At 68.3% G+C, this 111,503-nt stretch carries 104 protein-coding genes and 1 tRNA gene (2 of these 105 running past the window's edge); 63 read left to right on the forward strand and 42 right to left on the reverse strand.

Going from position 1 to position 111,503, the window contains the following annotated elements; translation table 11 throughout:
• The 5 genes from ACAM42_RS20170 to ACAM42_RS20190 form a co-directional block, all read left to right on the forward strand.
• A protein-coding gene (locus ACAM42_RS20170; protein ID WP_062479933.1) for a PAS domain S-box protein crosses the window boundary here: on the forward strand, positions 1–1,408 show its 3' portion. 1,133 nt of this gene lie to the left of the window's left edge; only the last 1,408 of its 2,541 coding nucleotides appear in the window; the start codon falls outside the window, past its left edge; its stop codon occupies positions 1,406–1,408.
• Complete coding sequence (locus ACAM42_RS20175; RefSeq protein ID WP_056580071.1) at positions 1,405–2,040, forward strand: response regulator transcription factor; 636 nt, start codon at positions 1,405–1,407, stop codon at positions 2,038–2,040. Before ACAM42_RS20170 ends, ACAM42_RS20175 begins: the two co-directional genes overlap by 4 nt.
• Before the next feature lie 80 nt (positions 2,041–2,120).
• Complete coding sequence (folD, locus tag ACAM42_RS20180; protein ID WP_369629142.1) at positions 2,121–2,972, forward strand: bifunctional methylenetetrahydrofolate dehydrogenase/methenyltetrahydrofolate cyclohydrolase FolD; 852 nt, start codon at positions 2,121–2,123, stop codon at positions 2,970–2,972.
• Between the two features lie 129 nt (positions 2,973–3,101).
• Entirely contained in the window at positions 3,102–5,150 is a 2,049-nt protein-coding gene (locus tag ACAM42_RS20185) for a M3 family metallopeptidase (protein WP_369629143.1), read from the forward strand.
• A 59-nt stretch (positions 5,151–5,209) separates the two neighbouring features.
• On the forward strand, positions 5,210–5,839 hold the full coding sequence (locus ACAM42_RS20190) for a glutaredoxin family protein (RefSeq protein ID WP_369629144.1): 630 nt from the start codon (positions 5,210–5,212) through the stop codon (positions 5,837–5,839).
• A gap of 40 nt (positions 5,840–5,879) precedes the next feature.
• Here ACAM42_RS20190 and rpiA read toward each other — a convergent pair whose 3' ends face one another.
• Positions 5,880–6,584 carry a ribose-5-phosphate isomerase RpiA gene (gene rpiA, locus ACAM42_RS20195; protein WP_062479923.1) on the reverse strand — a complete coding sequence of 235 codons (705 nt, stop codon included), beginning with the start codon at positions 6,582–6,584 and terminating at the stop codon, positions 5,880–5,882.
• A 40-nt stretch (positions 6,585–6,624) separates the two neighbouring features.
• Between rpiA and ACAM42_RS20200 the strand changes: the two genes are divergently transcribed.
• A complete protein-coding gene (locus ACAM42_RS20200; RefSeq protein ID WP_369629145.1) occupies positions 6,625–7,704 on the forward strand; it encodes a quinone-dependent dihydroorotate dehydrogenase in 1,080 nt (359 codons plus the stop codon).
• A 28-nt stretch (positions 7,705–7,732) separates the two neighbouring features.
• Here ACAM42_RS20200 and ACAM42_RS20205 read toward each other — a convergent pair whose 3' ends face one another.
• The 4 genes from ACAM42_RS20205 to ACAM42_RS20220 all read right to left on the reverse strand — a co-directional run bounded on the left by ACAM42_RS20205 (position 7,733) and on the right by ACAM42_RS20220 (position 10,210).
• Positions 7,733–8,434 carry a phage holin family protein gene (locus tag ACAM42_RS20205; protein ID WP_062479920.1) on the reverse strand — a complete coding sequence of 234 codons (702 nt, stop codon included), beginning with the start codon at positions 8,432–8,434 and terminating at the stop codon, positions 7,733–7,735.
• An 84-nt stretch (positions 8,435–8,518) separates the two neighbouring features.
• Positions 8,519–8,815, reverse strand: coding sequence for a DUF883 family protein (locus ACAM42_RS20210; protein WP_056580064.1), 297 nt, complete (start codon positions 8,813–8,815; stop codon positions 8,519–8,521).
• 133 nt (positions 8,816–8,948) lie between these two features.
• On the reverse strand, positions 8,949–10,052 hold the full coding sequence (locus ACAM42_RS20215) for an NAD(P)/FAD-dependent oxidoreductase (protein WP_369629146.1): 1,104 nt from the start codon (positions 10,050–10,052) through the stop codon (positions 8,949–8,951).
• Between the two features lie 35 nt (positions 10,053–10,087).
• Positions 10,088–10,210: a hypothetical protein gene (locus tag ACAM42_RS20220; protein WP_062479916.1), complete on the reverse strand. Its 123-nt coding sequence runs from the start codon at positions 10,208–10,210 to the stop codon at positions 10,088–10,090.
• 1,247 nt (positions 10,211–11,457) lie between these two features.
• Here ACAM42_RS20220 and ACAM42_RS20225 point away from each other — a divergent pair.
• The 19 genes from ACAM42_RS20225 (at position 11,458) to gmd (ending at position 42,826) form a co-directional block, all read left to right on the forward strand.
• Positions 11,458–18,672 (forward strand): amino acid adenylation domain-containing protein, encoded by a 7,215-nt coding sequence (locus tag ACAM42_RS20225; RefSeq protein WP_369629147.1) that lies wholly within the window; start codon positions 11,458–11,460, stop codon positions 18,670–18,672.
• Positions 18,669–23,666 carry an amino acid adenylation domain-containing protein gene (locus tag ACAM42_RS20230; RefSeq protein ID WP_369629148.1) on the forward strand — a complete coding sequence of 1,666 codons (4,998 nt, stop codon included), beginning with the start codon at positions 18,669–18,671 and terminating at the stop codon, positions 23,664–23,666. Before ACAM42_RS20225 ends, ACAM42_RS20230 begins: the two co-directional genes overlap by 4 nt.
• 2 nt (positions 23,667–23,668) lie before the next feature.
• A complete protein-coding gene (locus ACAM42_RS20235) occupies positions 23,669–24,442 on the forward strand; it encodes a 4'-phosphopantetheinyl transferase superfamily protein (RefSeq protein WP_369629149.1) in 774 nt (257 codons plus the stop codon).
• Positions 24,439–25,260 carry an alpha/beta hydrolase gene (locus ACAM42_RS20240; RefSeq protein WP_369629150.1) on the forward strand — a complete coding sequence of 274 codons (822 nt, stop codon included), beginning with the start codon at positions 24,439–24,441 and terminating at the stop codon, positions 25,258–25,260. Before ACAM42_RS20235 ends, ACAM42_RS20240 begins: the two co-directional genes overlap by 4 nt.
• A complete protein-coding gene (locus tag ACAM42_RS20245; protein WP_062473263.1) occupies positions 25,253–26,176 on the forward strand; it encodes a hypothetical protein in 924 nt (307 codons plus the stop codon). The genes ACAM42_RS20240 and ACAM42_RS20245 overlap by 8 nt, the downstream gene beginning before the upstream one ends.
• A gap of 124 nt (positions 26,177–26,300) precedes the next feature.
• The gene (locus tag ACAM42_RS20250) at positions 26,301–27,383 is read left to right on the forward strand and encodes a polysaccharide biosynthesis/export family protein (protein ID WP_095745679.1); all 1,083 of its coding nucleotides are present in this window, start codon (positions 26,301–26,303) and stop codon (positions 27,381–27,383) included.
• Between the two features lie 43 nt (positions 27,384–27,426).
• Positions 27,427–29,706: a polysaccharide biosynthesis tyrosine autokinase gene (locus ACAM42_RS20255; protein WP_369629151.1), complete on the forward strand. Its 2,280-nt coding sequence runs from the start codon at positions 27,427–27,429 to the stop codon at positions 29,704–29,706.
• Complete coding sequence (locus ACAM42_RS20260; RefSeq protein ID WP_095947192.1) at positions 29,703–30,383, forward strand: sugar transferase; 681 nt, start codon at positions 29,703–29,705, stop codon at positions 30,381–30,383. The genes ACAM42_RS20255 and ACAM42_RS20260 overlap by 4 nt, the downstream gene beginning before the upstream one ends.
• A gap of 37 nt (positions 30,384–30,420) precedes the next feature.
• On the forward strand, positions 30,421–31,398 hold the full coding sequence (locus ACAM42_RS20265; protein WP_369629152.1) for a GDP-L-fucose synthase family protein: 978 nt from the start codon (positions 30,421–30,423) through the stop codon (positions 31,396–31,398).
• A 19-nt stretch (positions 31,399–31,417) separates the two neighbouring features.
• Positions 31,418–32,731: a hypothetical protein gene (locus tag ACAM42_RS20270; protein ID WP_369629153.1), complete on the forward strand. Its 1,314-nt coding sequence runs from the start codon at positions 31,418–31,420 to the stop codon at positions 32,729–32,731.
• Between the two features lie 24 nt (positions 32,732–32,755).
• Positions 32,756–33,847 (forward strand): glycosyltransferase, encoded by a 1,092-nt coding sequence (locus tag ACAM42_RS20275; protein ID WP_369629154.1) that lies wholly within the window; start codon positions 32,756–32,758, stop codon positions 33,845–33,847.
• Positions 33,844–34,797: a hypothetical protein gene (locus ACAM42_RS20280; RefSeq protein ID WP_369629155.1), complete on the forward strand. Its 954-nt coding sequence runs from the start codon at positions 33,844–33,846 to the stop codon at positions 34,795–34,797. The genes ACAM42_RS20275 and ACAM42_RS20280 overlap by 4 nt, the downstream gene beginning before the upstream one ends.
• Positions 34,798–34,822: 25 nt before the next feature.
• Positions 34,823–35,779, forward strand: coding sequence for a hypothetical protein (locus ACAM42_RS20285; RefSeq protein WP_369629156.1), 957 nt, complete (start codon positions 34,823–34,825; stop codon positions 35,777–35,779).
• On the forward strand, positions 35,776–37,044 hold the full coding sequence (locus ACAM42_RS20290) for a polysaccharide biosynthesis protein (protein ID WP_369629157.1): 1,269 nt from the start codon (positions 35,776–35,778) through the stop codon (positions 37,042–37,044). The genes ACAM42_RS20285 and ACAM42_RS20290 overlap by 4 nt, the downstream gene beginning before the upstream one ends.
• Positions 37,041–38,312: a glycosyltransferase WbuB gene (locus tag ACAM42_RS20295; RefSeq protein ID WP_369629158.1), complete on the forward strand. Its 1,272-nt coding sequence runs from the start codon at positions 37,041–37,043 to the stop codon at positions 38,310–38,312. Before ACAM42_RS20290 ends, ACAM42_RS20295 begins: the two co-directional genes overlap by 4 nt.
• On the forward strand, positions 38,309–39,418 hold the full coding sequence (gene galE / locus ACAM42_RS20300; protein WP_139704945.1) for a UDP-glucose 4-epimerase GalE: 1,110 nt from the start codon (positions 38,309–38,311) through the stop codon (positions 39,416–39,418). The genes ACAM42_RS20295 and galE overlap by 4 nt, the downstream gene beginning before the upstream one ends.
• A 40-nt stretch (positions 39,419–39,458) precedes the next feature.
• Entirely contained in the window at positions 39,459–40,205 is a 747-nt protein-coding gene (locus tag ACAM42_RS20305; protein WP_070061303.1) for a response regulator transcription factor, read from the forward strand.
• A gap of 60 nt (positions 40,206–40,265) precedes the next feature.
• On the forward strand, positions 40,266–41,753 hold the full coding sequence (locus tag ACAM42_RS20310) for a mannose-1-phosphate guanylyltransferase/mannose-6-phosphate isomerase (protein WP_369629159.1): 1,488 nt from the start codon (positions 40,266–40,268) through the stop codon (positions 41,751–41,753).
• A 35-nt stretch (positions 41,754–41,788) separates the two neighbouring features.
• A complete protein-coding gene (gene gmd, locus ACAM42_RS20315) occupies positions 41,789–42,826 on the forward strand; it encodes a GDP-mannose 4,6-dehydratase (protein ID WP_369629160.1) in 1,038 nt (345 codons plus the stop codon).
• 119 nt (positions 42,827–42,945) lie between these two features.
• Here the strand turns inward: gmd and ACAM42_RS20320 are convergent.
• The 10 genes from ACAM42_RS20320 to uvrB all read right to left on the reverse strand — a co-directional run bounded on the left by ACAM42_RS20320 (position 42,946) and on the right by uvrB (position 51,606).
• A tRNA-Val gene (locus tag ACAM42_RS20320) sits at positions 42,946–43,020 on the reverse strand.
• Between the two features lie 75 nt (positions 43,021–43,095).
• Complete coding sequence (gene dnaQ / locus ACAM42_RS20325; protein ID WP_369629161.1) at positions 43,096–43,803, reverse strand: DNA polymerase III subunit epsilon; 708 nt, start codon at positions 43,801–43,803, stop codon at positions 43,096–43,098.
• On the reverse strand, positions 43,803–44,141 hold the full coding sequence (fdx, locus tag ACAM42_RS20330) for an ISC system 2Fe-2S type ferredoxin (protein ID WP_070061051.1): 339 nt from the start codon (positions 44,139–44,141) through the stop codon (positions 43,803–43,805). Before fdx ends, dnaQ begins: the two co-directional genes overlap by 1 nt.
• A gap of 13 nt (positions 44,142–44,154) precedes the next feature.
• Positions 44,155–46,017, reverse strand: a complete 1,863-nt coding sequence (gene hscA, locus ACAM42_RS20335) for a Fe-S protein assembly chaperone HscA (RefSeq protein ID WP_369629162.1) — start codon at positions 46,015–46,017, stop codon at positions 44,155–44,157.
• Between the two features lie 6 nt (positions 46,018–46,023).
• Positions 46,024–46,542 (reverse strand): Fe-S protein assembly co-chaperone HscB, encoded by a 519-nt coding sequence (gene hscB, locus ACAM42_RS20340; RefSeq protein ID WP_095947180.1) that lies wholly within the window; start codon positions 46,540–46,542, stop codon positions 46,024–46,026.
• 63 nt (positions 46,543–46,605) lie between these two features.
• The gene (iscA, locus tag ACAM42_RS20345) at positions 46,606–46,929 is read right to left on the reverse strand and encodes an iron-sulfur cluster assembly protein IscA (protein WP_007828190.1); all 324 of its coding nucleotides are present in this window, start codon (positions 46,927–46,929) and stop codon (positions 46,606–46,608) included.
• Position 46,930: 1 nt separating this feature from the next.
• Positions 46,931–47,353 (reverse strand): Fe-S cluster assembly scaffold IscU, encoded by a 423-nt coding sequence (gene iscU, locus ACAM42_RS20350; protein ID WP_062473231.1) that lies wholly within the window; start codon positions 47,351–47,353, stop codon positions 46,931–46,933.
• Positions 47,354–47,403: 50 nt separating this feature from the next.
• Positions 47,404–48,624: an IscS subfamily cysteine desulfurase gene (locus ACAM42_RS20355; protein WP_369629163.1), complete on the reverse strand. Its 1,221-nt coding sequence runs from the start codon at positions 48,622–48,624 to the stop codon at positions 47,404–47,406.
• Between the two features lie 89 nt (positions 48,625–48,713).
• Positions 48,714–49,250, reverse strand: a complete 537-nt coding sequence (iscR, locus tag ACAM42_RS20360; RefSeq protein WP_056580055.1) for a Fe-S cluster assembly transcriptional regulator IscR — start codon at positions 49,248–49,250, stop codon at positions 48,714–48,716.
• Positions 49,251–49,488: 238 nt separating this feature from the next.
• Positions 49,489–51,606: an excinuclease ABC subunit UvrB gene (uvrB, locus tag ACAM42_RS20365; RefSeq protein ID WP_369629164.1), complete on the reverse strand. Its 2,118-nt coding sequence runs from the start codon at positions 51,604–51,606 to the stop codon at positions 49,489–49,491.
• A gap of 105 nt (positions 51,607–51,711) precedes the next feature.
• Between uvrB and ACAM42_RS20370 the strand changes: the two genes are divergently transcribed.
• The 4 genes from ACAM42_RS20370 to ACAM42_RS20385 all read left to right on the forward strand — a co-directional run bounded on the left by ACAM42_RS20370 (position 51,712) and on the right by ACAM42_RS20385 (position 55,808).
• Positions 51,712–52,908 (forward strand): amino acid aminotransferase, encoded by a 1,197-nt coding sequence (locus ACAM42_RS20370; protein ID WP_369629165.1) that lies wholly within the window; start codon positions 51,712–51,714, stop codon positions 52,906–52,908.
• A gap of 155 nt (positions 52,909–53,063) precedes the next feature.
• Positions 53,064–54,524 (forward strand): polyhydroxyalkanoate depolymerase, encoded by a 1,461-nt coding sequence (locus ACAM42_RS20375; RefSeq protein ID WP_369629166.1) that lies wholly within the window; start codon positions 53,064–53,066, stop codon positions 54,522–54,524.
• Positions 54,525–54,543: 19 nt separating this feature from the next.
• The gene (locus ACAM42_RS20380; RefSeq protein ID WP_369629167.1) at positions 54,544–55,176 is read left to right on the forward strand and encodes an RnfABCDGE type electron transport complex subunit B; all 633 of its coding nucleotides are present in this window, start codon (positions 54,544–54,546) and stop codon (positions 55,174–55,176) included.
• Positions 55,173–55,808: a LysE family translocator gene (locus ACAM42_RS20385; RefSeq protein WP_369629168.1), complete on the forward strand. Its 636-nt coding sequence runs from the start codon at positions 55,173–55,175 to the stop codon at positions 55,806–55,808. The genes ACAM42_RS20380 and ACAM42_RS20385 overlap by 4 nt, the downstream gene beginning before the upstream one ends.
• Before the next feature lie 6 nt (positions 55,809–55,814).
• Here ACAM42_RS20385 and yedA read toward each other — a convergent pair whose 3' ends face one another.
• On the reverse strand, positions 55,815–56,738 hold the full coding sequence (gene yedA, locus ACAM42_RS20390; protein ID WP_369629169.1) for a drug/metabolite exporter YedA: 924 nt from the start codon (positions 56,736–56,738) through the stop codon (positions 55,815–55,817).
• Between the two features lie 116 nt (positions 56,739–56,854).
• On the opposite strand from yedA, the gene ACAM42_RS20395 reads away from it, so the two are divergent.
• On the forward strand, positions 56,855–57,352 hold the full coding sequence (locus ACAM42_RS20395; protein WP_062473217.1) for an Lrp/AsnC family transcriptional regulator: 498 nt from the start codon (positions 56,855–56,857) through the stop codon (positions 57,350–57,352).
• On the opposite strand, the gene ACAM42_RS20400 is transcribed toward ACAM42_RS20395, so the two are convergent.
• From ACAM42_RS20400 to scpA, 7 genes are read right to left on the reverse strand one after another with little or no spacing between them, the layout of a single operon-like run.
• The gene (locus ACAM42_RS20400) at positions 57,342–57,827 is read right to left on the reverse strand and encodes a VOC family protein (RefSeq protein WP_056580047.1); all 486 of its coding nucleotides are present in this window, start codon (positions 57,825–57,827) and stop codon (positions 57,342–57,344) included. The two genes, ACAM42_RS20395 and ACAM42_RS20400, sit on opposite strands and share 11 nt — an antisense overlap.
• A complete protein-coding gene (gene bioB / locus ACAM42_RS20405) occupies positions 57,824–58,861 on the reverse strand; it encodes a biotin synthase BioB (RefSeq protein ID WP_062473215.1) in 1,038 nt (345 codons plus the stop codon). Before bioB ends, ACAM42_RS20400 begins: the two co-directional genes overlap by 4 nt.
• A complete protein-coding gene (gene accC / locus ACAM42_RS20410) occupies positions 58,861–60,909 on the reverse strand; it encodes an acetyl-CoA carboxylase biotin carboxylase subunit (protein ID WP_095745698.1) in 2,049 nt (682 codons plus the stop codon). Before accC ends, bioB begins: the two co-directional genes overlap by 1 nt.
• 21 nt (positions 60,910–60,930) lie before the next feature.
• Positions 60,931–62,475 carry an acyl-CoA carboxylase subunit beta gene (locus ACAM42_RS20415; RefSeq protein WP_062473211.1) on the reverse strand — a complete coding sequence of 515 codons (1,545 nt, stop codon included), beginning with the start codon at positions 62,473–62,475 and terminating at the stop codon, positions 60,931–60,933.
• Positions 62,476–62,534: 59 nt separating this feature from the next.
• Positions 62,535–63,533 carry a methylmalonyl Co-A mutase-associated GTPase MeaB gene (gene meaB, locus ACAM42_RS20420; RefSeq protein ID WP_369632791.1) on the reverse strand — a complete coding sequence of 333 codons (999 nt, stop codon included), beginning with the start codon at positions 63,531–63,533 and terminating at the stop codon, positions 62,535–62,537.
• A gap of 44 nt (positions 63,534–63,577) precedes the next feature.
• Positions 63,578–64,051: a GNAT family N-acetyltransferase gene (locus tag ACAM42_RS20425; protein WP_062473207.1), complete on the reverse strand. Its 474-nt coding sequence runs from the start codon at positions 64,049–64,051 to the stop codon at positions 63,578–63,580.
• An 11-nt stretch (positions 64,052–64,062) separates the two neighbouring features.
• Positions 64,063–66,228 carry a methylmalonyl-CoA mutase gene (scpA, locus tag ACAM42_RS20430; protein ID WP_369629170.1) on the reverse strand — a complete coding sequence of 722 codons (2,166 nt, stop codon included), beginning with the start codon at positions 66,226–66,228 and terminating at the stop codon, positions 64,063–64,065.
• A 131-nt stretch (positions 66,229–66,359) separates the two neighbouring features.
• Between scpA and ACAM42_RS20435 the strand changes: the two genes are divergently transcribed.
• Complete coding sequence (locus ACAM42_RS20435; protein WP_369629171.1) at positions 66,360–67,007, forward strand: GntR family transcriptional regulator; 648 nt, start codon at positions 66,360–66,362, stop codon at positions 67,005–67,007.
• A gap of 130 nt (positions 67,008–67,137) precedes the next feature.
• Here the strand turns inward: ACAM42_RS20435 and ACAM42_RS20440 are convergent, their stop codons facing one another.
• The 4 genes from ACAM42_RS20440 to ACAM42_RS20455 all read right to left on the reverse strand — a co-directional run bounded on the left by ACAM42_RS20440 (position 67,138) and on the right by ACAM42_RS20455 (position 70,774).
• Positions 67,138–67,923 carry an IclR family transcriptional regulator gene (locus tag ACAM42_RS20440; protein ID WP_369629172.1) on the reverse strand — a complete coding sequence of 262 codons (786 nt, stop codon included), beginning with the start codon at positions 67,921–67,923 and terminating at the stop codon, positions 67,138–67,140.
• A 164-nt stretch (positions 67,924–68,087) separates the two neighbouring features.
• Entirely contained in the window at positions 68,088–69,083 is a 996-nt protein-coding gene (dusA, locus tag ACAM42_RS20445; protein WP_369629173.1) for a tRNA dihydrouridine(20/20a) synthase DusA, read from the reverse strand.
• 31 nt (positions 69,084–69,114) lie between these two features.
• Positions 69,115–69,930 (reverse strand): AraC family transcriptional regulator, encoded by an 816-nt coding sequence (locus tag ACAM42_RS20450; RefSeq protein ID WP_369629174.1) that lies wholly within the window; start codon positions 69,928–69,930, stop codon positions 69,115–69,117.
• Positions 69,931–69,976: 46 nt separating this feature from the next.
• Complete coding sequence (locus ACAM42_RS20455) at positions 69,977–70,774, reverse strand: acetoacetate decarboxylase family protein (protein WP_369629175.1); 798 nt, start codon at positions 70,772–70,774, stop codon at positions 69,977–69,979.
• Positions 70,775–71,010: 236 nt separating this feature from the next.
• Between ACAM42_RS20455 and ACAM42_RS20460 the strand changes: the two genes are divergently transcribed.
• A complete protein-coding gene (locus ACAM42_RS20460; protein WP_062473196.1) occupies positions 71,011–71,394 on the forward strand; it encodes a response regulator in 384 nt (127 codons plus the stop codon).
• Between the two features lie 4 nt (positions 71,395–71,398).
• On the opposite strand, the gene gabT is transcribed toward ACAM42_RS20460, so the two are convergent.
• Genes gabT through ACAM42_RS20475 form a run of 3 tightly spaced genes read right to left on the reverse strand, consistent with a single transcriptional unit; the run spans position 71,399 to position 74,920 of the window.
• Positions 71,399–72,688 (reverse strand): 4-aminobutyrate--2-oxoglutarate transaminase, encoded by a 1,290-nt coding sequence (gabT, locus tag ACAM42_RS20465; RefSeq protein ID WP_369629176.1) that lies wholly within the window; start codon positions 72,686–72,688, stop codon positions 71,399–71,401.
• A 31-nt stretch (positions 72,689–72,719) separates the two neighbouring features.
• Positions 72,720–73,958 (reverse strand): serine hydrolase domain-containing protein, encoded by a 1,239-nt coding sequence (locus ACAM42_RS20470; RefSeq protein WP_369629177.1) that lies wholly within the window; start codon positions 73,956–73,958, stop codon positions 72,720–72,722.
• A 14-nt stretch (positions 73,959–73,972) separates the two neighbouring features.
• The gene (locus ACAM42_RS20475) at positions 73,973–74,920 is read right to left on the reverse strand and encodes an FCD domain-containing protein (RefSeq protein WP_369629178.1); all 948 of its coding nucleotides are present in this window, start codon (positions 74,918–74,920) and stop codon (positions 73,973–73,975) included.
• 164 nt (positions 74,921–75,084) lie between these two features.
• Here ACAM42_RS20475 and ACAM42_RS20480 point away from each other — a divergent pair, with 164 nt between their 5' ends.
• From ACAM42_RS20480 to ACAM42_RS20520, 9 genes are read left to right on the forward strand one after another with little or no spacing between them, the layout of a single operon-like run.
• Positions 75,085–76,443: an aspartate aminotransferase family protein gene (locus ACAM42_RS20480; protein ID WP_369629179.1), complete on the forward strand. Its 1,359-nt coding sequence runs from the start codon at positions 75,085–75,087 to the stop codon at positions 76,441–76,443.
• A gap of 48 nt (positions 76,444–76,491) precedes the next feature.
• Positions 76,492–77,589, forward strand: a complete 1,098-nt coding sequence (locus ACAM42_RS20485) for a C45 family peptidase (RefSeq protein WP_095745749.1) — start codon at positions 76,492–76,494, stop codon at positions 77,587–77,589.
• Positions 77,590–77,627: 38 nt separating this feature from the next.
• Positions 77,628–79,226: an ABC transporter substrate-binding protein gene (locus ACAM42_RS20490; RefSeq protein WP_369629180.1), complete on the forward strand. Its 1,599-nt coding sequence runs from the start codon at positions 77,628–77,630 to the stop codon at positions 79,224–79,226.
• 15 nt (positions 79,227–79,241) lie between these two features.
• A complete protein-coding gene (locus ACAM42_RS20495; RefSeq protein ID WP_062473187.1) occupies positions 79,242–80,186 on the forward strand; it encodes an ABC transporter permease in 945 nt (314 codons plus the stop codon).
• A complete protein-coding gene (locus tag ACAM42_RS20500; protein WP_369629181.1) occupies positions 80,183–80,998 on the forward strand; it encodes an ABC transporter permease in 816 nt (271 codons plus the stop codon). Before ACAM42_RS20495 ends, ACAM42_RS20500 begins: the two co-directional genes overlap by 4 nt.
• Positions 80,995–82,656: an ABC transporter ATP-binding protein gene (locus ACAM42_RS20505; RefSeq protein WP_369629182.1), complete on the forward strand. Its 1,662-nt coding sequence runs from the start codon at positions 80,995–80,997 to the stop codon at positions 82,654–82,656. Before ACAM42_RS20500 ends, ACAM42_RS20505 begins: the two co-directional genes overlap by 4 nt.
• Positions 82,653–83,642: an alpha/beta hydrolase fold domain-containing protein gene (locus tag ACAM42_RS20510; RefSeq protein ID WP_369629183.1), complete on the forward strand. Its 990-nt coding sequence runs from the start codon at positions 82,653–82,655 to the stop codon at positions 83,640–83,642. The genes ACAM42_RS20505 and ACAM42_RS20510 overlap by 4 nt, the downstream gene beginning before the upstream one ends.
• A 10-nt stretch (positions 83,643–83,652) precedes the next feature.
• Positions 83,653–84,291, forward strand: a complete 639-nt coding sequence (locus ACAM42_RS20515) for an FMN-binding negative transcriptional regulator (protein ID WP_369629184.1) — start codon at positions 83,653–83,655, stop codon at positions 84,289–84,291.
• 23 nt (positions 84,292–84,314) lie between these two features.
• On the forward strand, positions 84,315–86,036 hold the full coding sequence (locus tag ACAM42_RS20520; RefSeq protein ID WP_369629185.1) for a hypothetical protein: 1,722 nt from the start codon (positions 84,315–84,317) through the stop codon (positions 86,034–86,036).
• 25 nt (positions 86,037–86,061) lie between these two features.
• Here the strand turns inward: ACAM42_RS20520 and ilvB are convergent, their stop codons facing one another.
• Positions 86,062–87,852 (reverse strand): biosynthetic-type acetolactate synthase large subunit, encoded by a 1,791-nt coding sequence (gene ilvB, locus ACAM42_RS20525; RefSeq protein ID WP_369629186.1) that lies wholly within the window; start codon positions 87,850–87,852, stop codon positions 86,062–86,064.
• 65 nt (positions 87,853–87,917) lie between these two features.
• Here ilvB and ACAM42_RS20530 point away from each other — a divergent pair, with 65 nt between their 5' ends.
• The 16 genes from ACAM42_RS20530 (at position 87,918) to ACAM42_RS20605 (ending at position 98,781) form a co-directional block, all read left to right on the forward strand.
• Positions 87,918–88,412: an Lrp/AsnC family transcriptional regulator gene (locus tag ACAM42_RS20530; protein WP_174250212.1), complete on the forward strand. Its 495-nt coding sequence runs from the start codon at positions 87,918–87,920 to the stop codon at positions 88,410–88,412.
• 77 nt (positions 88,413–88,489) lie between these two features.
• The gene (locus ACAM42_RS20535; RefSeq protein WP_369629187.1) at positions 88,490–89,017 is read left to right on the forward strand and encodes an AAA family ATPase; all 528 of its coding nucleotides are present in this window, start codon (positions 88,490–88,492) and stop codon (positions 89,015–89,017) included.
• 4 nt (positions 89,018–89,021) lie between these two features.
• Entirely contained in the window at positions 89,022–89,342 is a 321-nt protein-coding gene (locus ACAM42_RS20540; RefSeq protein ID WP_369629188.1) for a hypothetical protein, read from the forward strand.
• Positions 89,343–89,367: 25 nt separating this feature from the next.
• Complete coding sequence (locus ACAM42_RS20545; RefSeq protein WP_369629189.1) at positions 89,368–89,901, forward strand: GNAT family N-acetyltransferase; 534 nt, start codon at positions 89,368–89,370, stop codon at positions 89,899–89,901.
• 66 nt (positions 89,902–89,967) lie between these two features.
• A complete protein-coding gene (locus tag ACAM42_RS20550) occupies positions 89,968–90,216 on the forward strand; it encodes a DUF1272 domain-containing protein (protein WP_369629190.1) in 249 nt (82 codons plus the stop codon).
• A gap of 131 nt (positions 90,217–90,347) precedes the next feature.
• Positions 90,348–90,665 (forward strand): hypothetical protein, encoded by a 318-nt coding sequence (locus tag ACAM42_RS20555; RefSeq protein WP_369629191.1) that lies wholly within the window; start codon positions 90,348–90,350, stop codon positions 90,663–90,665.
• A gap of 622 nt (positions 90,666–91,287) precedes the next feature.
• Complete coding sequence (locus ACAM42_RS20560; protein ID WP_369629192.1) at positions 91,288–91,608, forward strand: hypothetical protein; 321 nt, start codon at positions 91,288–91,290, stop codon at positions 91,606–91,608.
• Between the two features lie 78 nt (positions 91,609–91,686).
• A complete protein-coding gene (locus ACAM42_RS20565; RefSeq protein WP_369629193.1) occupies positions 91,687–92,265 on the forward strand; it encodes a DUF1629 domain-containing protein in 579 nt (192 codons plus the stop codon).
• 122 nt (positions 92,266–92,387) lie between these two features.
• Positions 92,388–92,804: a VOC family protein gene (locus ACAM42_RS20570; RefSeq protein WP_369629194.1), complete on the forward strand. Its 417-nt coding sequence runs from the start codon at positions 92,388–92,390 to the stop codon at positions 92,802–92,804.
• Between the two features lie 55 nt (positions 92,805–92,859).
• Positions 92,860–93,069, forward strand: a complete 210-nt coding sequence (locus tag ACAM42_RS20575; protein WP_369629195.1) for a DUF4287 domain-containing protein — start codon at positions 92,860–92,862, stop codon at positions 93,067–93,069.
• A 21-nt stretch (positions 93,070–93,090) separates the two neighbouring features.
• A complete protein-coding gene (locus tag ACAM42_RS20580; RefSeq protein WP_369629196.1) occupies positions 93,091–93,651 on the forward strand; it encodes a hypothetical protein in 561 nt (186 codons plus the stop codon).
• A 175-nt stretch (positions 93,652–93,826) separates the two neighbouring features.
• Positions 93,827–94,351, forward strand: coding sequence for a sigma-70 family RNA polymerase sigma factor (locus tag ACAM42_RS20585; protein ID WP_369629197.1), 525 nt, complete (start codon positions 93,827–93,829; stop codon positions 94,349–94,351).
• 2 nt (positions 94,352–94,353) lie between these two features.
• Entirely contained in the window at positions 94,354–95,343 is a 990-nt protein-coding gene (locus tag ACAM42_RS20590; RefSeq protein WP_369629198.1) for a FecR domain-containing protein, read from the forward strand.
• A 130-nt stretch (positions 95,344–95,473) separates the two neighbouring features.
• On the forward strand, positions 95,474–97,987 hold the full coding sequence (locus tag ACAM42_RS20595; RefSeq protein WP_369629199.1) for a TonB-dependent siderophore receptor: 2,514 nt from the start codon (positions 95,474–95,476) through the stop codon (positions 97,985–97,987).
• A 77-nt stretch (positions 97,988–98,064) separates the two neighbouring features.
• Positions 98,065–98,487 carry a GNAT family N-acetyltransferase gene (locus ACAM42_RS20600; RefSeq protein ID WP_369629200.1) on the forward strand — a complete coding sequence of 141 codons (423 nt, stop codon included), beginning with the start codon at positions 98,065–98,067 and terminating at the stop codon, positions 98,485–98,487.
• Positions 98,488–98,589: 102 nt separating this feature from the next.
• Positions 98,590–98,781 carry a hypothetical protein gene (locus ACAM42_RS20605; protein ID WP_369629201.1) on the forward strand — a complete coding sequence of 64 codons (192 nt, stop codon included), beginning with the start codon at positions 98,590–98,592 and terminating at the stop codon, positions 98,779–98,781.
• Between the two features lie 36 nt (positions 98,782–98,817).
• On the opposite strand, the gene ACAM42_RS20610 is transcribed toward ACAM42_RS20605, so the two are convergent.
• The 3 genes from ACAM42_RS20610 to ACAM42_RS20620 form a co-directional block, all read right to left on the reverse strand.
• A complete protein-coding gene (locus ACAM42_RS20610; RefSeq protein ID WP_369629202.1) occupies positions 98,818–99,249 on the reverse strand; it encodes a VOC family protein in 432 nt (143 codons plus the stop codon).
• Positions 99,250–99,329: 80 nt separating this feature from the next.
• The gene (locus ACAM42_RS20615) at positions 99,330–100,802 is read right to left on the reverse strand and encodes an ankyrin repeat domain-containing protein (protein WP_369629203.1); all 1,473 of its coding nucleotides are present in this window, start codon (positions 100,800–100,802) and stop codon (positions 99,330–99,332) included.
• 68 nt (positions 100,803–100,870) lie between these two features.
• Positions 100,871–101,380: a hypothetical protein gene (locus tag ACAM42_RS20620; RefSeq protein WP_369629204.1), complete on the reverse strand. Its 510-nt coding sequence runs from the start codon at positions 101,378–101,380 to the stop codon at positions 100,871–100,873.
• A 123-nt stretch (positions 101,381–101,503) separates the two neighbouring features.
• Here ACAM42_RS20620 and ACAM42_RS20625 point away from each other — a divergent pair, with 123 nt between their 5' ends.
• Together ACAM42_RS20625 and ACAM42_RS20630 are read left to right on the forward strand one after the other, a co-directional pair.
• Positions 101,504–102,205 carry a phytanoyl-CoA dioxygenase family protein gene (locus ACAM42_RS20625; RefSeq protein ID WP_369629205.1) on the forward strand — a complete coding sequence of 234 codons (702 nt, stop codon included), beginning with the start codon at positions 101,504–101,506 and terminating at the stop codon, positions 102,203–102,205.
• Positions 102,206–102,358: 153 nt separating this feature from the next.
• Positions 102,359–102,745 carry a VOC family protein gene (locus ACAM42_RS20630; protein WP_307693193.1) on the forward strand — a complete coding sequence of 129 codons (387 nt, stop codon included), beginning with the start codon at positions 102,359–102,361 and terminating at the stop codon, positions 102,743–102,745.
• A gap of 18 nt (positions 102,746–102,763) precedes the next feature.
• On the opposite strand, the gene ACAM42_RS20635 is transcribed toward ACAM42_RS20630, so the two are convergent.
• A complete protein-coding gene (locus tag ACAM42_RS20635; RefSeq protein ID WP_095745771.1) occupies positions 102,764–103,480 on the reverse strand; it encodes a helix-turn-helix domain-containing protein in 717 nt (238 codons plus the stop codon).
• Positions 103,481–103,583: 103 nt separating this feature from the next.
• Here ACAM42_RS20635 and ACAM42_RS20640 point away from each other — a divergent pair, with 103 nt between their 5' ends.
• Positions 103,584–105,005 carry an FAD-binding oxidoreductase gene (locus tag ACAM42_RS20640; RefSeq protein WP_369629206.1) on the forward strand — a complete coding sequence of 474 codons (1,422 nt, stop codon included), beginning with the start codon at positions 103,584–103,586 and terminating at the stop codon, positions 105,003–105,005.
• A 63-nt stretch (positions 105,006–105,068) separates the two neighbouring features.
• On the opposite strand, the gene ACAM42_RS20645 is transcribed toward ACAM42_RS20640, so the two are convergent.
• Together ACAM42_RS20645 and ACAM42_RS20650 are read right to left on the reverse strand one after the other, a co-directional pair.
• Complete coding sequence (locus tag ACAM42_RS20645) at positions 105,069–105,380, reverse strand: hypothetical protein (RefSeq protein ID WP_369629207.1); 312 nt, start codon at positions 105,378–105,380, stop codon at positions 105,069–105,071.
• 133 nt (positions 105,381–105,513) lie between these two features.
• Complete coding sequence (locus ACAM42_RS20650; RefSeq protein WP_369629208.1) at positions 105,514–106,407, reverse strand: LysR family transcriptional regulator; 894 nt, start codon at positions 106,405–106,407, stop codon at positions 105,514–105,516.
• Between the two features lie 88 nt (positions 106,408–106,495).
• On the opposite strand from ACAM42_RS20650, the gene ACAM42_RS20655 reads away from it, so the two are divergent.
• Together ACAM42_RS20655 and ACAM42_RS20660 are read left to right on the forward strand one after the other, a co-directional pair.
• Entirely contained in the window at positions 106,496–107,314 is an 819-nt protein-coding gene (locus ACAM42_RS20655; RefSeq protein WP_369629209.1) for an NAD(P)H-dependent oxidoreductase, read from the forward strand.
• 95 nt (positions 107,315–107,409) lie between these two features.
• Positions 107,410–107,799, forward strand: coding sequence for a DUF427 domain-containing protein (locus ACAM42_RS20660; RefSeq protein WP_062481469.1), 390 nt, complete (start codon positions 107,410–107,412; stop codon positions 107,797–107,799).
• Between the two features lie 127 nt (positions 107,800–107,926).
• Here the strand turns inward: ACAM42_RS20660 and ACAM42_RS20665 are convergent, their stop codons facing one another.
• From ACAM42_RS20665 to ACAM42_RS20685, 5 genes are all read right to left on the reverse strand, one after another.
• Positions 107,927–108,307: a helicase SNF2 gene (locus ACAM42_RS20665; protein ID WP_095947133.1), complete on the reverse strand. Its 381-nt coding sequence runs from the start codon at positions 108,305–108,307 to the stop codon at positions 107,927–107,929.
• Between the two features lie 245 nt (positions 108,308–108,552).
• Positions 108,553–109,362 carry an APH(3'') family aminoglycoside O-phosphotransferase gene (locus tag ACAM42_RS20670; RefSeq protein ID WP_369629210.1) on the reverse strand — a complete coding sequence of 270 codons (810 nt, stop codon included), beginning with the start codon at positions 109,360–109,362 and terminating at the stop codon, positions 108,553–108,555.
• 3 nt (positions 109,363–109,365) lie between these two features.
• Entirely contained in the window at positions 109,366–109,701 is a 336-nt protein-coding gene (locus tag ACAM42_RS20675) for an SMR family transporter (RefSeq protein ID WP_062481473.1), read from the reverse strand.
• 62 nt (positions 109,702–109,763) lie between these two features.
• Positions 109,764–110,297, reverse strand: coding sequence for a cupin domain-containing protein (locus tag ACAM42_RS20680; protein ID WP_159276347.1), 534 nt, complete (start codon positions 110,295–110,297; stop codon positions 109,764–109,766).
• On the reverse strand, positions 110,294–111,037 hold the full coding sequence (locus tag ACAM42_RS20685; protein WP_369629211.1) for an NAD-dependent epimerase/dehydratase family protein: 744 nt from the start codon (positions 111,035–111,037) through the stop codon (positions 110,294–110,296). The genes ACAM42_RS20680 and ACAM42_RS20685 overlap by 4 nt, the downstream gene beginning before the upstream one ends.
• Before the next feature lie 96 nt (positions 111,038–111,133).
• Between ACAM42_RS20685 and ACAM42_RS20690 the strand changes: the two genes are divergently transcribed.
• A protein-coding gene (locus ACAM42_RS20690) for a PLP-dependent aminotransferase family protein (RefSeq protein ID WP_369629212.1) crosses the window boundary here: on the forward strand, positions 111,134–111,503 show its beginning. 1,052 nt of this gene lie beyond the right edge of the window; the window shows 370 of its 1,422 coding nt (coding positions 1–370); the start codon lies at positions 111,134–111,136; its stop codon lies off the right edge, out of view.

Raw genomic sequence — 111,503 nt, forward strand, 5'->3', positions numbered from 1 at the left:
CCCGTACTGGCTCGAATCCGACCGTGAGGTGATGAACGAGCGCCTCGAAGAAGAGCTGCACGGCCGCGCCCTGCCCGGCGGCTTCCAGGTGCGCGTGAAGCGCAAGAACGGCAGCGTGTTCAACGCGCGCCTGTACGTGTCGCCGCTGATCGACGCGCGCGGCCACCAGACCGGCTGGATGACGTCGATGACCGACATCACCGAGCCGACGCGCATCCGCGAGCAGCTGTCCGCCTCGTACGAACGCTTCACCACCGTGCTCGAGGCGCTCGACGCCGCCGTGTCGGTGGCGCCCATCGGCAGCGAGGAGCTGCTGTTCGCCAACAAGCTGTACCGCCTGTGGTTCGGCTCCGACACCGTGGGCCACCTGGGCATGGTGGCGCAGGCCGGCGTGCCGCCGTCGAACGCGCACGACGAAGGCCTGGACGACGTCGACCCCTACGCCGGCCTGCCCATCGACACCCTCACCGCCGCCCAGACCGCGAACAACGAGATCTTCGTGCCGCACCTGGGCAAGTGGCTCGAGGTGCGCTCGCGCTACCTGACCTGGGTCGACGGTCGCCTGGCGCAGCTGGTGATCGCCACCGACATCACGCCGCGCCGCGACGCCGAAGAGCAGGCCGCCGCGCAGGCCGACAAGGCCCAGGCCGCGAGCCGCCTGATCACCATGGGCGAAATGGCCTCCAGCGTGGCGCACGAGCTCAACCAGCCGCTAACGGCCATCGCCAACTATTGCAACGGGATGATGTCGCGCATCAAGGGCCAGACGATCGACAACGACGCCCTGCTCGCCGCGCTCGAAAAAACCTCGAAGCAGGCGCAGCGCGCGGGCCAGATCATCCAGCGCATCCGCTCCTTCGTGAAACGCAGCGAACCCAATCGCACGCCGGCCGACGTCGCCACCATGGTGAGCGAGGCGGTCGAACTCGCGGGCATCGAGCTGCGCCGGCGCAACGTGCGCCTGAACCACTACGTGGCCGCGCGGCTGCCGGTGGTACGCGTCGACCCGATCCTCATCGAGCAGGTGATGGTCAACCTGCTGAAGAACGCGGCCGAATCCATCGACATCGCCGACCGCCCGCTGGCGCGCCGCAGCGTCGAGCTGCGCGTGCTGCCCAAGGTGATCGAGGGGCACAATGCCATCGAGTTCTCGGTGCAGGACACGGGCAAGGGCCTCTCGCCCGAGGTCATGGACCGGCTCTACGAGGCCTTCTTCTCCACCAAGCCCGAGGGCATGGGCATCGGCCTCAACCTGTGCCGCACCATCGTCGAGTCGCACCGCGGCCGGATGCAGGCGGAGAACATCTACAATGGCCCGGATGTGATCGGATGCCGTTTTTCCTTCTGGATTCCGGTGTTGGACGCTATCAGTTCCGTAGCAAGCGACGAGGCAAAGGTACCTGCATGAGTTTGATTCCGAAGAAGGGCACGGTCTATGTCGTCGATGACGACGAAGCCGTACGCGATTCGCTGCAATGGCTGCTCGAAGGCAAGGACTACAGAGTCCGCTGTTTCGAGTCCGCCGAATCCTTTCTCTCCCGATACGACCCGCGCGAAGTCGCCTGTCTGATCGTCGATATCCGCATGGCCGGCATGACCGGCCTCGAATTGCAGGATCGGCTGATCGAACGGCGCTCTCCGTTGCCGATCGTGGTCATCACCGGCCACGGCGACGTGCCGATGGCGGTCGACAGCATGAAGAAGGGCGCGATGGATTTCATCCAGAAGCCCTTCAACGACGAAGAGCTCGTGTCCCTGGTCGAGCGCATGCTCGAGCACGCACGCGGCGCCTTCACGCAGCACCAGCAGTCGGCCAGCCGCGACGCACTGCTGTCCAAGCTCACGGGCCGCGAGGCGCAGGTGCTCGAGCGCATCGTCGCCGGCCGCCTGAACAAGCAGATCGCCGACGACCTGGGCATCAGCATCAAGACGGTGGAGGCGCACCGCGCCAACATCATGGAAAAGCTCAACGCCAACACCGTGGCCGATCTGCTCAAGATCGCGCTCGGGCAAGCGGCCCCAGCCGCCAAGGCCTCCTGAGCTGCAGCTATCCCTGCGATAGCCACGCACCTTCCCCACGCCTGCGCAAGCGGGCGTTTTTACTTGGAAAATCAAAACCGATGACCGCCCAACTGATCGACGGCAACGCCCTCGCCAAAACCATCCGCGCCGAGGTGTCCGGCCGCACCGCTGCGCTGAAGGCACGCGGCGTGAACCCGGCCCTGTCCATCATTTTGGTGGGCAGCGATCCGGCGAGCCAGGTCTACACCAAGCACAAGGTCAACGACAGCACCGAAACCGGCCTGCAGGCCACGCTCGAGACCTACCCCGCCGACCTGAGCGAGGCCGACCTGCTGGCACGCATCCGCGCCCTCAACGACGACCCCAAGGTGCACGGCATCCTCGTTCAACTGCCGTTGCCCAAGCACATGGACAGCCAGAAGGTCATCGAGACCATCTCGCCCGCCAAGGACGTCGACGGCTTCCACGTGGCCAGCGCCGGCGCGCTGATGACCGGCGCCCCGGGCTTCTGGCCCTGCACGCCGCACGGCTGCATGAAGATGCTCGAATCGATCGGCTACGACCTGCGCGGCAAGCACGCCGTGGTCATCGGCCGCAGCAACATCGTCGGCAAGCCGATGGCCATGATGCTGCTGGCCAAGAGCGCCACCGTCACCATCTGCCACAGCGCCACGCAAGACCTGGGCGCCCTCACGCGCCAGGCCGACGTGGTCGTCGCCGCCGTCGGCAAGCTCGACCTGCTGACCGCCGACATGGTGAAGCCCGGCGCCGTCGTCATCGACGTGGGCATGAACCGCAAGGCCGACGGCAAGCTGGCCGGCGACGTCGATTTCGACGGCGTGAAGGAAGTGGCCGGCTGGATCACCCCCGTGCCCGGTGGCGTCGGACCGATGACGCGCGCCATGCTTCTGGTCAACACCCTTGAAGCGGCCGAACGCGCCGCAAGATAAGAAATACCCCGTTGTTGGCTCACTGCGTGTAGCCGCCTCCCCCTCAAGGGGCACCACCAGCGGCCCGGCAAAGCCGGTTCCGCGGTGGTTCCCGAAATGGCTTCGCTACGCTCGCCCAGGATCTTTCACATGACCAATCCGCTCCTCGACTTCACCGACCTCCCCCTGTTCGACCGCATCAAGCCCGAACACGTGTCGCCCGCGGTCGACGCGCTGCTGGCCGATGCCGAGGCCGCGCTGCAGACGGTGACGGCGCCCGAATTCCCGGCCGACTGGATCGCGATCTCCAAGGTGCTCGACGTGGCCTCCGAACGTTTCAGCCGCGCCTGGGGCGCTGTCGGCCATCTCAACGCCGTGGCCGACACGCCCGAGCTGCGCGCTGCCTACAACGAGGCCATGCCGCGCGTCACCGCCTTCTGGACCCGCCTGGGCTCCGACGAACGCCTGTACGCCAAGTACAAGGCCATCGACCCGGCCACGCTCAACCCCGAGCAGCGCCAGGCGCACAAGAACGCCGTGCGCAACTTCGTGCTCGGCGGCGCCGAGCTGCAGGGCGAGGCCAAGCAGCGCTTTGCCGACATCCAGGAACGACAGGCCGAGCTGAGCCAGAAGTTCAGCGAGAACGCCCTCGACGCCACCGACGCCTTCGCGCACTACGCGCAGCTCGGTGAACTCGACGGCGTGCCCGAAGACGTGGTGAGCGCCGCACGTGCGGCCGCCGAGGCCGAAGGCAAGAAGGGCTACAAGCTCACGCTCAAGATGCCGTGCTACCTGCCGGTGATGCAGTTCGCCAAGAGCAGCGCGCTGCGCGAAACCCTGTACCGCGCCTACGTCACGCGCGCCAGCGAACTCGGCGATCCGAAGTTCGACAACACCGCGCTCATCACCGAGATCCTCGCGCTGCGCGAGGAAGAATCGAAGCTGCTGGGCTACAAGAACTTCGGAGAACTCTCGGTCGTGCCCAAGATGGCCGAATCGCCCGAGCAGGTCGTCAAGTTCCTGCGCGACCTCGCCGCCAAGGCCAAGCCCTACGGCGAGCGCGACCTGGCCGACCTGCGCGCCTTCGCGGCAGAGCAGCTGAACCTCGTCGACCCGCAAGCCTGGGACTGGACCTATGTCGGGGAAAAACTCAAGGAAGCGCGCTACGCCTTCAGCGAGCAGGAGGTGAAGCAGTACTTCCCCGCCCCCAAGGTGATGGCCGGCCTGTTCAAGATCGTCGAGACGCTGTTCGAGGTGTCGATCCACCGCGACAGCGCACCCACCTGGCATCCGAGCGTCGAGTTCTATCGCATCGAGCGCGCCGGCCAGAAGGTCGGCCAGTTCTACCTCGACCCCTCCGCCCGCGCCGCCAAGCGCGGCGGTGCCTGGATGGACGACGTGCGCGCCCGCTGGCTGCGCCCCGACGACGGCGTGCTGCAGACGCCGGTCGCGCAGCTGGTGTGCAACTTCGCCAGCGGTGTCGACGGCAAACCGCCGCTGCTCACGCACGACGACGTGACCACCCTCTTCCACGAGTTCGGCCACGGCCTGCACCACATGCTCACGCAGGTGAACGAGCGCGACGTGTCGGGCATCAGCGGCGTCGAGTGGGACGCGGTCGAACTGCCGAGCCAGTTCATGGAGAACTTCTGCTGGGAGTGGGACGTGCTTGCCCACATGACGGCCCACGTCGACACCGGCGAGCCGCTGCCGCGCGCCCTCTTCGACAAGATGACCGCCGCCAAGAACTTCCAGAGCGGGCTGCAGACGCTGCGCCAGATCGAGTTCTCGCTGTTCGACATGCTGCTGCACACCGAGCACCAGGCTGCTGCTGCCGCCCCGGGCGCCGTGATGGCGCTGCTCGGCCAGGTGCGCGCCGAAGTGGCCGTGATGCCCTCGCCGGCGTTCAGCCGCACGCCGAACACCTTCAGCCACATCTTCTCGGGCGGCTACGCGGCCGGCTACTACAGCTACAAGTGGGCCGAGGTGCTGAGCGCCGACGCCTACGCGGCCTTCGAGGAAACCGTGGGCGCCGACGGCGAGCCCAACATCGAGACCGGCCGCCGATACCGCCAGGCCATCCTGGAGGCCGGCGGCAGCCGCAGCGCCATGGATTCGTTCAAGGCCTTCCGGGGCCGCGAGCCGCAGCTTGATGCGCTGCTGCGACATCAGGGCATGGCCCAGGCCCAGCCCGCTTGATACGGCGCTGAAGCTTGCGATACTCGGGAGATATGTATCCGACTTTTTACAAACTCCCGATGCGCGGCCTGATCGGCCTGGTCCTCGTGTTGTCGACCGCCAGCGTGCTGGCGCAGGCGGTCTACCGCCAGGTCGACAAGAACGGCAAGGTCACGTTCTCGGACCAGCCCCCTGTCGTCACCAACGCACCGACGGGCGGGCCCCAGCCGGCCGGCGCCAACGCGCCGGCCAACAGCGGGCTTCCCTACGAACTGCGCCAGGTGGCACAGCGCTATCCCGTCACGCTGTACAGCGGCGAAGGCTGCGGCCCCTGCAACGAGGCGCGCACGCTGCTCACCACGCGCGGCATTCCCTTCGAGGAACGCACCATCAAGAGCAACGAGGACGTCGACGCCCTGCAGCGCCTGAGCGGACAGAACGCGCTGCCGCTGCTCACCGTCGGGTCGCAGCAGCTCAAGGGCTTCTCGGATGTGGAATGGTCGCGCTACCTCGACGCGGCCGGCTATCCCAAGAGCAACAGCCTGCCCGCAGGCTATCGGCCGCCCGCCGCGCGCCCGCTCGTCGCGCAGCAGGCACCGGCGGCGGCCGCACCCCGTGCGACCGACACGCCCCTGCAGCCGCCGAACCCCGCGCCGGCACCGCCCTCGAACGCACCAGGCCCGAACAACCCGGCCGGCATCAAGTTCTAGAGACGACGGGGGCCTCGCCCCCGCCTTGCATCGCCGCCGTTCAGCCGGCGAACTGCAACGTCTTCACGCCCGACGCCGTGCCCAGCAGGCACACGTCGGCCTTCTGGTGGGCGAAGACCCCCACCGTCACCACGCCGGGCCACTGGCTCACTTCGGATTCGAAGGCGCGCGGGTCGGTGATCCGCAGGCCGGTCACGTCGACGATGTGCTGGCCGTTGTCGGTCACCAGTGGCAGGCCGTCTTTCTCGCGCACCTGGGCGATGCCGCCCAGGCCGGCGAACTGACGCATCACGCGGCGCGCGGCCATCGGAATCACTTCCACCGGCAGCGGAAACGCGCCGAGCGTCTCGACCAGCTTGGAGGCGTCGGCGATGCAGACGAAGCGCTTGGACTGCGCCGCGACGATCTTCTCGCGCGTGAGCGCCGCGCCGCCGCCCTTCACCATGAAGCCCCGGTGGTCGATCTCGTCGGCGCCGTCGATGTAGACGGCCAGTTCTTCCACCTCGTTGCTGTCGAACACCGGGATGCCCAGTGCGCGCAGGCGCTCGGTGGACGCGACCGAACTGGAGACGGCGCCCTTGATCTCGTCCTTGATCGTGGCCAGCGCGTCGATGAACTTGTTGACCGTGGAGCCGGTGCCCACGCCGACGATCTCGCCCTTGACCACGTAGGCCAGCGCGGCAAGGCCGACCTGGGCCTTGAGTTCATCCTGGGAAAGAGGGGTTGGGGAGGCGGGTGCGGTCATCGCGGAGAATCCTTGGCTCATTGAAGTCGAGAATTATCCGATGCCCCTGCTGTTGCCCTCTTCGCTCTATGGCCTGGCCCGCCCTTTTCTGTTCGGTTTCGACCCCGAGCACGCCCATGAAATCACCCTCGACGGCCTGGCCCGCACCCAGAACACGCCGCTGGCCTGCGCCTACGCGGCGACGCGCGTCGAAGACCCCATCCAGCTCGCCGGCCTGAATTTCCCCAACCGCGTCGGCCTGGCCGCCGGGCTGGACAAGAACGCACGCTGCATCGACGCCTTCGCGGCCATGGGCTTCGGTTTCGTCGAGGTCGGCACGGTCACGCCCAAGGGCCAGCCCGGCAACCCGAAGCCGCGCATGTTCCGCCTGCCGCAGCGCGACGCGCTGATCAACCGCCTGGGCTTCAACAACGAAGGGCTCGACGCCTTCCTGGCCAACGTGCAGAAGGCGCGCTTTCGCAAGCAGGCCGGCGGCGGCAAGTCGCCGATGCTGCTGGGCCTGAACATCGGCAAGAACGCGGCCACGCCGATCGAGCGCGCGGTGGACGACTACCTGGCCTGCCTGGACGGCGTCTACCCGCACGCGGACTACGTGACGATCAACATCTCCAGCCCCAACACGGCCAACCTGCGCTCGCTGCAGAGCGACGAAGCGCTCGATGCGCTGCTGGGCGCCGTGGCCGAGCGGCGCGAAGCGCTGGCCACGCGCCACGGCAAGCGCGCGCCGCTGTTCGTGAAGATCGCCCCCGACCTCGACGACGCGCAGGTCGCGGTGATCGCCGCCACGCTGCAGCGCCACGGCATGGACGGCGTGATCGCCACCAACACCACGCTCGCACGCGACGCCGTGGCCGGCCTGCCGCACGCGCAGGAAGCCGGCGGCCTTTCGGGCGCGCCGGTGCGCGAAGCCAGCAACCGCGTGATCGCGCAACTGCGCGCGGCACTGGGCAAGGACTTTCCGATCATCGGGGTGGGCGGCATCCTGAGTGCGGCGGATGCCAAGGCCAAGATCGCCGTGGGCGCGGACGTGGTGCAGATCTACACCGGCCTGATCTATCGCGGCCCCGGGCTGGTCCGCGAAACGGCCCAGGCGCTGCAACGGGATCGTCGCAAGGCCTGAGCCAGTTCTTCTCTTTGCTGCCGGTGGCTCAGCGCATGCGCCAGAGCACCGGTGCAATGACCGTGGCCCAGCGCAGCAGCCGCTTCGGACGGATCACCGCCACAGCAGCGGCAGCGACCACCCCGGCGGCCACCGGGTGTTCGCGCGCAATGCGCAACGCGGTTGCCGCGGCCGATTCATTGACGGGCTCGCCCGAGGCCGGCTGCGTCTCGCGACCGCCCTGCAGGGTGGCGATGCGCTCGCGCTGGCGGTCCATGCGGGCCAGCAGCTCTTCACGCGTGGCGGGGCGCGGCGGACGCGGCGCTTCGTCGTCCAGCTCCGGGTCCTTGCCGAGGTTGAAGCGGTCCTGGACCCAGGCCCAGTCGCGCTCGAACTCCTGAAAGGTCGGAACGAAGCTGTTGGAAGCGTTGCTCAGGCTGCGCATCAGGCCGATGACGGCCGCCAGCCACAGCACCGCCCAGACACCGGCCACCACCCAGGCGGCGGTGACGCGGTACGGCGTGTCCCAGTAATGCACGACCACCGCCATCGAGAGCAGCGCCACCGCGACGGTGGTCAGCCCCAGCACGGCGACGACCAGGACGAGGGTCAGCTTCAGGCGCTGCTTCTCGTCCTCCCAGGCCATGCGCAGCAACTGCACCCGGTCCTCGGCCGCCAGCGCACCTTCGGCGGCGGCGATGCGCAACCGGCGGATGCGGGCATCGAGCCCGAACAGGGACAGCAGTCTCATGCGCCGCCTCCGCCCTCACCGGCCACAGCGTGGCAACGGCGAACGAAGGGACGGCGGTGTGCGCTCAGGCCGGTGCAGTGACGCTCAGCGGCGGCCAAGCAACAGGCCCACCAGCACGCCGACGGCCAGTGCGGCGCCGGCAACCTGCCAAGGTTCGTCGTGGGCGTAGGTGTTGGTGGCGGTGGCCGCCTGGCGCGCCTTCTTGGCGGCCAGCTTGCTCTTTTCGGAAGCCAGCTCGCGCGCGATGGCGAGCTTGGTGTCGATGCGTTGGCGCAGCGCCTTGATGTGGGGAACCGAATCCAGGTCCTTGCTGGCCAGCACGCCGCGCACGTCGCTTGCGATGTCTTCGGCTGCTGCTTCAAGATTGTTGGATGCACTCATTGGAATCTTTCCTCCGTGATGACACCGGCACCGCGCCGGCGGCTTCACGCCAGCATATGGCGTGCTGTCATGTTACAGGCTCGAAAGCCCCTCATGCGCGACAGATGTGCTCAGTTGTGCCCGAGTGCATGCATCAGGCCTCGGCGAGCAGGTCCGCGACATGCCGTCCGATGGCCAGGCAACTGGTGAGTCCGGGCGACTCGATGCCGAAGAGATGGACCAGCCCCGACACCCCATGCGACGCCGGCCCCGCAATCACGAAATCGGCCGCGGGCGCATCCGGCCCCGAGATCTTCGGACGCATGCCCGCATAGCCCGGGATCAACGCACCGTCGGGCAACGCCGGCCAGTACCTGCGCACCTCGTCGTAGAAGCGTTCGCCGCGTGCGGGATCGACCACGAGATCGTCGGCCGCCTCGACCCACTGCACGTCGGGCCCGAACTTGGCCTGTCCGCCGAGGTCGAGCGTCAGGTGCACGCCGAGCCCGCCCGGCTCCGGCACGGGATAGATGAGCCGACCGAAAGGCGCGCGGCCCGCGAGCGTGAAGTAGCTGCCCTTGGCGAAGTACTCGCGCGGCACCACCGACGCCGGCATGCCTTCGAAGCGGCGCGCCAGCGCCGGCGCGCCCAGCCCCGCGGCATTGACCACGGTGCGGCAGCGCAGCGCCGTGCCATCGGCGGCGATCAGCACGACGGCCCCATCCACGCATTCGGCGCGCTCGATGGGCGACTTGAGCGCCAGCATGCCGCCCGCGTTCTCGAGATCGCCGAGCAGGCCCAGCATCAGCGCGTGGCTGTCGACGATGCCCGTGCTCGGCGAATGCAGCGCGGCCACGCAATGCAGTTGCGGCTCCATGGCGTTGGCTTGCTGTGCGGTGAGCAGCACCAGGTCGTCCACGCCGTTGGCCGCGGCCTTGGCGCGGATCACGTCGAGCTGCCCCACCTGTTCGGCCGAGGTCGCCACGATCAGCTTGCCGCAGCGGCTGTGCGGCACGCCGCGCGCCTGCGCGTAGCTGTACAGCGCGTCGCGTCCTTCCACGCACAGCGTCGCTTTCAACGACCCCTGCGGGTAGTAGATGCCCGCGTGGATCACCTCGCTGTTGCGGGAACTCGTTCCCGTGCCGATGGCCCCTTCGGACTCCAGCACCAGCACCTCCCGGCCCGCGAGCGCCAATGCGCGCGCCACGGCCAGACCCACCACGCCGGCACCGATGACGGCGCAATCGATTTCATCCATCGCGCGAGCTTAGCGCGGCGCGACGGGCGTTCGGCCTACCTCGCGCTCGGCGGCGGCTCGGGGTCGGTGGGCTCGTCGGGCGCGTGCTCCGGCCCTTCATCGGGCTCGACCGGCAGGTCGGGCGTGATCGGAGACGGAAGATCGGGTTGGGTGGCCATGGCTGCACTCCTTCGTTCCATCTCGTCGTTCTAGCGCGCTTTCACGCGCCTGCAAGCGGCCCGTGGCGGAAGGCGTCGTCGGTGCGCACCGACAACAGGCCTTCGCCCAGGCGTTCCAGCAACAGGGCCACGCACGCTGCTGTGTCCTCGCCCCTCCCACACCACACAGGGAGGATCACAGTGGACGATGCATGGCAGGGCCAGTCTAGGCATCGCCGTGCCTTCGCACATGAGCGAAGCGCCCTTTGGTGAGGGAGCCATGCGCCCTGCCCCCCATGCATGCGAGCGTGACAAAGCGCCTGCCTGAGACCGGGTACCTGGCGCGGCCCCCACGATCTGCCGGTCGCGTCGAGAAAAACGCCGTCCGTCCGGCCTGAAAAACCCGTGCCCGCAAAGCATTCGCGCCGCGGTCCGACGGTGAATTGCGGACGAAATGACGGGCCCGCTGCGTCGATGCCCCGACCCGGCTCAGGCCTTCCCGCCGGCGCGAAGGAAATCAACCGGGATCAATGCCGGTACCCATGGCGCGACCGCCTTTCCGAAATTTGCCGGCGATTGTCGCAATGCATCCCCGCGCTCCGTGCGCTGACAGAGGGGAAAGTACCTCGATCCCCATTGCTCTCTATTTCATTAAAACAATGGACATCATTTGAATTTCAATGATCGCCAAGAATCACGAAAAAATTGCAGCCCAGGCACCAAAAATCATATGGAAAGTAACATTTTTCATTAGATCTTTTAGGCCCTTTGAGAATTTTCAAATTCACCCTCAAATTACCCAAAAGATAAAAATCCATTCCACGGAAGAAAAATATCTACCCCATTCTGAGTGCTCAACGCTCGAATGCCGATTCCTTCCAACTGTCTCAATTCGCGAAAAGTTTCTTGTCAATCGTCAAAACTTGTCTGACTTTAGAAATTTTCATCGAATTTATGCCGAAATTCAGACTCTCAGGTCTGCAGAGATAGCGAAGAAGAATGGCCATTTTTTTGAATCGACGTTCCATCATGGCTTCCTACAGGGGTGACAAAACGCCCACTACAAATGGCCTTGGTACCTCAAATGTCATGGCTTAGGTAGTTCGATTCGGAAATATTTATATCAAAATGTAAACATGGAGAAAAGAGACAAACAGAAGGCTCACCAAGTTCATAGGATCGCGACAAACCAAGAACCAAATCCAATTGAAATCAATTCGATTCCTTCAATTGAATTTTCCATTCACAGTCTGCAGCCGGGTAATTGCATGGAAACCCACATTGCTTCGTCGCCGGAGGCCGCCGTGGCTTCGCAGGCCGCGCTGGGCGATCTGTTCGTGTCGCCGCCCGCGCGCACGGCGGCAGGCGAACGGCTCGGCGTCTCGCTGGTCCTCGAAGCCGGGTTCGCGCAGCGCTGGCTCGCCTCGCTGGGCACCACGGGGTACCTGCCGGACACGCTCTTCGTGGGTGCCTGGCTGCTGCTGCAATCGCGCTGGCTGGGCGCGGCCCTGCCGGGGTCTCACGGCATGCCGACGTCGCTGCCCGGCACCGCGAGCACGTGGCTGACCCAGCTCGACCTCGACCGGCGGACCACGCCGCACACCGCCAACACCCTGCCGCCCCTGCAGCTTGAAGCCCGGACAGAACTCCCCGCCAGCCTGCATCTGGACGTCGACGCGAGCCTGATGGACGCGCCCTGCGCCAGCCGCCTGCTCGCAGCCATCGCCGACACCGCCGCCGATCTGCTGGTGCATCCCGGTGCGGCGCTCCACAACATCCGCGCCCTGCCCGACGCCGACCGCCGCGACCAGCTCGCCGCCTGGGCCACGCCGCCCGCCGCGCCCGACCTGTCGCTCACCGTGCCCGCCGTGTTCGGCCGCAGGGCCGCCGCCACGCCCGACGCGGTGGCGCTGGTGGAAGGCGACGAAGCGATGACCTACGCCGAGCTCGACGCGCGCAGCGACCGGCTCGCACAGCGCCTGCAGCGCGCAGGCGTGCAGGCAGGCGACCCCGTCGGGATGGTGTTCGAGCGCTCGATGGGCGCCATCGTCGCCATGCTCGGCATCCTCAAGGCGGGCGCGGCCTACGTGCCGGTGCCGACCGACTTCCCGCCCGAACGCGTCGCCACGATGTTCGACCAGGCCGGCGTGACCCGGGTCGTGACGACCGAGGCGCTGGCCTCTCTCGTGCCAGCCCCCCGCACCGTCGTGCGCATCGACGTGCCCGAAGACGGCGTGGACGCCGCGCCGTGGACACCGCCGGCCTTCGACGGCGAATCGCTGGCGTACCTCATGTACACCTCGGGCTCGACCGGCGTACCCAAGGGCATCGAGATCGGCCATCGCGCCATCCTGCGACTCGTCGTCGATGTCGACTACATCGAACTCGCACCGGGGCGCGCGATGCTGCACGCGGCGCCGCTCGCCTTCGACGCCTCGACGCTCGAAGTCTGGGGACCGTTGCTCAACGGCGGGCGCTGCGTGATCCACGACGAACGGGTACCCACCGGCGCCGGCCTCGCGCGCACCATCGTCCACCACGAGGTCCACACCGCCTGGCTCACGGCCTCGCTCTTCAACGCCGTGGTCGACGGCGATCCGCAGCACCTCGCGGGCCTGGCGCACCTGTTCACCGGCGGCGAGGCGCTGTCGGTACCCCATGTGCGGCGCGCGCTCGACGCACTCCCCGGGCTCACGCTCAGCAACGGCTACGGGCCGACCGAGTGCACGACCTTCGCGACCACCCATCGCATCGAACGCGCCGCGATCGCAGCGGGCCCGCGCTCGGTGCCGCTCGGGCGCCCGATCAAGGACACCGTGCTGCGCGTGCTGAGCCCGACGCTGGAGCTGCTGCCCAGCGGACTCGTGGGCGAGCTGTGCATCGGCGGACACGGGCTGGCGCGCGGCTACCTGGGGCAACCCGAACTCACGGCCGCGCGCTTCGTGCCCGACCCCTTCGGCGCGCCGGGCGAGCGGCTCTACCGCACCGGCGACCTCGCCCGCTGGCTGCCCGACGGCACCCTCGAGTTCATCGGCCGCATCGACGGCCAGGTCAAGATCCACGGCCACCGCATCGAGACCGGCGAGGTCGAGGCGGCCATCCTCGCGCACCCCGCGGTGCAGTCCTGCGCGGTGATCGCGCGGCCCGGTCGCGACGGCCAGCTGCGCCTGGTCGCCTACCTGGTCGCGCGCACGCAGAAGCTGGCGTGGGACACGCTGCGCGCGCACCTGGCGGCCCGCCTGCCCGCGCCGCTGCTGCCGTCGGCGCAGGTGTGGCTCGCGCAGCTTCCGGTCACGCCCAACGGCAAGCTCGACCGCAACGCCCTGCCCGAGCCTGCCGCCGAGCGCCCCGAACTCGCGCAGCCTTTCGAGGCCGCGCGCGACGCGCTCGAGCAGCAGGTGTGCGACGCCTTCGCGCGCGCCCTGGGCATCGACAAGGCCGGTCGCCACGACAACTTCTTCGACCTGGGCGGCAGCTCGCTGCTGGTGCTGCAGGTGCTGGCAGACCTGCAGCGCGAAGGCGCGCCGCCGCTGTCGACCAACCTCTTCTTCCGCCACCCGACGCCGGGCGCCATCGCGGCGCAACTGCAGTCCGCTGGCGAGGCGCCGCAGGCGCCACACCCCGTGCCCGTGCGCGAGGACGCCGCCAGCGTCCCCGAGCCCATCGCTCTCATCGCCACCGCCGGTCGCTTCCCCGGCGCGGGCGATGTGGAGCAGTTTTGGGACAACCTCGTCGCCGGGCGCGACACCATCAGCTTCTTCGATGACGCCAGCCTGGACGCCGGCGTCGGCGAGTCGCTGCGCCGCGACCCGGCCTACGTGCGGGCGCGCGGCGTGATCGACGGCATCGAGGGCTTCGATGCCGCCTTCTTCGGCATCGGCCCGAAGGAGGCCGCACTGATGGACCCGCAGCACCGCGTGTTCCTCGAGATCTGCTGGGAGTGCCTGGAGCGCGCGGGCTACGTGCCCGACGAAGCGCCGGGCCCGGTGGGCGTGTACGCGGGCACGTACAACGCGACCTACTTCCAGCGCCACGTCGCCTCGCGCCCCGACCTGGTGGAAGCCGTCGGCGAGTTCCAGGTGATGCTGGCCAACGAGAAGGACTACATCACCACCCGCGTGGCCAACCGGCTCAACCTGCGCGGGCCGGCGGTGAGCGTCAACACCGCGTGCTCGACCTCGCTGGTCGCGGTGGCCCAGGCCTTCCATGCGCTGCGCACGGGCCAGTGCTATATGGCGCTGGCGGGCGGCGCCTCGGTCACCTGCCCGCCGCGCAGCGGCTACCTCTACAACGAGGGCTCGATGCTCTCGCCCGACGGCCACACGCGCAGCTTCGACGCGCAGGCCAAGGGCACCGTGTTCAGCGACGGCGCCGCCGTGGTGCTGCTCAAGCGGCTGTCCGACGCGCAGGCCGACGGCGACACCGTCTATGCCGTGCTGCGCAGCGCCTGCGTCAACAACGACGGCGGCGCCAAGGCCAGCTTCACCGCGCCCAGCGTGGACGGCCAGGCGGCCGTGATCCGCGCCGCGCTGGCCGCGGCGGACGTGGACGCGCGCAGCATTTCCTACGTGGAAGCGCACGGCACCGCCACGCCGATGGGCGACCCGGTCGAGGTCGAAGCGCTGGCCGTCGCCTACGCCGAGCACACCGACGCCCGGGGCTACTGCACGCTGGGCTCGCTCAAGAGCAACGTGGGCCACATGGTCACGGCCGCGGGCGCCGCCGGCCTCATCAAGACGGCGCTGTCGCTGCACCACGAGCTGATTCCGCCCACCGCGCATTTCACGGCACCGAACCCGGCGATCGACTTCGCGCGCACGCCGTTCCACGTCAGCAACCAGCTGCAGCCGTGGCCGCGGGCCGACCTGCCGCGCCGCGCGGGGGTCAGCTCCTTCGGTGTCGGGGGCACCAACGCGCACGTCGTGCTCGAGGAAGCGCCGGCGCGGCAGGCACGCACCACGCAACCGGGCGTCCATGTGCTGGCGCTGTCGGCCCGCTCGGAGGCCGCGCTGGCGGTCGCGACGCAGCAACTGGCAACGCACCTGGAGGAACAGCCCGGACTTTGCCTGGCCGACGCGGCGTTCACCCTGTGCGTCGGCCGCAAGGCCCACGCCTTCCGCCGCGCCGTGGTGGCCGGCGATGCGGCGCAGGCCATCGAGGCCTTGCGCTCGGAGAACACGGCATGGCGCGTGAGCGACCGGATCGCCGAGCGCGCGCAGCAGCCCGTGCTGATGTTCCCGGGCCAGGGCGCGCAATACCCGGGCATGGGTCGCGCGCTGCATGCCGGCGACCCGGTGTTCGCGGCCGCGTTCGACAACTGCGTGCGTGCCTTCGACGGCGCGCTGGACTTCGACCTGCGCGAACGCCTGTTCGCAGACGACCCGCAGGCGCTCGCGCCGACAGCCGTCACGCAGCCTGCGCTCTTCACGCTCGAGTACGCGCTCGCGCGGCGGCTGCTGTCGCTGGGCCTGCGCCCGCACGCGCTGATCGGCCACAGCGTCGGCGAATTCGTCGCGGCCGTGATCGCCGGCGTGATGCGCCTGGAAGATGCCGCCCGGCTCATTGCCCGCCGCGGCGCGCTCATGCAGGCACAGCCCGCCGGGACGATGCTGTCGGTGCGCTTGAGCGCAGACGCGCTGGCCTCGCGGCTCGCGGCCTCGCCCCAGGTCTCGCTCGCCGCGGAGAACGCCCCCGGCGCCTGCGTGGCCGCCGGCCCCACCGAGGCGATCGCCGAACTCCAGGCCGCGCTCGAAGCCGAGGGCGTCGCCTGCCGGCTGCTGCAGACCTCGCACGCCTTTCACTCCGCCATGATGGACGCCGCGGTGGCGCCCTTCGAGGCGCTCGTGAGCCAGGTCACGCTGCACGCGCCGCAGATCCCCCTCTACTCCACGTTCACCGGCCGCCTGCTCGAAGACGCACAGGCCACGAGCCCGGCCTACTGGGCGCAGCACCTGCGCGGCACCGTGCGCTTCTCGCCCGCGTTGCAGAGCGCGGCGGACGACGCCACCCATCCGGTCTTCGTGGAAGTCGGCCCCCGCAACACGCTGGCCGCGCTGGTGCGCCAGCACCGCCTGCCGGGCCTGGCCCCGGCGTCGAAGGCCGGCGCGGTGGCGGTGTCGCTGCTGCACGGCGAGCCGGCCGACGAGACCCGGACCCTGCGCCTGGCCGCCGCGCGCCTGTGGACCTGCGGCGCCGAGGTCGACCTTGCCCTGCTGGCACCGCGCGCCGGCGCCCGGCGCGTGTGCCTGCCCACCTACCCGTTCGAACGCAAGCGCCTGTGGGTCGACATCGCGCCCGCCGCGCCGGTGTCACCGGCCCTTGCGCCCGCCCTGCCTGCCCCGCCTGTTTCATTGGAGCCGATCGTGACCGCTGCAGCGCCCTCGCCTGACCTTCCTCCGCCTTCTTCCCCGCCGTCCGAGGCGTCGCGCGCAGCGTCGGTCGACAGCCGATTGCGGGCCCTGTTCGAAGACATCTCCGGCATCGACATGGCGCAGGCCGAGGGCCAGGCCCCGTTCGGCGAGATCGGCATGGACTCGCTCACGCTGACCCAGGCCGCCACGCAGATCAAGAAACGCTTCAAGGTCGAGCTGAGCTTCCGGCAGCTGATGGAGAACTACCGCAGCTTCGACGCGCTGGCCGCGTACCTGCTGCAGAGCCTGCCGCCCGAGGCCGAGCCGGTGGCTGTGCCCGTCACGCCCACCATGCCTGCGACATCCGTTGTGCAGGTGTCGATGCCAACGCCGCCGCAAGGGCTTGCGCAGCCCACCGGCCTGCTGAACCAGGTGATCGCGCAACAGATGGAGCTGATGCGCCAGCAGCTCGCACTCCTGTCTGGCGCCGCCGCGCCAGTGGCGGTGGCGGCGATGCCCGTGTCGGCCGAGGCCGCGCCCGCCGCGCAGCCACAGCCGCCCGCCGAAGCGCCGCTTCGCTACGACGTCAACAAGGCCTTCGGCGCCATCGCCCGCATCCACACCCAGCGCACCGCCGAACCCAGCGCGCGGCAGAAGGCGCGGCTGGCGACGTTCGTGCGGCGCTATGTCGAGCGCACGCCAAAGAGCAAGCGCTTCACCGAAGACAACCGCGCCCACATGGCCGATCCGCGCGTGGTCAACGGCTTCCGTCCGCTGACCAAGGAGATCACCTACCAGATCGTGATCGAACGTTCGAAGGGTTCCAGGCTGTGGGACCTCGACGGCAACGAGTACGTCGACGCACTCAACGGCTTCGGGCTGAACCTGTTCGGCTGGCAACCCGACTTCGTGCAGGACGCCGTGCGGGCCCAGCTCGACGCGGGCTACGAGATCGGGCCGCAGCATCCGCTCGCGGCCGACGTGACGCGCCTCATCTGCGAACTCACGGGCAGCGAGCGCGCCGGCCTGTGCAACACCGGCTCCGAGGCCGTGATGGCGGCGCTGCGCATCGCGCGCACCGTCACCGGCCGCAGCACGGTGGTGGTCTTCACGGGCTCCTACCACGGCACCTTCGACGAAGTGCTGGTGCGCGCCGGCAAGGGCGGCAAGGGCCTGTCGGCCGCGCCGGGTGTGATGAGCGGCATGTTCGGCGACATCCGCGTGCTCGACTACGGCACGCCCGAGGCGCTGGCCTTCATCCGCGACAACGCCGCAGACCTGGCGGCCGTGCTGGTCGAGCCGGTGCAAAGCCGCCGCCCCGACTTCCAGCCGCGCGAGTTCCTGCACGACGTGCGCGACGTCACCGCGAAGAATGGCTGCTGCCTCATCTTCGACGAGGTCATCACCGGCTTTCGCAGCGCGCTGGGCGGTGCGCAAGAGCTGTTCGGCGTGCGCGCCGACCTCGCCACCTACGGCAAGGTGATCGGCGGCGGCTTTCCGGTCGGCGTGATCGCCGGCAAGCGCGAGTTCATGGACGCGCTCGACGGCGGCGCCTGGCAGTACGGCGACGACTCGATCCCGGGCGTGGGCGTGACCTACTTCGCCGGCACCTTCGTGCGCCATCCGCTCGCACTCGCTGCGGCCAAGGCCTCGCTCACGCACCTGAAGGAGGCCGGGCCCGCGCTGCAGGCCGGGCTCACCGCCAGCACGACCGCCATGGCCACGGAGCTCTCGGGCTGGTGCCAGGAGGTCGGCGCACCGATCGAGATCCGTCATTTCGCGTCGCTGTGGCGCGTGAGCTGGCTCGAAGACCAGCCGCTGCAGGACCTGCTGTTCGCCATGATGCGCAGCCGCGGCGTGCACATCCTGGACAACTTCCCGTGCTTCCTCACAAGCGCGCACAGCGCCGAGGACATCGCCTTCCTGCAGCGCGCCTTCAAGGAATCGGTCGCCGAGATGCAGGAATCCGGCTTCCTTCCGCGCCGCGCTCCCGCCCCCACCCGCTTCGACGCGCGCAAGCCCGTCGAGGACGGCAGCGTGCTGGCCCGCGACAGCGACGGCCAGCCGTACTGGTACGTACCCGAAGACGCCGCCTTGCACGAGCGCCTCATCAACGGAAAGGCCGCAGCATGAACGCCGCACTCAAGCCCACCGCGAGCGGTGGCCTCGTCGAATGCATCATTGCGACCACCGAGTCGCAGCGCGAAATCTGGCTCGGCGCCACGCTGAGCCCCGAGGCCTCGATGGCCTACAACGAGTCGGTCGTGCTGCGCCTGCGCGGCGCGCTGGACGGAGACGCCTTGGCGCGCGCCACCGACCGGCTGCTCGAGCGCCACCAGGCGCTGCGCGCCACCATCTCGCCGGACGGCACCTTCATGCTGGTCAGCCCGCCGGCCGGGAACCACCTGGTCCGCCACGACCTGGGCGGGCTCGCGCCCGAAGCCCTCGCGCAGGCGCTGCACGCGGCCCACGACGAGGCGGTGTGCACGCCGTTCTCGCTCGAGCACGGGCCGCTGTTCCGAGCGGTGCTGTACCGCCTGGGCGATGGCGAGCACGAGCTCGTGATGTCGGCGCACCACGTGGTCTGCGACGGCTGGTCGTGGGCGGTCATCACCGAGCAGCTGGGCCACCTCTATGCCGAGGAAACCGGCATCGGGCTCAAGCTCAAGGCCGCACCGCTCTTCTCCGACTTCGCCGCTGAGGAAGCCGTCGCGGCCGCGAGTCCCGACATGCAGGCGCACATCGACTACTGGCTGGAGCGCTTTGCCGGCAACACGCAGCCCGTGCTCGACCTGCCGCTGGACCGCCCCCGCCCGGCCGCGCGCACCTTCAATTCGCGCCGCGCCGAGCGCCTGCTCGACCGGCGCGTGGTCGGCGCCGTGCGCATCGCGAGCACCAAGGCCGGCGTCAGCCTGTTCACGGGCCTGCTCAGCGGCTTCGTCGCGACGCTGCACCGCCTCACGGGCCAGGAAGACATCGTCGTCGGCATCCCGACCTCGGGCCAGCTCGCGCACGACGTGCCCGGCCTGGTCGGCCACTGCGTGAACCTGCTGCCGCTGCGCATCGCCGCGCACCCCGCCATGCGCTTCGACGCGCTGATGGACGAATGCAGCACCGCCGTGCTCGACGCGTTCGATCACCAGGCCCTGACCTACGGCGCGCTGCTGGGCCAGCTGTCGCTCGAGCGCGACCCGAGCCGGCTGCCGCTGGTGAGCGTGACCTTCAACGTCGACCCCGACGTGGCGAGCAGCGCGCAGGCCTTCACCACGCTCGACGTGGTGCAGGACACCATCGCCCGGCGCTACGAGAACTTCGAACTCTTCGTGAACCTGCGCCCGCACGCCGGCAGCCTGCAGGTCGAGGCGCAGTACAACACCGACCTGTTCGACGACGTGAGCGTGCAGCGCTGGCTCGACATGTTCGAGTGCGTGCTGCAGTCGGCCGCGCACAAGCCCGACGACACCATCGGCGGGCTCGACGTGCTGTCCGCCGGCGCCGCGCGTGCGCTGCTGGCGCTGCAGCCCGCACGCGTGCCGCTGCGCGGCGCGCCGCTGGCGCACGCCGGCTTCGTGGCGCGCGTGCCGCAGCAGCCGCACCGCCCGGCGGTGCGCGACGGCGCGCGCAGCTGCAGCTACGGCGAGCTCGATGCGTTGTCCAACCGCCTGGCGCGTGCGCTGCGCGCGCGCGGCGTGGGCCGCGGCCAGCGCGTGGGCCTGTGCCTGGAACGCAGCCTGGAGATGGTCGTCGCCATGCTGGGCATCCTCAAGGCGGGGGCGTCCTACGTGCCGATGGACACCGCATTCCCGCAGGCGCGGCTGGACCACTACGCCAGCGACGCCACCCTCAGCCTGATGCTGACCTCGTCCGACATCGCGGTGGCGCCGCGCGACTGGCGCGCCGACGCCGACCAGCGCGTCTTCGAGATCGATCGCGACACCGCCTGGCGCCAGCTGTCAGGCGAAGCGCTGCCGCCGAGCAGCGACGACCCGGGCTCCGAAGACGCGGCCTACGTGATCTACACCTCCGGCTCGACCGGCCTGCCCAAGGGCGTCATTGCGCACCACCGGGGCGTGGCGCACCTGCTGCAGTGGATGCAGCGCGAATCGGGCATCGGCCCGTCCGACCGCATCGCCGCCGTCACCACGCTGTCGTTCGACATGGCCGTGCCCGACCTGCTGCTGCCGCTGGCGGCCGGCGCCGAGCTGGTGATGGTGCAGCGCGAGGTCGCGATGGACGGCAACCGCCTGTCGCGGGCGCTCGACGACGAACAGATCACGCTGCTGCAGGCCACGCCCGGCATGTGGCAGCTGCTGCTCGATGCCCAGTGGGCCGGCGGCACGCCCGGCTTTCGCGGCTGGACCGGCGGCGAGGCGCTGCGCCCGAGCATGGCGCTGGCGCTGTGCGAGCGCATGGAAGGCCTGTGGAACGGCTACGGCCCGACCGAGACGACGGTGTATTCCACGGCCTGGCATGTGCGTCCCGAAGAGATCGCCTCGCGCGGCATCTCGATCGGCAGGCCCGTCGACAACACCGAGATCTGGATTCTCGACGCCGACCTGCAACCCTGCCCGATCGGCGTGCCCGGCGAAATCTGCATCGCGGGCGAAGGCGTCTCGCTGGGCTACCTCGACCGCCCCGCACTGACCGCCGAACGCTTCGTCACGGTGCGCATCTTCGGCGCCACGAAGAAGGTCTACCGCTCCGGCGACCGCGGCCGCTGGCGCAACGACGGGCTGCTCGACCACCTCGGCCGGCTCGACTTCCAGGTCAAGGTGCGCGGCTACCGCATCGAGCCCGGCGAGATCGAGGTGCGCTGCTGCGAAGTGGCCGGCGTCTCGCGCAGCGTGGTGGTGGCCCGCGAGGACAACCCCGGCGACGTGCGCCTGGTGGCCTACCTGGCGCTGGCGCCCGAGGGCGGCTTCGACCTCGATGCGCTGATGGTGCACCTGCGCAAGCACCTGCCGGCCTTCATGCTGCCGCAGCACGTGGTGACGCTCGATGCCCTGCCCACGCTGGCCAACGGCAAGGTCGACCGCGTCTCGCTGCCGCCGCCGCAGGCGGTGGCGCGCAACGAGGTGCGGCGCGGCGCCGGTCCGCGCAACGCGCACGAGCGCAAGGTGCTCGCGGTCATGGAGAAGGTGCTGAGCCTGCCGGGCCTGGACATGCACGACAACTTCTTCACCATGGGCGGCCACTCGCTGCTGGCCGCGCGGCTCACCACGCTGCTGAGTCGCGAGTTCCAGGTCACGCTGCCGCTGCGCGCGCTGTTCGAGGCGCCCACGGCCGAGAAGCTGACCGCGGTCATCGAGGCCCTGCAGGGCGCGGGCGTCGGCCTGCAGGCGCCGATTGCCTGCCACCCCGATCGCCGCAGCGCGCCGCTCACGCCCTCGCAGGAACGCATCCGCTTCATGGAGCAGCTGTACACGGGCCGGTCGGTCTACAACGCGCCCTCGGCGCAGCGGCTCACCGGCAAGCTCGACGCCGCGCGCTTCGAAGGCGCGCTGCGCGAGATGATCCGCCGCCAGCCGTCGCTGCGCACCTGCATCGGCTTCGACGAGGACACGGGTCGGCCCATTCAATCGATCGCAGCGTCGGTGGAATTCGCCCTGCCGCTGGTCGACCTGCGCGGCCTGCCCGCGGACCAGCGCGAGGCCGAGCTGGCCGAGCAGATGCAGGAGCTGGCCGACCGGCCGCTCGACATCCACAGCGCGCCGATGATGCGCGCGACCCTGTTCCAGCTCGACGACAACGAACACGTCTTCCTGTTCGTGCCGCATCACCTGATCTGGGACGGCTGGTCCTTCGACCTGATGCAGCGCGAGCTGGGCGCGTTCTACGACGCCGCCGAACGCGGCCGTCCGCACAACCTGCCCGCGCTCGCCACCACCCATGGCGACTATGCCGAGTGGCTCGAGAAGTGGCTGACCGAACCCGCCTGCGAGGAGCAGCTCGCGTTCTGGCGCGGCCGGCTCGCAAGCGCCAGGGCCGTGCGGCCGCCAAAGACCGACATGCCGCGCCGCGCGGGCAAGAGCGGCCAGGGCGGCGCGCACTGGATCCACATCGACCTGCAGAGCACGCAGCGGCTGCGCGAGGTGGCGCGCGACATGGACGTGACGCTCAGCATGCTGACCTTCGGCATCTACGCGGTGACGATGGCCCAGGCGACCGGCAACGACGCCATCGTCATCGCGAACCCGGTGCGCGGGCGCCAGCAGGCCGAGACGGAAGACGTCATGGGCTTCTTCAACAACGTGCTGCCGGTCTCGCTCGCGGTCGACATGGCGCTGCCGCTGCCCGACTTCATGCGCTACGTGAAGCAGGAGCTGCTGTCGATGATGAACCACCAGCAGGTGCCGTTCGAGCGCCTGATGGCCGAGCCCGGCTATGCGGGACAGATCAAGGCCTCGGGGCCCTATCAGGCGATGTTCTCGTTCCAGGACGCCCGCGAGCGCGCGCGCACCGTCGGCAGCCTGCAGACCCGCCAGGTGCACGTGATGCAGCACGGCGCCACCGACGACGTCGGCGTGTGGCTGATGGACAAGCCGCACGGCCTGGAAGGCGCGCTGCTCTACAACGCCGACGTGTACCTGCGCGAGACCGGCGCCCAATTGCGCGAGCGCTACCTCGAGGTGCTGGGCCGTGTCGCCGACCACCCGAACGCCACGCTCGCCGAGATCGCCAGCGCCGAAGGCTCGGCCAGCGCGCGCTATCTGCGCAAGCTGGCGGCCGACGAGGCGGACAAGGGCGCGCCGGCCGAGGCCCTCAACGGCGACGAGCGCGAGGCGAAGCGGGGCCTGCTCAGCCCCGAGCACGCCCAGCTGGCCCAGATCTGGGCCGACGTGATCGGCATCGACGTCGACGAAATCCGCGCCAGCGACAACTTCTTCGACCTCGGCGGCGACTCGCTGCTGGTGCTGCGCGCCGTGCAGCAGGCGGCGCAGACGCTGGGGCACCGCGTGGAGCCGCGCCGCTACCTGTTCGAGAACCTCGGGCAGATCGCGTCCTCGGCGCATGGCACGCCGCACGGCGTGCCTTCGGACCTCGCCGACCTGGCCGCCGGCACGGCCGCGCATGCACAGCGCGGCGGGCTGCTCGGCGCCCTCGGCAGCTGGCTGCGCAAGGGGTGACCATGACCGGCGCCGCCAACGCACTGTCCATCGACGCACCGGTCTGCCGGTACGTCGAGCTGGACAGCTTCACCGACACCCTGCCCGCCCAGGTCCTGTCGGAGGAAGAGCGCGCACGCGCCGAGAACCTGCGCTTTCCCGTCGACCGCCAGCGCTTCCTGGCGGCCCATGTCGCGCTGCGCCAGGCGCTGTGCGCGTACACGGGCCTGGCCCCCGACGCGCTGACGCTGGCCACCGGCGCCTTCGGCAAGCCGTCGCTCGCGGGCCACCCGCGCACCCAGTTCTCGCTCAGCCACAGCCAGGGCCTGGCGCTGATCGCCATCGGCGGTCGCGGCCCGCTGGGCGCCGACGTCGAGCTGCTGCGCCCGATGCCGGACGCGGCCGACCTGGCGGCGGCGCATTTCACGCGGCGCGAACAGGAGGCGCTGGCCGCCTTGCCCGCCGACGAACGCGACCGCGCCTTCCTGACCTGCTGGACCCGCAAGGAAGCCTGCCTGAAGGCCATCGGCGTGGGCCTGCTGGTGTCGCCGCAGAGCTTCGACGTGGGCCTGGCACCGGACAGCCGCAGCGTCGAGCTGCCGGTGGCCGGCCGCATCCTGGTGCTGGCACTGGGGCCCGCGCCCGCGCGGGCGGACAGCGTGGGCTCGCTCGCCGAATGGCGCCATACCGAAGCCCGCGCCCGGCCCTCGCAGGCCGGCGCCGAAGGCCGCCGCCAGCGCCCACCGAATCCGCGCAAGGGGATGAGCGAGGCGCGATGCGCAGGGGGTGTCGCATGACCCTCTTCACGCCGCTCATGTTCGGGCCGGCCTCGCGCCAGGTCTTCGGCGCGTTCCACGCCGCCGACGACCACCGGGGCGAGCCCACCGCGGTGCTCCTGTGCCCGCCCTTCGGCCAGGAGGGCCTGCGCACCCACCGCTTCTTCAAGGTGCTGGCCGAACGCCTCGCGCGCGCCGGTATCGCCACGCTGCGCTTCGACTTCTACGGCTCCGGCGACTCGCCGGGCGACGAGAGCGAGGGCGAGCTCGACGGCTGGCGCCGCGACCTGTGCGCGGCGCACGAGGAGCTGCGGCGGCACGCACCCCATGCCGCCATCGTGTGGATCGGCGCGCGGCTGGGCGCCACCCTGGCCGTGCTGGCCGCGCGCAACGGGCGCTGCGACCCGGCGCGGCTGGTGCTCTGGGAACCGGTGATCGACGGGCCGGGCTACGCGCGCCTGCTGCGCGAGCGGCACGTCGAGGCGATCGACACGACCTTCTGCATTCCCGACCTGTCCTGGCGCCGCAGCCTCGCGCGGGAACCGGATGCGCTGCCCGAGGAGGCGCTGGGCGTGCGTCTCTCGCCGGCGCTGCAGGCGCAGCTGCGCGCCCTCACGCCGCAGTCGCTGCCGCTCACGGCCCTGCACGACACCCTGGTGCTGGCCCCGCCCGACGACACGTCCACCGCGCAATGGGCGGCCGAGCAGCAGTCGCGCCACATGCCGGTGCGCCTGGCCTACCTGAGCCACCCGCTGGACTGGACGTCCGACCCCTTTCCCCACAGCGCGATGGTGCCGGCCGATGCGCTCAACCGCCTGCAGGGAGCCATCCATGAATGACATGACGCAGACCCCGGTGTGCTTCGGCCCCGGCAACGCACTGATGGGCATGCTCACCCTCCCCGCGCAGCGCGTGCCGGCCCCCGTCGCCTGCCTGATGTTCAACATGGGCGCGAACCACCGCGTCGGGCCGCGCCGCATCAACGTGAAGCTGGCGCACCTCTTGGCCGCGCGCGGCGTGGGCAGCCTGCGCTTCGACCTGGGCGGCATCGGCGACAGCGAGGCGCTGGACACCGGGCCCGACCTGCAGACGCGCGCCGTGCACAGCCTGCAGGCCGCCATGGACCTCGTGCAGCGCATGCAGGGCATCGGCCAGTTCGCGACCGTGGCCATGTGCTCGGGCGTGGAGCACGCCATGTCGGCCGCCGCGGTGGACGCGCGCATGGTGGCGCTCTCGCTGTTCGACGGCTTTGCCTTTCCCCAGCGGCGCACGCGCTGGGAGCTCACGGTGCGCCGCGCGCTCGCGGCGCCGCTGCACCCGTCGTTCCCCGGCAAGGCGCGGCGCTGGGTGCTGCGCCATCTGCCGGGCAGCACGGTGGGCAAGCCGCTGCCGGGCTACTTCGTGGACCGGCGGCCGCCCAACGTCAACGCGATCTGGTTCGAAGCCACGATGAAGCGGCTGGTCGAACGCGAGGTCGCGGTGCAGCTGCTGTATTCGGGATCGCTGCATGTCTGCGACCGCGACCGCGACCAGCTCGGCGCCCTGCGCCGCGAACCGTTCATGCAGGGCCTGCAGTACGAGTTCATGCGGGACGTGGACCACACCGTCTGCACGGTGAAGGGCCAGCAGCTCTTCCTGCAGTCCGTCGGCGACTGGGTCGTCGAGCACTGTCTGGCCACCGGCAGCCCGCAGCGGCAGGACCGTCCGGCGACAGGCACCCCGCGCGCGATCCCGGCCACGCTCGCCGCGCCCTGAAACAACAACCGAAGCCAAGGAGATTGCCATGACATCCGCAACCCCAGCGAACCCGCGCGGCGAGCGCCTCCTCGCCACCGAGGGCGCCCGCGCCCTTCCCGGTGGCCGCTTCCGGTCGCGCGCCATGGCACTGCTGCTGTCGCTCGGCTTGTGCGGCTGCGCACCCGGCTTCGGCACGCCGGGCCCGCTGCAGTCGGCCGACGGCACGGCCGGCGGCAGGATCGCGGCCATCACGCCGGAGCTGGTCCGCGCGCAGCTCGCCGGGAACACTGGCATCCCGCCCGACGTGAAGGCGCTGTTCGGCCGGCCCGCGCCCTACACCATCGGGCCGGGGGACGTGGTGGGCATCACCGTCTACAACAACCCCGAGCTGCAGCCCAACCTGGGCGCGGTGATCGCGCAGCAGAGCGACCCGACCGGCGTCACCGTGGCGCCGGGCTTCATCGTCGATGCCGCGGGCGAGATCAGCTTTCCCTACATCGGCCGCACCCGGCTGCAGGGCCTGACGGAAAGCGGTGCGTCCGAGCTGATCGCCAAGCGCATCGGCAGCATCATCAAGGCACCGCTGGTGAGCGTGCGCATCCAGTCGTTCCGCAGCCAGCGCGCCTATGTCGAGGGCGAGGTCCGCACGCCGGGGCTGCAGATCTTCACGGACATCCCGATGACGCTGTCCGAGGCGCTCAACCGCGCGGGCAGCATCACCGCCGGGGGCGACCGTTCGCATGTGACGCTCACGCGCGGCGACCGCACGGTGGTCATCGACCTGATGCAGCTCAAGCGCTTCGGCGCCGACGCCAACAACATCCCGCTGCGCAACGGCGACATCGTGTACGTCGGCAGCCGGGACGACAGCCGCATCTACGTGATGGGCGAGATCCTGCGGCCCTCGGCACTGCTGATGCGCAACGGCCGCATGAGCCTGAACGAGGCCCTCGGCGATGCGGGCGGGCCCGACCTGCTCACGGCCGACCCCGGGCAGATCTACGTGATCCGCAACTCGCCGCAGACGCCCGACACGCCGCAGATCTTCAGCCTGAACGCGAAGAACCCGGCCGCGCTCGCGCTGGCCGACCGCTTCGAGCTGCGGCCGCGCGACGTCGTCTATGTCGACCGCGTGCCGCTGGTCTCGTGGAACCGGGTCGCCAACCTGATCCTTCCCGCCGCCCAGGTGATCAACCTCGCGCGCGACACCGCCCGCAGCAGGTAGGCCGCGCAGCCCCGGCCCGAACACGACAAAGAAGGTGAAGCCCATGAATGCGCGTTGGTACCCCCCGCTTCCCGCACCGTACAGCCCGGAACCCGAGCGCCCGCACTCGAGGTTCAAGGAATACGTCGACCTGATGCTGGACAACCGATGGCTGATCGCCTCGGTCACCGCCGCGGTGTTGGTGCTGGGCGCGGGCTACGCGCTCTTCGGGCCGCGCGTGTACGAAGCGAACGTGCTGATCCAGCTCGAGGATGCCGAACGTTCGCCCGGCGGCGCGGGCGATGCCGCGGTCAACGGCGTGGGCGTGAAGACGCCGACCTCGGGCGAGGCCGAGATCCTGAAGTCGCGCATGGTGCTCGGCCAGGCGATCGAGAACACCAAGCTGTTCATCAAGGCACGGCCGCACTACATCCCGGTCGTGGGCGCCTTCATCGCACGGCATTCGAAGACGCTGTCCAGGCCGGGCTTCCTCGGCATGCGCGGCTATGTGTCGGGCACCGAGCGGATCGCGGTCGCGCAGATGGACGTGCCGCCGGCCCTCGAGGGCAAGAAGTTCCTGCTGACCGCCGGCAAGGACGGCACCTACACCCTCACGCACCCCGACCTCGACACCCCGCTGCACGGCCGGGTCGGCGAGCCGCAGGACAGCTCGGTGCCGGGCGGCACGGTCCACCTGCTCGTGGCCTCGATCGACGCCCGGCCCGGCGGCGCCTTCGAGCTGACGCGGCATTCCACGCAGCTCACCATGCTCGAGCTGCAGCGCGAGCTGCGCGTGATCGAGAAGGGCAAGCAGTCCAGCGTGATCGACGTGAGCTGGCAGACCGACGATCGCGAGCACCTGGCGAACCTGCTCAACGAAGTGGCGCGCCTGTACATGCGCCAGAACATCGACCAGAAAACCGCGCAGGCCGAGCGCACGCTGAACTTCCTGGGCACCGAGCTGCCCAAGTTCAAGCAGCAGCTGGAACAGTCGGAAGAGGCCTACAACCAGTACCGCAACCAGAACGGAACCATCAGCCTGGACGACGAGGCGCGCAACGCGCTGTCGCAGAACGTCGACCTGCAGGCCAAGCTGCTCGACGCGCGCCAGAAGCGCCTGGACCTGGCAAGCCGCTTCACCAGCCAGCACCCGATGCTGATCACGCTCGACGCGCAGATCGCCTCGTTGCGCAAGGAGCTGGGCGGCGTGGACAACCGCATCCGCCGCATGCCGATGCTGCAGCAGAACTCGCTGCGCATGCAGCGCGACATCAAGGTCAACACCGAGCTCTATTCGTCGCTCCTGAACAGCTCGCTGCAGATGCGCCTGGCCCGCGAAGGCCGCATCGGCAACGTGCGCGTGCTCGACCAGGCACTGTCGCCCGAGAAGCCGGTGCGGCCCAAGGCGGTGATCGTGATGGCGCTGGCGCTGGTCGTGGGGCTGTTCCTGGGCGCGGTCACGTCGGTGCTTCGCAAGGTGCTCAAGAACACGGTCGCCACCCCCGACGAGATCGAGATGCGCACCGGCCTGAACGTCTACAGCACGATCGCGCTCAGCACGCGGCAGGGCGCGCTCGACCGCGCCATCCGGCAAGGCCGGCCCGGGGTGAAGCTGCTGGCGGCCTCGCACCCGGACGACCCGGCGCTCGAAGGCGTGCGCAGGCTGCGCACCGCGCTGGGCTTCCTGGTGGCCGGCGCGCAGAACAACCGCATCCTGCTGACCAGCGCCACACCGGGCGCGGGCAAGACCTTCCTGTCGGCGAATTTCTCGGCCGTGCTGGCGGCCTCGGGCAAGCGCGTGCTGCTGATCGACGCCGACATGCGCCGCGGCAAGCTGGCGAGCCAGTTCGGGCTCAAGGCGACCACCGGCCTGTCGGAGCTGATCGCCGGCACCGCCACGCTCGCGCAGGCGGTGCATGCGCAGGTGCTGCCGCACCTGGACGTGATCACCACCGGCAAGCTGCCGCTCGATCCGGCCACGATGATGGGTTCCACTGCGTTCACGCGGTTGCTGGAGACCCTCTCGGCGCTGTACGACGCCGTGGTCATCGATGCGCCGCCGATCCTGCTGGCGACCGAGACCGTGGCGATGTCACCGGACGTGGGCACCCTGATGCTCGTGGCCCGCGCCGGCGACAGCGAAATGGGCGATCTGGTGGAGAGTGCCAAGCGGCTGGCGCACGTGGGCGCGGCGTTCCACGGCGTGGTGCTCAACGCGCAGGACGCGCGGCAACGCCACAACGCCTACGGCTACGACTACGGGCCCTACGGCCTGCCGCCGAACATCTATCCGCCCGCGCTGGGGCACACCCCCCGCGCCGAACCGGAGCGCGCGACATCATGAGCACGCACCTTTCACGCACGCCGCACCGCAGCGCCGCCCGCCCTGTGCCGGTGGGCGGCTCGCGGCTCCTGCAGGCCGCCAAGCGCGCCATGGACATCCTCCTGGCGGGCGCCTTCTTCCTGTTCCTGGGCTGGGCCTACGCGCTGATCGCCCTCGGCGTGCTGCTGACCTCGGGCGGCCCGGCCATCTACGTGCAGCCGCGCTACGGCCGCGACGGCCGGATCTTCCGCTTCTACAAGTTCCGCACCATGGCGCCCGACGCCGATGCCCTGCTGGCCCGCCACCTGCGCGAGAACGACGCGGCGCGGCGCGAATGGGAGAAGTTCCAGAAGCTCGAGCACGACCCGCGGATCACCCGCTTCGGGGCCTTCCTGCGCCGCTACAGCATCGACGAGTTCCCGCAGTTCTGGAACGTGCTCAAGGGCGACATGAGCATGGTCGGCCCGCGCCCCTGCATGTTTGCCCAGAAGGAGCTCTACGGCCCGTACTGGGCGTACTACTGCGCGGTGCGCCCGGGCATCACGGGCCTGTGGCAGATCAGCGGACGCAACGAGGTGAGCTACCGCCGCCGCGCGGCCATGGACGCCGAGTACGTCGCCACGCTCTCGCTGCTGCGCGACGTCGTGATCCTGCTGAAGACCTTCCGCGTCGTGCTCGGGGCGCGCGGTTCGCGCTGAGACCCGCAGTCCCCTCTTCCTTCACTGAAAGAACACCATGCGAATCTATGTTGCAGGTCATCGCGGAATGGTCGGCCAGACGCTCACGAGGCGCCTGCGCGAACTCGGCCACGAGGTCGTGACGCGCAGCCACGCCGAGCTCGACCTGCTCGACCAGGCGGCGGTCGCGCGCTTCTTCGCGACCGAGCGCATCGACCAGGTCTACGTGGCGGCGGCCAAGGTCGGCGGCATCCACGCCAACATGACCTATCCCGCGCAGTTCATCTACGAGAACCTGCTGATCGCGGCCAACCTCACGCACCAGGCCTTTCTCGCCGGCGTCAAGCGGCTGCTGTTCCTCGGCTCCAGCTGCATCTACCCGCGCCTGGCCGAACAGCCGATCCGCGAAGAGGCCCTGCTCACCGGCAAGCTCGAGCCCACCAACGAGCCCTACGCGATCGCCAAGATCGCGGGCATCAAGCTGTGCGAGAGCTACAACCGGCAGTACGGCGCCACGCACGGCGTCGACTTCCGCAGCGTGATGCCGAGCAACCTCTACGGGCCCGGCGACAACTACCACCTGGAGAACAGCCACGTGGTGCCCGCGCTGATCCAGCGCTTTCACCTGGCCAAGATCAGCCGCACGCCGAGCGTGCTGATCTGGGGCAGCGGCCGGGCACGGCGCGAATTCCTGTACGTGGACGACATGGTCGAAGGCTGCCTGGACGTGATGAACCTGTCGCGCGCCGCCTACGACCAGCACACCGATCCGATGCGCGGCCACATCAACCTCGGCACGGGCGAGGACGTCTCGATCGCCGAGCTGGTGGAGCACATCCGCGAGGTGGTGGGCTACGAGGGCAGCATCCACTACGACCTGGCCCAGCCCGACGGCGCACCGCGAAAGCTGCTGGACGTGTCGCGCGCGGCCAGCTTCGGGTGGCACGCCACCGTGCCGCTGGCCGAAGGGCTGCGCCGCACCTATGCGGACTACCAGACGGCGCGCCGAACCGCCGCCGAGGCTGAGCACGCCTGAAGCAGAAACGGACCTCGCCATGAGAACCCTCGTCTTCTGGTCCGGCATCGTCTGCGCCGCGCTGTGCGGGCTGATCGATCCTGTCTGGGGCTACGGGGTGGTGTTCGTGCTGACGGTGGTGCAGCTGTCGATGCTGGGCACCGCCAGCGACAGCGTGTTCCTGCTGATCCACTACACGGCGGTTCTCATCTACTTCTCGCTGGCGCCGGCGATGCAGATCGCGACCGACACCGACTTCTGGGAGGTCGGCATCGTCGGCCAGGCCGCGCACACGCAGGGGCTGATGCTCGTGCTGCTGTACATGGCCGGCGTGGAAGCCGCACGGCTGGGCCTGCCCGAGCCGCCCGCCGCGCCCCGGCCGGCGCAGCGCGCGCTCAGTGCCGGCGTCGCCCACCCCTTCCTGCTGCTGGCCTGCCTGGAGGTGGCGTTCGCCATGCTCTTCCTGCGCCCCGACATGAACTTCACGGCGCGCGGCGTGATTTCCGAAGAGGAGGCCGCGCCGGTCCAGTACATCGTCTATTCCACGCTGCCCAAGCTCATGGTGCTGCTGTGCTGCGTGGCGCTCGCGATCCATGCCACGCGCCAGCGCACGCTGTGGGCCTGGTGCGTCGCGGGCCTCGCGTTCGCGCTGGCCGCCATCGCCGCCAACCCGGTCAACACGGCGCGCCAGGTCATCCTGATCGGGCTGCTCCCGCTGCTCATCCATGCCCTGGGGCGGCGCCACCGGTGGACGCTCGCCGCCGTGATCTTCGGCGCCATCGCGGGCCTGGGGCCGGTGCTGAACCTGATCTCGCGGGACGCCATGTGGGGCGCGGAGCTGGCGTCGTACCCCTTCAGCCAGGACTTCGACGCGATGTTCGTCGTCGCGGGCATCCTGGAGCGCGCGCCCTCGCCCGATCTGGGCTTCGGGCGCTACCTGCTCTCGGCCTTCTCCTTCATCCTGCCGCGCGAACTGAAGATGTTCCCTGGCTACGACCCGCTCGGCTGGCCGGCCGTGCTGGGCAACTTCTCGCAGAGCAACCTGTCGCTGCCGCCCTTCACCACCGCCTACTTCGACTTCGGGCTGGCGGGCCCGGCCCTGCTGGGCTTCGCGGTCTCGGCGCTCTTTCGCCTCGTCGACAAGGCCATCGACCCGCAACGCACGCTGACGGCCGGCTACCTGTGCGCGCTGGTGCTGCTGGCGGCCTACGTGCCGTTCCTGCGCGGGCCGATCCTGGGCTGGGGACCGTTCGCCGTCTCGGGGCTGGTCGCGGCCGTCGTCGCCGGCAGCCTCGCGGCGTGGTTCCGCAGGCCGGCCCCCCGCCCGGCGCGCGCCAGCCTGCCGACCGCATGAGAACGCACGCACGCAGGAGCGACCATGGCCACCTACCTCTTCTACGACACCATCCGGCTCAACGCGTCGGCGGGCGGGGTGCTGAACGTGTCCGAGGTGCTGCTCGAGAGCATGCGCGACGCGCCGGGCCACGAGGTGCAGCCGGTCAGCGAGCGCCATCCGCACCTGTACGCGGCCGCACGGCGGCTGAAGATCAGCCGCTTCATCCTCGACACGCTGCTCTACAACGTCCACCTGGTGCGCGGGTGGCTGCGCGGGGAGCGCGTGTACTCGCTGTTCCCGAACTACTTCCTGCCTTTCTCGCTGCTGGCGCCCTTCGGCCGCCACCGGGATTCGATCGTGGTGGTGCACGACGTGCAGTACAAGTCGTACCCGCAGTACTTCAGCGCGCGCAAGCGCCTCTGGCTCGACTGGAACCTGCACCGCGTCGCGCGCAGCGCCGCCGACGTGGTCTTCATCAGCCGCAGCAGCCAGGAAGATTTCGAGCGGCACTTCAGGCGCTGCGAGCACCCGGCGGTGATCTTCAATCCCGTGGATGCGGGCGCCGTCGCCGCGAACGCCGACCGCACGGCAGCACCCGACGGGCGCTACCTGATCGCGGCCTACCACTACTACCCGCACAAGAACTTCGAGGGCATCCTGAAGCTCTTCGTGCGCATGAAGCGCCAAGGCCTGGTCGACTACCTCGACATCACCGGCAACGGCGCCAAGGAGGTCGAACGCATGATCTCGGCCATGGCGCCCGCGTTCCGCGGCTGCGTGCGGCACCGGGGGCTGGTATCGCGGGAAGAACTCCTGCGGCTGTACCGGGGCGCGACGGCCTTCATCTCGCTGTCCACCTTCGAGGGCTTCAACCTGTCGGCCGCCGAAGCGGCCACGCTGGGCGTGCCGCTGCTGCTCTCGGACCTTCCGGTGCACCGCGAGCTCTTCGCGGGCTACGCGTTCTTCATCGGCAACGAATTCGTCGGCCTCGGCAGCATCGAGCGCTACCTGGCCGCGCACCAGCGCACGCGCCCCGCATGGTCGCTCTCGCGGGTCTGCACGCCGGGCGCGGTGGCCGCGAGTTACCTCAGGCTGAAGCGCGGCGACGCGTCGCTGGCGAGGGCCACGCCATGACCAACCGTGCACGCTCCCTGCTTCGCGCGCTCGCGGTGCTGGCGTTCGGGCTGGCCGCGTGGGCGCGGCCGGCCGTCGCCGCACTGCCCGAAACGCAGGGCGTCCCGGGCTTCGGCGTGATGGTGCATTACCTGCCCGACAAGCAGTCCATCGCCGGCATCGGACGCTTCGACGTCGACGCCTTCGCCGCTGAACTTGCCGGGATGCGCGCCGGCCATCTCATCCTCACGCTCGGGCAGAACAACGGCCAGTTCATCGCGCCGAACGCCGCGCTCGAAGCGCTGTGCCCGCGCAGCGCCGCGCACCGTTCGCCGCGCGACCTGCCGATGGAGATCGGCCGCGCGCTGCGCCGCCACGGCATCGCGCTGATCCTCTACCTGCCGTTCCGCGCGCCGCAAGGGGACGCCTACCTGATGGAGTGCCTGGGCGATGTCTCCGAGCAGCAGCCACCGCCGACGCGCTTCATCACCGCCTGGTCGGCGGTGATCGACAGCTGGTCGCAGCACTACGGCCCACTCGCCACGGGCTGGTGGTTCGACGGTGTCTACAACACGACAGGCATGACGACGCGCGACTGGGACCGGTTCTGCGCGGCCGCGCGCAGCGGCGCCCCCACCCGGTGGCTGGCCTTCAACGCCGGCGAGGGGGCGGCGCGCTTCAGCCTCAAGAGCGCGCCGTGCCAGAACCTCATGGCGGGCGAGTACCTGCAGCCCACCGCACGACTGGCCTCGCCGCCCTCCGAACTCCGGCTGCATGTGCTGACACCGCTGGGCGCCTCCTGGGCCCAGCCGAGCGCGCCGCGCTTCTCGGCGACGCAACTGCGCAGCTGGATCGGCGACGCGAACGCGCGGGGCGGAATGCTCACGCTCGACATGCCGCTGGACGCCGACTTCCACTTTCTTCCCGCCCACGTCGCGCTGGTGCGCAGCGCCACCGCGCCGCGGCCCTGAACCGTACCAACCCGCTTGCCCGACCATGGACCACGCCCTCCCCTTCATCGTTGTGGAAGACCGCCAGAACACGGCTCTGCGCCTGTGCTGCGAATCCGCGGCCATGGCGCAGGAGCAGTTGGTCGTCCTGTCGGACACCGACGCCGGACCGGCATACGAACGCTTCTGCCAGGCCTACGTGCACCTGTCGAGCAACACGCCGGCGTTCGAGAAGATCTGCTTCCGGCGCTACTTCCTCCTGGCGAACCATCTCGCAGCGCACCCCGATTGCCGCGCCTTCGTGCTGATCGACAGCGACGTGCTGCTGTTTCAAGGCGTCGGCGCGCACATCGCGCGCCTGGTGGGCCACGCCGACTTCTCCGGCTCCAGCATCCTGCCCACGGACGGCTGGAACCCCTGCCAGATCTCGCCGCACGTGAGCTACTGGACGGCGGCCGGCCTGCAGGACTTCGTCGCCTGCCTCCTGCGCATGTACAGCACGCCCGCGGGCCTGCACCAGCTGCGCGACATTGCCGAGCGCTTCGCGACCCGCAGCGTGCGCGGCGGGGTGTCCGACATGACGCTGCTGTACCTGTGGGCGCAGGCCAGCGGCAACACCGTGCCGATCAACCGGGTGTTCGACGGCCAGGTGATCGACCACAACGTCAACGGCGGCACCAACCACTTCGTGCGCGAGTTCCGCGTGCGCGGCGGCGCCAAGCGGCTGGCCTTCGTCGACGGCCAGCCCTGCCTGCAGACGCCAGTGGGCGACACGGTGCGCGTGCTCGCGCTGCACTTCCAGGGCGCCGCCAAGCTGGCGATGCAGCCCGCGCTGCATCGCCGCGTGTACACGGTCGCGGCGCTGACCTGGGCACTGCAGATGGCGCGCCGGGCCAAGAACAACGCGCACCGGATCGCCTCGCGCGCGCGCCGCATGGCCGACAGCCTGGGCTTCGCGGACGCGCCGGCGGCCAAGCACCCCGCGGATGGGAGCACGCCATGAAGCCCGCCGCCGGCACCTCGTTCGCCCTGCCAGGCATCCGCCTGGCACAGCGCCTGGGGCTGGGGGCGCTCGCGTCGCGGCTGTATGTGTACCTGTCGGGCTTCCTGGCGATCTTCCTGATCGCGGCGCAGGTGGCGCCCGCGCGCTTCGGCGAGTACTCCGTCTACCAGTCGGTGCTCGAAGTGGCGCTGGTCGTGGGCACGCTGGGCAGTTCGCTGCTGTTCTCGCGCAATGCCGCGAGCGTGCCGCCCCGGGTGACGCGCGGCGACCTGCTGCGCACGCTGGCGATCGGGCTGCCGCTGGCCGCGCTGCTCGCGGCCGGCGTCGTGGGCGCGCAGCGCCTGCCGGTGGCCGGCGCGCCCTTCGTGCTGATCGTGCTGTCGCTCGCGGTCTTCGCCTTCAACAGCCTGCGCCTGTCGTACAGCCGGGGCCTGGGCCATGCGGGCCTGCTCAACCTGGAGTCGGGCGTGCGCGCGACCGTGCTGGTGCTGGGCGTGGCGACGCTCGCTGCGCTCGGCCTGGAGATCGGTGTGGCGCACCTGCTCGCCATCAATCTGCTGGCCTTGGTGCTCGTGGGCGCGGCCATCTTCCTGCCGGCGAACGGCGCGGCGCCGCCGGCCGGGCCGCCCGTGCTGGCGCTCGCGTCGCAGGCCAGCGCCACGGTGTATGCGCTGCTGACCTTCCTGCTGCGCAAGTCGGACCTGCTGCTGGTGGCGCTCTTCATGCCGCTGGGCTACGTGGGCGCGTTCAAGCTGGCCTTCCTTCTCGCGGAGGCGCCCTCGCAGTTCGTGCAGGCCTTTCTCGTCACGAAGACGCCGGCGATGCTGGACGCCAATGCAGCCAACCTGACGATCGAGAAGCTGCGGCTGGCGCGGCATTCGTTCCTGCTCGGCTGCGTGCTCTTCGTGGGGCTGGCGGGGCTGATGGCGGTGGCCGCGCCGCTGCTGAAGCTCGGCCCCGAGGCGCGCGACATCTTCGTGTGCATCGCGCCGTACTTCCTGCTGAGGACCTACACGGTCCATCACGAAACGATGCTCGCGCTGAACGCCACGATGGGCTCGCTCGGGTGGTGGACGCTGCTGGAGTTCGCGCTGCGGCTGGCCTCGTACGGCGTCGTGATCGCGCTCTTTCCCGACAAGCCGCACTACGTCTTCTTCATTGCCTTCGTCACCGACTTCGTGCTGTACGAGCTGCGCATGCGCGCGCTGTTCGGCTTCTTTCCGATCGTGCGCCTGCTGCGCCCGGCCCTGGGGAGGTCGCCGTGAAGATCCTGCTGTACTCGATGAACTTCGCGCCCGAGCTGGCCGGCATCGGCAAATACTCGGGCGAGATGGCCGACTGGCTCCAGGCCCGGGGCCACGACGTGCGCGTGATCGCGGCGCCGCCCTTCTTCCCGCACTGGGCGGTGTTCGAGGGCCATTCGGCCTGGGCCTATCGCAAGACCACCGGGCGCAACGGCCTCACGGTCTGGCGCGCGCCCACCTGGGTGCCTTCGCAGCCGCGTGCGCTGGCGCGCGTGGCGCACCTGTGCTCGTTCATGCTGTCGAGCATGCCGCTGCTGCTGGCGCAGGCGCGCTGGAAGCCCGACCTGGTGCTCGTCGTGGAGCCGCCGCTTTTCTGCGCGCCCGCGGTGCTGTGCTTCGCGAAGCTGCTCGGCATCAGGTCGTGGCTGCACATCCAGGACTTCGAAGTCGATGCGGCGTTCGGCCTGGGCCTCGTGCGCGGCGCGGGCGTGCGGCGCGTCGCGCTGTCGCTCGAGCGATGGCTGCTGGCAAGGTTCGACCGCGTGTCGACCATTTCGGCGGCCATGGTCGACAAGGCCAGGAGCAAGGGCATCAGCGAAGGCCGGCTGGTTCTCTTTCCGAACTGGGTGGACGTGTCGGCGATCCGCCCCGCTCCCCGCGCGGCCGATGGCTACCGGGCCGAGCTGGGCATTGCGCCCGATGCCGTGGTTGTGCTCTATGCGGGCAGCCTGGGCGCCAAGCAGGGCATCGAACTGCTGGCCGAGGCCGCGGGCCTGCTGGCCGACCGGCGGAACATTCACTTCGTCATCTGCGGCAACGGCCCGAGCCGCGGCCCGCTGATGTCGGCCTGCGCCGGCCTGGACCGCGTGCACTTTCTCGACCTGCAGCCCGCCGAACGGCTCAACGAATTGCTGGGCACGGCCGACATCCACGTGCTGCCGCAGCGCGCCGATGCAGCCGACCTCGTGATGCCCTCGAAGCTGGCCGGCATGTTCGCGAGCGGCAAGGCCGTGATCGCCACGGCGCACCCCGGCACCGAACTCGCACGCGTGGTCGCAGACCGTGGCTTCGTGGTGCCCCCGGGCGATGCGGCCGTGCTGGCCGACGCGATCGCGCAGCTCGCGTGCTCGCCGGGCCTGCGCCAGGCGCTCGGTGCGGCGGGCCGCGCGTTCGCGCAGACGGAGCTCGACCAGGACGCCATCCTGTCGCGCTTCGAGCAGGCGCTGCTTCGCTGCGTGGCAGACCGAGGCACGGCCACGCCAACCCCACTGCGCGAGTCCCAACCATGACCCACTCAAAGATTCTCGTGACGGGTGGCGCCGGCTTCGTCGGAAGCCACGCCTGCGTGGCGTTGATCGCGGCCGGCTACCTGCCGGTGGTGCTGGACACGCTGGTCAACAGCGACCCGCGCTCGCTGGAGCGCGTGGCACGCATCTGCGGCGTGCAGCCGCAGCTCGTGCGCGGCGACGTGCGCGACGCAGCGGTGCTCGACCGCGTGTTCGCCGAGCACGGGGTCGACGCGGTGCTGCACTTGGCGGGGCTGAAGGCGGTCAGCCGCTCGGTGAGCGACCCGCTCGGCTACTACGACGTCAACGTGGCTGGCAGCCTCGCGTTGGCGCGGGCCATGGAGCGCGCCGGCGTGCGCACGCTGATCTTCTCGTCCTCGGCCACGGTCTACGGCGACATCCCGCGCTCGCCGATACGGGAAAGCGCGTCGTACGCGGCCGTCAACCCCTACGGGCGCTCCAAGGTGATGGTGGAGCGCATGCTCGCGGACCTCGCCCGCTCCGATCCGCGCTGGGGCATCGCATGCCTGCGTTTCTTCAACCCGATCGGCGCGCACGAGAGCGGCCTGCTGGGCGAACACCCGCAGGGGCCGCCCGACAACCTGGTGCCGTATGTCTCGCAGGTCGCGGTGGGCGAGCGCGGGCACGTCGTCGTGCACGGCAACGACTACGAGACGCACGACGGCACCGGTGTGCGCGACTACGTGCACGTGATGGACGTGGCCGAAGGCCATGTGGCGGCCCTGCGGTACGCGACGCTGCATCGGGGCCTGCTCACGGTGAACCTGGGCACGGGGCACGGCGCGTCGGTGCTCGACGTGATCGCGGCCTTCGAACGCGCATGCGGGCACCGCATCGCGGTGCACATCGGTCCGCGCCGTCCCGGCGACGCCCCGGCCTACTGGGCGGACGTGCAGCACGCCCAGGACCGGCTCGGCTGGCGCGCACAGCGCAGCCTGGACCAGATGTGCGCCGACAGCTGGCGCTGGCAGCTGGCGAACCCGCGCGGCTTCGACGAACCGGTGCCGGGCTTCCCGGTCCGCGCCGCCGACGGCGCCGCACCGACCGCCGTTCCTCACTCACTTCAACCGGGGCAAGAACATGGCTGAAAACACGCTCACACCCTCTGGCGACCCCACCCCCGCCGTGATGGCGCCGCGCCGCCCGGGCCCGTCCGCCCCCGTGTGCGCGCCCGCCGCGAGGCTGTGGCCGGACTTCATGACGGGCCAGGAAAAATCGCCGGTGCGCGTGCTGCTCATCGACGACGACGAGTACATGCGCCGGGTGATCGCCCAGGAGTTGCTGTCGGACCTGCGCATCCAGCTCGAAGGCCAGGCCGACAGCATCCGCGAGGGGCGCAAGCTCTTGGCCACGCATGCGTTCGACGTGCTGATGGTCGACCTGCGCCTCAGCGACGGCATGGGCTTCGAGCTGATCGCCGAGGCGCGCCGTCACCATGGCAACGGCGAGATCATCGTGATCTCCGCGCTCGAGGACGATGCCCACGTGCTGCGCGCCTTCGAGCTGGGCGCCACGGGCTACCTGCTGAAGAACGCCTGGCTGCAGAGCTTTGCCGATGCGGTGCTGCACGTGGTGAACGGCGGCGCCGTCATCACGCCGCGGCTCGCGCGGCGCCTGCTGCACCGCCTGAACCACCAGCCCCGCGAGCCGCAGCCCGCCGACGACGCGTCGCCGCCGCGCGACACGACGCTGACACCGCGCGAGAGCCAGGTCCTTCGCCACGTGGCGTCGGGCTACGTCTCGGCGGAGATCGGCGCCAAGCTTGGCATCACGGGCCAGACGGTCAACGTGCACATCAAGAGCATCTACAAGAAGCTGCATGTGCATTCGCGCGCCCAGGCGGTGAACCTCGCCGTTCACACGGGCCTGATCTGAGCGGCACGCCCTCGAAGCGATCCGGTTCATCACCCACTGCACACACAAAGGCTGGTCACCATGAACACCCCCACCATCCATCCCGTGGTCCTGTGCGGCGGCAGCGGCACGCGGTTGTGGCCGCTGTCGCGCAAGGCCTTTCCCAAGCAGTTCGCACCGATCGTGGGCAACAAGAGCCTGCTGCACCTCACGCTCGAACGGCTCGCGACCCTGAACCGGACCATCACCTGCGTCGCGTCGGAAGAGCACCGCTTCCTGGTGCGCGAGGCGATCGAGAACGCGCACGCGCAGGGCCGCCAGATCCTCGAGCCCGTGCCCCGCAACACGGCCGCAGCGATGGCTGCGGCGGCCCTGCTGGCCGAGCCCGACGACCTGCTGCTCTTTGCGCCCGCGGACCACCACATTCCCGACGTGGCGCTGTTCGAAGCCACGATGCGCAGCGGCGTCGAAGCAGCCCTGGCAGGCAAGATCGTCACCTTCGGCATCGCGCCCAGCTTTCCGAGCACGGCCTACGGGTACATCGAGGCGGCCGGGGCCACGGGCCATGGTCCCAGCCACGCGGTGGCGCGCTTCGTCGAGAAGCCGACGGCGGCGGTGGCGCAAACGCTGATCCTGCAGGGCAACTACTGCTGGAACGCGGGCATCTTCCTGGTCCAGGCGCGCACGCTGGTCGCGGCCCTGCGCACGCATGCGCCCGACATCCTCTCCACCTGTGAGCGCGCGACCGCCGCGGTGTCGGTCGACGGCAGCTTCGTGCGGCTGGACCGCGAGGCCTTCGAAGGCTGCCGCAGCGACAGCATCGATTACGCGGTGCTCGAAAAGCACGCCGACGTCGCGGTGGTGCGCTTCGAGGGCGCCTGGAGCGACGTGGGCAGCTGGAACGCGGTGGCCCAGCTGCACCCGGCCGACGAGGCGGGCAACCGCGTGAGCGGCGCGGGCAGCGTGCTGAACTCGCGCAACACCTTCGTCCATGCGCCGCACCGGCCGGTGGTGGCGCTGGGCACCGAGGACCTGATCATCGTGGACACGCCGGACGCGGTGCTGGTCGCGGGCGCGGACTGCGCCGAACAGGTGGCCGAGGTGGTGCGCATGCTGGCGCGCGAGGGCACGGTCGAGGCCACCGAGCATCGCCGCGTGGTGCGGCCCTGGGGCGCCTACGACAGCATCGACACCGGCGAGCGCTTCCAGGTGAAGCACCTGACCGTCAAGCCCGGCGGCAAGCTGTCGCTGCAGATGCACCACCACCGCGCCGAGCACTGGATCGTCGTCAAGGGCACGGCCAAGGCCACGCGTGGCGGTGAGGTGCTGCTGGTGCGGGAGAACGAGTCGATCTACCTGCCCTCGGGCACCATCCACCGGCTGGAGAACCCCGGCAAGACGATGCTGGAAGTGATCGAGGTGCAGACCGGCAGCTACCTCGGCGAAGACGACATCGTGCGCTTCGATGACACCTACGGCCGCTGCCCTGCGGCCGAGAAGCGCGAGGCGCTCGCGTTGCAAGCGGCCCTGCAGCCCGCGGCTGAACGTGGCGTCGATGCGCCGGCCTGACCCGTCCCTTCCCTTCCTCTCACCTCATTGAAGCCATGAAAAAACGTGCTGTCGTCACTGGCATTACCGGACAGGACGGGGCGTACCTGGCCGAGTTGCTGCTGGGCAAGGGCTACACCGTCTACGGAACCTTCCGCCGAACCAGTTCGGTGAACTTCTGGCGCATCGAGTCGCTCGGCATCCAGGACCATCCGGAGCTTCATCTCGTGGAGTACGACCTGACGGACCTGGGCAGTTCGATCACGCTCATTCGCGATGCGCAGCCCGACGAGGTCTACAACCTGGCGGCGCAGAGCTACGTGGGCGCGAGCTTCAACCAGCCCGAAGCCACCACGAACATCAACGGACTGGGCACCCTCCACCTGCTCGACGCGATCCGCCTGACGGACCGCGGCATCAGGTACTACCAGGCCTCGACGTCGGAGATGTTCGGCAATGTGCAGGCCATTCCGCAGAAGGAAGACACGCCCTTCTATCCCCGCAGCCCGTACGGCGTCTCCAAGCTCTTCGCCCACTGGATGACGATGAACTACCGCGAGAGCTACGGGCTCTTCGCTTGCTGCGGCATCCTCTTCAACCACGAGAGCCCGTTGCGCGGCCGCGAATTCGTGACGCGCAAGGTCACCGACGCGGCCGCCAAGATCAGGCTCGGCAAGCTCGATGTGCTCACGCTGGGCAACATGGACGCCAAGCGCGACTGGGGCTATGCGAAGGAATACGTCGATGGCATGTGGCGCATGCTGCAGGCCGACAAGCCGGACAACTATGTGCTCGCCACCAACCGCACGGAAACCGTGCGGGATTTCGTCGACATGGCGTTCAGGGCCGCGGGCTACGAACTCCGCTTCGAAGGGACGGCGCAGGAAGAGGTCGCCATCGACCGCGAGACCGGCAAGGTCCTCGTGAGGATCGATCCGAAGTTCTATCGGCCCGCCGAAGTGGAACTGCTCATCGGCGATGCGTCGCATGCCAGGAAGACGCTGGGCTGGGAGCCCCGGACGACGCTGGAGGAGCTGTGCGCGATGATGGTGGAGGCCGATCTGCGGCGCAACCGCGAAGGCCGGTCGTTCTGAGTGCAGAAGACCCATCCTGAATCGCACCAGGATTTGCGCGGGACCAACAAAAACGGCACCCGAAGGTGCCGCCTGAAACGAAAACGGCACCTGATGGTGCCGTCTGTCGTAGGTCTAAATGGTGGGCGGTGGAGGCTTCGAACCTCCGACCCCAGCAGTGTGAATGCTGTGCTCTACCCCTGAGCTAACCGCCCTGAGACACTGCTTTTGAGTTCAGCGTCTTGAACACGTATCGCGTTGTGCGAAGCCTCAGATTATGCCATAGCTTTTCAGCCGTTTTGGCGAAATAAAGTTTTTCCGCCGCTGGATTTGTCGAGTTGCGACAACACGGCCTCGTGCGCGCTGAGTTCGTGCTCGGCCGCCACGATCACCGGCAGCTCGAACTGGCTCAGGTCGATGGCCACGACGGTGGTGCCCTGCGCGGGCTCGTTCGAGGCCACGTCGATCAGCAGTGCGTCCTGCCCGCGCGTGAGGTTGATGTAGACGTCGGCCAGCAGCTGCGCGTCAAGCTTGGCGCCGTGGAAGGTGCGGTTCGAGCGGTCGACACCGAAGCGGTCGCACAGCGCGTCGAGCGAATTGCGCTTGCCGGGATAGACCAGCTTGGCCATGGCCAGCGTGTCGGTCACTTCGCTCACAAAGGTCTTGAGCGGCGGCAGGCCGGCGCGCTCGAATTCCTTGTTGAGAAAGCCGACGTCGAAGGCCGCGTTGTGGATGATGAGTTCGGCGTCGCGCAGGTACTCGATGATGTCCTTGCCCAGCGTGGCGAACTTCGGCTTGTCGCGCAGGAAGTCGGTGGTCAGGCCGTGGACCTTGAGCGCGTCCTCGTGGCTCTCGCGCTCCGGGTTGAAGTAGATGTGCAGGTCGTTGCCGGTGAGCTTGCGCGCGAACAACTCCACGCAGCCCAGCTCGATGATGCGGTCGCCGTTCTCCGCAGACAGCCCGGTGGTTTCGGTATCGAGAACGATCTGGCGCGACATCAGTGGTTTTCCTTGGCGTGGTTGATCGAGTACTTCGGAATCTCGATCGTCACATTTTCCTGCGCCAGGATCGACTGGCAACTCAGGCGCGACTGCGGCTCCAGGCCCCAGGCGCGGTCGAGCAAATCTTCTTCGCCCTCTTCCGCCTCGTTCAGCGAGTCGAAGCCCGCGCGCACGATCACGTGGCAGGTGGTGCAGGCGCAGCTCATCTCGCAGGCGTGCTCGATGTTGATGTCGTGGTCGAGCAGGGCCTCGCAGATCGAGGTGCCGGCGGGCGCGGTGATCTCGGCGCCTTGCGGGCAGTACTCGGGATGCGGGTAGATCTTGATCGTGGGCATGAAATGGTTCTGTCTACAGGGATTCGACCTTGCGGCCCGCGAGCGCGCGTGCAATGCCCGCGTTCATGCGCTGGGCGGCGAAGGCTTCGGTGTCGTTGGCCAGCGCCTTCGTGGCGGCTTCGATGACGGCGGCCTCGTTGCTGCTCTTGGCAACATCGCGCAGCCGCGCCATCGAGGCGTCGATGGCGGCGCGCTCTTCGGCGCTCAGCAGGTCGCCGTCGGCATCGAGCGCGCTCTGCGTGGCCAGCAGCATGCGGTCGGCATCGACGCGCGACTCCACCAGCGCACGGGCCTGCATGTCCTGCTGCGCGGTGGAGAAGCTCTCCTGCAGCATGGTCGCGATCTGGTCGTCCGACAGGCCGTACGACGGCTTGACCGCCACGCTGGCCTCGACGCCGCTGCCCTGCTCCTTGGCGCTCACACTCAGCAGGCCGTCGGCGTCGACGGTGAAGGTCACGCGGATGCGCGCCGCGCCGGCCGCCATCGGCGGGATGCCGCGCAGCGTGAAGCGCGCGAGGCTGCGGCAGTCGGACACGAGGTCGCGCTCGCCCTGCACCACATGCAGCGCCAACGCGGTCTGGCCGTCCTGGTAGGTCGTGAAGTCCTGCGCCATCGCGGTCGGGATGGTCTGGTTGCGCGGCACGATGCGCTCGACCAGGCCGCCCATGGTCTCGATGCCGAGCGACAGCGGGATCACGTCGAGCAGCAGCAGCTCGCCCGCGCCGTTGTTGCCGGCCAGCTGGTTGGCCTGGATCGCGGCGCCGAGCGCCACGACCTCGTCGGGGTTCAGGTTGATCAGCGGTTCGCGGCCGAAATAGGCGGCCACCGCGCTGCGGATCTGCGGCATGCGCGTGGAGCCGCCGACGAGCACGATGCCCTGCAACGCTTCGGGCTTGAGCTTCGCGTCGCGCAGCGCCTTGCGCACGGCCGCGAGGGTGCGGTCGGTGAGCGCCTGCGTGGCGGCAAAGAACTGCGCGCGGGTCAGCGTGAACTCGGCCTTGCCGCCCGCCAGCGCGGCGCTGAAGAGGGTCGACTCGGCATCGGTCAGTGCTTCTTTCGCGGCGCGCGCGGCCACGAGCAGTGCCGCGCGGTCGTTGTCGCTGCCGGCCTGGCGGCCGGTCTGCGCGAGCACGAAGTCGGCGATGGCATGGTCGTAGTCGTCGCCGCCCAGGGCCGAATCGCCCCCCGTGGCGATCACTTCGAACACGCCCTGCGTGAGCCGCAGGATCGAGATGTCGAAGGTGCCGCCGCCCAGGTCGTAGACCGCGTAGACGCCTTCGCTCGCGTTGTCCAGGCCGTAGGCAATGGCGGCCGCCGTCGGCTCGCTGATGAGGCGCAGCACGTTCAGGCCCGCGAGCTGCGCGGCGTCCTTGGTCGCCTGGCGCTGGCCTTCGTCGAAGTACGCGGGCACGGTGATGACGGCGCCGTAGAGCTCGTCGTCGAAGGTGTCTTCGGCGCGGTAGCGCAGCGTGGCCAGGATCTCGGCGCTGATCTCGACGGGCGACTTCTCGCCTGCCGAGGTCTGCACCTTGACCATGCCGCCGTCGTCACCGCCGATGCGGTACGACATGGCATCGCGGTTCGCGATGTCGGCCAGGCCGCGGCCCATGAGCCGCTTGACCGAGGTGATGGTGTTGGCGGGGTCCTGTGCGCGCGCGGCCACGGCGTCGAAGCCGATCTGGCGGCGGTCGCCGTCGAGGTAGCGCACGGCCGAGGGCAGCAGCACGCGGCCCTGGTCGTCGGGCAGGCATTCGGCCACGCCGTTGCGCACCGAGGCCACCAGCGAATGCGTGGTGCCAAGGTCGATGCCCACGGCTATGCGGCGCTGGTGCGGATCGGGCGCCTGGCCGGGTTCGGAAATCTGAAGAAGAGCCATAAGGGCTTATTGTCCCAACTGATCGAGTTTTGTTTCGACGTCCTGGCTGAAGCGCTCAATGAACATGAGGGCTCTCACCTGCTGCACGGCGCCGGGGTAGTCGCCCTTTTCGTCGATCAGCCAGTCGAGCGACGAGAGTGCACGGGCGCGCGTGGTTTCGACGTCCTCCTGCAGCACCTCGACGGCGGCGATGTCGCGGGCGTCATCGAGCGCTTCGCGCCACTCCATCTGCTGCATCAGAAAGGCGCCGGGCATCGCCGTGTTGTTCTCCGCATTCAGCGGCGCGCCGTTGAGTTCACAGATATAGCTCGCGCGACGGATCGGGTCCTTGAGCCGCTGATAGGCCTCGTTGATGCGCACCGACCACTGCATGGCCACGCGCTGCGCGGCGGCGCCCTGCGCGGCGAAGCGGTCCGGGTGCGCCTCGCGCTGCAGCTCCTTCCAGCGCGCGTCGAGCACGGCGCGGTCCTGCGCGAAGGTCGCCGGGACGGCGAACAGTTGGAAGTCGGTGTCGTTCAGGTTCATGGCAAGAAAAAACCGCCAGCACATGACATGGTGGCGGCTGTGGTCGCGGTCAGCGACGACGCATCAGATGCGAAAACTTTCGCCGCAGCCGCAGCGGTCGCGTTCGTTCGGGTTGATGAACTTGAAGCCCTCGTTCAGGCCTTCGCGCACGAAGTCGAGCTGCGTGCCGTCGATGTAGGCCAGGCTCTTCGGGTCGACCAGCACCTTCACGCCGTGGTCTTCGAACACCACGTCTTCAGGCGTGAACTCGTCGACGTACTCGAGCTTGTAGGCCAGGCCTGAGCAGCCGGTGGTCTTCACGCCCAGCCGCACGCCCACGCCCTTGCCCCGTTTGCCGAGGTAGCGGGTAACGTGGCGCGCAGCGGCTTCGGTCAGCGTGACGGCCATCTCAGTGAACAGCAGCTTCGGCGGTCGACTCGGGGGTCTTGGCGCCGTGCTTGGCCTTGTAGTCGCTCACGGCCGCCTTGATGGCGTCTTCCGCGAGGATCGAGCAGTGGATCTTGACCGGCGGCAGCGCCAGTTCTTCGGCAATCTGGGCGTTCTTGAGGGCTGCCGCTTCGTCGAGCGTCTTGCCCTTGACCCATTCGGTCACGAGCGACGACGAGGCGATGGCCGAGCCGCAGCCGTAGGTCTTGAAGCGCGCGTCTTCGATCACGCCGGTTTCGGGGTTGACCTTGATCTGCAGCTTCATCACGTCGCCGCAAGCCGGTGCGCCGACCATGCCGGTGCCTACCGAGTCGTCGCCCTTTTCGAAGGAGCCGACGTTGCGGGGATTTTCGTAGTGGTCGATGACCTTGGAAGAATATGCCATGGTGTACCTCTCAAACTTTGTTCAATCGTGGAGCCTTGGGCTGGCCTGGGTCAGTGGGCCGACCACTGGATCGTGCTGATGTCGACGCCGTCCTGGAACATCTCCCACAGGGGGCTCAGCTCGCGCAGCTTGGCGACGTTGTGCTTGATGGTCGAGATGGCGTAGTCGATTTCTTCTTCGGTCGTGAAGCGGCCGATGGTCATGCGCAGGCTGCTGTGGGCCAACTCGTCGCTGCGGCCCAGGGCGCGCAGCACATAGCTGGGCTCCAGGCTGGCCGAGGTGCAGGCCGAACCCGACGACACCGCCAGGCCCTTGATGCCCATGATCAGCGACTCGCCTTCGACGTAGTTGAAGCTCATGTTCAGGTTGTGCGGCACGCGGCGCTCGAGGTCGCCGTTGATGAAGACCTGTTCGACATCCTTCAGGCCGTCGAGCAGGCGCTTCTGCAGGCGGGCCGCATGGGCGATGTCGTCCTTCATCTCGAGCTTGGCGATGCGGTAGGCCTCGCCCATGCCGACGATCTGATGCGTGGGCAGCGTGCCCGAACGCATGCCGCGCTCATGGCCACCGCCGTGCATCTGCGCTTCGAGGCGGATGCGCGGCTTGCGGCGCACGTACAGCGCGCCGATGCCCTTGGGGCCGTAGGTCTTGTGCGAAGCCAGGCTCATCAGGTCGATGGGCAGCTTCGTGATGTCGATGTCGATCTTGCCGGTGGCCTGGGCCGAGTCGACGTGGAAGATCACGCCCTTTTCGCGGCAGGCGTTGCCCAGCGCGACCACGTCCTGGATCACGCCGATTTCGTTGTTCACGAAGAGCACGCTGGCCAGGATGGTGTCGGGACGGATGGCCGCCTTGAACTTCTCGAGATCGACAAGGCCGTTTTCCTCGACGTCGAGGTAGGTCACTTCGAAGCCCTGACGCTCGAGTTCGCGCATGGTATCGAGCACGGCCTTGTGCTCGGTCTTCAGGGTGATCAGGTGCTTGCCCTTGCCCTTGTAGAAGTGGGCCGCGCCCTTGAGCGCCAAGTTGATCGACTCGGTGGCGCCCGACGACCAGACGATCTCACGCGGGTCGGCGTTGATCAGTTCGGCCACTTGGCCGCGCGCTTTCTCGACCGCTTCTTCGGCTTCCCAGCCCCAGGCGTGGCTGCGCGATGCCGGGTTGCCGAAATGTTCGCGCAACCAGGGAATCATGGCGTCGACCACACGCGGGTCGACCGGCGTGGTGGCGCCGTAATCGAGATAGATCGGGAAATGAGGAGTGACGTCCATGGCTGGCTCGGGCTGGCGTGGGGGGTTGTGTTCTGGGATCAGGGCAAACTCAGGGCGATGCCCGCAGGCATCGCCGGACTCATCGGGGGTCAGGACTTCGCGAAGACGTTGCCGAGGGCGAAGACCGAATTCGGTGCATTCACGCGGATGGGCTTGACCACCGGCTGGGCCGAGATGGCGCGCTTGACGACCGGCTTGTTCTCGATCTGCACGCCCTTGGCGATCTGGTCGTCGACCAGCTTCTGCAGCGTGACGGAGTCGAGGAACTCGACCATGCGCTGGTTCAGCGAGGCCCAGAGTTCGTGGGTCATGCAGCGACCCTGCTCACCGAGGCAGTTTTCCTTGCCGCCGCACTGGGTGGCATCGATCGGCTCGTCGACGGACACGATGATGTCGGCGACCGTGATGTCCGCCGCCTTGCGTCCGAGGCTGTAGCCGCCGCCGGGGCCGCGGGTCGACTCGACCAGCTCGTGGCGGCGCAGTTTGCCAAACAGCTGTTCGAGATACGACAACGAAATCTGCTGCCGCTGGCTGATCGCAGCCAGCGTGACCGGACCGGTGTTCTGACGCAACGCCAGATCGATCATTGCTGTGACCGCAAAACGGCCTTTGGTAGTGAGACGCATCGCAAGCTCCTTCAAGTGCTTACCGTTGAAATGACACCACAGCCTTGGGCCGCGGTGACTTCGTCTCCGCCCTGCCCGACCCCGACGCTGGTGAACCAGCCGGTAGGAGTCGGTCCTTCATCGCGAAGTTCTTTGTTGTTGAGTATTTCGGTCAAGTATAGCAGAAGCCCCTGAGATCTGCTCGGGTAAACCCCAGCGCGGTTCGCTTGAAGAAAGCGAACTTATGGCCTAGCCGAAATCAGGACGCCAAACCGGCGATGTTGTCGCCGCCCGACGCCCCGAAAGCCTGCTCGCGCAGCAGCGCCAGCTGGTCGCGCACCCGGGCCGCCTTTTCGAACTCGAGGTTGCGGGCGTGTTCCAGCATCTGCTTCTCGAGCCGCTTGATTTCCCGGGCAATGTCCTTCTCGCTCATGTCCTCGACCTTGGCGCGTTCCAGGTCGAGCTTGGCCATTTCCTTGCCGGTCTTCTCGCTGTAGACGCCGTCGATCAGGTCGCGCACCTGCTTCACGATGCTGCGCGGCGTGATGCCGTTCGCCTCGTTGTGGGCGATCTGCCGGCTGCGGCGGCGCTCGGTCTCGCCCATGGCCTTCTTCATCGACTCGGTCATCCGGTCGGCATAAAGAATGGCCTTGCCGTTCAGGTTGCGCGCCGCGCGGCCGATGGTCTGGATCAGCGAGCGCTCCGCGCGCAGGAAGCCTTCCTTGTCGGCATCGAGGATCGCCACCAGCGACACCTCGGGAATGTCCAGCCCCTCGCGCAGCAGGTTGATGCCCACCAGCACGTCGAAGGTGCCCAGGCGCAGGTCGCGCAGGATCTCGACCCGCTCGACCGTGTCGACGTCGCTGTGCAGGTAGCGCACCTTCACGCCGTTGTCGCCCAGGTAGTCGGTGAGCTGCTCGGCCATGCGCTTGGTCAGCGTGGTGATCAGCACGCGCTCGTTCTTGTCGACGCGAATGCGGATCTCGCCCAGCACGTCGTCCACCTGGTGCGTGGCGGGGCGCACCTCGACCTCGGGGTCAATCAGCCCGGTGGGCCGCACCAGCTGCTCGACGACGTTGCCGGCGTGGTCCTTCTCGTACTGCGCGGGCGTGGCCGACACGAAGATGCACTGGCGCACCCGCTGCTCGAACTCCTCGAGCTTGAGCGGCCGGTTGTCCAGCGCACTCGGCAAGCGAAAGCCGTATTCGACCAGCGTGACCTTGCGCGCCCGGTCGCCGTTGTACATGGCGCTGAGCTGGCCCATCATCTGGTGGCTCTCGTCGAGGAACATCAACGAGTCCTTCGGCATGTAATCGGTGAGCGTCGCCGGCGGGTCGCCAGGCTCCGCGCCCGAAAGGTGCCGCGTGTAGTTCTCGATGCCCTTGCAGTGGCCGATCTCGGCCAGCATCTCGAGGTCGAAGCGCGTGCGCTGCTCCAGCCGCTGCGCCTCGACCAGCTTGCCCGCGCCGGTCAGCTCCTTGAGCCGGCCGGCCAGCTCGATCTTGATGGTTTCGACCGCCGCCAGCACCTTGTCGCGCGGCGTCACGTAGTGGCTCGACGGGTACACCGTGAAGCGCGGCACCTTCTGGCGGATGCGCCCGGTGAGCGGGTCGAACAGCTGCAGCGACTCGATCTCGTCGTCGAACAGCTCGAAGCGGATCGCCAGCTCGCTGTGCTCGGCCGGAAACACGTCGATGGTGTCGCCGCGCACCCGGAACGTGCCCCGCGCAAAGTCCTGCTCGTTGCGCGTGTACTGCATGCGGATGAGCCGCGAGATCAGGTCACGCTGGCCGACCTTGTCGCCCACGCGGGCGATCAGCCGCATCTCCATGTAGTCCTCGGGCGTGCCGATGCCGTAGATGGCGCTCACCGTAGCCACGATCACCGTGTCGCGCCGCTCCAGCACGCTCTTGGTGGCCGACAGGCGCATCTGCTCGATGTGCTCGTTGATCGAGGAGTCCTTCTCGATGAACAGGTCGCGCTGCGGCACGTAGGCCTCGGGCTGGTAGTAGTCGTAGTAGCTCACGAAGTACTCGACGGCGTTCTTCGGGAAGAACTCGCGGAATTCGCTGTACAGCTGCGCCGCCAGTGTCTTGTTGGGCGCGAACACGATGGCCGGGCGCCCCAGGCGGGCGATCACGTTGGCCATGGTGAAGGTCTTGCCCGAGCCGGTCACGCCCAGCAGGGTCTGGAACACCTCGCCGTCGAGCACCCCGGCCACCAGGCCGTCGATGGCCGCGGGCTGGTCGCCTGCCGGCGGATAAGGCTGGAACAGCTCGAACGGCGAGTCGGGGTAGCGGATGAACTCGCCCTGCTTCGCCGGCCCGATGGGGTCGAGTTTCTTCAGGTCTGCTATGGCTTCGGTGTTCTCTGGCATGGCTGTTCCCGACAGGTGGCGTGGCGCCGGTAAAATTCAAGGCAACCGGAAAGGATAAAGCCTCCTCCGGTTGCCAGCGAAGCTTTCATCCCAAAGGACCTTTCCATGTCTATGTTCACCGCGGTCGAAATGGCGCCGCGCGACCCGATCCTCGGCCTCAACGAGCAATTTGCAGCCGACACCAACCCCAACAAGGTCAATCTCGGCGTCGGCGTGTATTACGACGACAACGGCAAGCTGCCCCTGCTCCAGTGCGTGCAGGCCGCAGAGCAGAACATGATGAAGGCCCCCTCGGCCCGCGGCTACCTGCCGATCGACGGCATCGTGGCCTACGACAACGCCGTCAAGGGCCTGGTCTTCGGCCCCGAGAGCGAGCCCGTCACCTCGGGCCGAGTGGCCACCATCCAGGCCATCGGCGGCACCGGCGGCCTGAAGGTCGGCGCCGACTTCCTCAAGAAGCTCAACCCCAACGCCACCGTGCTGATCAGCGACCCGAGCTGGGAAAACCACCGCGCGCTGTTCACCAACGCCGGCTTCACGGTCGAAAGCTACCCCTACTACGACGCCGCCCAGCGCGGCATCAACTTCGACGGCATGCTGGCCGCCCTGAACGCGGCACCGGCCGGCACCATCGTCGTGCTGCACGCCTGCTGCCACAACCCGACCGGCTACGACATCACGCCCGAGCAATGGGACCAGGTCGTTGCGGCCGTCAAGGCCAAGGGCCTCGTGCCCTTCCTCGACATGGCCTACCAGGGCTTCGGCTACGGCCTGAAGGAAGACGGCGCGGCGGTTGCCAAGTTCGTCGACGCCGGCCTGACCTTCTTCGTGTCGACCTCGTTCTCCAAGAGCTTCAGCCTGTACGGCGAACGCGTCGGCGCCCTGTCGGTGCTGTGCGAGAACAAGGAAGAAGCCAGCCGCGTGCTGTCGCAACTCAAGATCGCCATCCGCACCAACTACAGCAACCCGCCGATCCACGGCGGCGCCGTGGTGGCCGCGGTGCTGGGCACCCCCGAGCTGCGCGCCCTGTGGGAAAAGGAACTGGGCGAGATGCGCGTGCGCATCAAGGCCATGCGCCAGAAGCTGGTCGACGGCCTGAAGGCCGCCGGCGTGAAGGAAGACATGAGCTTCATCACCACCCAGATCGGCATGTTCAGCTACTCGGGCCTGACCAAGGACCAGATGGTGCGCCTGCGCAACGAGTTCGGCGTGTACGGCACCGACACCGGCCGCATGTGCGTCGCCGCGCTCAACAGCAAGAACATCGACTACGTCTGCGCGTCGATTGCGAAGGTCATCTAGGTGACAACCGGGTGTGACTGAATCGACTTTTTGACGATTCGTTCACATTCGGCCACAGAAGCCGAATCCAGCCCGCTGCGGGCTAGGGTTCGGCCCCCTGCGCCGCGGCAAATGCACTGATATATTGCACTGCAACATCCACTCAAAGACCCGCGATGCTCTATCAACTCTACGAAGCCCAGCGTTCCCTGATGGAGCCCTTCTCGGACTTCGCCCAGGCCGCCTCCAAGCTCTACGGTCCCGGCGCCGTCTGGAGCCAACTGCCGATGGCACAGCGCATGGCCGCCGGCTATGACCTGCTGTACCGGCTGGGCAAGGACTACGAGAAGCCCGAGTTCAACATCAAGTCCGTCAAGGTCGACGGCGAAGAGGTCGTGATCCAGGAGGCCGTCGAGCTCGACAAGCCCTTCTGCGAACTGCGCCGCTTCAAGCGCTTCACCGACGAACCGCACATCCTCAAGACGCTCAAGAGCCAGCCCGTGGTGCTGATCGTGGCGCCGCTGTCGGGCCACTACGCCACGCTGCTGCGCGACACCGTGCGCACCATGCTGCAGGACCACAAGGTCTACATCACCGACTGGAAGAACGCGCGCCTGGTGCCGCTGTCCGACGGCGAGTTCCACCTGGACGACTACATCAACTACGTGCAGGAGTTCATCCGCCGCTTGCAGGCCGAGTACGGCAACTGCCACGTCGTGAGCGTGTGCCAGCCCACCGTGCCGGTGCTGGCTGCCGTGTCGCTCATGGCCAGCCGCGGCGAGCCGCTGCCCCTCACGATGACCATGATGGGCGGCCCGATCGACGCGCGCAAATCGCCCACGGCCGTGAACAACCTCGCGACCAACAAGAGCTTCGAGTGGTTCGAGAACAACGTGATCTACCGCGTGCCGCAAGGCTTCCCGGGCGCAGGCCGCAAGGTCTACCCGGGCTTCCTGCAGCACACGGGCTTCGTGGCCATGAACCCCGACCGCCACGCCAGCAGCCACTACGACTACTTCAAGGACCTGATCAAGGGTGACGACGCCAGCGCCGAAGCCCACCGCAAGTTCTACGACGAGTACAACGCCGTGCTCGACATGGACGCGGACTACTACCTCGAGACCATCCGCACCGTGTTCCAGGACTTCGACCTGGTCAACGGCACCTGGGACGTGAAGAGCCCCGCCGGCCAGGTGGAGCGCGTGCGTCCGCAGGACATCCACGCCACCGCCCTGCTCACCGTCGAAGGCGAGCTCGACGACATCTCTGGCTCGGGCCAGACCCAGGCCGCGCACAGCCTGTGCACCGGCATCGCCGATGCCAAGCGCGAGCACTACGAGGTCAAGGGCGCGGGCCATTACGGCATCTTCAGCGGCCGCCGCTGGCGCGACCTGGTCTACCCGAAGGTGCGCAACTTCATCGCCGCCAGCGACGAGCCCCAGCGCCGCGCCGGTGCGCGCGAAGAGCTGCCGGCCGAAGACCGCATCAAGCCGGGCCAGAAGCTCAAGGCCGTGGCAACCGCCGCGGCCCGCACGACGCCGGTCGCCGCCAAGAAGGCCGTCGCCGTGAAGGTTGCGCCGGCCGTCAAGAAGCCGGTCGCTGCGGCAAAGAAGCCCCGCGCCAGCGCCGCGCGCTGAGCCGCGCGCATCACCCACCGTGAACGGGCTGGCCGCACGCATCAACGACGCACTGCCTCAGACGCAGTGCACACGGTGCGGCTACCCGGATTGCGCAGGCTACGCGCAGGCCATCGCCGACGGCGAGGCGGGCATCAACCAGTGCCCGCCGGGCGGTGCCGAAGGCATCGAACGCCTCGCGCTGCTCACGGGCCACCCCGCGCTACCGCTCGATCCGCAGTTCGGCACCGAAGGCCCGCGCGCCATGGCCATCATCGACGAGGCCTGGTGCATCGGCTGCACGCTCTGCCTCGACGCCTGCCCGACCGACGCGATCATCGGCATCCACAAGCGCATGCACACGGTGATCGAGGCGCACTGCACGGGCTGCGAGCTGTGCATCCCGGTCTGCCCGGTCGATTGCATCTCGCTCGAAGTCGAAACGCCCGGCCGCAGCGGCTGGCAGGCGTGGTCGCAGGCACAGGCGCAGGCCGCCCTGCAGCGCTACAAGCTGCACGCCCAACATCGCGACACGGCAAAACGCGAAGCCGAACTGGCGCCCGCTGCCACCGAACCGCAGGCCGCCGACACGCGCAAGCGCTCCATCGTCGAAGCCGCCCTGGCGCGTGCCCGCGCCGCCGCCGAACAGCGCCAAGGAGCAACGAAACCATGACCCTCGACACCCTGCTGATCTATGCCGTCGCCTCGCTCGCCCTGGCGGTGATCCCCGGCCCGACCATGCTGCTGGCGCTGTCCAACGGCATCGACGGCGGCATGCGCCGCGCCAGTTGGGGCATCGCGGGCGCCTCGCTGGGCAGCGTCTCGCTGATCGCGGTCGTGGCGCTCGGGCTGGGCTCGCTGCTCGCGGCCTCGGAATGGCTCTTCAACGCGATCCGTGTCGCGGGCGTGGCCTACCTGGTCTGGCTCGGCATCAAGCTGTGGCGCAGCGAAGCGACCGACCTGGGCACCGCGCTGGCCAAGTCGGCTATCGAGGTCCGTCCGCACGGTCGCATCGCGCTCGTGCGCAGCCTGATGGTGGCGCTGTCGAACCCGAAGACGGTGCTGTTCTTCGCCGCCTTCCTGCCCCAGTTCATCGACACCGCCAAGCCCCAGGGCATGCAGTACCTGGTGCTGGGCGCGATCTTCGTGGCGCTCGACACCTGCGTGATGCTGGCCTATGCCGGCGCCGGCACGCAGGCCGTGCGCTGGCTCTCGCGCCGTGGCCTCAAGGTGCTCAACCGCAGTTGCGCGGTAGGCATGTGGCTGCTGGCCGCCACCCTCGCCTTCTGGCGCCGCCCCGCCTGAGTTCGGTCAGCCCTTCTGCGGGCGCTTGAAGAGCAACAGCAGCACGCCCGCCAGCACGACGCCCACGGCGTACCACTCGAAGCGCGTGACCGTCTCATGGGCGATCCACACGCCCAGCAGCATCGCGATCACCGGGTTGACGAAGGTGTAGCTCGCCGCCAGCCCGGCCGGCGCCTGCGCGAGCAGCACCATGTAGGCGTTGAACGCAATCAGCGAGCCGAACACCACGAGGTAGACCCACGCCCCCAGCGCCACCGGCTGCGGCGGCCAGCTCATCGTTTCGCCCGACGCCGCGGCCAGCACCATCAGCACCACGCCGCCGCACAGCATCTCGCTCGCAAAGCCCATCGCGCCGGGCGCCAGCGGCAGCTTGCGCTGGCTCAGCACGCTGCCGAGCGACCAACAGATGCAGGCCACGCAGATCGCCACCAGCCCCTCGGGCGAGGCCTTGAAGCCGCTGCCCTGCGTGAGCATCAGCACGCCGACGAGCCCCAGCGCGATGCCCGCCGCTTCGAGCCGCGCCGGCTTCACGCCCCAGATCAGGTTCAAGAGCGCAATCAGCAACGGAATGACGGCAATGAACGCCACCACCAGCCCTGAGCCGATCGACACCTCGGCCAGCGCCGTGCCACCCATGCCGCCGCCGAGCATCAGCGCGCCGACGACCAGCGCATTGCGCCACTGCAGGCGCGTCGGCCAGGGCGTGCCGCGCCAGCGCATCCACGCCGCCAGCAGCACGCCCGCGACCAGGAAGCGCGAGCCCATCTGCAGGAACGGCGGAAAACTGATCAGCGCGTACTTGATGGCCAGGTAGGTCGAGCCCCAGACCACCCAGGTGGCGGCCAGGCACAGCCACAGCAGCGGCGTCAGCCGGGGGCGCGAGGAGGAAGCGGCAGGCGCGGCCTGCGCGGGCGTGGCGAGTGTCGACATATCGAGGGTGTCTCTTCTTGGTATGGAATGCCCGTCATGGTATGAAAGCCATGGGCCGGCAGCCATGCGAAATTCATGGTTCTGCTCGCACTGCACCGTCGAATTAAAGGACTTCCATGGACTTCACCTTGACCCCCACGCTGGACGCCCACGACACCCGCATCCTGGCCGAACTGCAGGCCGACGCGCGCCTGAGCATGGCCGAGCTGGGCCGCCGCGTGCACCTGAGCCAGCCGGCCGTGACCGAGCGCGTGAAAAAGCTGGAAGCCGCCGGCGTCATCACCGGCTACCGCGCCACCGTGAACCTCACACGGCTGGGCTACGGCATCCGCGGGATCATCCGCGTCGGGCGCGCCGACTACGACCTTGTGGTGAAGCTGGTGCAGGAGACGCCCGAGTGCGTCAATGCCTACAACGTGACCGGCGAGGACAGCTGGATCCTCGAGATCGCCGTGATCGACGTGCCGCACCTCGATGCGGTGCTCGCCAAGTTCTGCATCCTGACCGAGACCGCGACCTCGATCATCCTGAACCCGGCGCGCGAGCACCAGCCGATGCTGCCGCCGCAGCGCGCCGACGTGAAGCCGCCGGTGCGCAAGGCGCTCAGCGCGTAGCGGCGAGCGCGTTGAAGGCCGTCACCACCTCGGGCGGCGCCTGCACCATCTCGACCAGCACGCCCTCGCCCGAGATCGGGAACTCGTCGTTCGCCTTGGGGTGCAGAAAGCAGATGTCGAAACCGGCCGCGCCCTTGCGGATGCCGCCCGGCGCAAAGCGCACGCCTTGCGCCGTGAGCCACTCGACGGCCTTGGGCAGGTCGTCGATCCACAGGCCGACGTGGTTCAGCGGCGTGGTGTGCACCGCCGGTTTCTTCTCGGGGTCCAGCGGCTGCATCAGGTCGACCTCGACCTTGAACGGGCCGCTGCCCATCGAACAGATGTCTTCGTCGACGTTCTCGCGCTCGCTGCGGAAGGTGCCCGTGACCTCGAGCCCCAGCATGTCGACCCACAGCTTCTGCAGGCGCAGCTTGTCGGGGCCGCCGATGGCGATCTGCTGGATGCCCAGCACCTTGAAGGGACGCGGCGTGGTCATGCGCAGCCGCCTTCTTCCGCCTGCTCCTGCGTGCGGTGCGAGCGCAGGCCGAGCTTGCGCAGCAGCTGCACGTCGGCGTCGACGTCGGGGTTGCCGGTGACCAGCAGCTTGTCGCCGTAGAAGATCGAATTGGCGCCGGCCATGAAGCACAGGGCCTGCACCGCCTCGCCCATCTGCTGGCGGCCGGCCGACAGGCGCACGCGCGCCGTCGGCATGGTGATGCGGGCCACGGCGATCATGCGCACGAAGTCGAAGGGATCGACCGGCTCCGAGTCGGCCAGCGGCGTGCCGGGCACGCGCACCAGGCTGTTGATCGGCACCGACTCCGGGTACGGGTCCATGTTGGCGAGCTGCGCGATCAGCCCGGCGCGGTGCACCGGCTGCTCGCCCATGCCCACGATGCCGCCGCAGCACACGCTGATGCCGGCGCTGCGCACGGCCGCCAGCGTGTCCAGGCGGTCCTGGTAGGTGCGCGTGTCGACCACGTCGGTGTAGTACTCGGGCGCGGTGTCCAGGTTGTGGTTGTAGTAATCGAGGCCCGCGGCCTTGAGCTGCTGCGCGTGGTGCGGCTCCAGCATGCCCAGCGTGGCGCAGGTCTGCAGGCCCAGGCCCTTCACGGCCTCGACCAGCACCGCCACCTTCTCGACGTCGCGGTCCTTGGGCGCGCGCCAGGCGGCGCCCATGCAAAAGCGCGTGGCGCCGGCGTCCTTGGCAGCCTGCGCGGCGCGCACCACCTCGTCGACCTCCATGAGCTTTTGCGCCTTCACGCCGGTGTCGAACTCGGCCGACTGCGGGCAGTAGCCGCAGTTCTCGGGGCAGCCGCCGGTCTTCACCGACAGCAGCGTGGCCAGCTCGATGTCGCCCTCGGGGAAATGCCGGCGATGCACGGTCTGCGCCTCGAACAGCAGTTCCATGAAAGGCTTGTCGAGCAGCGCCTGAATCGCCTCCACGGACCAGGGGCCCTGGGGCGTCGCCACGGCCTTGGCCGGGCGGTGCAGCGTGATTGCCGCTTGTTGCAGGTCGTTGGCACCCATCAGTTGAACTCCAGAATGATTTGGTCGACGGCGAGCGATTCGCCCTTGGCCGCCGAGATCTTGCCCACCACGCCGTCCTGCGTGGCGAACAGCACGTTTTCCATCTTCATGGCCTCGATCACGGCCAGCTTCTCGCCGGCCTGGACCTGCTGCCCCGGCTGCACCGACACCTCGACCAACAGGCCCGGCATCGGCGACATCAGGAACTTGCTGAGGTCGGGCGGTGCCTTGTAGGGCATCAGCTCGAGCAGGCGCGCACCCAGCGGCGACAGCACCATGGTCTCGATCTGCGTGCCGTCGTGCGACACGCGCAGCGCCAGCGGGTTCTTGCCCGCGCCGCGCTCCACCTGCGCCGTGAAGGGCTTGCCGTTGGCCGTGCCCTGCACGCGCACCGCACCGAGCGCGAAGTCGCTCTCGATCTGGTAGCGCTTGTCGCCCACCGTGACGGCGCTGGCGCCGGTCTTGCCCTGGAAGTCGCTCACCGACACCGCGTGGTGCACGTGCTTGCCCTCGGGGCCCAGCTCGACCACCACGAACTGCTCGCCCACCTTCACGCCGTGGCCCGCCAGCTGCCCGCTGATGCCCGAGGCGCGCGCGCGGTAGCGGCGGTTGACGAAGGCGGCCAGTGCCACCAGGAACGCCGGATCGGCATGCGGCACGTCTTCCGCATGGAAGCCCTTGCCGTAGTGCTCGGCGATAAAGCCGGTGTTGAAATCGCCGGCCACGAACTTCGGGTGCGCGAGCAGCGCCGCCTGGAACGGGATGTTGCTGCTGATGCCGCGGATCACAAAGCCGTTGAGCGCCTCGCGCATGAGCGCGATCGCCTCGTTGCGGTCCTTGCCGTGCACGATGAGCTTGGCGATCATCGAGTCGTAGTACATCGGGATCTCGCCGCCGTCGTACACGCCGGTGTCCACGCGCACGCCGTGCAGGTGGCCGGTGTCGCTCGCGAACATGCTCTCGGCCGGCGGCTGGAACTTCACCAGGCGGCCCGTCGAGGGCAGGAAGTTGCGGAACGGGTCTTCGGCGTTGATGCGGCACTCGATGGCCCAGCCGTCGCGCTTCACGTCGGCCTGCGCCAGCGGCAGCTTCTCGCCGGCCGCCACGCGGATCATCAGCTCGACCAGGTCCAAGCCGGTGATGCACTCGGTCACCGGGTGCTCCACCTGCAGGCGCGTGTTCATCTCCAGGAAGTAGAAGCTCTGGTCCTTGCCGACCACGAACTCCACCGTGCCCGCGCTCTGGTACTTCACGGCCTTGGCCAGTGCCACGGCCTGCTCGCCCATCGCCTTGCGCGTGGCATCGGTGATGAAGGGCGACGGCGCCTCCTCGATCACCTTCTGGTGGCGGCGCTGAATGGAGCACTCGCGCTCGTTCAGGTAGATGACGTTGCCGTGCGAATCGCCCAGCACCTGGATCTCGATGTGGCGCGGCTCCTCGACGAACTTCTCGATGAACACGCGGTCGTCGCCGAAGGAATTGCGCGCTTCATTGCGGCAAGAAGTGAAGCCCTCGAAGGCCTCCTTGTCGTTGAAGGCCACGCGCAGGCCCTTGCCGCCGCCGCCGGCCGAGGCCTTGATCATCACCGGGTAGCCGATGTCCTTCGCGATCTCGACGGCGCGCTCGGCCGTCTCGATGGCGTCGTTCCAGCCCGGGATGGTGTTGACCTGGGCTTCGTTCGCGAGCTTCTTCGAGGCGATCTTGTCGCCCATGGCCGCGATCGAATAGTGCTTCGGGCCGATGAAGGCAATGCCCTCTTCCTCGACCTTGCGCGCAAAGGCTTCGTTCTCCGACAGGAAGCCGTAACCCGGGTGCACGGCCTCGGCACCGGTCTTCTTGCAGGCCGCGATGATGCGGTCGGCCTGCAGATAACTCTCACGGCTGGGCGCGGCGCCGATGTGCACGGCCTCGTCGGCCAGCTCGACGTGGCGGGCTTCCTTGTCGGCGTCGGAGTAGACGGCGACGGTCAGGATGCCCATCTTCTTCGCGGTCTGGATGACGCGGCAGGCGATTTCGCCACGGTTGGCGATCAGGATCTTCTTGAACATGTTCTTCTTTCTCCGTGCGGCTCAGAGCGGAATGTTTCCGTGCTTGCGCCACGGGTTCTCGAGCTTCTTCTCGCGCAGCATCACGAGCGAGCGGCAGATGCGCTTGCGCGTCTCGTGCGGCAGGATCACGTCGTCGATGTAGCCGCGCGCGCCGGCCACGTACGGGTTGGCGAAGCGGGCCTTGTACTCCGCCTCGCGGGCGGCGAGCTTCTCGGGGTCGTTCTTGTCTTCGCGGAAGATGATCTCCACCGCGCCCTTGGCGCCCATCACCGCGATCTCGGCGCGCGGCCAGGCCAGGTTGACGTCGCCGCGCAGGTGCTTGGAGGCCATCACGTCGTATGCACCGCCGTAGGCCTTGCGCGTGATGACGGTGATCTTGGGCACCGTGCACTCCGCGTACGCGTACAGCAGCTTGGCGCCGTGCTTGATGATGCCGCCGTACTCCTGGCCGGTGCCGGGCATGAAGCCGGGCACGTCGACGAAGGTGATGACGGGGATGTTGAAAGCATCGCAAAAGCGCACGAAGCGCGCCGCCTTGATGCTGCTCTTGATGTCCAGGCAGCCCGCCAGCACCAGCGGCTGGTTGGCCACGATGCCGACCGTCTGGCCTTCCATGCGCGCGAACCCGATCACGATGTTCTTCGCGTAGTCGGGCTGCAGCTCGAAGAAGTCGCCGTCGTCCACCACCTTCAGGATCAGTTCCTTGATGTCGTAGGGCTTGTTCGGGTTGTCGGGCACCAGCGTGTCCAGCGAGTAGTCGGGCCGGTCGGCCGGGTCGCCCTGGCCGTCGTTGCCCAGGCGCACCGGCGGCTTCTCGCGGTTGTTCAGCGGCAGGTAGTTGTACAGGCGGCGCAGCATCATCAGCGCCTCGACGTCGTTCTCGAACGCCATGTCGGCCACGCCGCTGCGCGTGGTGTGGGTGATGGCACCGCCGAGCTCTTCGGCCGTCACGCTCTCGTGCGTCACGGTCTTCACCACTTCGGGGCCGGTGACGAACATGTAGCTGCTGTCCTTCACCATGAAGATGAAGTCGGTCATGGCGGGCGAGTACACGGCGCCGCCGGCGCACGGGCCCATGATCATGCTGATCTGCGGCACCACGCCCGAGGCCATCACGTTGCGCTGGAACACGTCGGCATAGCCACCCAGCGAGGCCACGCCTTCCTGGATGCGGGCGCCGCCCGAGTCGTTCAGGCCGATGACCGGTGCGCCGACCTTCATGGCCTGGTCCATCACCTTGCAGATCTTCTCGGCGTGGGCTTCGCTGAGCGCGCCGCCGAAGACCGTGAAGTCCTGGCTGAACACGAACACGAGGCGGCCGTTGATCATGCCGTAGCCCGTGACCACGCCGTCGCCGGGGATCTTCTGCTCGGCCATGCCGAAGTCGACCGAGCGGTGCTCGACGAACATGTCCCACTCTTCAAACGTGCCGTCGTCGAGCAGCAGCTCGATGCGCTCGCGCGCCGTGAGCTTGCCCTTGGCGTGCTGCGCGTCGATGCGCTTCTGCCCGCCGCCGAGTCGCGCCTGGGCGCGCTTCTTTTCGAGTTGTTCGATCAGTTCTTGCATGGTGTGCTTCCGAAGCTGTGGTTCTGGATTGCTGGGAGAGTCTTGTGGGGGCCGGGGCGTCACACCCGGGCGGTGATGGCGGCCGCGGCGAGCAGCTGGCGCGCCGCCGTCGAGGCCGGCAGGCTGCCCTGCGCCACCTGCTGCGTGAGTTGCGGCAGAAGCTCGCGCACCTGCGCGTGCTGGCGGAACGCCTGCTTGAGCCCGGCGTCGATGCGTTCCCACATCCACGCGGTGGCCTGCTTTTCGCGGCGCTTGGCGAGCTTGCCGTTGGCGGTCTGCAGCGCCTTGAATTCGAGCACGGCGTCCCAGAAGGCGTCGACGCCGGTGCCGGCGAGCGCGCTCAGCTGCAGCACCTTGGGCAGCCAGAAGCGGCGCTCCACGCCGCTGTGCGCGTCGTGCACGGCGTGCGCATGGTCGGGGTTGCCCTGGTGGCCGAACAGGCGCAGCGCCGAGGTGATCTGGGCCTGCGCGCGCGTGGCGGCGTCGCGGTCGATGTCGGCCTTGTTGATGGCGACCAGGTCGGCCAGCTCCATCACGCCCTTCTTGATCGCCTGCAGGTCATCGCCCGCGTTGGGCAGCTGCAGCAGCACGAACATGTCGGTCATGCCGGCCACGGCGGTTTCGCTCTGGCCCACGCCCACGGTCTCGACGATCACGATGTCGTAGCCCGCGGCCTCGCAGACCAGCATGGCTTCGCGCGTCTTCTCGGCCACGCCGCCGAGCGTGCCGCTCGAGGGGCTGGGCCGGATGTAGGCGCGCTCGTGCACCGACAGGCGCTCCATGCGCGTCTTGTCGCCCAGGATGGAGCCGCCCGACACGGTGGACGACGGGTCGATGGTGAGCACCGCCACGCGGTGGCCCTTGCCGATCAGCAGCAGGCCCAGCGTTTCGATGAAGGTCGACTTGCCCACGCCGGGCACGCCCGAGATGCCCAGGCGAAACGAGGCGCCGGTGCGCGGCAGCAATGCCGTGAGCAGCTCGTCGGCCTGCGCGCGGTGGTCGGTGCGCGTCGATTCGAGCAGCGTGATCGCCTTGGCGATGGCACGCCGCTGCGCCATGCCCGGCGCATCGGCCAGCGCGCGTTCGAGCGCGCCGACGGTGTTCAGCACGCGGCCTCCGACGCCACGCGCCAGCGGTAGTGCAGGTCGACGCCCTCCTCGCCTTCGAGCACGAAGCCGTGCCGCTGGTAGAAGCGGTTGGCGTCGCTCTGCACGAGCGCGGTGAGCTTGATGTCCAGCTTCTGTTCGCGCGCCTGCGCCTTGGCCCAGCGCAGCGCCCATTCGCCGATGCCGCGCCCCTGGAAGCCGGTGCGCAGGTACAGGTGATCGAGGCGCAGCGCATCCGCGTCCTCGGGCTTGAGCGTGATGAAGCCCAGGCGCTGCTCACCGTCGAGCACGATGTGGTGCATGTACGGCACCACGAAACCGGCCGACAGGCGCTCGCGCGAGCGCGTGAGGTCGAAACGGCCGACGCGCTCCAGGCTCGGACGCATCGCATCGATGCGCACGGCCAGCATGTCTTCGAAATCGCTGGAATCCACGGGCTGCAGCGACAGCCGCGACAAGAGATCGCCCACGTCGCTTCGTCTCAGACTGCGACGGCCGCGCGGATCTGCTCCAGCACGTCCTTGGCGCTGGCCGGGATGGGCGTGCCCGGGCCGTAGATGCCCTTGACGCCGGCTTCGTAGAGGAAGTCGTAGTCCTGGCGCGGAATCACGCCGCCGACGAAGACGATGATGTCGTCCGCGCCCTGCTTGCGCAGCTCTTCGATGATGGCCGGCACGAGCGTCTTGTGGCCTGCGGCGAGCGTGCTCACGCCCACGGCGTGCACGTCGTTCTCGATGGCCTGGCGCGCGCACTCTTCGGGCGTCTGGAACAGCGGGCCCATGTCGACGTCGAAACCCAGGTCGGCGAACGCCGTGGCAACGACCTTCGCGCCGCGGTCGTGCCCGTCCTGGCCCAGCTTGGAAATCATCACGCGCGGGCGACGGCCCTGTGCCTCGGCGAAGGCGTTGATCTCGGTCTTGAGGTTTTCCCAGCCTTCGGCCGAGTCATAGGCGGCAGCGTACACACCGGTCACCTTTTGCGTGTCGGCGCGATGGCGGCCGAAGGATTTTTCGAGGGCGTCGGAAATCTCGCCGACGGTGGCGCGGGCGCGCACCGCGTCGATGCTCAGCGCCAACAGGTTGCCGGTGTTGTTCTCGGCGGCATTGGTGAGCGCGTCCAGCGCGGCCTGCACCTTGGCGTTGTCGCGCGAAGCGCGGATGCTCTGCAGGCGCGCCACCTGCTGCTCGCGCACCTTGACGTTGTCGATCGACAGGCTGTCGATCGCGTCTTCGTTCTTGAGCTTGTACTTGTTGACGCCGACGATCACGTCCTTGCCCGAGTCGATGCGCGCCTGCTTCTCGGCGGCGGCGGCTTCGATCTTGAGCTTGGCCCAGCCGCTGTCCACGGCCTTGGTCATGCCGCCCATCGCCTCGACCTCTTCGATGATGGTCCAGGCGGCGTCGGCCATGTCCTGCGTGAGCTTCTCCATCATGTAGCTGCCGGCCCAGGGGTCGATCACGTTCGTGATGTGCGTCTCTTCCTGGATGATGAGCTGCGTGTTGCGCGCGATGCGGGCGCTGAACTCGGTGGGTAGCGCAATGGCTTCGTCGAGCGCGTTGGTGTGCAGGCTCTGCGTGCCGCCGAACACCGCGGCCATCGCCTCGATGGTGGTGCGCACCACGTTGTTGTACGGGTCCTGCTCGGTGAGCGACCAGCCAGACGTTTGGCAGTGCGTGCGCAGCATCAGGCTCTTGGGGTTCTTGGGGTTGAACTCCTTCATGATGCGGCACCACAAGAGGCGCGCCGCGCGCATCTTGGCCACTTCGAGGTAGAAGTTCATGCCGATGGCCCAGAAGAAGCTCAGGCGGCCTGCAAAGCCGTCCACGTCGAGGCCCTTGGCCAGCGCGGTCTTCACGTACTCCTTGCCGTCGGCCAGCGTGAACGCCAGCTCCAGCGCCTGGTTGGCGCCGGCTTCCTGCATGTGATAGCCGCTGATCGAGATCGAGTTGAACTTGGGCATCTTCTGTGCCGTGTACTCGATGATGTCGCCAATGATCCGCATGCTCGGCGCCGGCGGAAAGATGTACGTGTTGCGGACCATGAACTCCTTGAGGATGTCGTTCTGGATGGTTCCGCTCAGTTGGTCTTGCGCCACGCCCTGCTCTTCGGCCGCGACCACGTAGCCCGCCAGCACCGGCAGCACGGCGCCGTTCATCGTCATCGAGACACTCACCTTGTCGAGCGGGATCTGGTCGAACAGGATCTTCATGTCCTCGACCGAATCGATGGCCACGCCGGCCTTGCCGACGTCGCCGGTCACGCGCGGGTGGTCGCTGTCGTAGCCGCGGTGGGTGGCCAGGTCGAAGGCCACGCTCACGCCCTGCCCGCCGGCGGCCAGCGCCTTGCGGTAGAACGCGTTCGATTCCTCGGCGGTCGAGAAGCCGGCGTACTGGCGGATGGTCCAGGGGCGCACCGCGTACATGGTGGCCTGCGGGCCGCGCAGGTACGGCTCGAAGCCGGGCAGCGTGTCGGTGTACTTCAGGCCTTGCAGGTCGGCTGCGGTGTACAGCGGCTTCACGCTGATGCCGTCGGGCGTGATCCAGTTCAGCGCATTCACGTCGCCGCCGGGCGCCGACTTGGCGGCGGACTTGGCCCAGGCGTCGAGATCGGCCGGCTTGTAGGTGGGTTCGGGTGTGCTGCTGCTCATGGAAGGCGCCGCTCCAGGCGGTGGTCTGACGGGATTCGCAAGGTCGCTTGCACGGATTTGCAAGCCGTTCACAAGTCTAACCCATCCGTAATTATTAATTCAAACGCATTTTTTGAAGTACAGTGCAGCCCATGTCCGCCGTCACCCTGACCCCCCGCGCCCTCTATGAAGAGGTGGCCGAGCTCCTGCGCCAACGGATCTTCCGCCGCGAGCTGGAGCCCGGCAGCTGGATCGACGAACTCAAGCTGGCCGAGGAATACGGCATCAGCCGCACGCCCCTGCGCGAGGCGCTGAAGGTGCTGGCCGCCGAAGGGCTGGTGACGATGAAGGTGCGCCGCGGCGCCTACGTCACCGAGGTGTCGGAGCAGGATCTGGCCGATGTGTATCACCTGCTCTCGCTGCTCGAGAGCGACGCCGCCGGCGTGGTGGCCGAGCGCGCCACCGACGACCAGCGCGCCGAACTGAAGGCGCTGCATGCCGAGCTGGAGGCCGCGGCCGCCCCTGGCAAGGAAGACCGCGAGCACTTCTTTGCGGTGAACGAGCGCTTCCACATGAGCCTGCTGGCCATTGCCAACAACAAGTGGCGCGACCAGATGGTGGCCGACCTGCGCAAGGTGATGAAGTTGAATCGCCACAACTCGTTGCTGAAGGCCGGGCGCATTGGCGAGTCGCTGGCGGAGCACCGCGCGGTGATGGCGGCCATCGAGGCGCGCGACGCGGCCACGGCCATGGCGCGCATGCGCGAGCACTTCCTCAACGGCCTCGAAGCCGCTGTATAAGGCTCACCCCCAGTCTGCGCGCACTTCGTGTCGCTTCGCCAACCCCCTTCCGGGGGCGACGCCTGCGGCCCGGCAGAGCCGGTTCCGCGGCGTCTCGCGAAGGGGCCTGCGCCTCTGGGCGCGGCCTCGTTCAGCCTAGTGTGAGGGTCCCTGCCTCTGTCGCGATGCGCTGGGCGATTTCCAGCATGCGCGGGGCGACACGGCTCAGCATGGTCTCCCTTGGCAGCAGGTACGCGGGGCCACCGCAGCTCACGCCGTAGCGTTCGCCGCGCGGGCCTTCGAGCGCGAAGCCCAGGGCGTGGATCTGGGGGTTCCATTCGCCGAAGGAGGTGCAGTAGCCCAGGCGGGCGTACTCTTCCAGGCTGGCGATGAGGCGCGGTTCGATGGCGTGCCAGTTCTCGCCGGTTTCGAGCCGGATCTGCTCCAGCAATGCCGACTGCTCGGGCCCGGGCAAGGCGCCGATGTAGGCCCGGCCGGAGGCCGAGGTGGCGATGGACATGCGCGAGCCGACGTCGATGCGGGAGCTGATGAGCGCCGAGCGCGGGCGCAGCGAATCGATGACCAGCATGTCCAGGTCGTCGCGCACCGCCATGTGGATGCTGGCGCCCGACAGTTCGGCCAGGTTGCTCAGATGGGGACGCGCCAGCGCCCTCAGGTCGAAATTGCGCAGGTAGCGGCTGCTCATGTCGAGCAACACCGGCCCCAGGCTGAAACGCTCACTGTCTTGCGACTGCCGCAGATACCCCGCCCCCACCAACGTCGCCGTGAGGCGCGACACCGTGGCCTTCGGAATGCCGGTGGTGTCGGCCAATTCCCGGTTTCCGACGGGCGCTGCCGCCATCCCGATGACCTTCAGCAGCGACAACCCCCTGGCAAGCGCACTGACTTCTTCCTTGCTGCCTGCAGCTTCACTCATAAGACAGAACCTTTTTCTTGTTTCCCTGACCGCCTTATTCTTGAGCAAAAACAGGTGCTTCGCTCACACTTGTTGTTGCATTGTCATGAAACTGTGTTCCATCGAGCGTCAACTTCGCTCAATTGTGTTGACTGTCTACAAAGTCGGGGCGGCGAGGCCGGAATTCAGGCGGCCTGGGCGGCAGGTTCGTGCGCCAGCGCCATCACTTCGTGCGGCGGACGGGTCTTCAGGCGGTGGTCGCTCCAGACCTGGCGCCAGCGGCGCGCGCCAGGCAGGCCGTTGCGCAGGCCCAGCATGTGGCGCGCGATCGACCACCAGTTCGTGCCGTGCTCGGCCGCCTCGCGGACCATGTAGTCGCACATCTGCGCCTCGATGTCCTCGCGCGTGAGCGTCTGCGGGGCGTCGCCGTAGAACTCGGCGTCCCATTCGGCCAGCCACCAGGGGTTGTGGTACGCCTCGCGGCCGATCATGGCGCCGTCGAGCAGCCGCAGGTGCTCGTGCACCTGGGCGTTGGTGGCGATGCCGCCGTTGATCGAAAACTGCAGCGCCGGAAAGTCGTGCTTCAGGCGGTGCACCAGCGCATAGCGCAGCGGTGGAATCTCGCGGTTCTGCTTTGGGCTCAGGCCCTGCAGCCAGGCGTTGCGCGCATGCACGATGAAGGTGCCGCAACCGGCCTCGCTCACCGCACCGACGAAATCGCGCACGAACTCGTAGCTCTCGATCTTGTCGATGCCGATGCGGTGCTTCACCGTGACCGGCACATCGACCACGTCGACCATCGCCTTCACGCAATCGGCCACCAGCTGCGGCTCGTTCATGAGGCAGGCCCCGAACGCGCCGCGCTGCACGCGCTCGCTCGGGCAGCCGCAGTTCAGGTTGATCTCGTCGTAGCCCCACTCCTGCCCGAGCTTCGCGCAATGGGCGAGGTCGTGCGGCTCACTGCCGCCGAGCTGCAACGCGACGGGATGTTCTTCTTCGTGAAAGCGCAAGTGGCGCGGCACGTCGCCGTGGATCAGCGCGCCGGTGGTCACCATCTCCGTATAGAGCAGCGCGTGGCGTGTCATGAGGCGGTGGAAGACGCGGCAGTGCCTGTCGGTCCAGTCCATCATGGGCGCGACGGAGATGATTTTTTCTTTCAGATTCAAGGACTTGTCGTTCATACGCGGGACGCTCGCTCGGGGGCGTAGTTTCTCACGCGACGGTTTTTGGCGAGCCGCCTGCCCGGTAGTTCCCCGGCGTCACGCCGAAGCAGCGGCGGAACCAGCGCGAGAAATGCGCCTGGTCGGCAAAGCCGCATTGCACCGCCACCTCGGCGGGCGCATGACCCTCACGCAGCAGCACCTTGGCGCGGGCGATGCGCGCCAGCCGCGCGTACTGCGCCGGTGCCATGCCGACCGCCGCGCGGAACAGGCGATGGAAATGCTCGCGCGACACGCCGAGCCGTTCGGCGAGCGACGTGGGTTCGATGCGGCAGGCATCCTCGGTCGCGAGCAGGTCGCACACCGCCTCGACGCGCGCATCGCCCGCGGCCCGGGCGACCGCCACGAGCGGGTCGGTCGTCTGCGTGCGGAAGATGCCGTCGAGCAGCGCGCCGATGCGCGCACCGTCCTTCGTCGATGCGGCCTGCGCGAGCGCATCGACGTTCGCCTCGTCGCGCCAGACGTCTTGGCGCAGCGACCCGCGCCGACCAGCCGGCCACCCCATTCGCGCCGCCACCCAGGCGTGCGGCACATACAGCATCACCATGCGAAAGCCCTGCGCGCTCACGCCGGCGGTGTGCAGCGCGAACGGCGGCATCAGCACCAGCTCGCCGGCCTGCGCCGAGCGGGGCGCGCCCGCACAGACGAACTCGCAGCGGCCTTCGACGATCGCGCCCACGCTCCACTCGGCATGCCAATGCAATGCGAAGTGCGCCTTGGGATCGCCCGCGAACATCACCTCGACCGGCGTGCCGTCGGCCAGCGGCAGGCCGATCACATGCGAGGTTGTCGGAGCGGGAAGCGTCATGGCCCGCCGAGCGTAGCGCAGCCGCCCGCCGGAGGCAGCGCCCTCCTCACACCGCGATCGCGCCGCGCACCGTGAGGCCCATCCAGCCCGCGCTGGCCTGCGTCGCCTGCACAGGGCCGAGCAGCGCGAGTTCCTCCACCGGATGCTCGTGAAAGCGCAGCGTGGCCTCGCCCTGCACCCAGCCCGTTTCGACACGGTCGATGATGTCGGCGCGCAGGTAGCGCGGCACCGCCACGCTGCCCGCCTGCGTCAGGTCGGGCCAGCCGATGGCGCCGATGGTGGGCGCGGCCAGGAAGCCGAGCGGCCCGCTCGCCTCGCCCGACAGCGTGACCGTGGCATCCACCAGCCGCCGCTCCTTCACGCTGAGGCTCGCGCCGAGCCGGCTGCCGGCCGCCATCGGCGCGGCGGCTGGATGAATCAGCGGCAGGCTGCGCGTGAGCCAGGTCTGGCCGATCTTCTTGGGCCAGCCCTGCAGCCAGCCGCGCAGCATCGAGATGTCCTGGTCGACGTAGATGAGCGGGCAGTAGAAGCAGCGGCGCGACGTGTCGCCGCGCGCCGGTTCGATCTCGAGCACCACGATGGTCTCGCGGTACTGCGCGTACACGGGGTCGAGCATTTCGCGCCCGTCGTCGCCGCACGATTGCCAGTCGGCGAAATGCACGCAGCCATGGCCCGTGGCCACGCCGACCTCTGGCGGCACCAGCGCCGCGCCGCGTGCGGCATCGAACGAGAAGCCCACGTTGACCAGCCACCCGGCGTAGTGCCACGGCGGCGCCTGCACGAGCGCGCTGCGGCCCGAGGCGGTGAAGGGTGGAGCGAAGGAAGACGAAGAAGAAGGCGACATCAAACAACCTGTCGTGACGGAGTCAAAGAAGCCCCGCAAGATAGGCACGCCCCGCGCCCGCGTCTTGTACGCCAGTGATGCAATGCACAAACAGCGCTTTCGCGTGCGCGGGGGACGCCATGTGGCGGCGTTGTCCGACTCCGCCCCGCCCTCGCCTCGTGACAATGGACCGGCCTGGCAGACCCGCGCCACAAGCGCAGACGAGCCGACGCATTTCATTTCCAGGCTACGCACCGATGACCCGCATCTACCTCATAGAAGACAACCCCCTGATCGCCACCACCCTGACCGATGGACTGAGGGAATTCTCCGGATGCGAAGTCGTCGCTACCGCCAGCAGCAGCGACGAAGCCATCGACTGGCTCGACGCCAACCCCGACGCCTGGGACGCCGCCGTGATCGACGTGTTCCTCGCGCAAGGCAACGGCCTGACCGTGGCCAACCACCTGAGGGAACGCAAGTCGCCCGCGCAGCGCACCGTGGTGTTCATGAACCACGCGACCTCCGAGGTGCGTGAAGGCGCGCTGTCGGCAGGCGTCGATGCGGTGTTCGACAAGTCGCTGCAGCTCGAAGACTTCTACGACTTCTGCCGCACGCTCGGCATTGCGCCGCGCCGTTAGTCGTTCAGACGTTGGCCGCCCGAATCGATTCGGCCAGCAGCCCCAGCCCTTCTTCAAAAACCGCTTCGGGAATGGTGAGCGGAAACAGGAAGCGCACCACGTTGCCGTGCACCCCGCAGGTCAGCAGCAGCAGCCCGCGCTCGAGCCCCGCCGCATGCACGCGCTTCGTGAACTCGGCGTCGGGCTCGCCGCTGTGCGGATCGCGAAACTCCACCGCCACCATCGCGCCCAGGCCGCGCACGTCGCAGATGCGCGGCACCACGGTGCGCAGTGCCGCGAGGCATGCCGTCAGCCGCTCGCCGAGCATGCGAGCGCGCGCGACCAGCCCTTCGTCCTCGATCACGCGCATCGTCTCCAGCGCCGCGGCCACCGCCAGCGGGTTGCCCGCGTAGGTGCCGCCGAGGCTGCCGACGCGCGTGGCGTCCATGAGTTCGGCGCGTCCCGTGAGCGCCGACAGCGGAAAGCCACCGGCCAGGCTCTTGGCGGTCGTGACCAGGTCGGCCTCGATGCCGTAGTGCTCCAGCGCGAAGAGCTTGCCGGTGCGACCGAAGCCGGTCTGGATTTCGTCGACGACCAGCAGGATGCCGTGGCGGTCGCACTCTGCACGCAGGTGCTCCATGAGTGCGGGCGGCGCCACGTAGAAGCCGCCCTCGCCCTGCACCAGTTCGATGACGATCGCCGCCACGCGCTGCGGATCGACGTCGGTCTTGAACAACCGGTCGAGCGCCGCGATGCTGTCGTCCACCGTCACGCCCAGCGGCGCGGCCGGAAACGGCACGTGCCACACGTCACCCGGCATCGGGCCGAAGCCCGCCTTGTACGGCGCGACCTTGCCGGTGAGCGCCATGCCCATGAAGGTACGGCCGTGGAAGGCGCCCGAGAACGCTACCACGCCGCTGCGGCCCGTGGCGGCGCGCGCCACCTTCATCGCGTTCTCGATGGCCTCGGCGCCGGTCGTGAAGAGCGCGCTCTTCTTGGCACTCGGGCCGGGCACGACGCGGTTCAGCTGCTCGCACAGCGCCACGTACTCCTCATACGGCGTGACATGGAAGCAGGTGTGGTGAAAGTCGTCGAGCTGCGCGCGCACGGCCGCCACGATGCGCGGATGGCGGTGGCCGGTGGCGAGCGTGGCGATGCCGCTGGCAAAGTCGACAAAGCGCCGGCCTTCCACGTCCCACAGCTCGGCGTTGTCGGCGCGGGCGGTGAAGTGCGGCGTGAGCGTGCCGATGCCCTGCGCGCAGGCGGCGTTCTTGCGGGCCTGCAGGCTCGCGTTGGTCGTGACTTGGGTGAGCATGAAGAAAAAATAGAAAGAGAAGAGACAGAAATCAGCCGCGCATCAGGTGCTCGGCCAGCGCGCGAAAGGCGTGCATCGAGGTCGGCAGGTGCGCGTTGGCGGCCAGCGGGTGCGAGGCGAAGCGCGCCACCACCATCTCGGCCTCGGGGTCGATGTGCAGCGTCTGGCCGTGGATGCCTTGCGCGGTGAAGGTACGGCGCGCGTCGTGCGCCACCCACCACATATTTCTGTAGCTCCAGCCGGCCAGCCGCGTGTAGCCTGCGAGCGCAAAGCGCACCGGATCGGCGCCGCGGCGGATGTCGGCCACCACGGCCTCGGGCACGATCTGCATGCCGTTGAAGGCGCCGCCCAGCCGCATCATTTCGCCCAGCCGCACCAGGTCGCGCAGGCCGGTGCACAGGCCGCCGCCCGCGAACTCGGCGCCCTGCCCGTCCACGGCAAAGGCCGCGTCCTGCTCGGCGCCCAGGCGCGACCAGATGCGCTCGCCCAGCACCCGCGCCAGCGGCTGGCCCGCCACGCGGCTGATGAGCCAGCCCAGCACGTCGGTGTTGACGGTGCGGTAGGCAAAGGCCTCGCCGTGCGCGCCCTGCCCCTGCACGGTCTGCAGGAACTGGCGGTAGCCCTCGGCGCCCGCATAACCCACGGGGCGCGGCAGCAGCTGGCCAGCCCGCGCGTGCTTCCACACGCCGGCATCGGGGTCGGTGTAGTCCTCCGAGTAGTCGATGCCCGTCGTCATGTCCATCACCTGGCGCACGGTGGCGTGGCCGAAGGCGCTCGTCGCCAGCTCGGGGATGTAGTGCCGCACCTGCGCATGCTCATCGAGCGCGCCCTCGGCCGCGAGCATCGCGCCGACCGTGCCGACGACCGACTTGGTGACCGACATCGCCATGTGCTGCCCGTGTTCGTCGAGCGCGCCGAAGTAGCGCTCGTAGACGATGCGCCCGCGGTGCAGCACCACCGCGCCGTCGGCGCAGATCGTTGTGAGCGCGCTGCGCCAGTCGGTGCGCGAGCCATCGGCGGGCAAGGTGAAGGCCAGCGTGTCGAGTTCGGGGCGCTCGGCGCGCGGCAGCACCGACACCGGGCCGGTGCCGCGCGACACGTTGCGCGTCGGCTGCAGTTCGCGCAGGTGCGAGAAGGCCCAGCGGTTCTCGGGCGCCTGGAAGATCGGGCGTTCGCGCGGGCGCTGCACCTCGGTGCCGGCCGTGGGAAAACCATCGCGCCAGCCGTCGGCCAGCGCGGCATCGGGAGCCGTCGTTTCTTGGGTGGTCATAAGGGTGCGGTGGCTCATTCGCCGAGCGCATCGAGGTCGCCCATCACGCGGCGCTCCAGGATGTCGCTGGCACGGCTCAGGTGGGCGTGCATGTGCTTTGCGGCGACTTCGAGCTTGTTCTCCTCGACCGCGTCGAGGATCTGCAAATGCTCGCGACACGACTTGCGCAGCAGGTCGATGTTCACGAGCGGGTAGTCCGACAGATCGGAGATGCGGCGCAGCCGGTTCTGCTGCTTCACGGCATCGAGGATGAAGCGGTTGCCCGACGCACTGGCCAGCAGCTCGTGGAACTGCGCGTTGGCCTCGAAGAACTCCATCCACGAATGGCGCGAGGCGTGCGTGAGCAAGGTCTGCTGCTGTTCGCGGCAGGCCAGCAGCCGCTCGTGCTCGACGGTGAAGCCCGGCTCGCGCAGCGCCGCGCATTCCACCACCAGCCGGAAGCGGTAGCTCTCGCGCTCGCTCTCGACCGAGTCGAGGGTTTCGGTGAACTCCCAGCGCTGGTAGTGGCGACCGCGCAGCACGCCGTCCTGCAGCAGCGTGGTCATCACGTTGCGCAGCAGCGGGCGCGGCACGCCGTAGGTCTGGGCCAGCTCGAGCTCGTTGACGCGCGTCGGCAGCTTGCCCGCGAGGCGGTCGCGCAGCACGCGGTAGTAGAGCGTCTTCTCCTCGTCTTCCGGCATCTCGCGACGCGCGCGGTCGAGCGCCTCGCGGTCGGCCACCAGCGTGTAGCCGCGGTTGGGCACATGCGCCAGCAGCGCACGCTCATGCAAGAGGCGCAGCGCGGCGCGCACCGGCGTGCGCGAAATGCCGAGCCGGCCGGCCAGGTCGGTCTCAGTCATGTGGCGACCGTTCTCGTAGCCGCCGGCCAGGGCCTGATCGAGGATGTAGCGGCTCACACGCTGGGTGAGCGGCGGGACCGACTTGTTGTCCATCTGCGTCTGCATCTGCTGCTGCGGGGCCATCCATGGGTCTCCGGAAACACGGGCTGGGTGCCGATCATCGCGGGTTCTTTGTATTTTTGGCCCTAAAAAACCATGTACATCTCGCGCCAAAAATACAATTTGGATTTCAAGATCGGCCCCACGCCGACCCGGACGACGGGTCGTTTCCCAAGGAGAAAAACACCGTGGCTTCCGCCGATACCCTGACAACGCCACCCGGTTCGCTCGACGCGTTCTGGATGCCCTTCACGCCCAACCGCAAGTTCAAGCAGGCGCCGCGCCTCATCGTCGGCAGCGAGGGCCTGCACTACGACCTGGCCGACGGCCGCCGCGTGCTCGACGCCATCGCCGGCCTGTGGTGCGTGAACGCCGGGCACCGCAACCCGCGGGTCAGCGCGGCGATGAAGGCGCAGATCGACGTGCTCGACTACGCCTCCAACTTCCAGATCGGCCACCCCGCCGCCTTCACGCTGGCGCAGCGCCTCACGCAGATGGCGCCGGCCGGCATGGACCACGTGTTCTTCACCAACTCGGGCTCCGAGTCGGTCGACACCGCGCTGAAGATCGCCGTGGCCTACCACCGGGCGCGCGGCGACGCGGGCCGCTACCGGCTCATCGGGCGCGAGCGCTCGTACCACGGCGTGGGCTTCGGCGGCATCTCGGTGGGCGGCATCGGGCGCCAGCGCAGCACCTTCGGGCCGCTGCTCAACGGCGTGGACCACCTGCCGCACACGCTCGACCTGGCGCGCAACGCCTTCTCGCGCGGCGAACCGCCGCACGGCATCGACAAGGCCGACGCGCTCGAAGCGCTGGTTTCATTGCATGACGCCTCGACCATCGCCGCCGTGATCGTCGAGCCCGTGGCCGGCTCCACCGGCGTGCTGCCGCCGCCGCGCGGCTACCTGAAGCGCCTGCGCGAAATTTGCGACAAGCACGGCATCCTGCTGATCTTCGACGAGGTCATCACCGGCTTCGGTCGCGTGGGCAGCAACTTCGCGTCCGACCTGTTCGGCGTGACGCCCGACCTCATCACCACCGCCAAGGGCCTGACCAACGGCGCCGTGCCGATGGGCGCCGTGCTCATGCGCGGCGCGGTGCACGACGCGTTCATGCACGGCAGCGTGAGCGCGGTCGAGCTCTCGCACGGCTACACCTACTCGGGCCATCCGCTGGCCTGCGCCGCCGCCATGGCCACGCTCGACGCCTACACCGAAGACGGCCTGATCGCCCGCGCCGCCGAGCTGTCGCCCTACTTCGAAGACGGCCTGCACAACCTGCGCGGCCTGCCGGGCGTGATCGACGTGCGCAATGTCGGCCTCTTGGCCGGCATCGAGCTGCAGGGCTGGGCCTCGGGCCCCGGCACGCATGCGCAGGCGGTGGCGCAACATTGCCTGGACGAAAGCGGCGTGCTGGTGCGCTCGGTGGGCGACACCATTGCGCTGTCGCCGCCGTTCACGCTGGAGCGCCGGCACATCGACCAGATCATCGACAGCCTGCGCGCCGCCATCGCGCAGACCGCGCAAGCCACCGACACCGCAGCCTGAGCCCTCACGCCGCACCGACACGACAAGCCCCCGGAGACAAGACACACCATGGACATCGAATCGTTCCCCCTGTACGACATCGAAGGCGACGCGCAGCAACGCGGGCGCCAGTACGGCCGCGCCGCCGGCGACCGCATCGACCTGAGCCTGCGCACCTACCGCGCCGCCTTCGAGCGCGTGGGCCTGAGCTGGGAGCGCACGCGCGCGCTGGCACGCCGCTTCATGCCGATGGTCGAGGCCTTCGACGCCGGCATGCTGCGCGAGATCGAGGGCGTGGGCGAAGGCGCGGGCGTGCCGGCCGAGGACATCGTGGCGCTCAACGCGCGCAGCGAAATGCTCTACGCCTTCCAGCAGCTCGAAGCCACCGAGCCGCCCGACGGCTGCACCGGCGTGGTCGTCATGCCCTCGGCCGCGCGCGACGGCAAGCTCATCCACGCGCAGAACTGGGACTGGCGCGTCGAGAGCCTCGAACTCGGCGTGGTGCTGCGCATCCAGCCGGACGAAGGCCCGGCCATGCTCACCTTCGCCGAGGCCGGCACGCTGGCACGCGCCGGGCTCAACAGCGCGGGCATCGCCGTCACCGGCAACTTCATCAAGGCCGACAACGACGGCAAGCAGCAAGGCGTGCCGCTGGCGCTGATCCGCCGCGGCATCCTGCAGTCGACGCTGTACGCCAACGCGCTGGGCGTGGTGTGCCGCAGTGCGCGTTCGATCTCCAACAACATGATCATCACGCACGCCGAGGGCGAGGCCGTGAGCCTGGAGACCTGCCCCGAGCAGGTGTTCTGGCAGCAACCCGAAGGCGGCATCCTGGTGCACGCCAACCACTTCAAGACCCCGGCGGCGCTGGCGCGCGTGGTCGACCGCAGCCTGGAGACCACGCCCGATTCGCTCTACCGCGACCGCCGCGTGACCGAGGCGCTGCACAACAAGCGCGCAGCGGGCCTGCTCACCGAGCAGGACGTGCTCGACGCGCTGCAGGACCGCTTCGGCGCGCCGCGCGCCGTGTGCCGCAGCCCGAGCGCGGGCCCGGGCGGTGCCTCGTCGGCCACCGTGGCGACCATCGTCATGGACCCGGCGGCACGAAAGATGCGCATCGCGCCGGCGCCCTTCAAGGCGCACCGTTTCACCGAGTATTCCCTCTGATCCGCCCGCCCCGCCCAGCTTTCGCCAGGAGTGTTGCCATGAACCTGCCCACGCCCCCGTCCCTCCCTCCCGCTGCGCGCAACGCCGCCGCGCTGGTCCTCGGCCTCGGCCTGGCCGCCAGCGCGGCCTTCGCCCAGGCCCCGGCCGGCCAGACGATGCGGATCCAGATCAACTCCGACATCCGCTCCACCGACCCCGGCGGCAACCGCGACGACAACACCGACAACGTGCTCATCCACGTGGTCGAAGGCCTGGTCGCGCTGCGCGAGGACACCTCGGTCGGCCCGATGCTCGCGAGCAAGGTCGACACCTCGGCCGACGGCCTGACCTACACCTTCACCCTGCGCGACGGCGTGAAGTTCCAGAACGGCGCGGTGCTCACCGCCGACGACGTCGTGTGGAGCTGGCAGCGCTACCTCAAGCCCACCAGCGGCTGGCGCTGCCTGCCCGAGTTCGACGGCAAGGGCATGACCAAGGTGCTCGCGGTGGAAGCGCCCACGCCGAAGACCGTGGTGTTCAAGATCGAGCGCCCGAGCGCGCTGTTTCTCACGATGATGGCGCGCCCCGACTGCGGCGGCGCCGCCATCCTGCACCGCAGCTCGCTGGGCGCCGACGGCCAGTGGAAGGAGCCCGTGGGCACCGGCCCCTACAGGATCAAGGAGTGGAAGCGCGGCCAGTACATCGAGCTCACGCGCTTCGACGGCTACACCTCGCGCCCCGAAGCGCGCGACGGCCTCACGGGCGGCAAGAAGGCCGAGATCGAGAACCTGCGCTTCGTCGTCATTCCCGACTCGGCCGCGGCCAAGGCGGCGCTGTACAGCGGCGGCATCGACGCCTTCATCAGCCCCAGCCCGGTCGACGTGGTCGAGATGCGCGGGCGCAGCGACGTGCGCGTCGACACCACGCCGGTCATGACCATGGTGGCGCTGCTGCTGCAGACCACCGACCCGCTGCTGAAAGACGTGCGCATCCGCCGCGCGCTGGCACTGGCGCTGGACACGCCCGAGATCGCCAAGTCGGTCACCGAGGGCCTGTCGGCCGTCAACAACTCGGTCGTGCCTTCGTCCAGCCCGTTCTACAGCGCCGTGCAGGCCGGCGGCTACAAGCGCGACATCGCCGGTGCCAAGAAGCTGCTGGCCGAGGCCGGCTACCGCGGCCAGCCGATCAAGCTCGTCGCCAACAAGCGCTACGAGGCGCTGTACTCGGCCGCCGTGCTGGTGCAGGCCATGGCCTCCGAGGCCGGCATCAACATCGAACTCGAGGTGCTCGACTGGGCCACGCAGCTCGACCGCTACACCAGGGGCCAGTACCAGAGCATGGCCTTCATCTACTCGGCCCGCATCGACCCCTCGCTCAACTACGAGATGGTGTCCGGCGACAAGGCCACGCAGCCGCGCAAGGTGTGGGACAGCGCCGCCGCGCAGACCCGGCTCACCGAGAGCATGGTCTCGCGCGACAAGGCGCGCCGCCAGGTGCTGTTCGACGAGCTGCACAAGCAGATGCTGCAGGACGTGCCGATGGTCGTGCTCTTCAACGCCAGCGACGCCACCGCCATGCGCAAGAGCGTGACCGGCTTCAAGGGCTGGGCGCCGGCCAAGCCGCGGTTCTGGAACGTCCGGCTCGACGCGCGCGGCTGACGGGGCGCCGCCGCCATGCTTGCCTACCTCTTGCGCCGGATCGCCATGACGGTCCCGACGCTGCTGCTGGTGTCGATTGCCGTCTTCACGCTCATGCGGCTGATTCCGGGCGACCCGGTGCAGCTCATGCTCGGCGAAGGCGCCGACCCCGCGCAGCTCGAACTCGCCCGCCAGCAGATGGGGCTGGACCAGCCCCTGGTCACCCAGTACGTCGTGTGGCTGCGCCACGCGCTCACCGGCGACCTGGGCGTGTCGACCACCAACGGCCTGGCCGTGCTGCCGCTGATCTGGGAGCGCTTTCATGTGAGCGCCGTGATCGTGCTCACCGCCGTGGCGCTGGCCTCGCTGATCGCCGTGCCCGCCGGCCTCGTCGCCGCCTGGCGCAAGGACCGGCCGACCGACCTCGCCATCATCGGCGCGGCCACGCTGATGCTGTCGGTGCCGAGCTTCTGGCTCGGCCTGCTGCTGCTGATGTTCTTCGGCCAGTACCTGCACTGGCTGCCGGTGGTGGGCTACGTGCCCATGTCGGAAGACTTCTCGCAGGGCCTGCTGTACGTCATCTTGCCGATCGTCACGCTGGTGCTGGTCGAGACCGGCGTGCTCACGCGCATGTCGCGCGCCAGCACCATCGAGGTGCTGCGGCTCGAGTACGTGACGCATGCGCGCGCCAAGGGCGTGCCCGAGTCGCAGGTGTTGCGCCGCCACGTGCTGCCCAACGCCTTCAACCCCACGCTCACCATGATCGGCCTCATCCTGGGCCATCTGCTGAGCGGCATCGCGGTGCTCGAAACGGTGTTCACCCTGCCCGGCCTGGGCCGCCTGATGATCGATTCGATCTTCGCGCGCGACTACCCGGTGCTGCAGGGCTGCCTGCTGTTCACGGCCTGCATCTACGTGGTCATCAACCTGATCGTGGACATGTGCTATCCCCTCTTCGATCCCCGGGTGTCGGTGCAGTGAAAAAGATCAAGACCCATACCCTCGTGGGCGGCGTGCTCATCGGCGTGCTGCTGGTCCTGGCACTGGTGGCCGCGCTGTGGACGCCCTACAACCCGCAGGGCATCGACCTGCGCGGCAAGCTGCAGCCGCCCTCGGCCGCGCACTGGCTGGGCACCGACGAGTTCGGGCGCGACGTGGCCAGCCGTGCCATGCGTGCGGCCTCCACCAGCTGCCTCATCGCGCTGCTCACGGTGGCACTGGCCACCGCCGTCGGCCTCGTGGTGGGCGTGCTTGCCGGCTTCGTGCGCGGCTGGACCGACCGCGTGCTCATGGCCTTCAACGACACGCTGCTGGCCTTTCCGGGCCTGCTGCTGGCGCTGGGCGTGATGGTGATCGTGGGCGCCAACCAGTGGGGCATCGTGCTCGCGCTGAGCATGGCGTATGCGCCCTCGGTGGTGCGCGTGGTGCGCGGCACCGTGCTGTCGCTGCGCGAGCGCGAGTACGTCGAGGCCTCGCGCATGATCGGCAACGGCGAGATCTACACCATGTGGCGCCACATCCTGCCCAACTGCGTGGCGCCCGTCGCCGTGCTGGCCACCAGCATGTTCGGCTGGGTGCTGCTGTCGGAAAGCGCCCTGAGCTTCCTCGGTCTGGGCGTGCCGCCGCCCGCCCCCACCTGGGGCAACATGCTCTCCAGCGCACGCCCCTACATGGCCTCGGCCGTGTGGCTGTGCCTGGTGCCGGGCCTGTGCATCGCGCTCACGCTGCTGGGCATCAACCTCCTGGGCGAATCGCTGCGCGACCGGCTCGACCCGCGCACGGAGAAGTCATGACCCATCCCACCTCTTCCGCAGCGCCCGTGCTTTCCGTACGGCACTTGAAGATCGACCTGCACGGCGGCGCCCAGACGCTGGTGCACGACCTCTCGTTCGACGTGCGCCCCGGCGAGTTCCTTGCCGTGGTGGGCGAATCGGGCAGCGGCAAGACCATGGCCGCGCGCGCCATCCTGCAGCTGCTGCCGCCCGGCATCGCGCAAAGCGGCGGGCAGATCGTGTTCGACGGCGAAGACCTGAGCACGCGGGACGTGAAAGCCATGCGCCCCATCCGCGGGCCCGGCATCGGCATGGTGTTCCAGGAACCGATGGTCTCGCTCAACCCGGTGCACCGCATCGGCGAGCAGATGGCCGAGGGCCTGCGCATGCACACGAAGCTGTCGGCTGCCGAGATTCGCGCGCGCTGCCTCGACATGCTGCGCCGCGTGCAGATCGCCGACCCCGAGCGCTGCCTGCACGCCTACCCGCACGAGTTCTCGGGCGGCATGCGCCAACGCATCATGCTGGCCAGCGTGATGCTGCTCCAACCGCGCCTGCTGATCGCCGACGAGCCCACCACCGCGCTGGACACCCTGAGCCAGCGCGAAGTGCTCGACCTCATGGTCGGCCTCGCGAAAGACCAGGGCACAGCCGTGCTGCTCATCACGCACAACCTCGGGCTGGTCGGGCGCTATGCGCAGCGCGCCATCGTGCTGGAGAAAGGCAAGCTCGTGGAGACGGGCGACGTGCCCGCCATCCTCGTCGACCCGAAGCAGCCCTACACCCGCAAGCTGGTCGACGCCCTGCCGCGCCGCCAGGCCGCGAAGCCGGCCCCGGCGGCGCCGCAGCAGCCGCTGGTGCGGGTGCGCGGCCTGTGCGTGAGCTACCCCGGCCCGCGCGCCGGCTTCTTCAAGCGCCATGCGCCGGTGCAGGTCATCGACCAGCTCGACCTGGACATCCACCCCGGCGAGATGGTCGCGCTGGTGGGCGGCAGCGGCTCGGGCAAGACCACGCTGGGCCGCGCCATCCTGCGGCTGGCGCCGTCGCACGCGGGGCAGATCCTGTTTCGCGGCGACGACGTGCGCAGCGCCGACCGCGCCGCGCTGCACCGCTTCCGGCTCGCCTGCCAGCTGGTGTTCCAGGACCCGTTCTCGTCGCTCGACCCGCGCATGCGTGTGCAGGAGATCGTGGCCGAGCCGCTGCGCCACCTGCCCGCGCTCGATGCCGCCGCGCGCGTGAAGCGCGTGCACGAGACGCTCGACGAAGTGGGCCTGGACGGCCTGGGCGCGCGCTACCCGCACGAGCTCTCGGGCGGCCAGCGCCAGCGCGTGGCGATTGCGCGCGCGCTGGTGCGCCGGCCCGCCTTCGTGGTGGCCGACGAGCCCGTGTCCGCGCTCGACATGACCATCCAGGCGCAGGTGCTGCGGCTCTTTCAAAGCCTGCAGGCGCACCACGGCTTTGCGTGCCTGTTCATCAGCCACGACCTCGCGGCCGTCGAGCAGATCGCCGACCGCGTGGTCGTGATGGAGCGCGGCCGCATCGTCGAGCAAGGCCCGCGCGACGCCGTGTTCGACCAGCCGAGCCATGCCTACACGCAGGCGCTGCTGGCCGCCACGCCACGGCCGCTCGCGTCGCTGGCCGATTCTGTCTCCTGCCCTCCCGAGAAAGTGTTTGCGTGACCGCCGCTCCTTTGCCCGCCACCTGGCTGAACCCCACCGCCCCGCCCCCGCTCGATCCGCAGATCGTCGAGTTCATGCGCCTCATGGCGGCAGAGGGCGGCCGCTACCCGAAGCGCCACACCATCCCGATCGCCGAAGGCCGCGCCAACGCCGAGAAGGTGCGCGCCCCGTGGACCGAAGGCGGCCCCGCGATGGCGCGCACGGTCGAACAGCAGGTGCCCACGCGCCACGGCAACGTGCGCATCCGCGTGCACTACCCGAAGAACCGATCGCTGCAAGGCGCGCTGGTCTACATCCACGGCGGCGGCTTCGTGCTGTTCAGCCTTGACACCCACGACCGCGTGATGCGCGAGTACGCGGGCCGCGCGGGCATCGCCGTCATCGGCATCGACTACACGCGGGCGCCCGAGGCGCAGTTTCCGCAGCCGCACGACGAGTGCGTCGACGTGCTGCGCTGGCTCGCGGCGAATGCGGGCACGCTCGACATCGATCCCGCGCAGCTCTTCATCGGCGGCGACTCGGCGGGCGCCAACCTGTCGGTGGGTGCCTGCCTCGTGCTGCGCGACGCGGGCGAGCCGCTGCCCCTGGGCATGCTACTGAACTACGGCGCCTACAGCACCGAGCTGTACCGCGAGTCGGTGGTGCGCTACGGCGCGGGCGAGTACGGCCTGTCGCTGCACATGATGGTGTGGTTCTACGGCCTGTACCTGCGCCGGCCCGAAGACTTTCGCGACCCGCGCCTGGCCAGCCTCACGGCGCGGCTCGAGGGCCTGCCACCCGCGTGCCTGGCGATCACCGAGTGCGACCCGCTGCACGACGACAGCGTGCTCATGGCCGCGCGGCTGCGTGAGGCCGGCGTGGCCGTGACCGATGTGCTCTACCCCGGCACGATCCACGGCTTTCTGGAGGCCGTGTCCATCGCCGACGTGGCGGGCCGCGCCTTCGACGACGCCGCCCGCTGGATGCACGCGCTGGCCGCGCGCTGAAGCCCTCGCCATGTACACGCCCAAGCCGTACATCGAAGACGACCTCGCGACGCTGCACGCCGGCATCCGCGCCTGGAGCTTCGGCACGCTCATCACCGTCGGCCCGTCGGGCGCCAGCGCCACGCACCTGCCCTTTCTGCTCGATGCGCAGGACGATGGCCCCGGCCTGCTCACCACGCACCTGTCGAAGAAGAACCCGCAGTTCGACGAATTGCGTGCGGGCGCCGAAGTGCTCGCCATCTTCCAGGGGCCGCATGCCTTCGTCACGCCCAGCTGGTACGTGAAGCAGAACACCTTCCCGACCTGGAACTACACCGCGATCCACGCGCGCGGCACGCCCCGCGTGATCGAGGAGCGCATGGCCATCCATGCCGTGCTGCGCCGCACCGTCGCGCTGTACGACACGCCGCTGGGCGGCAACTGGGACTTCGACGCCATGCCTTTCGACTTCGTGGCGCCGCGCCTGGACATGATCGCCGCGGTCGAGATTCCCGTGCGCGTGCTCGAAGGCAAGTTCAAGCTCAACCAGGACCGGTCGGAAGACGACCGCAAGGGCGTGATTGACGCGCTGGAGCGGCTGGGCGAACCGCAGGGCGTGGCCGTGGCCGGGCTCATGCGGCAGCAGATGGCGTTGACGGTGGCGGGCTGACTCGCGGCGGCACAATCGTCCGCGTGCCACGCCTCCTTCACCTTCTGACCGCCGGCCTCGCGCTCGCATCCTCCTTCGCCCACGCAGCCGACCCGGTACTGCTCGTCACCTCGCCCGTCGCGCTGCAGGCCGCCGAGAAAGCCGGCGCCGGTTTCGGCCGCTGGTTCGACGTGCCCTCTGCCGCCAGCGGCATCGCCACCAACCAGGCGCTCGCACGCTCGCCCGCCTGGCAATCGATCGCCGACCCGCTGAAGACCAGCCTCGCCGCCCTGCAACGCCGCGACCCGCAGGCCGGCGTCGGCATTGCGCGCTACCCGCACCGGATCTTCGACGCACGCTGGCTCGCCAGCCCCGACGCTTTCTTCGAACTGGTCGGCGTGGCCAACCGCATGGACCGCCGCCCCTTCCAGCCCGGCGCCTGCGGCGAGACGCGGCTCGTGTACCGCCTGGCCTACCGGTCGGCCGCGATGCAGTCGCGCCTGCCGATGACCGTCGCCGTCGAGCTGCGCGGCGATGCGCCCGATGCCGACGGCAGTTGCGCCAGCGCCGCGCGGCGCTGGCAACCACCGCAGGCGTCGATGAAAGATGAGGCCCTCGGCCGCTGGCTCGTGTCGGCCGACGGCCCGCTCGCGCCGCCGCGGCTCGCGCAGGCCCGCATCGCGCAGGTGACGACCAACCTGCAGAGCGTGCGCTGGCCCTCGGCCGTGCGGCCCGACCTCGGCGGCCATGCCGAATACCTGCTGCGCGCCTTCCGCTGGAACGCGGGCACGCAGCGCTTCGACGCGGGTCCGCTCGAGAACACGCCCGACGTCGCGAAGCTCAAGGCCGATGCCCCGCTGCGCAAGGCGCTGCTGCAATGGCTGCAGCAGCCCGACACGCTGCGCGCGCTCGACAGCGCCACCGTGCGCATCCCCGATCGCTTCCTGGCGACCGAGTCGGTCTCCGTCGCCCCGCGCGGCCTCGAGCGCCTGGCGAACCGCCCCTTTGAGCAACTGTTCGCGCCCGGCGACTGGCAGCCCGTGCCCGGCAGCCGCACGCTGCAGTCACCGCAGGCCGTGCTGCGCCGACTCGACGACCTGAGCTGCGCGGGCTGCCACCAGAGCCGCGCGGTCGCGGGCTTTCACCTGCTGGGCGTGGACCGGCGCGGCGCCTCGCGCACCTTCACGACCGGCAACGCGCTCGCGCTGCCGCACTCGCCGCATTTGCAGGATGAACTGGCGCGGCGCGAACGCTATGTGAAGGCCGCGCTGACGACGCCCGTGCCCGACCCGTTCCGCCCGCTGGCCTCGCCGGACGATGCGAACGCATTGCCGGAGAAAGCCACCGTCGGCGCCAGCTGCGAGCCCACGCGCATCACCGCCTCGGCCGACCCGTGGCGCGACCGCGCGCAGAAGCTGCCGCGCACCGCCGCCACGACCTGCGAAGGCGAAGACTCCGTGTGCGAGAAGACCTCGGTCGGCTTCCCCGGCGGCATGTGCTCGGGCCGCTGCGATCCGAAAGACCCGAACGGCACCTGCGGCGGCATCGCCATCCTCAGCGACTTCAACCAGTGCCTGGCCGCCAAGCAACCCTTCGGCGATTGTTTGAGCAAGCACACGCGGCCCGGCAACCTGCGCAGCTGCTCGGCGCAACAGCCTTGCCGCGAGGACTACATCTGCGCGCAGGCCGAAGGCCAGCCCGAAGGACGCGGGGCGTGCATTCCGCCCTACTTCCTGTTCCAGATGCGGGTGGACGGGCACTCGTGATGTGAGCGAGTGCGAGGACCGGCCCTCAGCTTTCTTCTTCGTACCACCGGTCCTTCGCCAGCATCACCCGGTGGTGCCCGCACCCCGACGGCATCATCGGGAAGCAGTTCTCCTGCGCCGCCACCTGCACGTCGAGAAAGAACGGCCCTTCGCTCTCCAGGCATTCGGCCAGCGCCTCTTCCAGCTCCGCCGGATCGGACACGCGCCGCGCCCCCCAGCCGAAGGCCTTCGCCAGCGCCACGAAATCAGGCAGCGCCTCGTTCCAGCTGTGGCTCAGGCGGTTGCCGTGGTTCAGCTCCTGCCACTGGCGCACCATGCCCATGTAGCCGTTGTTGCTCAGCACCAGCTTCACCGGGGTGCGATGCTGCATGGCAGTCGACAGCTCCTGGATGTTCATCAGCACCGAGGCGTCGCCGCTCACGCACACCGTGAGCGCGTCGGGGTGGCCGATCTGCGCGCCGATGGCCGCGGGCAGCCCGTAGCCCATGGTGCCGGCGCCGCCCGAGGTGAGCCAGTGGCGCGGGCTGTCGAAGCGCAGGTACTGCGCGGCCCACATCTGGTGCTGGCCCACATCGGTCGAGACGATCGCACCGCGGCCCGCGATGGCCCGCTGCAGCGATGACATGAGGTGCTGCGGCAGGATCTCTTCGGTCGACGGCGTGAAGGCCAGGCAGTCTTCGGCGCGCCAGCGCTCGATGCGCGCCCACCACGGCGCCAGCCGCTCGGGCGCAAACGCTTCGGGCAGCAGCCCCAGCAGCGCTTCGACGATGGCTCCGCAGTCGCCCACCATCGGCACGTCGACGTGCACCACCTTGTTGATGCTGCCGGGGTCGATGTCGATGTGGATCTTGCGGGCGTGCGGACAGAACTCGTCGAGCTTGCCCGTCACGCGGTCGTCGAAACGCGCGCCCACGCATACCACCAGGTCGGCCTCGTGCATTGCGAGGTTGGCTTCGAGCATGCCGTGCATGCCCAGCATGCCGACGAACTTCGGGTCGGACGCGGGGAACGCGCCCAGCCCCATCAGCGTGAGCGTGCACGGCGCGTGCAGCCGATGCACGAGCTGCGTGAACGCCTCGCAGGCCGCCGGCCCCGAGTTGATGAGCCCGCCGCCGCCGTAGAGCACCGGCCGGCGCGCGGTCGAGATCAGGTCGGCGGCGCGCTGCAGCATCGCCCGCGGCGGCAGCGGCGCGCGGCCCGTGCGCAGCGCACGCAGCGGGGCCGGTGCGGCGCCGTGCGTGAGGCGCATGAGCTGGATGTCCTTCGGCACGTCGAGCAGCACCGGGCCGGGGCGGCCGGTGGTGGCGATGTCGAGTGCGCGGCGCACCAGCGCGGGCACGTCGTCGGCCGCGCGCACCTGACGGTTCCACTTGGTCACCGGGCGCGACATGCCCAGCGCATCGCTTTCCTGGAAAGCCTGCGTGCCGATCACCGCCGTCGACACCTGCCCGCTGATGCACAGCACCGGCACCGAATCGCTCATCGCGTCCAGCAGCCCCGTGATCGTGTTGCCTACGCCCGGTCCCGAGGTGACCAGCACCACGCCGACGCGGCCCGTGCTGCGCGCGTAGCCCTCGGCCGCATGCACCGCCGCCTGCTCGTGGCGCACCAGCACATGGCGCAGCCGGGGTTCGCCGTGCAGCGCGTCGTACAGCGGCAGCGCCGCGCCGCCGGGGTAGCCGAAGATCGTGTCGACGCCGCACTCGACCAGCGTGTCGAGCAGCGCTTCGGCGCCGTTGCGCACGCGGGGTGGGGTCTCGGGCATGGCCGGCGAGAGGGAGGGCGAGGATGTGGGGGGAAGGTCGAGCAGTCGCATGCCGTCAATTCTTCTGCTCTTGAGGCAGAATTTGCTTCTTTCTTTTGGCCGTTTAAGCTCAAAACATGAAAACCAATCGCCAAACATCGACAGACAACGAAGGATCTTTCGACAAGACCGATCTGGCGATCCTGCGGGTGCTGCTGCTCGACTCGCGCAAGACCCTGCAAGAGATCGGCAACGAGGTCGGCCTGTCGCCCACCAGTTGCTGGACGCGCATCAAGAAACTCGAGGCATCGGGCGTCATCAAGCGCTACACCGTCGACGTCGACCCGGCCAAGCTCGGGTACCACGATTCGGTCATCGTGCAGGTCACCCTCGAGAGCCACACCGACGAAACCCTGTACGACTTCGGCCGCACCCTCGCCACCATTCCCGAGATCCAGGAGGCCTACCTCGTGTCGGGCGACTACGACTACTACATCCGCATCGCCGTGCGCGACACGCGCGACTACGAGCGGCTGCTGCGCGAGAAGCTCTACAAGATCCCCGGCATTCGTCACAGCAAGTCGCACTTCGTGCTGCGGGTGCTGAAGGAAGCGACGGTGCCGCTGATCTGACGAATCGACGGGCCCGCATGAACGAATGGTGGGTACGATCGCCGACGAACGGCCTTTCGCAGCCGCCATCCCCTTCCATGAGATCGACTTCGGAACATCGAACCCTGATCGTCCTGAGCGGACTGCCCGGCACAGGCAAGACCACCATCGCGCGCGAACTCGTGACGCGCGCCCCGTCGGTGTACCTGCGCATCGACGCCATCGAGCACGCACTGAAAACCGCAAGCGGGCGCACTGACGACGTGGGCCCGGCGGGCTACGTCGTGGCCTACGCGCTGGCTCGGTCCAACCTTGCGCTCGGCATGTCCGTGGTCGCTGATTGCGTCAACCCGCTGTCGGTCACGCGTGAGGCGTGGCGGGCCGTGGCGGCCGAGACGTCATTGCATCTGGTAGAGGTTGAGGTCGTGTGCTCTGACGTCGTTGAACATCGCAGGCGGGTGGAGCACCGGGAAGCCGACATGGCGGGCTTTGCGTTGCCGAGCTGGGAGGCTGTGCTTGGGCATGACTACGAGGCTTGGGATACGAGTCGCCTAGTCATCGACTCGGCGCTGGTGAGCGCAAGTGAGGCGGCGGACCTGATCTGGCGGCGCATGCGTGAGCGGTAAATCGATGCGCTCCCGTTTCATCGACGCCTTCCTGGGCGCCATCGTGCTCGGCCCCTGGGCGGCGATGTTTGCGTATCTGGGCCTTGCACCGTTGGCCGCGTACTGGCTCGACGGCACCAAGCATCGCACGGGCGCCAGCCGCGGTTCTTCCTATTGGTGGAGCTTCCCGGACGCCGTGGCCGCGCAGTACCCGATGCTCACCTGGCTGCTCGAGCTCAAGAGCCATGTCGTTGTGTGGAGTTGCCTGGCTGGCATGGTGCTCGGGCCGGTGGTTGCTTGGATCATGAGCAGCCGCTTGAACCGCATGCGTCGCGGCAATCGCTAGTATTTTTTTGAATGAACGATCGTCCATGAATCCGACCGCGGAGATCTCGGTGCAACCGGCCAAACTCGATGAATGGAAGACCTATCGAGACCTGCGTCTGCGGGCGTTGCTCGACTCGCCGGACGCCTTCGGAAGCACGTACGAGGCAGAGGCCACGAGAACCGATGCGATGTGGTCCGCTCGCATTGCTGCGGCGACTTCGTCGGGGAAAGACCGTGTGCTTTTCGCGTTCAACCGCACCGACGCCTGCGGCCTGATCTGGTGCAAGGTGTCCGGCGATGAACCGACTGTCGCTCATCTGTTTCAGATGTGGGTCGACCCCGCCTCACGAGGCATCGGGGCCGGTCCCGCCTTGCTTGAAGAAGCGGTTTCCTGGGCAGCGCGTGCAGGGATGAAGCGCGTCGGCCTGGGGGTCACTGTCGCAGACACGCCCGCGATGCGCCTGTACATGGCGTGCGGCTTCCGACCCGATGGTGCGTTGGAGCCGCTGCGGGAACACTCGCATCTGATGGTGCAGCCGATGAGCCTTGCACTCGGGCCCGTTGGCTCGACGAACTGAATTCCGCCATCGGCCGCCTTGCCTTCGTTTAAGCTCAACTGACAAAACGCTCTCTGAGGTTTCGCCATGCTCCAAATGCGCCCCGGGTGTGAATGCTGCGACCGAGACTTGCCGCCGGATTCGGCCGATGCCCGCATCTGTTCTTTCGAGTGCACGTTCTGCATTGATTGCGCGAACCAACGCATGGCGGGCACATGCCCGAACTGCGGCGGAGAGTTGGTGCCGCGCCCGTCGCGGCCGGCGGCCAAACTTGCAAAGTTTCCGGCATCGACCACGCGGGTGTTCAAGCCTGAGGGGTGCGCGGCGGCATCGTGAAAGGCCTCGCCAGATTCGTCCCATCGACGACTGCTAGTGGCCAAGAAGAGCGGACCTTGATGGCTACGTCGCGAGGCTCTGCGCAACTGTTCAGACAAAGTCCTTCCATCCAAGTTCGCTCGGGAGAAATCATGGAATGGTCACCGATTTCTGCCAGAGAGCTTGAGGCCTTGGTGGAACTCCAACTCTCAGAGTGCACGCTGACGGAGCGGGAGATTTTTGCGCAGTACCGCATTCCATTTCGTCTCGCGGCTATCGAGCGCTCCGGTGAATTCGAGAGCGTCTTTGTTGTCGCGATGCACCGCAGCGTCGCCATGTACTTCGAGGATGTAGAAGAAGGGTTCAATCTTTCTCCACTGCGCTCTGATGGTTCGATTGCGCAGCCTGGATGGCGGCAATGGAGTCTTCAAGAAGCACTCAATAATCTTGTCCTCCCGCAGCCTGAATAGGCTGGGCTGCGGCCAACGGTGGACTTTCATCGAAGCTTCAGAATTTGGGTAGAAGCGCTCTATATTGCAGCATGCCTTATCGGATTCGATTGCCTGAAACGTACCTGTTGGTTCACTCAGCCAACACGCACAGCGGCCGCTGGACGGCAGAGGTTCTTCGCGCGTGTCACCAGGTTGGAATCGACTTGGAATCCATAGAGATCGTCGATGAGGAACAGGCCACAGCAGCAGGCGACCTTGCTAGCGTCGTCTTGAAGATCTGCGATCGGGTGTCTCCTGAAACCGGCCAGCGCCTGCGAAATGAGGTGCAAGCGGGCTGTCCGCAGGGCGTATCGGCTCGGCTGATAAGGGCCGTCTCACCGGGAGATTTTTCCCTTGAGCCAGGAGGCATCTCCACCGCATATTTCAGACGTGAGTTCGCAGTGAACAGCTGCATGATCTTTCACACAACAAGCTGCGTAAGGCTCACACACCGTGCCACCGGTCGCAGCGTGCGCAGCACGGCGCATCGCTCTAGGGCTCTCAACTCCGAAGAGGCACTCTTCCTCTTGGAGTCCCTTATGAGGAGCGGCACCGAGGTGGCATAGTCGTCCGCTTTCAGCTAGGAGAAGACGTTGAGACCATGAACCCTCAAAACATTCCGCTTCGCCTCGTCGTGGTAGTCGCTCTCACCATCTCACATGTTGGATTAACCATGTCGCAGGCCCTCATTTTGAAAGTCGGAGACACCGGGTCGCATGCCGAACTGGCAGCAAGGCCGAATCCAGAAGGCTTGGTGTTGCTGCACAACCCCGGCATCTCTGCTTTGCTCGCTCGGGCCGAGTCGCTCAAGGGTTCTACTCTCACGGGCAGCGAGAAGAAGCGTATCGCGGACAGTGCCCCCGTGATCGCTACACCGAAGTCAGTTGCAGAGGCAACCATTCAGAAGCGCGGGTATGAATAGCACCAACGCGTTGAGCTCAAGCGATTCGTTGGGAAGCCCGCACGGCTGAAGACGGCCAAGCAGACACTAAATATCTACATGACAAAGCTGCTGACCATCAATCTTCGGCGCGGCATCCCTGCACCGGAAGCGGTTCCTCATCAAGCGGATCTGACTAGGCTATTTGACGACTTGAACGTTGGACTCAATGAGGGGCAGCTTTGCGAACCGAATTGGGGGCGGATGAGGGTCACCCTTCGAGATGATCGGGAAAGCCCTGCGGGGCTGACCGACTTCATCATGACGGTCCCCTTTTGGATCGTCTCACGGCGGTTTGCGCTCCTCTTGGAAGCGCATCAGTGCCAATGCGAGTTTCTTCCCCTAGAGATTACCTATCGCAAGAAGATTCTGATGGGTGAGTTTTTTGCTCTCAATGTCTTGACGGTGGAGGACGCGGCGATCGATTTGGCTCATTCAGAATTTGATCCGCGACTACTTAAGCATGGCTTGATGAGGGAGGTGACGAAGCTCGTTCTCAAACCCGATGCATTGACCTCTACGTCGCTCGCATACCTGCCGCAAATTGGCCAGATTGCGGTGCAAGATGAACTGTCGCAAGAATTTGAACGAGAACTCGTTGGCGTGAAATTCGTAGATCCCGCAGCCTTCACAAGTTGATGAGGCGTATCAGTGACTAACACTGATTTCTGCGCAAGCATCTGCTTTGCACCGGTTCAGCCTCCGTCTCAAGCATGAACGACTTCTCACCTTACCGCCCCTGATTTCTCCGACCACACCCCATGCACCAATCACTCGGCCTCGTCTCCTTGGTGGTCCCCGACTACGACAAGGCGCTCGAATTCTTCGTCGGCACGCTGGGCTTCGAACCCGTCGAAGACACCCCCGTGCCCGGGCAAGGAAAGCGATGGGTCGTGGTCAAGCCGCAGGGCGGACAAGGGGCCTGCCTTCTCCTGGCGCAAGCGTCGGCGCCAGAACAGCAACGCGCCATCGGCGACCAGGCCGGCGGCCGTGTGTTCCTGTTCCTGTACACGGACGACTTCTGGCGAGACTACGAAAAGTACAAGGCCGCAGGCGTCGAGTTCGTCCGCCTGCCGGAGGAGCAGCCGCACGGGGTCGTGGCGGTGTTCAAGGACCTGTGCGGGAACATGTGGGACCTGATCCAGCCCAATGCCAGCAACAGGAGCTGGCAGCTGTAAGAATGGCCTCGCTCCCTTTCACGAACCTCACTCTTCACCCGCGAAAGAACCGCCCATGACCGAGACCGCCAAGGTAAAAGGACCCGCCTCGTACTTCCCCTCCATCGAGAAGACCTACGGCCAGCCGATCGCGCATTGGATGGACCTTCTTCAGGCTGCGGGTCCCCTGAAGCACATGGAGCTCGTGAGCCAGCTCAAGACGCAGCACCAGATGGGTCATGGGCATGCGAATGCGTTGGTTGCAGCGTTTCTTGCGAAAAAGTAGCACCGGCCCTGCCGCTCCTCGATGACACCCCAGAAGCAGCAGCTCGAACAGCACTTGGAGGGCCGTGATCTCGTCTCGATCTATCGGACGGGCATCGACGATTCGCAGATCCAAGGCTTCGTGCTGGCGGTCTCGTCGGAACTGATCCTGATTCAGTACGTCTACGACTTCCGGTTGGACGGCTTGATGGCGCTTCGAACGGAAGACATCACGCAGGTGGAATTGACGGCCACTCACTGCCTCCAGAAGCAGCTGATCTTCGAAGAAGGCTTGGGGCAGCAGGTTCCCTTTGGCTTCGAGTTTGACGTGCGCAGTTGGCGCACGTTGATTGCGCAGCTGACCTTGCGTCACGCGCTGATGATCGTGGAATGCGAGGCCGGTGAAATCAGCGAGTTCTTGATCGGGCGAGTTGTTCAGACCGAAGGCGATTCGCTGCAGATCGAGCATTTCACGGGGGCCGGCAACTGGGCAGGCAGCCCATCCCTGGTGAGCTACCGAGACATCACGTGCTGCCAGGTCGGCAACAACTACGCGAATGTCTACCAGCGCCACTTCGAGCGCCTTGCGGGCGCCCTTCACTGAACAGCACGGACGCTTGTTCCGCAATGAGCTTGCCGGTCGAACGTGTCGAAGCAAATCCCCGCCGGCAACGAGCTCCCACTGGTACAGCAGCCCCGAACGTAGCCATTGGTGCACATTCGCCATACAATGAGAATAATTCTTATTTGGATGGCCTGGCCACCGCACTACGTCCGCCATGGCCGCCGATCCCGCTCTGCACCCGCACATCCACACCCTCTATAGCGAGCACCACGGGTGGCTGCAGGGCTGGTTGCGCAGGAAGCTCGGCAATGCTTTCGATGCGGCAGACCTGGCACAAGACACCTTCCTACGCATCCTCACCGCGCCAGACCACACGCCCGAGAAGCAGTGCGACTGGCAATTGAGGGAGCCGCGCGCCTACCTGACGGTGGTTGCCAAGCGGCTGCTGGCCAACCTGTACCGACGGCGTTCGCTGGAGCAGGCCTACCTCGAGGCCTTGAGCGCATTGCCCGAGCCGATGGCGCCCTCGCCCGAGCAGCAGGCGATCATTCTCGAAACCCTGCAGGAGATCGACGCGATGCTCGACGGCTTGGCGCCGCCGGTGCGCCAGGCCTTCCTGATGGCGCAGCTCGAAGGGCTGGGCTATGCGGAGATCGCCGCGAAGCTGGGCGTGAGCGAGCGCACGGTCAAGCGCTACATGGCCGAGGCCATGGCCCGTTGCATCCTGCTGGTCGCGTGACGGTGCAACGCACGATGGCGGTCGGGGTCGACAAGGCCGTCGCCCTGCAGGCAGCGCAATGGTTCGTCCTGCTGCAGTCGGGCGAGGCCACGGCGGCCGATCGCACGCAATGGACGCGCTGGCGGGCGGCCGACCCCGCGCACGAAGCGGCCTGGCAGCGCGCAGAGCAAGTCAGTGGCAAGTTCGGCAGGCTGCCGGGCGCGCTGTCGATGCCGGTGCTGGGCCGCGCGGTGCGAAGCGACCGCCGCACAGCCGTCAAGGCACTCGCCGTGCTGCTGACCGCAGCGCCTGCCGGCTGGCTGGCGTGGCGCGCATCACCGGCGCGCGAATGGCTGGCCGACCACCGCACCGCCACTGGCGAACGCCGCGAACTGCGTCTGGCCGACGGCACGCGCATCCAGCTCAACACCGCGACCGCGATCGATGTGGCCTATGGCGCGACGCAGCGCGTGGTGCGGCTGCATGCGGGCGAAATACTCATCGAGACGGCACCCGATGCCGTGCCCTCCTCCGACGCCTCCTACCGCCCTTTCATCGTCGAGACCGCGCAGGGGCGTCTGCGTGCGCTGGGCACGCGCTTCGTGGTCCGGCAGCACGAAGGCGATCGCAGCCATCTGACGGTGCTCGACGGCGCGGTCGAGATTCGCCCCGACAGCGCACGCAGCCTGGCGACGGTGGTGCGTGCCGGCGAGCAGGCCATGTTCTCTTCGACGGCCATCAGCGAGATCACGGCGGCAGATGCCGATGCCGACGATTGGTCGCGCGGTGTCCTGCGCGCCAGGAACATGCGGCTGCACGACTTCCTCGCCGAACTGGGCCGCTACCGGCCCGGGGTGCTGCGCTGCGATCCGGCCGTGGCCGACCTGCGCGTGTCGGGCGTGTTCCAGCTGCGCGACACGGGCCCGGTGCTCGACAGCCTGCCGCAGGCCTTGCCAGTGGATGTGCTCTTTAGAACGCGCTACTGGGTCACGGTGGTGGCGCCGGGCGGTTGAGGCACCAGGTGCCGGCGGCGATTTCGGCCGCTGCGATTTTTTCTGTCGCGGCCTGTCCCCTTTTCTTTCCTCGCGTGTGAAGCCTTGAGGAACAGCAACTTCACACCCCTTGCAGGAGAGAGAGAAATCCATGGCCCGTCGCCGACCGTCCCCCCTTGATTCCGACGCCGTTTCGTTGCCGTTGCATGCACTGTCGCTCGCCGTGCATGGCGCGTTGTTCGCCATGGCGTGCGCCGCCGCCGGGACCGTCGCCGCGCAGACGCCGGGTGTGCCCAACGCACCGGCCGCGCAGACCGAGGCGCGCAAGGCCTACAACATTGCACCCGGCCCGCTCGACGAGGCACTGTCGAGCTTTGCCGCCTCCGCCGGCGTGAGCATCACGATTCCACCCGCGCTCGCGCAGGGCAAGCGCTCGCCCGGCCTGCAGGGCCAGCACGCCGTGGGCGAAGGCTTCGCGCGGCTGCTGGCCGGCTCGGGCCTCGAGGCGGCGGGCGGCGCGGGCGGCTCGTATGCGCTGCGCCGCTCGAGCATCGGCAGCCCTGCAGACACCGGCGCCGACGGCAGCACCACGCTCGCACCGGTCACCGTCACGGCCGAGGCCGAACGCAGCGCCACCACCGAAGGCACGCGCTCGTACACGGCGCGCGCGCTGACCCTCGGCAAGGGCGAGCAGGCGCTCAAGGACATTCCCCAGTCGGTCAGCGTGATCACGCGCCAGCGCATGGACGACCAGGGCCTCGTCGACCTGCGCGATGCGGTCAACAACGTCACGGGCGTGGTGGGCGTCAAGGGCGTGGGGCCGGGCATGGTCCTCACGTCGCGCGGCTTCCAGATCGACGCCTGGCAGTACGACGGCGTGCCCGTGCCGCGCAACATGTACTCGCTGGGCAACTGGGCCACCGAAGACACGGTGTTCTTCGACCGCGTGGAAGTGCTGCGCGGCGCCTCGGGCCTGTTGCAAGGCACCGGCAGCCCGGGCGGCGCGATCAACCTCGTGCGCAAGCGCGGCCAGCCCGAGAAGACGCTCACGCTCACCGGCAAGGCAGGCTCGTGGGACCACTACGGCGCGCAGCTCGACGCCGGCGGTCCGCTCAATGCCGAAGGCACGCTGCGCGGCCGCGTGGTGGTCGACGAAGACCGCAGCCACTCGTTCACCGACTACGTGTGGCGCAAGACGCGCTCGCTCTACGGCGCCATCGACTACGACATCTCGCCCGACACCACCGTCGGCTTCGGGGTGAGCCACTCGCACGCCAAGGGGCGTCCGATGCTGCGCGGTTTTCCGCGCTACCCGGACGGCACCGACATCGGCCTGCCGCGCTCCGTTTTCACGGGCGCCCTGTGGAACCACAGCGACATCGAGCAGACCACGGTGTATGTCGACGCCGAGCACCGCTTCAACGACAAGTGGAAGCTGAAGTTCTCCGCGCTCGGCATGAACGAGAAGAACAGCGCGCAGCACCAGCGCATGCACGGCGACGTCGCGGCCGACGGCAGCGGGCTGAACTTCGCCGACTGGGACACCCGCTTCGATTCGCGCAAGCTCGGCTTCGACGTCTACCTGCGCGGTCGCTTCGACGCGCTGTCGATGCAGCACGACCTGACCATCGGCGCCAACTACTCGAAGTTCGAGTCGACCGACCGGTATGCGCGCCGGTTCAGCGGCGGCGGCAACATCTTCGCCATCGACCACAACCGCCCGGCGCAGAACTACGACACCATCATGGCGGCGGGCGGCGGTAAGAGCCACACGCACTACGACGTGCGGCAAAAGGGCATCTACGGCAGCTGGCGGGCCCAGTTGGCCGAGCCGCTCACGGCCATCGTCGGCGCGCGCCTGAGCTGGTACGACTACCTCTACTCGAGCCAGTCCGCGGGCTTCACGAGCACCGTCAGCACGTCGGGCGAAGTGACACCGTACGTCGGCCTCGTGTTCGCGCTCAACAAGCAATGGTCGGCCTACGCGAGCTACACCGACGTGTTCGAGCCGCAGACCGAGCGCACCGTCTCGGGCGACGGGCTCAAGCCCATCATCGGCAGCAACTACGAGGTGGGCCTGAAGGGCGAGCTGATGGACGGCCGCCTGAACACCTCGCTGGCCGTGTTCCGCTACAACCACACCAACCGCGCCGTGACCGACCGCGACGGCGGCTTTGCCTGCGACGGCTGGTATTGCTCCAAGTCGTGGGGCAAGGTGCGCAGCCAGGGCTTCGAGGCCGAGGTCAGCGGCGAGGTCGCGCCGCGGCTGCAGCTCACGGCGGGCTACACCTACAACACCACTAAGTTCCTCGAAGACCCGGACAACAAGGGCAAGATCTTCAGCCAGTGGACGCCCAAGCACATGCTGCGCGTGTGGACCAACTACCAGTTGCCCGGCGACTGGAGCCGGCTCAGCGTGGGCGGCGGCTTCAGCATCCAGAGCCACACGCTGGGCTACGACCGCACGTACAAGGTGCCCGGCTTCGCCGTGTGGAGCGCGCGTCTGGCCTACCAGCTGACGCCGGAGGTGGCGCTCGCCGTCAACATCAACAACATCTTCGACAAGCGCTACTACATCCCGGCCTACAGCGAGGCCAACGGGAACAACAACTACGGCGATCCGCGCAATGTGCTGTTCACTGTGAAGTACACGCCGAAGCTGTGAGTTGTGGAGAAGGGGCACGTGGGTGGCACGGCCCTTTTTCGTTCTCTCGCTGCCAAAGCGCGGAAAATCGCCTCGGCATGAACTACACGATTTCGAACGAACGAACCGTCACCTGGCAGGAGTTTGGCCATCTGATGGCGTCGGTCGGTTGGGGCAGCGGGTACGACGAAGCTTCGTTCGAACTTTCCCATCGGGCCTACCCGCTCGTCGTCCACGCACGTGCAGGCAGCGGCGCGCTTCTCGGCTATGTCTCAGCCTTCAGCGACGGGGCATTCACGACGATGCTCGGTGAACTGGTTGTCCACCCGGACGCCCAGGGCTCGGGCATCGGTCGGGCGCTACTGAGCGCCGTTGAAGCGGAGTTTCCTGGTGTCCCTGTCTACGTCAAGGCGCTGGGCAATGCGAAGCGATTCTTCGAGGCATGCGGCTATCGCAGCCCGAGCGAAGAAATGACAGTGCTGTTCAAAAAGGCTCGTTCTGGCTCCGGGCAGGCTCTTTGATCAGTGCATGGCCCCGATGCGAGAGACACAACGAACGCCTCCTGATGATGAGTAACCCCGAAGCGACTGCGTGGGTACGGGCGAACGCTGGACGCGTCACGCATGAGTGAGAAGCTGAACTTCGTAGGGGGTGCCATCGGCCTCCTGGTCCTGCTGGGCGGCACGATTTTCTGGCTCCGACACGACCTGAAACGCTTGCGCAGCCTCAAGCAAAAGCTGCGGCTCGGCGCCCTGCTCACGCAGGCAGAAAAGGACGAGCTGGCGTCGCTGCAGGGAAAGTACCCCTGGGCCTGACGACCGCCCTCGCCTTCACGACGTACCTCGAACGGATCAGAACCTGATCCGCACCGAAGCCGCACTGCGATCGGCCTTGCCATGAAACACGGCCTCGATGTTGTTGCCATCCGGGTCCAGCACGAACGCCGCGTAGTAGCCCGGGTGGTAGGGGCGCTCACCTGGCGGGCCGTTGTCCCGCCCGCCGTGCACCAACGCAGCCTTGTAGAAGGCATCCACCATGGCCCGGTCTTGCGCCTGGAACGCGATGTGATGGCGTCCAGTCAGCGCGCCCTGCACTTCGTCGCTGTCGCGCGTCGACACGAACAGTTCGTCGGCCCAGAAGTTGCGCGCGTCGGAGCCGCCCATCGGGATCTTCAGCGCCTCGAAGACGGCGCTGTAGAAGGCCTTGCTGGCCGCCAGATCGCGAACGACCAGTCCGATGTGGTCGATCAGGCGGCCGCGATGCAATTCTTTTTGTGTACTCATGAAGCGCTCCTGTCGGTGGAGGTCGGAGTGGCGGAATCTACCAAAGCCAACCTCGGATATCGAGCGACAGGGTTTGCATCTCAGGGCCGACTCAGCTTCAGCAATTTCTTCCATGCGGCCAGCGACGCGCCATGCGATGGCGGGCGCGTCTGCAGCCATTCTTGCGCCGAAGTATGCGGCGCGTAGTGGCTTCGCAGCGCCGGATCGGCACCCACGGCCACCAGCAGCCGCGCGATCTCGAGGTGGTCGCGCGCCACCGCGCGCATCAGGGCGTTGTCCGTCCAGAACCCCGCTGGCGGCAAGGCGCTTTCAGTGCCGGACGCGGGTGCGAACGGCAACCGGCCGACAGGCTGCGTGGCCTGTGGCAACGTCGACGAACCCGCCTGCGGCGCGAGCGAAGCGTCGTTGCAAGGAGGCGGCAGCACATGGACAAGGCGAGGCAGCCCCGACGAGGTCTGCGGCTGCGGCACCAGTTCGCTGCGCAGCGGCGCGGGGGTCTGGTGGTTCACATCGACGCCCAGGGCCAGCAAGGCGCGCACGGCCTCCACGTTGCCGGCATCGACCGCCGACGCCAACGGCGTCATGCGTCCGCAAGCGACCGCCTCGAAGGCGCGGTAGGCGGCCAACGCTTCTTGCGGCTTCTGCAGCAGGATCAGCAGGTAGACCCGCGCCTCGGCCGGCGCATTCGCTTCGAGGGACGGCCACTGCGGCGGGTCCATGGCCCGGTGCAGCAGGCGGGCTGCCTGCAGATGCCCCTGCGTCGCCGCCGCACGCACGGCGCGCTCGGTCGCCGGCAGGCCCTGCGCCAGCAGCAGGCGAACGATCCCCGCATCGCCGCCACTGGCTGCCGCATCGAGCGCGTTGTGCCCATCGGCATCGGCGCCCCTCACCGCGTCCGGCGACATGACCGCCAGGAGCTGCCGGACGCTTGCCAGGTTGCTCTTCTCCGCCGCCACCGCCAGTGCCGACACGCCCTGCGCATCTCGCACATCCGGCCGCGCGCCGGCGGCCAGCAGCAGCCGCACGCGCGCCGGGTCGTGCGCGTGCTCGATCAACGGCGGGTGCGAGCTCGCGGCGTTGGGGTCGGCACCGGCGGCCAGCAGCGCCTGAATGACCCAGGTCGTGGGCGCGAAGAACAACGGAAGGCCGCCGTTGCGATCGGGCGTGTCGGGGTTCGCGCCCGCCTTCAGCAGCAGCGCCAGGGTCTGGCGGAAGTCGATGGCGTGCGTGTCGCTGATGCCGCCGGAGCCCGCGAACTTGGCTGCGCGCAGCAGCGCCGTCTCGCCGTCGTTGGCGTTGCGGTGGTTCACATCGGCATGGCGACGCAGCAGGAACTTCACCATCTGCGCGTTGCCTTGCTGCGCGGCCTTCATCAGCGGCGAGTCGCCCACATTGAAACCGTAGCCCTGCACATCGTTGGCACCAAAGCCCTGCGCAAGAAATTCCTCGACCTCGCGCAGGCGACCGCGCTCCACGGCATCGAAGAACGGGATCTGCGCTTGCGCGGACGTCGTGTCGCGCGCGGGCTCGGCCTTCGCCGGGTGTGCGGCCATGTGGAGCACGAGACCTGTTGCGAGGGCCCTGCACCAATGAAGAAAGGGGCGTCGTGCGAACACGGCGATCAGGCCCCGGCGGCCTGCTGATCGATGCTCGCCACCAGGCCTTGCAGCCACAAGCGGTGATCGCTGAAGGTGTTCAGTCGCTCCTCGGCCTCTTCCCGCGCGGCCAGGTGCTGGTCCAGGTACCGGAACCCGACGCGCCGCGCGGCCTCTTGCAGAGCATCCTCGGGCACATCGTTTTCATAGAGTGCGTCGAACCGGGTCACCCAGAAGCCTTGCTCGGTCAACGCGATCCGCTCGAACGCGCGAGGGTCTTCCACGCTGAACTCGACGAACTCCGGGCCATCCGGATGTGCGCGCAGGCCCGTGACCCGGCTGCCGCGATCCCACAGCGGAACCCATGGCGGCCCGTCGGGTGCGCGGGCGCCGTGGTACGCAAGGAACGGCGGCCCCAGGCAGACCGTGCGGAACACTTCATGGAGGCACTCGCCCATCGCCAATTGCACCAAGGGCGCGGACGCGCCGAGCTGCTGCAGCGTCGCCATCCGCAAAGTCTCTGCCACCACCGTCATCCTGCGTCCTCCTTGATCTGCTTTCGGCCGATGTTAGCCATGCCCGCCCTGTCCGACCGCTCTTATATTCTTGCTTCCACGCCGCGCGACGTTCATTGGCGGACTGCGCGGCCACTTCAAGCCATGACTCCCTCTCACGCCGACTTCTTCACCGACAAGGGCTATGTGCGGTTGGAAGGCTTCCATCCGCAAAAGCAGATCGCGGGCCTGCGGCAGAAACTGCTCGACGAGATCAAGCGCCTGAAAGCCTTGTCCGGTGGCAAGAGCCTGCCCGGCGCGCTGCAAAAACTCCCCGTCTTCCAGCAGATCGGCAAGCTGTCGGTGCTCGTCAAGGTGCCCGGCGTGCACGAAGCGCTGGTGACGCCGACGCTGATCGACTGCGTCACCCGCCTGGGCGGGCGCGCTCCAACCGCCATCCAGGACACGCAGCTGCTGCTGTCGCCGCCCCTTCAAGGCGCCTCGACCCTCACAGGTTTGAACTGGCATGTCGACGTCTCGACCCGACCGCAAGATCCGCTGCCGGGAATCCAGGCCTTCTTCCTGATCGACGACGTGGCGCCCGGCGGCGGCGCGACGCTGGCGTTGGCCGGATCGCATCGCGTCGGCACACCGGGGCGGGTTGCGGCCTCCGAGCTAAGGCAGCTTCTGAAGACGACCGGTGACCTGGCGCAAAGCCTTCACCCACTGGGCATCGGCCTCGTCGAGATGTCAGGGCGCGCAGGCGATGTCTTCCTGATGGACCTGCGCCTCTTGCACACGCCCTCCGTCAACTCGACGAAGAACGTGCGGATGATGGCGACGACGCGCTGCTTCCTGAACACCTGAAGCGAGTGCACGACAGCGCCTCGCATCACCAAACAGGTTACCCACCGCACTGGCATCGCGCCCGCCTCAGGCGTAAGCTGACCACCACCCGGCCAGCCAAGGCCATGCCGCCAAGCGGCACCCGCTGCGCCGAACTGTGCGAAAGGACCCACCATGCTGTCCGATTCGTCTGTCACGACCATGCTTCCCGTGAAGGACATGGACCGCGCGCGTGCTTTCTACGAGGGCTGCCTGGGCCTGAAGGCGGGTGGCTTGCGGCCCGACGGCAAGTTCGTCTACACGGTGGGCGGCAGCACGCTGGCGCTGTTCCCCAAACCCGAGGGCACCAAGGCCGACCACACGGCGATCAGCTTCCAGGTGCCGGACATCGCCGCCAGCATCGACAAGCTCAAGCGCGCCGGCGTGGTGTTCGAGGACTACGACTTTCCCGACCTGAAGACGGTCGACCATGTCTGCGTGCTCGGTTCGGAAAAGGCGGCGTGGTTCAAGGACACGGAAGGCAACTTTCTGTGCATCCACGAGGACCTTGCGCCGACGTAGCTGGCTCGCCGTGAGCAGCTACGGCGCCAGAGATTGGCCGTCCGGCAACTTCCGTCCCGCAGCGCGACGCGTCGAGGCGAACACGCTGGTGCCCAGCCACCGCCACAGGTCTTGCGCGTCGCACCTCGCCCCATCGACACGGATCTCGCGCGACTGAAGCGCCTGCGCAGGCGTGCGATCGCCCGTCCACACTTCGGTCAAGGCGCGCACGGAGGCATCCACCACGAGCGTCAGCTCGCGCCCCGGGTCGTCGCGGCACAGATCGGCCACGCCGTCCTCCACCACGAGCCACCACGTGCGCTCGCGCGTCCGTGCGTCGCGCAGCTGGAAGTGGATGATCACGGGCCTAGGCGGGAACTCCTGAATGCACGCGAACCGGCGCATGTCCCACATGAGCAGGCCCGCATCCAGTTCGTCGTCGCGCAGGCGGCTGCCGATCCACTGCGCACCCCAATGGCCCAGCGCCATGACGATGGGTCGAAGTTCCTCGCCGGCCTCGGTGAGGCTGTATTCCCACACCTTGCCGACGGTGTTGCGGCGCACGACACCGAATTCCTCGAGGCGATGAAGCCGCTGCGCCAGCAGGCTGGTGGACATTCGCGGTACGCCGCGATGCAGGTCGTTGAAGCGCTTGCTGCCGCACAGCAACTCGCGCACGACCAGCGGCGTCCATCGCTCGCACAACACCTCGGCCCCCCTGGCGACGGTGCAGAACTGACCGTAGGTGTTTTCCATCGCCTCGTCTCCAGAGCGGCAACGCTTCAGATTCTGGACTTGTTCGCTCGCCTGGTCACGCGCAAGCTGCCCCCGACTTCCTCACTCATTTCGGAGACGACTCATGACGATCCAACTCACACGCATGGACGGCGGGACCGTGGACCTTTCGCCGGAGATCCTGCAGTCGTTCAAGGCCACGTTCAAAGGCCAGGTGCTGACCGCGGAGGACCCGGCCTACGAGGAGTCGCGCAAGGTCTGGAACGCGATGATCGATCGTCGCCCGGGCCTGGTGGCGCGCTGCACCGGCACGGTCGATGTCGTGCAGGCCGTCCGGTTCGCGCGCCAGCACGGGCTTCTGAGTTCCGTGCGCGGCGGCGGCCACAACATCGCAGGGCTCGCGGTCTGCGAGGGCGGCCTCATGATCGACATGTCGCTGCTCAGAGGTGTCTGGGTCGATCCAGCGCGCCGCACGGCGCGCGCACAAGCGGGCTGCACGCTGGGCGACGTCGACCGCGAGACACAGCTGCACGGGCTCGCCGCCGTGCTCGGTTTTGTGTCTGCGACCGGGATTGCAGGCCTCACCGTCGGCGGCGGATTCGGCTACCTCACGCGTCGCCACGGCTGGACCTGCGACAACGTGGTCTCGATGGAAGTCGTGACGGCCGGCGGCGAGGTCCTGCGTGCGTCTGCGGACGAAAACGAGGACCTGTTCTGGGCGCTGCGTGGTGGCAGCGGCAACTTCGGCATCGTCACCTCCTTCGAGTACCGGCTCTTTCCCGTCGGCCCCGAGATCCTGGGCGGTGCGATCGCATGGAGCGGCGACGACGCCCGGCAGGTTCTCGACGCCTACCGTGCGTTCAGCGCAGAGGCCCCGCGCGAACTGACCAGCGTGGCGGTTCTGCGGATCGCGCCGCCGGCCCCCTGGCTCCCGAAAGAGATGCACGGCAAGCCGATCGTGGCCATCTTCTTCTGCTACACCGGCAAGGTCGAAGAGGGAGAAGCATTGATCGCACCGCTGCGCGCGCTTGGCCAGCCGGTGGCCGACATCGTGACGCGCCGGCCCTACACGCAGATGCAGAGCCTGCTCGATGCCACGCAGCCCAAGGGACGGCGCTACTACTGGAAGTCGCACTACCTGCCAGGCATCGATCAGCGGACCATCGATCTCGCCGTGACGCATGCGGGCCGGATTCAATCGCCCCATTCGGCCATCCTCCTGTTCCAGATACAGGGTGCGCTGGGCGAGCTGCCTGTCGGGCATTCGCCGGCGGGCAACCGGGACGCGGCCTATGTGCTGAACATCGCGGGCTCCTGGGAGAAGCCGGGCGACGACCACATCAACATCCAGTGGGCGCGGGACTGCTTCGAAGCGACACGCGCCTGCTCGACAGGCGGGGCCTACATCAACTTCCTGACGGAGGAAGAGGGCCAGGACCGCATCGAAGCCGCATACGGCCGGGCCAACCTGGACAAACTCGCGGCGCTCAAGCGCAGGTACGACCCCGAGAACTTCTTCCGTCACACAAAGAGCGTCTCCGGCTGAACCGATCGTCGGCGACTTGTTGGCGGCCCTTCACAGCTGCATCCAGCGCGGGCGCCCGGTGACCTAGTCCCACGCAGGAAGCTTCAGCAGGGCATCGGTGGGACGGTCCAGGATGTCGACACCGGCGAAAGCGGTCCCGCCCGGCAAGAGCCGGGCATCGCAAATGACTTCCCAGCCGTGGTTTTCAGTGCGCCGGGCCAGGCACACCTCCTCGCCGGCCGCAAGGAGCCTGACGCATTCGCCGACGCTGACGCGCTGTGCCGTGCCAAGGGCAAATTCCGTCGAACCGAACTCCTTCTCCACGACCGGGTGAATGGCGACGAGGTCCACCTTTCCGTCCTTGAAGTGAACCGCGGTAATTGCGTGCTGGGCCATCTTCGACCTCCATTCGTGCAGAGAGAGCCCCGACAGGCCCACGCTTCGACTGTACGCCCGCAGCGGCAAGTTCCCCGTCGTCATGGCGAAAAGCCGATGCCGGCAAAGGGGGCGGCTGGCTCGCCAGCCGGCGCTACAAGCTGCGGGCGATCTGCTCCCGCAGCCACCGATGCCCCGGGTCGCGATGCCGGCGCTCGTGCCACAGCATCGCCATCTCGTAGCCCGGCACGTCGAGCGGCGCCTCCACCACGCGCAGCCCCGGCGCGCCGCGCGCCAGGCGCTCGGGCAGCATGGCGACCATGTCGGTGCTGGCCAGCACCGACATCATGAAAAGGAAGTGCGGCACCGACAGCGCCACGCGCCGCGTGAGGCCCTGCGCCGCCAGCGCCTCGTCGGTCGGCCCGGCAAAGCCGCCGCCGCTGAGCGACACCACCACATGCTCCAGCGCGCAGAACTGCGCGAGCGTGGGCCGGCGCTTCAGGCGCGGGTGCCCTGCCCGCCCGGCCAGCACGTAGCGCTCGTGGAACAGCACGCGCCGGTGCAGGCCGGGCGGCGCGCCCACGCTGGTGTGGAAGAACAGGTCGATCTCCGCCTGCTCGAGCTGGCGCGCCATGCGCGTCGGCACGGCCTCGACCACGGCCAGCCGGGTGTTGGGCGCGGCCGCGCGCAGGCCGGCCAGCGCAGGCAGCAGGATGGCCGACTCGGCGTAGTCGGCCGCAGCCACGCGCCAGGCGGTGGTCGCCTTGGCCGGGTCGAAGGGCTGGCTGGGCGCCACCGCGCGGCCCAGCGATGCGAGGGCTTCGCGCAGCGGCTCGCGCAGTTCGTCGGCGCGCGCGGTGGGCCGCATGCCGCGCTGCGCGGGCACGAGCAGCGGGTCGTCGAAGAGCTCGCGCAGCTTGGCCAGCTGCACGCTCACCGAGGGCTGCGAAAGGTTCAGGCGCTCGGCCGCGCGGGTCACGTTGCGCTCGGCCAGCAGGGTGTCGAGCGTGACCAGCAGGTTGAGGTCGAGGCGGCTGAAATTGTTCATGGCGATACCTGGCATTCAAACTATTCATTTCCAATATAGCTTGGCAATACCTAACCTGAGGGCATCTTCACTCGAACCCTTTGACACCGTGAACATCCTGCTGGTCCTTGCCCATCCCGAAGCCTCCTCGCTGAACGGCTCGCTTCATCGCTTCATGGTCGAACGCCTCACGAGCGCCGGCCATTCCGTGCGCGTGTCCGACCTGTACGCGATGCGCTGGAAGCCCGCGCTCGACGCCGACGACTTTCCCGCGCGCGACACCGCCGCGCCCTTCGACCCCGTGCGCGACTCGCTGCGCGCCTTCGAGGGCGGCACGCAGACCGCCGACATCGCCGCCGAGCAGGAGAAGCTGCTGTGGGCCGACGCGGTGATCCTGCAGTTCCCGTTGTGGTGGTACTCGATGCCCGCCATCCTCAAGGGCTGGATCGAGCGCATCTACGCCTACGGCTTTGCCTACGGCGTGGGCGAACATTCCGATACACACTGGGGCGACCGCTTCGGCGAAGGCACGTTGGCCGGCAAGCGCGCGATGCTGGTGGTAACCACCGGCGGCTGGGCCTCGCACTACGCCCCGCGCGGCATCAACGGGCCGATGGACGAGCTGCTGTTTCCCATTCACCACGGCATCCTCTACTACCCGGGCTTCGACGTGCTGCCGCCCTTCGTGGTGCACCGCACGGGCAAGGTCGACGCTGCAGCCTATGCGCGCATCACCGGCGAGCTGGGCGAGCGGCTCGACACGCTGTGGACCACCGACCCGATTGCGTTCCGCCCGCAGAACGGCGGCGACTACGACATTCCGGCGCTCACGCTGCGCGAACACATCGCGCCGGGCCGCGCGGGCTTCGGTGTGCACCGCAAAAACAGCGAATCTGAAACTTTGGTTTTCGAGCCCGGCCGCCTTTAACCACGCCGGGAACAGGTGGATTCGCGGGAGACTTCAAATCGTCGCGACAACGCAGCAAGATGCGCATCCGCCGATTCGTCCGAAGGAGCTTGTCCATGTTCGCCACGCCAGAACGCACCGTCAAGATTCCGGGCCCCGACCATGCGATCACCATCACGCCGAATCCGTTGCGCGTGGTGGTGTCGGTGGGAGGCCATGTCATTGCCAGCTCGCGCGAGGCGCTGACCTTGCGAGAGTCGCATTTCGGCACGGTGCATTACCTTCCGCGCAAGGACGTGCGCATGTCGCTGCTGGAGCGCACCACGCATGCGACCTATTGCCCGTACAAGGGCGAGTGCGCCTACTACAGCATTCCAGCCGGCGGCGAGCGCTCGGTGAATGCCGTGTGGACCTACGAGTCACCCTATGAATCGGTCGCGCCGATCAAGGACTACGTGGCCTTCTATCCGGACCGCGTGGGCACGATCGAAGAACGCTGCTTCTGACGACCACCCCACTCCGTTCGTGAAAAAACCGGCCCTTGCTTTCGCAAGGCCGGTTTTTCTTTCCCTGGCCCGCCGACACCACGCCCCGTGGGGCCGAGTGCGCGTGCCTGCCTGTCAGACCGATCGATTACAGCGGCAGTGCCTCGCCGCGAGCGGCGGCACGGGCCTCGGCGCGCACGCTGGCGCGGTCCAGGCCGCTGGCCAGCACCGGGGCCACGCGGGAGGTCACGGCCTCGCTGTAGGGGTTCTCGCTGCGAGCGGCCACCACGGCCTGGGCGCGCACGGCGTCGCGGCTCACGGTCGACACGAACACCTGTGCGGGGCCTGCCTCGGCGCCGGTGGCATAGGGGTCGGCGCTGTGCGCGGCCACGACGGCTTGTGCGGCGACATCGGCGCGGCTGGCGGCCGAGGTCAGGCGATGCACGCCTTCGTAGGTTTCAGCGTGGGCGGCACCGGCGACGGCCATCAGGGCAACAGCAACGGCGGAGAGGATCTTCGAGGCGTTCATGGCGGTTTCCTTCTTCAATTCAGTTCAGTAGTACAAGTGTTTGCTTGGATGGTTTGAACCGGTCTGGGGTGGGTCACCGTCCCTCTTCTTGAAGGGCGGCCAACTCGCTCGGGGCCTGTTCATCCGGACCGGCTTTGGGGGCGGCCCGTGAGATGAATTGTGCGGCGGGATCTAGGTAAAAACCCGCGGCAAAAAGAACCACGGCGTTCCCGAAAAGGAAACAATGCGGCGCGCCGGCGCCGCCATCAGCCCCAGGTCAGCGGGTCGAGCCGAAGATAGAAATCGAGCCGGCCGTCGTCGGGTACGTCGATGCCCAACTGCGCGAACAGCAAGGCATGCGCGGCGCGCGCGTCGGCCGCATCGCGCCAGCTCTCGCGCGCATTGCCCAGCAGCAGCGACAGGTCGACATACCGGTCCGCCGTGCCGAGCCGCCCCACGTCGATGAGGCCCGTGCATTGCAACGTCTGCGGGTCAATAAGGAAGTTCGGCAGGCAGGCATCGCCGTGGCACACGACGCGGTCTTGCGCCTCCTGCGCGAGCCGGTGCTGCAGGTCGGCGCGCAACGGCGCCAGCAGCAACGGCGGCGGCACGTCCTGCTGGTCGGCGTCGAGGAACTCCGGGTTCACCGCGCCGCGCGCGACGACATCGGCGGCGCGGTCGAACATGGCTGACAGCGGGCGCGCAAACGGACACTCGCCCGCCGGAATCTCGTGCAGCGCGCGCAGGCGCCGGGCCATCGACGGCCAGGCACGCAGCAGCTCGGCCGCCGGCAGGTCGCTGGCCGGCACGCCCGGCACCGCGGCCGTGACCAGGCAGGCGCCCTCGGGCGTCGCGCGCCAGTCGAGCACGCGCGCGGAGCCGACGCCATACGGCGCGAGCCATTCGGTGCGGCGGCGCTCCTCGTCGAGCTGCGCGGCGCCCGCACCGAGCGACACCTTCGCGAAGGCCGCGCCATCGCTGCGGCGGAACACCGCATCGCCCGACTCGCCCTCGCTGGCCGGCGTCCACGTCGTGCCGGCGGGCAACCGGGGCAGCAGCTGTTCGACAGTGCCCATGCCTCAGTGCCCCACCGACTTCGAGAACACGTTGACCACCACCACGCCGGCGATGATCAGCCCCAGCCCGACGATGGCCGGCGCATCGAGCGTCTGGCCGAACCAGAGCCAGCTCACCACCGAGATCAGCACGATGCCCACGCCCGACCAGATCGCGTAGGCGATGCCGGTGGGCAGCACGCGCAGCGCGAGCGAGAGAAAGTAGAACGACACGGCGTAGCCCACCACCGTGGCGACGCTGGGCCAGAGCTGGGTGAAGCTGTCCGAGGCCTTGAGGAAGCTGGTCGCGAGCACTTCGACGACGATCGCGACTGCGAGGTATGCATAGGTCAGGGTCATCGCCGGACTCTAAACGCGCCTGGCGCGGCAGGCGCCGGAGCCCTTGCGCGATCCGGTGCCGATCAGGGCGGCAGCAGCAGCGGGCCGCAATTGCTGTCGGTGACGAACACCGCCATCAGCTTCGCGGGCTTCACCGGGTCGGGGTTCTCCGCGAACATGTGCAGCGTGTTGGGCGGCTCGAAGAAGGTCTCGCCGCTCTTGAAAGTGCCCACGGGGCCGCCGCCCAGCTGCGAGCGGATGGTGCCTTCGACAATGATCGCGGTCACCGAGCCCGGGTGCCGGTGCGCGGGCGAATAGGCCAGCGGCGGAAAGTCGACCAGCACCGTCGTCACCGACTTGCCGGGCACATGCGGCAGCGCCTCGCACGACAGCACCTTGACCTGCGTCGCCGGCCGCGCCGTGGCCTCCGAGCCCGCAGGCACCGGCGCGGACGCGAACATCGGCCGCGCCACCGAGCTGCACACATCGGCGAACCACTGCACGGCCTCCTGCTGGCCGGTGCGCGGCATCAGCGCCCAGCCGGCGGCGAGCACCAGCGACAGCCCCGCGAGGCCCGCGCCGATGGAAGGCGTGCGATGCCAGCGTGCGGCCTTCATGACGCGACCTCCTGCGACAACCGGAATGCCGCATGCCACCCCAGTTCGCGCTTTGCCTTCCCGCTGCTGACCTCGGCGCTGTCCTCCGCGATGTTGAAGATGCCGCCGCGCGCATGCCGCATCGCGAGCAGCGCCGCCCAGGCTGCGGCCTCGACATGCACCGGGCTCGCGCCCTTCGGTGCCGCGTTCGAGGTGCCCGGCCCATGCAACTGCCCGTAGCGCAGCACCGTGCCCGTGAGGCCGACGGCACCCAGCACGCTGCGCTCCAGCGCCGCCACGCCGTCGATGCTGATGCGGCGACCGCCTTCGGCCCCGAGGTCGAGCGGATCGTCCTCGGTGTGCGGCGTCGGTCCGGGCGCGTAGGCCCAGGCGATGCTCTGCGCAATCAGCTGCGTCGCACCGGCCGCCAGCGCCGCCGCGACGAGGTGCCGCGTGCCCTCGATGCGCACGCGCGCGTTGCGCACCACCGCCTCGGCCATGAGCGCCGGGTCCAGGTCCCGGGGCAGATCGGTGAGCTGGTGGATGACGACCGTGGGCGCGATGCGCACCAGCGCGTCGCGCAAGGCCTGCGCGTCGAACACGTCGACGACGACCGGCTTGGCGCCGCGTGCCTCCAGCGCCGCAGCACGCTCGGCGCGGCGGGTGGCGCCGTACACCGTGTGACCGGCCTCGACCAGCAGCGGAATCAACGCCGAGCCCACGGCCCCGGTCGCGCCCGCCACGAATACCTTCTCGCCCATTGCGTGTCCTTCTTTCCTGCTGGCTGTTCGAAGGCTCGAGCTTAGGATCGCGATGCACCAGACGAAAGAACCAAGAATCGTCAAAATGAATGGGCCATGATCGAACCGCCAGACAACGCCCTCCCCGGCATCGACCGCTCGACCGCGACTCCGCTGCATCGCCAGGTCTATGAGCGCTTTCGCACAGCCATCGAACACGGCGTGCTTCGCCCCGGCGACCGCGTGGCCTCGGCGCGCAGCCTGGCCAGCGAGCTGGGCGTGGCGCGCGGCACGGTGGAAACGGCCTACAGCCAGCTCGCGGGCGAAGGCTATTTCTGCGCGCAGGGACAGGCGGGCACGGTGGTGTCGCCGTCGCTGCCGGTGCAGCGGCCAGTGCGCGCCGGTTCGCGCCCCGTTGCGGACGCGCCGGCCCTGGCCGGCCCCATCGCCCCGCCACCGCTGCAACTCGGCATCCCGGCACTCGATG

This window comes from Variovorax sp. V35 (genome assembly GCF_041154465.1).
GTDB lineage: Bacteria > Pseudomonadota > Gammaproteobacteria > Burkholderiales > Burkholderiaceae_C > Variovorax > Variovorax boronicumulans.

What these genes read in the sequence shown, in the direction of transcription:
- ACAM42_RS20175 (WP_056580071.1), top strand. Translation starts at nt 1,405, where the DNA reads ATGAGTTTGATTCCGAAGAAGGGCACGGTCTATGTCGTCGATGACGAC.
- folD (WP_369629142.1), top strand. Translation starts at nt 2,121, where the DNA reads ATGACCGCCCAACTGATCGACGGCAACGCCCTCGCCAAAACCATCCGC.
- ACAM42_RS20185 (WP_369629143.1), top strand. Translation starts at nt 3,102, where the DNA reads ATGACCAATCCGCTCCTCGACTTCACCGACCTCCCCCTGTTCGACCGC.
- ACAM42_RS20190 (WP_369629144.1), top strand. Translation starts at nt 5,210, where the DNA reads ATGCGCGGCCTGATCGGCCTGGTCCTCGTGTTGTCGACCGCCAGCGTG.
- rpiA (WP_062479923.1), bottom strand. Translation starts at nt 6,584, where the DNA reads ATGACCGCACCCGCCTCCCCAACCCCTCTTTCCCAGGATGAACTCAAG.
- ACAM42_RS20200 (WP_369629145.1), top strand. Translation starts at nt 6,625, where the DNA reads ATGCCCCTGCTGTTGCCCTCTTCGCTCTATGGCCTGGCCCGCCCTTTT.
- ACAM42_RS20205 (WP_062479920.1), bottom strand. Translation starts at nt 8,434, where the DNA reads ATGAGACTGCTGTCCCTGTTCGGGCTCGATGCCCGCATCCGCCGGTTG.
- ACAM42_RS20210 (WP_056580064.1), bottom strand. Translation starts at nt 8,815, where the DNA reads ATGAGTGCATCCAACAATCTTGAAGCAGCAGCCGAAGACATCGCAAGC.
- ACAM42_RS20215 (WP_369629146.1), bottom strand. Translation starts at nt 10,052, where the DNA reads ATGGATGAAATCGATTGCGCCGTCATCGGTGCCGGCGTGGTGGGTCTG.
- ACAM42_RS20220 (WP_062479916.1), bottom strand. Translation starts at nt 10,210, where the DNA reads ATGGCCACCCAACCCGATCTTCCGTCTCCGATCACGCCCGACCTGCCG.
- ACAM42_RS20225 (WP_369629147.1), top strand. Translation starts at nt 11,458, where the DNA reads ATGGAAACCCACATTGCTTCGTCGCCGGAGGCCGCCGTGGCTTCGCAG.
- ACAM42_RS20230 (WP_369629148.1), top strand. Translation starts at nt 18,669, where the DNA reads ATGAACGCCGCACTCAAGCCCACCGCGAGCGGTGGCCTCGTCGAATGC.
- ACAM42_RS20235 (WP_369629149.1), top strand. Translation starts at nt 23,669, where the DNA reads ATGACCGGCGCCGCCAACGCACTGTCCATCGACGCACCGGTCTGCCGG.
- ACAM42_RS20240 (WP_369629150.1), top strand. Translation starts at nt 24,439, where the DNA reads ATGACCCTCTTCACGCCGCTCATGTTCGGGCCGGCCTCGCGCCAGGTC.
- ACAM42_RS20245 (WP_062473263.1), top strand. Translation starts at nt 25,253, where the DNA reads ATGAATGACATGACGCAGACCCCGGTGTGCTTCGGCCCCGGCAACGCA.
- ACAM42_RS20250 (WP_095745679.1), top strand. Translation starts at nt 26,301, where the DNA reads ATGGCACTGCTGCTGTCGCTCGGCTTGTGCGGCTGCGCACCCGGCTTC.
- ACAM42_RS20255 (WP_369629151.1), top strand. Translation starts at nt 27,427, where the DNA reads ATGAATGCGCGTTGGTACCCCCCGCTTCCCGCACCGTACAGCCCGGAA.
- ACAM42_RS20260 (WP_095947192.1), top strand. Translation starts at nt 29,703, where the DNA reads ATGAGCACGCACCTTTCACGCACGCCGCACCGCAGCGCCGCCCGCCCT.
- ACAM42_RS20265 (WP_369629152.1), top strand. Translation starts at nt 30,421, where the DNA reads ATGCGAATCTATGTTGCAGGTCATCGCGGAATGGTCGGCCAGACGCTC.
- ACAM42_RS20270 (WP_369629153.1), top strand. Translation starts at nt 31,418, where the DNA reads ATGAGAACCCTCGTCTTCTGGTCCGGCATCGTCTGCGCCGCGCTGTGC.
- ACAM42_RS20275 (WP_369629154.1), top strand. Translation starts at nt 32,756, where the DNA reads ATGGCCACCTACCTCTTCTACGACACCATCCGGCTCAACGCGTCGGCG.
- ACAM42_RS20280 (WP_369629155.1), top strand. Translation starts at nt 33,844, where the DNA reads ATGACCAACCGTGCACGCTCCCTGCTTCGCGCGCTCGCGGTGCTGGCG.
- ACAM42_RS20285 (WP_369629156.1), top strand. Translation starts at nt 34,823, where the DNA reads ATGGACCACGCCCTCCCCTTCATCGTTGTGGAAGACCGCCAGAACACG.
- ACAM42_RS20290 (WP_369629157.1), top strand. Translation starts at nt 35,776, where the DNA reads ATGAAGCCCGCCGCCGGCACCTCGTTCGCCCTGCCAGGCATCCGCCTG.
- galE (WP_139704945.1), top strand. Translation starts at nt 38,309, where the DNA reads ATGACCCACTCAAAGATTCTCGTGACGGGTGGCGCCGGCTTCGTCGGA.
- ACAM42_RS20305 (WP_070061303.1), top strand. Translation starts at nt 39,459, where the DNA reads ATGGCGCCGCGCCGCCCGGGCCCGTCCGCCCCCGTGTGCGCGCCCGCC.
- ACAM42_RS20310 (WP_369629159.1), top strand. Translation starts at nt 40,266, where the DNA reads ATGAACACCCCCACCATCCATCCCGTGGTCCTGTGCGGCGGCAGCGGC.
- gmd (WP_369629160.1), top strand. Translation starts at nt 41,789, where the DNA reads ATGAAAAAACGTGCTGTCGTCACTGGCATTACCGGACAGGACGGGGCG.
- dnaQ (WP_369629161.1), bottom strand. Translation starts at nt 43,803, where the DNA reads ATGTCGCGCCAGATCGTTCTCGATACCGAAACCACCGGGCTGTCTGCG.
- fdx (WP_070061051.1), bottom strand. Translation starts at nt 44,141, where the DNA reads ATGCCCACGATCAAGATCTACCCGCATCCCGAGTACTGCCCGCAAGGC.
- hscA (WP_369629162.1), bottom strand. Translation starts at nt 46,017, where the DNA reads ATGGCTCTTCTTCAGATTTCCGAACCCGGCCAGGCGCCCGATCCGCAC.
- hscB (WP_095947180.1), bottom strand. Translation starts at nt 46,542, where the DNA reads ATGAACCTGAACGACACCGACTTCCAACTGTTCGCCGTCCCGGCGACC.
- iscA (WP_007828190.1), bottom strand. Translation starts at nt 46,929, where the DNA reads ATGGCCGTCACGCTGACCGAAGCCGCTGCGCGCCACGTTACCCGCTAC.
- iscU (WP_062473231.1), bottom strand. Translation starts at nt 47,353, where the DNA reads ATGGCATATTCTTCCAAGGTCATCGACCACTACGAAAATCCCCGCAAC.
- ACAM42_RS20355 (WP_369629163.1), bottom strand. Translation starts at nt 48,624, where the DNA reads ATGGACGTCACTCCTCATTTCCCGATCTATCTCGATTACGGCGCCACC.
- iscR (WP_056580055.1), bottom strand. Translation starts at nt 49,250, where the DNA reads ATGCGTCTCACTACCAAAGGCCGTTTTGCGGTCACAGCAATGATCGAT.
- uvrB (WP_369629164.1), bottom strand. Translation starts at nt 51,606, where the DNA reads ATGCCAGAGAACACCGAAGCCATAGCAGACCTGAAGAAACTCGACCCC.
- ACAM42_RS20370 (WP_369629165.1), top strand. Translation starts at nt 51,712, where the DNA reads ATGTCTATGTTCACCGCGGTCGAAATGGCGCCGCGCGACCCGATCCTC.
- ACAM42_RS20375 (WP_369629166.1), top strand. Translation starts at nt 53,064, where the DNA reads ATGCTCTATCAACTCTACGAAGCCCAGCGTTCCCTGATGGAGCCCTTC.
- ACAM42_RS20385 (WP_369629168.1), top strand. Translation starts at nt 55,173, where the DNA reads ATGACCCTCGACACCCTGCTGATCTATGCCGTCGCCTCGCTCGCCCTG.
- yedA (WP_369629169.1), bottom strand. Translation starts at nt 56,738, where the DNA reads ATGTCGACACTCGCCACGCCCGCGCAGGCCGCGCCTGCCGCTTCCTCC.
- ACAM42_RS20395 (WP_062473217.1), top strand. Translation starts at nt 56,855, where the DNA reads ATGGACTTCACCTTGACCCCCACGCTGGACGCCCACGACACCCGCATC.
- ACAM42_RS20400 (WP_056580047.1), bottom strand. Translation starts at nt 57,827, where the DNA reads ATGACCACGCCGCGTCCCTTCAAGGTGCTGGGCATCCAGCAGATCGCC.
- bioB (WP_062473215.1), bottom strand. Translation starts at nt 58,861, where the DNA reads ATGGGTGCCAACGACCTGCAACAAGCGGCAATCACGCTGCACCGCCCG.
- accC (WP_095745698.1), bottom strand. Translation starts at nt 60,909, where the DNA reads ATGTTCAAGAAGATCCTGATCGCCAACCGTGGCGAAATCGCCTGCCGC.
- ACAM42_RS20415 (WP_062473211.1), bottom strand. Translation starts at nt 62,475, where the DNA reads ATGCAAGAACTGATCGAACAACTCGAAAAGAAGCGCGCCCAGGCGCGA.
- meaB (WP_369632791.1), bottom strand. Translation starts at nt 63,533, where the DNA reads ATGGCGCAGCGGCGTGCCATCGCCAAGGCGATCACGCTGCTCGAATCG.
- scpA (WP_369629170.1), bottom strand. Translation starts at nt 66,228, where the DNA reads ATGAGCAGCAGCACACCCGAACCCACCTACAAGCCGGCCGATCTCGAC.
- ACAM42_RS20435 (WP_369629171.1), top strand. Translation starts at nt 66,360, where the DNA reads ATGTCCGCCGTCACCCTGACCCCCCGCGCCCTCTATGAAGAGGTGGCC.
- ACAM42_RS20440 (WP_369629172.1), bottom strand. Translation starts at nt 67,923, where the DNA reads ATGAGTGAAGCTGCAGGCAGCAAGGAAGAAGTCAGTGCGCTTGCCAGG.
- dusA (WP_369629173.1), bottom strand. Translation starts at nt 69,083, where the DNA reads ATGAACGACAAGTCCTTGAATCTGAAAGAAAAAATCATCTCCGTCGCG.
- ACAM42_RS20450 (WP_369629174.1), bottom strand. Translation starts at nt 69,930, where the DNA reads ATGACGCTTCCCGCTCCGACAACCTCGCATGTGATCGGCCTGCCGCTG.
- ACAM42_RS20455 (WP_369629175.1), bottom strand. Translation starts at nt 70,774, where the DNA reads ATGTCGCCTTCTTCTTCGTCTTCCTTCGCTCCACCCTTCACCGCCTCG.
- ACAM42_RS20460 (WP_062473196.1), top strand. Translation starts at nt 71,011, where the DNA reads ATGACCCGCATCTACCTCATAGAAGACAACCCCCTGATCGCCACCACC.
- gabT (WP_369629176.1), bottom strand. Translation starts at nt 72,688, where the DNA reads ATGCTCACCCAAGTCACGACCAACGCGAGCCTGCAGGCCCGCAAGAAC.
- ACAM42_RS20470 (WP_369629177.1), bottom strand. Translation starts at nt 73,958, where the DNA reads ATGACCACCCAAGAAACGACGGCTCCCGATGCCGCGCTGGCCGACGGC.
- ACAM42_RS20475 (WP_369629178.1), bottom strand. Translation starts at nt 74,920, where the DNA reads ATGGCCCCGCAGCAGCAGATGCAGACGCAGATGGACAACAAGTCGGTC.
- ACAM42_RS20485 (WP_095745749.1), top strand. Translation starts at nt 76,492, where the DNA reads ATGGACATCGAATCGTTCCCCCTGTACGACATCGAAGGCGACGCGCAG.
- ACAM42_RS20490 (WP_369629180.1), top strand. Translation starts at nt 77,628, where the DNA reads ATGAACCTGCCCACGCCCCCGTCCCTCCCTCCCGCTGCGCGCAACGCC.
- ACAM42_RS20495 (WP_062473187.1), top strand. Translation starts at nt 79,242, where the DNA reads ATGCTTGCCTACCTCTTGCGCCGGATCGCCATGACGGTCCCGACGCTG.
- ACAM42_RS20505 (WP_369629182.1), top strand. Translation starts at nt 80,995, where the DNA reads ATGACCCATCCCACCTCTTCCGCAGCGCCCGTGCTTTCCGTACGGCAC.
- ACAM42_RS20515 (WP_369629184.1), top strand. Translation starts at nt 83,653, where the DNA reads ATGTACACGCCCAAGCCGTACATCGAAGACGACCTCGCGACGCTGCAC.
- ilvB (WP_369629186.1), bottom strand. Translation starts at nt 87,852, where the DNA reads ATGCGACTGCTCGACCTTCCCCCCACATCCTCGCCCTCCCTCTCGCCG.
- ACAM42_RS20530 (WP_174250212.1), top strand. Translation starts at nt 87,918, where the DNA reads ATGAAAACCAATCGCCAAACATCGACAGACAACGAAGGATCTTTCGAC.
- ACAM42_RS20535 (WP_369629187.1), top strand. Translation starts at nt 88,490, where the DNA reads ATGAGATCGACTTCGGAACATCGAACCCTGATCGTCCTGAGCGGACTG.
- ACAM42_RS20540 (WP_369629188.1), top strand. Translation starts at nt 89,022, where the DNA reads ATGCGCTCCCGTTTCATCGACGCCTTCCTGGGCGCCATCGTGCTCGGC.
- ACAM42_RS20545 (WP_369629189.1), top strand. Translation starts at nt 89,368, where the DNA reads ATGAATCCGACCGCGGAGATCTCGGTGCAACCGGCCAAACTCGATGAA.
- ACAM42_RS20550 (WP_369629190.1), top strand. Translation starts at nt 89,968, where the DNA reads ATGCTCCAAATGCGCCCCGGGTGTGAATGCTGCGACCGAGACTTGCCG.
- ACAM42_RS20555 (WP_369629191.1), top strand. Translation starts at nt 90,348, where the DNA reads ATGGAATGGTCACCGATTTCTGCCAGAGAGCTTGAGGCCTTGGTGGAA.
- ACAM42_RS20560 (WP_369629192.1), top strand. Translation starts at nt 91,288, where the DNA reads ATGAACCCTCAAAACATTCCGCTTCGCCTCGTCGTGGTAGTCGCTCTC.
- ACAM42_RS20565 (WP_369629193.1), top strand. Translation starts at nt 91,687, where the DNA reads ATGACAAAGCTGCTGACCATCAATCTTCGGCGCGGCATCCCTGCACCG.
- ACAM42_RS20570 (WP_369629194.1), top strand. Translation starts at nt 92,388, where the DNA reads ATGCACCAATCACTCGGCCTCGTCTCCTTGGTGGTCCCCGACTACGAC.
- ACAM42_RS20575 (WP_369629195.1), top strand. Translation starts at nt 92,860, where the DNA reads ATGACCGAGACCGCCAAGGTAAAAGGACCCGCCTCGTACTTCCCCTCC.
- ACAM42_RS20580 (WP_369629196.1), top strand. Translation starts at nt 93,091, where the DNA reads ATGACACCCCAGAAGCAGCAGCTCGAACAGCACTTGGAGGGCCGTGAT.
- ACAM42_RS20585 (WP_369629197.1), top strand. Translation starts at nt 93,827, where the DNA reads ATGGCCGCCGATCCCGCTCTGCACCCGCACATCCACACCCTCTATAGC.
- ACAM42_RS20595 (WP_369629199.1), top strand. Translation starts at nt 95,474, where the DNA reads ATGGCCCGTCGCCGACCGTCCCCCCTTGATTCCGACGCCGTTTCGTTG.
- ACAM42_RS20600 (WP_369629200.1), top strand. Translation starts at nt 98,065, where the DNA reads ATGAACTACACGATTTCGAACGAACGAACCGTCACCTGGCAGGAGTTT.
- ACAM42_RS20605 (WP_369629201.1), top strand. Translation starts at nt 98,590, where the DNA reads ATGAGTGAGAAGCTGAACTTCGTAGGGGGTGCCATCGGCCTCCTGGTC.
- ACAM42_RS20610 (WP_369629202.1), bottom strand. Translation starts at nt 99,249, where the DNA reads ATGAGTACACAAAAAGAATTGCATCGCGGCCGCCTGATCGACCACATC.
- ACAM42_RS20615 (WP_369629203.1), bottom strand. Translation starts at nt 100,802, where the DNA reads ATGGCCGCACACCCGGCGAAGGCCGAGCCCGCGCGCGACACGACGTCC.
- ACAM42_RS20620 (WP_369629204.1), bottom strand. Translation starts at nt 101,380, where the DNA reads ATGACGGTGGTGGCAGAGACTTTGCGGATGGCGACGCTGCAGCAGCTC.
- ACAM42_RS20625 (WP_369629205.1), top strand. Translation starts at nt 101,504, where the DNA reads ATGACTCCCTCTCACGCCGACTTCTTCACCGACAAGGGCTATGTGCGG.
- ACAM42_RS20630 (WP_307693193.1), top strand. Translation starts at nt 102,359, where the DNA reads ATGCTGTCCGATTCGTCTGTCACGACCATGCTTCCCGTGAAGGACATG.
- ACAM42_RS20635 (WP_095745771.1), bottom strand. Translation starts at nt 103,480, where the DNA reads ATGGAAAACACCTACGGTCAGTTCTGCACCGTCGCCAGGGGGGCCGAG.
- ACAM42_RS20640 (WP_369629206.1), top strand. Translation starts at nt 103,584, where the DNA reads ATGACGATCCAACTCACACGCATGGACGGCGGGACCGTGGACCTTTCG.
- ACAM42_RS20645 (WP_369629207.1), bottom strand. Translation starts at nt 105,380, where the DNA reads ATGGCCCAGCACGCAATTACCGCGGTTCACTTCAAGGACGGAAAGGTG.
- ACAM42_RS20650 (WP_369629208.1), bottom strand. Translation starts at nt 106,407, where the DNA reads ATGAACAATTTCAGCCGCCTCGACCTCAACCTGCTGGTCACGCTCGAC.
- ACAM42_RS20660 (WP_062481469.1), top strand. Translation starts at nt 107,410, where the DNA reads ATGTTCGCCACGCCAGAACGCACCGTCAAGATTCCGGGCCCCGACCAT.
- ACAM42_RS20665 (WP_095947133.1), bottom strand. Translation starts at nt 108,307, where the DNA reads ATGAACGCCTCGAAGATCCTCTCCGCCGTTGCTGTTGCCCTGATGGCC.
- ACAM42_RS20670 (WP_369629210.1), bottom strand. Translation starts at nt 109,362, where the DNA reads ATGGGCACTGTCGAACAGCTGCTGCCCCGGTTGCCCGCCGGCACGACG.
- ACAM42_RS20675 (WP_062481473.1), bottom strand. Translation starts at nt 109,701, where the DNA reads ATGACCCTGACCTATGCATACCTCGCAGTCGCGATCGTCGTCGAAGTG.
- ACAM42_RS20680 (WP_159276347.1), bottom strand. Translation starts at nt 110,297, where the DNA reads ATGAAGGCCGCACGCTGGCATCGCACGCCTTCCATCGGCGCGGGCCTC.
- ACAM42_RS20685 (WP_369629211.1), bottom strand. Translation starts at nt 111,037, where the DNA reads ATGGGCGAGAAGGTATTCGTGGCGGGCGCGACCGGGGCCGTGGGCTCG.